Origin of the sequence: Pseudomonas sp. NPDC087814 (assembly GCF_044742865.1) — a bacterium.
Taxonomy (GTDB): domain Bacteria; phylum Pseudomonadota; class Gammaproteobacteria; order Pseudomonadales; family Pseudomonadaceae; genus Aquipseudomonas.
The window spans coordinates 169,441-283,477 of sequence record NZ_JBIUVK010000002.1; the positions used below are offsets into that span (position 1 = coordinate 169,441).

At 61.3% G+C, this 114,037-nt stretch carries 98 protein-coding genes and 1 riboswitch (1 of these 99 cut by a window edge); of the genes, 56 read left to right on the forward strand and 42 right to left on the reverse strand.

Annotation, left to right across the window (positions count from 1 at the left end; translation table 11 throughout):
* The 3 genes from ACIOMR_RS02850 to ACIOMR_RS02860 all read left to right on the forward strand — a co-directional run.
* A protein-coding gene (locus tag ACIOMR_RS02850; protein ID WP_008438162.1) for a S1 RNA-binding domain-containing protein crosses the window boundary here: on the forward strand, positions 1-439 show its 3' portion. 398 nt of this gene lie to the left of the window's left edge; the window shows 439 of its 837 coding nt (coding positions 399-837); the start codon falls outside the window, past its left edge; the stop codon is at positions 437-439.
* A 53-nt stretch (positions 440-492) separates the two neighbouring features.
* On the forward strand, positions 493-900 hold the full coding sequence (locus ACIOMR_RS02855) for a DUF2177 family protein (protein WP_008438163.1): 408 nt from the start codon (positions 493-495) through the stop codon (positions 898-900).
* A gap of 211 nt (positions 901-1,111) precedes the next feature.
* Positions 1,112-2,554 carry an NCS1 family nucleobase:cation symporter-1 gene (locus ACIOMR_RS02860; RefSeq protein WP_087694816.1) on the forward strand — a complete coding sequence of 481 codons (1,443 nt, stop codon included), beginning with the start codon at positions 1,112-1,114 and terminating at the stop codon, positions 2,552-2,554.
* On the opposite strand, the gene ACIOMR_RS02865 is transcribed toward ACIOMR_RS02860, so the two are convergent.
* Positions 2,466-3,674 (reverse strand): MFS transporter, encoded by a 1,209-nt coding sequence (locus ACIOMR_RS02865; RefSeq protein ID WP_401192080.1) that lies wholly within the window; start codon positions 3,672-3,674, stop codon positions 2,466-2,468. The genes ACIOMR_RS02860 and ACIOMR_RS02865 overlap by 89 nt on opposite strands.
* A 104-nt stretch (positions 3,675-3,778) precedes the next feature.
* On the opposite strand from ACIOMR_RS02865, the gene ACIOMR_RS02870 reads away from it, so the two are divergent.
* From ACIOMR_RS02870 to ACIOMR_RS02880, 3 genes are all read left to right on the forward strand, one after another.
* Complete coding sequence (locus tag ACIOMR_RS02870; protein WP_003210727.1) at positions 3,779-4,672, forward strand: putrescine utilization regulator PtrR; 894 nt, start codon at positions 3,779-3,781, stop codon at positions 4,670-4,672.
* Between the two features lie 137 nt (positions 4,673-4,809).
* Complete coding sequence (locus ACIOMR_RS02875; RefSeq protein ID WP_003210728.1) at positions 4,810-4,932, forward strand: PA1414 family protein; 123 nt, start codon at positions 4,810-4,812, stop codon at positions 4,930-4,932.
* A 441-nt stretch (positions 4,933-5,373) separates the two neighbouring features.
* Positions 5,374-7,473 carry an FAD-dependent oxidoreductase gene (locus tag ACIOMR_RS02880; protein WP_401192085.1) on the forward strand — a complete coding sequence of 700 codons (2,100 nt, stop codon included), beginning with the start codon at positions 5,374-5,376 and terminating at the stop codon, positions 7,471-7,473.
* A 61-nt stretch (positions 7,474-7,534) separates the two neighbouring features.
* On the opposite strand, the gene ACIOMR_RS02885 is transcribed toward ACIOMR_RS02880, so the two are convergent.
* The 4 genes from ACIOMR_RS02885 to speB form a co-directional block, all read right to left on the reverse strand.
* Positions 7,535-8,917: a sodium:solute symporter gene (locus tag ACIOMR_RS02885; RefSeq protein WP_003210730.1), complete on the reverse strand. Its 1,383-nt coding sequence runs from the start codon at positions 8,915-8,917 to the stop codon at positions 7,535-7,537.
* Between the two features lie 111 nt (positions 8,918-9,028).
* Entirely contained in the window at positions 9,029-10,534 is a 1,506-nt protein-coding gene (locus ACIOMR_RS02890) for a cytosine permease (protein ID WP_177028531.1), read from the reverse strand.
* A 21-nt stretch (positions 10,535-10,555) separates the two neighbouring features.
* A complete protein-coding gene (locus ACIOMR_RS02895; protein WP_401192088.1) occupies positions 10,556-10,981 on the reverse strand; it encodes a YybH family protein in 426 nt (141 codons plus the stop codon).
* Complete coding sequence (gene speB / locus ACIOMR_RS02900; RefSeq protein ID WP_003210733.1) at positions 10,981-11,931, reverse strand: agmatinase; 951 nt, start codon at positions 11,929-11,931, stop codon at positions 10,981-10,983. Before speB ends, ACIOMR_RS02895 begins: the two co-directional genes overlap by 1 nt.
* Before the next feature lie 244 nt (positions 11,932-12,175).
* Here speB and ACIOMR_RS02905 point away from each other — a divergent pair, with 244 nt between their 5' ends.
* The 7 genes from ACIOMR_RS02905 (at position 12,176) to ACIOMR_RS02935 (ending at position 19,965) form a co-directional block, all read left to right on the forward strand.
* A complete protein-coding gene (locus tag ACIOMR_RS02905; protein WP_003210734.1) occupies positions 12,176-13,069 on the forward strand; it encodes a LysR family transcriptional regulator in 894 nt (297 codons plus the stop codon).
* Between the two features lie 6 nt (positions 13,070-13,075).
* Positions 13,076-13,672, forward strand: coding sequence for a tRNA-uridine aminocarboxypropyltransferase (locus ACIOMR_RS02910; protein ID WP_003210735.1), 597 nt, complete (start codon positions 13,076-13,078; stop codon positions 13,670-13,672).
* 100 nt (positions 13,673-13,772) lie between these two features.
* Complete coding sequence (gene cysM, locus ACIOMR_RS02915) at positions 13,773-14,675, forward strand: cysteine synthase CysM (protein WP_003210736.1); 903 nt, start codon at positions 13,773-13,775, stop codon at positions 14,673-14,675.
* Positions 14,675-16,027 (forward strand): 23S rRNA (uracil(1939)-C(5))-methyltransferase RlmD, encoded by a 1,353-nt coding sequence (gene rlmD, locus ACIOMR_RS02920; protein ID WP_401192094.1) that lies wholly within the window; start codon positions 14,675-14,677, stop codon positions 16,025-16,027. Before cysM ends, rlmD begins: the two co-directional genes overlap by 1 nt.
* Positions 16,028-16,163: 136 nt before the next feature.
* Positions 16,164-18,407, forward strand: a complete 2,244-nt coding sequence (relA, locus tag ACIOMR_RS02925; protein ID WP_008438176.1) for a GTP diphosphokinase — start codon at positions 16,164-16,166, stop codon at positions 18,405-18,407.
* A gap of 153 nt (positions 18,408-18,560) precedes the next feature.
* On the forward strand, positions 18,561-19,394 hold the full coding sequence (gene mazG / locus ACIOMR_RS02930; RefSeq protein WP_003210739.1) for a nucleoside triphosphate pyrophosphohydrolase: 834 nt from the start codon (positions 18,561-18,563) through the stop codon (positions 19,392-19,394).
* Between the two features lie 25 nt (positions 19,395-19,419).
* Complete coding sequence (locus ACIOMR_RS02935; RefSeq protein ID WP_003210740.1) at positions 19,420-19,965, forward strand: DUF2058 domain-containing protein; 546 nt, start codon at positions 19,420-19,422, stop codon at positions 19,963-19,965.
* A gap of 188 nt (positions 19,966-20,153) precedes the next feature.
* Here ACIOMR_RS02935 and ACIOMR_RS02940 read toward each other — a convergent pair whose 3' ends face one another.
* The 4 genes from ACIOMR_RS02940 to purM all read right to left on the reverse strand — a co-directional run bounded on the left by ACIOMR_RS02940 (position 20,154) and on the right by purM (position 23,026).
* On the reverse strand, positions 20,154-20,342 hold the full coding sequence (locus ACIOMR_RS02940; RefSeq protein ID WP_003210741.1) for a hypothetical protein: 189 nt from the start codon (positions 20,340-20,342) through the stop codon (positions 20,154-20,156).
* Positions 20,343-20,595: 253 nt separating this feature from the next.
* A complete protein-coding gene (locus tag ACIOMR_RS02945; protein ID WP_003210742.1) occupies positions 20,596-21,309 on the reverse strand; it encodes a DUF3108 domain-containing protein in 714 nt (237 codons plus the stop codon).
* Between the two features lie 8 nt (positions 21,310-21,317).
* Complete coding sequence (gene purN / locus ACIOMR_RS02950) at positions 21,318-21,968, reverse strand: phosphoribosylglycinamide formyltransferase (protein ID WP_087694819.1); 651 nt, start codon at positions 21,966-21,968, stop codon at positions 21,318-21,320.
* Entirely contained in the window at positions 21,968-23,026 is a 1,059-nt protein-coding gene (gene purM, locus ACIOMR_RS02955) for a phosphoribosylformylglycinamidine cyclo-ligase (RefSeq protein WP_008438191.1), read from the reverse strand. The genes purN and purM overlap by 1 nt, the downstream gene beginning before the upstream one ends.
* 359 nt (positions 23,027-23,385) lie before the next feature.
* Here purM and ACIOMR_RS02960 point away from each other — a divergent pair, with 359 nt between their 5' ends.
* The 5 genes from ACIOMR_RS02960 to ACIOMR_RS02980 all read left to right on the forward strand — a co-directional run bounded on the left by ACIOMR_RS02960 (position 23,386) and on the right by ACIOMR_RS02980 (position 28,005).
* A complete protein-coding gene (locus tag ACIOMR_RS02960; protein ID WP_003210745.1) occupies positions 23,386-24,426 on the forward strand; it encodes a DUF2066 domain-containing protein in 1,041 nt (346 codons plus the stop codon).
* A 53-nt stretch (positions 24,427-24,479) separates the two neighbouring features.
* Positions 24,480-25,553 carry an AI-2E family transporter gene (locus ACIOMR_RS02965; RefSeq protein WP_003210746.1) on the forward strand — a complete coding sequence of 358 codons (1,074 nt, stop codon included), beginning with the start codon at positions 24,480-24,482 and terminating at the stop codon, positions 25,551-25,553.
* A 217-nt stretch (positions 25,554-25,770) separates the two neighbouring features.
* Positions 25,771-26,475, forward strand: coding sequence for a DnaA regulatory inactivator Hda (gene hda, locus ACIOMR_RS02970; RefSeq protein WP_003210747.1), 705 nt, complete (start codon positions 25,771-25,773; stop codon positions 26,473-26,475).
* A 213-nt stretch (positions 26,476-26,688) separates the two neighbouring features.
* Positions 26,689-27,318, forward strand: a complete 630-nt coding sequence (locus tag ACIOMR_RS02975; RefSeq protein ID WP_003210748.1) for a C40 family peptidase — start codon at positions 26,689-26,691, stop codon at positions 27,316-27,318.
* 144 nt (positions 27,319-27,462) lie between these two features.
* Complete coding sequence (locus ACIOMR_RS02980) at positions 27,463-28,005, forward strand: C40 family peptidase (RefSeq protein ID WP_003210749.1); 543 nt, start codon at positions 27,463-27,465, stop codon at positions 28,003-28,005.
* Positions 28,006-28,138: 133 nt separating this feature from the next.
* On the opposite strand, the gene ACIOMR_RS02985 is transcribed toward ACIOMR_RS02980, so the two are convergent.
* Positions 28,139-29,452: a PQQ-dependent sugar dehydrogenase gene (locus tag ACIOMR_RS02985; protein ID WP_401192103.1), complete on the reverse strand. Its 1,314-nt coding sequence runs from the start codon at positions 29,450-29,452 to the stop codon at positions 28,139-28,141.
* Positions 29,453-29,551: 99 nt separating this feature from the next.
* A riboswitch (cobalamin riboswitch) is annotated at positions 29,552-29,789 on the forward strand.
* Between the two features lie 79 nt (positions 29,790-29,868).
* Between ACIOMR_RS02985 and cobO the strand changes: the two genes are divergently transcribed.
* The 13 genes from cobO to ACIOMR_RS03050 all read left to right on the forward strand — a co-directional run bounded on the left by cobO (position 29,869) and on the right by ACIOMR_RS03050 (position 41,989).
* Positions 29,869-30,480 (forward strand): cob(I)yrinic acid a,c-diamide adenosyltransferase, encoded by a 612-nt coding sequence (gene cobO, locus ACIOMR_RS02990; RefSeq protein WP_003210751.1) that lies wholly within the window; start codon positions 29,869-29,871, stop codon positions 30,478-30,480.
* Positions 30,477-31,868 (forward strand): cobyrinate a,c-diamide synthase, encoded by a 1,392-nt coding sequence (locus tag ACIOMR_RS02995; RefSeq protein WP_177040351.1) that lies wholly within the window; start codon positions 30,477-30,479, stop codon positions 31,866-31,868. Before cobO ends, ACIOMR_RS02995 begins: the two co-directional genes overlap by 4 nt.
* Positions 31,865-32,515, forward strand: a complete 651-nt coding sequence (bluB, locus tag ACIOMR_RS03000) for a 5,6-dimethylbenzimidazole synthase (RefSeq protein WP_003210753.1) — start codon at positions 31,865-31,867, stop codon at positions 32,513-32,515. Before ACIOMR_RS02995 ends, bluB begins: the two co-directional genes overlap by 4 nt.
* Positions 32,512-33,420, forward strand: a complete 909-nt coding sequence (gene cbiB, locus ACIOMR_RS03005) for an adenosylcobinamide-phosphate synthase CbiB (RefSeq protein ID WP_087694822.1) — start codon at positions 32,512-32,514, stop codon at positions 33,418-33,420. The genes bluB and cbiB overlap by 4 nt, the downstream gene beginning before the upstream one ends.
* Complete coding sequence (gene cobD / locus ACIOMR_RS03010; RefSeq protein ID WP_003210755.1) at positions 33,413-34,402, forward strand: threonine-phosphate decarboxylase CobD; 990 nt, start codon at positions 33,413-33,415, stop codon at positions 34,400-34,402. Before cbiB ends, cobD begins: the two co-directional genes overlap by 8 nt.
* The gene (locus ACIOMR_RS03015) at positions 34,399-35,850 is read left to right on the forward strand and encodes a cobyric acid synthase (protein WP_219406693.1); all 1,452 of its coding nucleotides are present in this window, start codon (positions 34,399-34,401) and stop codon (positions 35,848-35,850) included. Before cobD ends, ACIOMR_RS03015 begins: the two co-directional genes overlap by 4 nt.
* Positions 35,851-36,701: 851 nt before the next feature.
* Positions 36,702-37,223, forward strand: coding sequence for a bifunctional adenosylcobinamide kinase/adenosylcobinamide-phosphate guanylyltransferase (cobU, locus tag ACIOMR_RS03020; protein WP_177008957.1), 522 nt, complete (start codon positions 36,702-36,704; stop codon positions 37,221-37,223).
* Positions 37,220-38,275, forward strand: a complete 1,056-nt coding sequence (gene cobT / locus ACIOMR_RS03025; RefSeq protein ID WP_401192110.1) for a nicotinate-nucleotide--dimethylbenzimidazole phosphoribosyltransferase — start codon at positions 37,220-37,222, stop codon at positions 38,273-38,275. Before cobU ends, cobT begins: the two co-directional genes overlap by 4 nt.
* Positions 38,272-38,847 carry an alpha-ribazole phosphatase family protein gene (gene cobC, locus ACIOMR_RS03030; RefSeq protein ID WP_177046160.1) on the forward strand — a complete coding sequence of 192 codons (576 nt, stop codon included), beginning with the start codon at positions 38,272-38,274 and terminating at the stop codon, positions 38,845-38,847. The genes cobT and cobC overlap by 4 nt, the downstream gene beginning before the upstream one ends.
* Before the next feature lie 2 nt (positions 38,848-38,849).
* Positions 38,850-39,578, forward strand: coding sequence for an adenosylcobinamide-GDP ribazoletransferase (locus ACIOMR_RS03035; RefSeq protein WP_003214923.1), 729 nt, complete (start codon positions 38,850-38,852; stop codon positions 39,576-39,578).
* Positions 39,579-39,620: 42 nt separating this feature from the next.
* On the forward strand, positions 39,621-40,025 hold the full coding sequence (locus tag ACIOMR_RS03040; protein WP_003214925.1) for a MarR family winged helix-turn-helix transcriptional regulator: 405 nt from the start codon (positions 39,621-39,623) through the stop codon (positions 40,023-40,025).
* A 62-nt stretch (positions 40,026-40,087) separates the two neighbouring features.
* Positions 40,088-41,287 (forward strand): MFS transporter, encoded by a 1,200-nt coding sequence (locus ACIOMR_RS03045; RefSeq protein ID WP_401192212.1) that lies wholly within the window; start codon positions 40,088-40,090, stop codon positions 41,285-41,287.
* Positions 41,288-41,437: 150 nt separating this feature from the next.
* Positions 41,438-41,989 carry a glutathione peroxidase gene (locus ACIOMR_RS03050; RefSeq protein WP_214499248.1) on the forward strand — a complete coding sequence of 184 codons (552 nt, stop codon included), beginning with the start codon at positions 41,438-41,440 and terminating at the stop codon, positions 41,987-41,989.
* A gap of 65 nt (positions 41,990-42,054) precedes the next feature.
* Here ACIOMR_RS03050 and ACIOMR_RS03055 read toward each other — a convergent pair whose 3' ends face one another.
* From ACIOMR_RS03055 to ACIOMR_RS03065, 3 genes are all read right to left on the reverse strand, one after another.
* Entirely contained in the window at positions 42,055-43,329 is a 1,275-nt protein-coding gene (locus ACIOMR_RS03055) for an OmpP1/FadL family transporter (protein WP_026078188.1), read from the reverse strand.
* 146 nt (positions 43,330-43,475) lie between these two features.
* Positions 43,476-43,958, reverse strand: a complete 483-nt coding sequence (locus ACIOMR_RS03060) for a hypothetical protein (protein ID WP_003214935.1) — start codon at positions 43,956-43,958, stop codon at positions 43,476-43,478.
* Positions 43,959-44,223: 265 nt separating this feature from the next.
* On the reverse strand, positions 44,224-44,448 hold the full coding sequence (locus tag ACIOMR_RS03065) for a hypothetical protein (RefSeq protein ID WP_003214941.1): 225 nt from the start codon (positions 44,446-44,448) through the stop codon (positions 44,224-44,226).
* Between the two features lie 846 nt (positions 44,449-45,294).
* On the opposite strand from ACIOMR_RS03065, the gene ACIOMR_RS03070 reads away from it, so the two are divergent.
* Positions 45,295-45,618: a sel1 repeat family protein gene (locus tag ACIOMR_RS03070; RefSeq protein WP_023659092.1), complete on the forward strand. Its 324-nt coding sequence runs from the start codon at positions 45,295-45,297 to the stop codon at positions 45,616-45,618.
* 175 nt (positions 45,619-45,793) lie between these two features.
* Complete coding sequence (gene rmuC / locus ACIOMR_RS03075) at positions 45,794-47,158, forward strand: DNA recombination protein RmuC (RefSeq protein WP_173406092.1); 1,365 nt, start codon at positions 45,794-45,796, stop codon at positions 47,156-47,158.
* Between the two features lie 102 nt (positions 47,159-47,260).
* On the opposite strand, the gene ACIOMR_RS03080 is transcribed toward rmuC, so the two are convergent.
* Complete coding sequence (locus ACIOMR_RS03080; protein WP_003214948.1) at positions 47,261-50,731, reverse strand: PAS domain-containing hybrid sensor histidine kinase/response regulator; 3,471 nt, start codon at positions 50,729-50,731, stop codon at positions 47,261-47,263.
* Positions 50,732-50,851: 120 nt separating this feature from the next.
* Positions 50,852-51,598, reverse strand: coding sequence for a 3-oxoacyl-ACP reductase family protein (locus ACIOMR_RS03085; RefSeq protein ID WP_401192117.1), 747 nt, complete (start codon positions 51,596-51,598; stop codon positions 50,852-50,854).
* Positions 51,599-51,712: 114 nt separating this feature from the next.
* Here ACIOMR_RS03085 and ACIOMR_RS03090 point away from each other — a divergent pair, with 114 nt between their 5' ends.
* The gene (locus ACIOMR_RS03090; protein WP_003214952.1) at positions 51,713-52,636 is read left to right on the forward strand and encodes a LysR family transcriptional regulator; all 924 of its coding nucleotides are present in this window, start codon (positions 51,713-51,715) and stop codon (positions 52,634-52,636) included.
* A 118-nt stretch (positions 52,637-52,754) separates the two neighbouring features.
* Here the strand turns inward: ACIOMR_RS03090 and ACIOMR_RS03095 are convergent, their stop codons facing one another.
* From ACIOMR_RS03095 to ACIOMR_RS03105, 3 genes are all read right to left on the reverse strand, one after another.
* A complete protein-coding gene (locus ACIOMR_RS03095; RefSeq protein WP_003214954.1) occupies positions 52,755-53,483 on the reverse strand; it encodes an aspartate/glutamate racemase family protein in 729 nt (242 codons plus the stop codon).
* 13 nt (positions 53,484-53,496) lie between these two features.
* Complete coding sequence (locus ACIOMR_RS03100; protein ID WP_178903337.1) at positions 53,497-55,026, reverse strand: NCS1 family nucleobase:cation symporter-1; 1,530 nt, start codon at positions 55,024-55,026, stop codon at positions 53,497-53,499.
* A gap of 352 nt (positions 55,027-55,378) precedes the next feature.
* Positions 55,379-56,113, reverse strand: a complete 735-nt coding sequence (locus tag ACIOMR_RS03105) for a phosphoadenylyl-sulfate reductase (protein ID WP_003214958.1) — start codon at positions 56,111-56,113, stop codon at positions 55,379-55,381.
* Positions 56,114-56,265: 152 nt separating this feature from the next.
* Between ACIOMR_RS03105 and thrH the strand changes: the two genes are divergently transcribed.
* Entirely contained in the window at positions 56,266-56,883 is a 618-nt protein-coding gene (gene thrH / locus ACIOMR_RS03110; protein WP_010176441.1) for a bifunctional phosphoserine phosphatase/homoserine phosphotransferase ThrH, read from the forward strand.
* A gap of 115 nt (positions 56,884-56,998) precedes the next feature.
* Here the strand turns inward: thrH and ACIOMR_RS03115 are convergent, their stop codons facing one another.
* From ACIOMR_RS03115 to ACIOMR_RS03140, 6 genes are all read right to left on the reverse strand, one after another.
* A complete protein-coding gene (locus ACIOMR_RS03115) occupies positions 56,999-57,355 on the reverse strand; it encodes a type II toxin-antitoxin system HigA family antitoxin (RefSeq protein WP_087695204.1) in 357 nt (118 codons plus the stop codon).
* Entirely contained in the window at positions 57,355-57,657 is a 303-nt protein-coding gene (locus ACIOMR_RS03120) for a type II toxin-antitoxin system HigB family toxin (protein WP_401192215.1), read from the reverse strand. The genes ACIOMR_RS03115 and ACIOMR_RS03120 overlap by 1 nt, the downstream gene beginning before the upstream one ends.
* Before the next feature lie 228 nt (positions 57,658-57,885).
* Positions 57,886-59,226, reverse strand: coding sequence for an aminodeoxychorismate synthase component I (gene pabB, locus ACIOMR_RS03125; protein ID WP_401192122.1), 1,341 nt, complete (start codon positions 59,224-59,226; stop codon positions 57,886-57,888).
* A gap of 5 nt (positions 59,227-59,231) precedes the next feature.
* Positions 59,232-60,218, reverse strand: a complete 987-nt coding sequence (locus ACIOMR_RS03130) for an alpha-L-glutamate ligase-like protein (RefSeq protein WP_003214969.1) — start codon at positions 60,216-60,218, stop codon at positions 59,232-59,234.
* Positions 60,218-61,750: an inactive transglutaminase family protein gene (locus tag ACIOMR_RS03135; RefSeq protein ID WP_008432680.1), complete on the reverse strand. Its 1,533-nt coding sequence runs from the start codon at positions 61,748-61,750 to the stop codon at positions 60,218-60,220. Before ACIOMR_RS03135 ends, ACIOMR_RS03130 begins: the two co-directional genes overlap by 1 nt.
* Before the next feature lie 5 nt (positions 61,751-61,755).
* Positions 61,756-62,289: an ATP-dependent zinc protease gene (locus ACIOMR_RS03140; RefSeq protein WP_023659091.1), complete on the reverse strand. Its 534-nt coding sequence runs from the start codon at positions 62,287-62,289 to the stop codon at positions 61,756-61,758.
* Positions 62,290-62,561: 272 nt separating this feature from the next.
* Between ACIOMR_RS03140 and ACIOMR_RS03145 the strand changes: the two genes are divergently transcribed.
* From ACIOMR_RS03145 to prpD, 6 genes are all read left to right on the forward strand, one after another.
* Positions 62,562-63,275, forward strand: a complete 714-nt coding sequence (locus tag ACIOMR_RS03145) for a GntR family transcriptional regulator (RefSeq protein WP_008432676.1) — start codon at positions 62,562-62,564, stop codon at positions 63,273-63,275.
* Positions 63,272-64,165, forward strand: a complete 894-nt coding sequence (prpB, locus tag ACIOMR_RS03150) for a methylisocitrate lyase (protein WP_003214976.1) — start codon at positions 63,272-63,274, stop codon at positions 64,163-64,165. Before ACIOMR_RS03145 ends, prpB begins: the two co-directional genes overlap by 4 nt.
* A 40-nt stretch (positions 64,166-64,205) precedes the next feature.
* Positions 64,206-65,333 (forward strand): 2-methylcitrate synthase, encoded by a 1,128-nt coding sequence (gene prpC / locus ACIOMR_RS03155; protein WP_134325934.1) that lies wholly within the window; start codon positions 64,206-64,208, stop codon positions 65,331-65,333.
* Positions 65,334-65,534: 201 nt separating this feature from the next.
* Positions 65,535-68,129, forward strand: coding sequence for a Fe/S-dependent 2-methylisocitrate dehydratase AcnD (acnD, locus tag ACIOMR_RS03160; protein ID WP_087695200.1), 2,595 nt, complete (start codon positions 65,535-65,537; stop codon positions 68,127-68,129).
* Between the two features lie 42 nt (positions 68,130-68,171).
* On the forward strand, positions 68,172-69,362 hold the full coding sequence (prpF, locus tag ACIOMR_RS03165; RefSeq protein WP_307517045.1) for a 2-methylaconitate cis-trans isomerase PrpF: 1,191 nt from the start codon (positions 68,172-68,174) through the stop codon (positions 69,360-69,362).
* Between the two features lie 161 nt (positions 69,363-69,523).
* A complete protein-coding gene (prpD, locus tag ACIOMR_RS03170) occupies positions 69,524-71,008 on the forward strand; it encodes a 2-methylcitrate dehydratase (protein WP_401192130.1) in 1,485 nt (494 codons plus the stop codon).
* A 165-nt stretch (positions 71,009-71,173) separates the two neighbouring features.
* On the opposite strand, the gene ACIOMR_RS03175 is transcribed toward prpD, so the two are convergent.
* From ACIOMR_RS03175 to ACIOMR_RS03205, 7 genes are all read right to left on the reverse strand, one after another.
* Positions 71,174-72,496 carry an AAA-associated domain-containing protein gene (locus tag ACIOMR_RS03175; RefSeq protein ID WP_177023062.1) on the reverse strand — a complete coding sequence of 441 codons (1,323 nt, stop codon included), beginning with the start codon at positions 72,494-72,496 and terminating at the stop codon, positions 71,174-71,176.
* 14 nt (positions 72,497-72,510) lie between these two features.
* Positions 72,511-74,256, reverse strand: a complete 1,746-nt coding sequence (locus ACIOMR_RS03180) for an ABC transporter permease subunit (RefSeq protein WP_003214988.1) — start codon at positions 74,254-74,256, stop codon at positions 72,511-72,513.
* Positions 74,257-74,483: 227 nt separating this feature from the next.
* Positions 74,484-75,212 carry an alanyl-tRNA editing protein gene (locus tag ACIOMR_RS03185; protein WP_003214990.1) on the reverse strand — a complete coding sequence of 243 codons (729 nt, stop codon included), beginning with the start codon at positions 75,210-75,212 and terminating at the stop codon, positions 74,484-74,486.
* A gap of 2 nt (positions 75,213-75,214) precedes the next feature.
* Entirely contained in the window at positions 75,215-76,207 is a 993-nt protein-coding gene (locus tag ACIOMR_RS03190; protein ID WP_401192134.1) for a serine O-acetyltransferase, read from the reverse strand.
* A gap of 22 nt (positions 76,208-76,229) precedes the next feature.
* Positions 76,230-77,144 (reverse strand): PLP-dependent cysteine synthase family protein, encoded by a 915-nt coding sequence (locus ACIOMR_RS03195; RefSeq protein WP_134327635.1) that lies wholly within the window; start codon positions 77,142-77,144, stop codon positions 76,230-76,232.
* 24 nt (positions 77,145-77,168) lie between these two features.
* Positions 77,169-79,028 carry a molybdopterin-synthase adenylyltransferase MoeB gene (gene moeB / locus ACIOMR_RS03200; RefSeq protein WP_401192137.1) on the reverse strand — a complete coding sequence of 620 codons (1,860 nt, stop codon included), beginning with the start codon at positions 79,026-79,028 and terminating at the stop codon, positions 77,169-77,171.
* Between the two features lies 1 nt (position 79,029).
* Positions 79,030-79,923, reverse strand: coding sequence for a DMT family transporter (locus ACIOMR_RS03205; RefSeq protein WP_166742189.1), 894 nt, complete (start codon positions 79,921-79,923; stop codon positions 79,030-79,032).
* A 150-nt stretch (positions 79,924-80,073) separates the two neighbouring features.
* Here ACIOMR_RS03205 and ACIOMR_RS03210 point away from each other — a divergent pair, with 150 nt between their 5' ends.
* Positions 80,074-81,498 (forward strand): PLP-dependent aminotransferase family protein, encoded by a 1,425-nt coding sequence (locus ACIOMR_RS03210; protein ID WP_102370226.1) that lies wholly within the window; start codon positions 80,074-80,076, stop codon positions 81,496-81,498.
* Between the two features lie 190 nt (positions 81,499-81,688).
* Here ACIOMR_RS03210 and ACIOMR_RS03215 read toward each other — a convergent pair whose 3' ends face one another.
* Positions 81,689-82,507 (reverse strand): pyruvate, water dikinase regulatory protein, encoded by an 819-nt coding sequence (locus ACIOMR_RS03215; RefSeq protein WP_003215001.1) that lies wholly within the window; start codon positions 82,505-82,507, stop codon positions 81,689-81,691.
* A gap of 178 nt (positions 82,508-82,685) precedes the next feature.
* Between ACIOMR_RS03215 and ppsA the strand changes: the two genes are divergently transcribed.
* From ppsA to ACIOMR_RS03255, 8 genes are all read left to right on the forward strand, one after another.
* Entirely contained in the window at positions 82,686-85,061 is a 2,376-nt protein-coding gene (ppsA, locus tag ACIOMR_RS03220) for a phosphoenolpyruvate synthase (RefSeq protein ID WP_003215003.1), read from the forward strand.
* A gap of 107 nt (positions 85,062-85,168) precedes the next feature.
* Positions 85,169-86,158 carry an alpha/beta fold hydrolase gene (locus ACIOMR_RS03225; RefSeq protein ID WP_401192141.1) on the forward strand — a complete coding sequence of 330 codons (990 nt, stop codon included), beginning with the start codon at positions 85,169-85,171 and terminating at the stop codon, positions 86,156-86,158.
* 222 nt (positions 86,159-86,380) lie between these two features.
* The gene (gene rraA, locus ACIOMR_RS03230) at positions 86,381-86,872 is read left to right on the forward strand and encodes a ribonuclease E activity regulator RraA (RefSeq protein ID WP_003215007.1); all 492 of its coding nucleotides are present in this window, start codon (positions 86,381-86,383) and stop codon (positions 86,870-86,872) included.
* A gap of 25 nt (positions 86,873-86,897) precedes the next feature.
* Positions 86,898-87,893: a zinc transporter ZntB gene (locus ACIOMR_RS03235; RefSeq protein WP_003215009.1), complete on the forward strand. Its 996-nt coding sequence runs from the start codon at positions 86,898-86,900 to the stop codon at positions 87,891-87,893.
* An 86-nt stretch (positions 87,894-87,979) separates the two neighbouring features.
* A complete protein-coding gene (locus ACIOMR_RS03240; RefSeq protein ID WP_003215011.1) occupies positions 87,980-88,225 on the forward strand; it encodes a hypothetical protein in 246 nt (81 codons plus the stop codon).
* 2 nt (positions 88,226-88,227) lie between these two features.
* On the forward strand, positions 88,228-89,052 hold the full coding sequence (locus tag ACIOMR_RS03245; protein ID WP_008432650.1) for a mechanosensitive ion channel family protein: 825 nt from the start codon (positions 88,228-88,230) through the stop codon (positions 89,050-89,052).
* A gap of 87 nt (positions 89,053-89,139) precedes the next feature.
* Positions 89,140-89,730: an RNA polymerase sigma factor SigX gene (sigX, locus tag ACIOMR_RS03250; protein WP_003215014.1), complete on the forward strand. Its 591-nt coding sequence runs from the start codon at positions 89,140-89,142 to the stop codon at positions 89,728-89,730.
* Between the two features lie 107 nt (positions 89,731-89,837).
* On the forward strand, positions 89,838-90,821 hold the full coding sequence (locus tag ACIOMR_RS03255) for an OmpA family protein (RefSeq protein ID WP_003215016.1): 984 nt from the start codon (positions 89,838-89,840) through the stop codon (positions 90,819-90,821).
* Between the two features lie 60 nt (positions 90,822-90,881).
* Here ACIOMR_RS03255 and cobA read toward each other — a convergent pair whose 3' ends face one another.
* From cobA to ACIOMR_RS03295, 8 genes are all read right to left on the reverse strand, one after another.
* Positions 90,882-91,625, reverse strand: coding sequence for a uroporphyrinogen-III C-methyltransferase (gene cobA / locus ACIOMR_RS03260; RefSeq protein ID WP_003215019.1), 744 nt, complete (start codon positions 91,623-91,625; stop codon positions 90,882-90,884).
* A gap of 9 nt (positions 91,626-91,634) precedes the next feature.
* Entirely contained in the window at positions 91,635-94,343 is a 2,709-nt protein-coding gene (locus ACIOMR_RS03265) for a molybdopterin-dependent oxidoreductase (RefSeq protein WP_401192147.1), read from the reverse strand.
* The gene (nirD, locus tag ACIOMR_RS03270) at positions 94,343-94,660 is read right to left on the reverse strand and encodes a nitrite reductase small subunit NirD (protein WP_003215022.1); all 318 of its coding nucleotides are present in this window, start codon (positions 94,658-94,660) and stop codon (positions 94,343-94,345) included. Before nirD ends, ACIOMR_RS03265 begins: the two co-directional genes overlap by 1 nt.
* The gene (nirB, locus tag ACIOMR_RS03275; protein ID WP_003215025.1) at positions 94,657-97,110 is read right to left on the reverse strand and encodes a nitrite reductase large subunit NirB; all 2,454 of its coding nucleotides are present in this window, start codon (positions 97,108-97,110) and stop codon (positions 94,657-94,659) included. Before nirB ends, nirD begins: the two co-directional genes overlap by 4 nt.
* A 232-nt stretch (positions 97,111-97,342) precedes the next feature.
* Positions 97,343-99,013, reverse strand: coding sequence for a protein kinase (locus tag ACIOMR_RS03280; RefSeq protein ID WP_401192149.1), 1,671 nt, complete (start codon positions 99,011-99,013; stop codon positions 97,343-97,345).
* The gene (locus ACIOMR_RS03285; RefSeq protein ID WP_003215029.1) at positions 99,013-100,224 is read right to left on the reverse strand and encodes a NarK/NasA family nitrate transporter; all 1,212 of its coding nucleotides are present in this window, start codon (positions 100,222-100,224) and stop codon (positions 99,013-99,015) included. The genes ACIOMR_RS03280 and ACIOMR_RS03285 overlap by 1 nt, the downstream gene beginning before the upstream one ends.
* 821 nt (positions 100,225-101,045) lie before the next feature.
* Positions 101,046-101,621 (reverse strand): ANTAR domain-containing response regulator, encoded by a 576-nt coding sequence (locus tag ACIOMR_RS03290; RefSeq protein ID WP_003219125.1) that lies wholly within the window; start codon positions 101,619-101,621, stop codon positions 101,046-101,048.
* A 12-nt stretch (positions 101,622-101,633) separates the two neighbouring features.
* On the reverse strand, positions 101,634-102,833 hold the full coding sequence (locus ACIOMR_RS03295) for a CmpA/NrtA family ABC transporter substrate-binding protein (RefSeq protein ID WP_003219123.1): 1,200 nt from the start codon (positions 102,831-102,833) through the stop codon (positions 101,634-101,636).
* A 236-nt stretch (positions 102,834-103,069) separates the two neighbouring features.
* Between ACIOMR_RS03295 and sctC the strand changes: the two genes are divergently transcribed.
* The 4 genes from sctC to ACIOMR_RS03315 all read left to right on the forward strand — a co-directional run bounded on the left by sctC (position 103,070) and on the right by ACIOMR_RS03315 (position 106,661).
* Positions 103,070-104,533: a type III secretion system outer membrane ring subunit SctC gene (gene sctC, locus ACIOMR_RS03300; RefSeq protein ID WP_401192153.1), complete on the forward strand. Its 1,464-nt coding sequence runs from the start codon at positions 103,070-103,072 to the stop codon at positions 104,531-104,533.
* 174 nt (positions 104,534-104,707) lie between these two features.
* A complete protein-coding gene (locus tag ACIOMR_RS03305) occupies positions 104,708-105,085 on the forward strand; it encodes a winged helix-turn-helix domain-containing protein (RefSeq protein WP_102368366.1) in 378 nt (125 codons plus the stop codon).
* Positions 105,082-105,549 (forward strand): transglycosylase SLT domain-containing protein, encoded by a 468-nt coding sequence (locus ACIOMR_RS03310; RefSeq protein WP_003219119.1) that lies wholly within the window; start codon positions 105,082-105,084, stop codon positions 105,547-105,549. The genes ACIOMR_RS03305 and ACIOMR_RS03310 overlap by 4 nt, the downstream gene beginning before the upstream one ends.
* An 86-nt stretch (positions 105,550-105,635) precedes the next feature.
* Complete coding sequence (locus ACIOMR_RS03315; protein WP_003219118.1) at positions 105,636-106,661, forward strand: quinone-dependent dihydroorotate dehydrogenase; 1,026 nt, start codon at positions 105,636-105,638, stop codon at positions 106,659-106,661.
* A 120-nt stretch (positions 106,662-106,781) separates the two neighbouring features.
* Here ACIOMR_RS03315 and rmf read toward each other — a convergent pair whose 3' ends face one another.
* Positions 106,782-106,997, reverse strand: a complete 216-nt coding sequence (rmf, locus tag ACIOMR_RS03320; RefSeq protein ID WP_002553055.1) for a ribosome modulation factor — start codon at positions 106,995-106,997, stop codon at positions 106,782-106,784.
* Between the two features lie 531 nt (positions 106,998-107,528).
* Between rmf and rlmKL the strand changes: the two genes are divergently transcribed.
* Together rlmKL and ACIOMR_RS03330 are read left to right on the forward strand one after the other, a co-directional pair.
* Positions 107,529-109,793, forward strand: a complete 2,265-nt coding sequence (gene rlmKL / locus ACIOMR_RS03325; protein WP_003219107.1) for a bifunctional 23S rRNA (guanine(2069)-N(7))-methyltransferase RlmK/23S rRNA (guanine(2445)-N(2))-methyltransferase RlmL — start codon at positions 107,529-107,531, stop codon at positions 109,791-109,793.
* Positions 109,794-109,934: 141 nt separating this feature from the next.
* On the forward strand, positions 109,935-112,334 hold the full coding sequence (locus ACIOMR_RS03330) for a diguanylate cyclase (RefSeq protein ID WP_401192159.1): 2,400 nt from the start codon (positions 109,935-109,937) through the stop codon (positions 112,332-112,334).
* Between the two features lie 136 nt (positions 112,335-112,470).
* Here ACIOMR_RS03330 and dacB read toward each other — a convergent pair whose 3' ends face one another.
* Positions 112,471-113,931, reverse strand: a complete 1,461-nt coding sequence (gene dacB, locus ACIOMR_RS03335; RefSeq protein WP_003219103.1) for a D-alanyl-D-alanine carboxypeptidase/D-alanyl-D-alanine-endopeptidase — start codon at positions 113,929-113,931, stop codon at positions 112,471-112,473.
* Positions 113,932-114,037 lie beyond the last annotated feature (106 nt).

The following is a 114,037-nucleotide window of genomic DNA, read 5'->3' on the forward strand; positions in this document are numbered from 1 at the left end:
CCTTGACCGCTACCTGGACAAGACCCCGGCCACCTACAAGGTCGGCCAGGAAGTTGACTTGCTGGTAGCCGAGGCCACCGACATGGGCTTCAAGGCCATTATCAACAACAAGCACTGGGGCCTGATCCACAAGAACGAAGTGTTCAAGTTCCTGCGCCCGGGCAAGGAAGAGAAAGGCTTCATCAAGGAAATCCGCGCCGACGGCAATATCAGCCTGAGCCTGCAGCCTGTGGGTGAAGAAGCGGCCTCCAGCCTGAACTCCAAGATCCTCGCCAAGTTGCGCGACAACAACGGCACCTTGCCGGTCAGCGATAAAAGCGACCCGGCACTGATCAGCAGTTTGTTCGGTGTCAGCAAAGGCAACTTCAAGAAGGCCATCGGCGCCCTCTACAAGCAGGGTCAGATTGTGATCCACGCGGATCGCATTGAACTAAGCTGATCGCGGTTTGCTCTTCTGTAGGAGCACGCTTGCTCCTGCAGAAGGCCGCCTCAATGTCCAGAAAAACGCTTTTCGCCTACCTCGGTACGTTGCTTGCCTTTCTGATGCTTGACGGCCTGTGGCTCGGTGTCCTCATGGGCCCGACCTACAAAGCGCTGCTCGGCCCGTTGATGCTTGATCAGCCGCGCCTGTTCCCAGCCGTGGCGTTCTATCTCCTCTATGTATTCGGTTGTGTGGTGCTTGTCGTCCTGCCTGCGTTGGCGAGCGGCGGCTGGCAGCGTGCCGCGCGGCTTGGTGCACTCCTGGGATTGGTAGCCTACGGCACCTATGACCTGAGCAATTGGGCAACCCTGCAGGGCTGGTCCGCCGGTTTGGCCTTCATGGACATCGCCTGGGGCACCTTCCTGACTGCCGTTTGCTGCACCGTGGGCTATCAATGTGCGCGCAGGGTGCACAATTGATTGTGTACAGGATTGCCCTGCACCATCCCTGAGCGAATCACCACCGTTCAATCGTCTCTACGCCGCCTGAAGAGCCAAGCTCCACGGGGGATTGTGCCGAGTTTTATTGCATTGGCACGCATTCTGCTCAACAACTCGTATACAAACCATGTCGCCTCCCGTACGCACTCCCGTCGCGGGTGGCAGGCCGGTATTTACGAGGAGCCCTGCGATGACCGAACAATTGCCCAAAGGCTACAGCCCGCGCCTGTACAACCAGGACCTGGGACCGCTGCCGCAAAAATGGAACTGGTACAACATCTTCGCCTTCTGGATGAGCGACGTGCACAGCGTCGGCGGCTACGTATTCGCCGCCAGCCTGTTCGCCCTGGGGCTGGCCAGTTGGCAGGTATTGATCGCCTTGCTCGCCGGGATTTGCATTGTGCAATTGATCGCCAACCTGGTGGCCAAGCCGAGCCAGCAGGCGGCAGTGCCGTACCCGGTAATCTGCCGGTTGGCCTTTGGGGTATTCGGGGCGAATATCCCGGCGGTGATTCGTGGGTTGATCGCAGTGGCCTGGTACGGGATCCAGACCTACCTGGCGTCCAGTGCATTGATCATCGTGGTGCTGCGCTTTTTCCCACAGATGGCGGTATACGCAGAACCGCACTTTGCCGGCCTGTCGTACCTGGGCTGGTTCGGTTTCCTCAGCCTGTGGACGCTCCAGGCGCTGGTGTTCTGGGCGGGCATGGAGTCCATCCGTCGTTTCATCGACTGGGCGGGGCCTGTGGTCTATGCGGTGATGTTTGCCCTGGCAGGCTGGATCGTCTGGAAGGCTGGCTGGGCCAATATCAGCTTCACCCTGGCGGAAAAATCCCTCTCAGGCTGGCAGGCGTTTGGCCAAATCATCGTGGCAACCGCGTTGGTGGTGTCGTACTTTTCCGGGCCGACCTTGAACTTCGGTGATTTCAGCCGCTACTGCCGCACGATGAAAGACGTGCGTCGCGGAAATTTCTGGGGCCTGCCGGTGAATTTCCTGGCGTTCTCCCTGGTCACCGTGGTGATCGTCTCGGGCACCTTGCCGGTGTTCGGCGAAATGCTCCACGACCCGATTGCCACCGTTTCGCGCATCGACAATGACATGGCTGTGTTGCTGGGGGCGTTCGCCTTTGTCACTGCGACTATCGGCATCAACATCGTCGCCAACTTCGTCTCGCCGGCCTTTGACTTCGCCAACGTGGCACCGAGCAAAATCAGCTGGCGTGCCGGTGGAATGATTGCGGCGGTGGCCTCGATCTTCATCACCCCATGGAACCTGTTCAACAACCCGCTGATGATCCACTACACCCTCGATATCCTCGCCGCGTTTATCGGGCCGTTGTTCGGGATTCTGCTGGTGGATTTCTACCTGATCAAAAAACAGAAGATCGACGTGGATGCGCTGTTCGATGACAGCCCGAGCGGGCGCTACTACTTTGACGGCGGCGTGAACTGGACGGCGGTCAAGGCGCTGGTGCCAGCGACGCTGGTGGGCGTCGCGATTACCTTCACCCCGGTGCTGCAGGGCATGGCCAATTTCGCCTGGTTTACCGGCTGCTTCCTGGGTGGGCTGTTTTTCCTGGTGTTGGCGCGGCGTGAACAGGTTCGCGCGCCTGTGTCGATGGTTGCCGGCTGACCAGCACCGATCCGGCCACCAACAAACCGGCGCCTGCTACCACCAGCGCCGGTTGCAGGCCACCGCTGAGGTGGCTGCTCACCGACGCCAGCAACGGACCGCTCAATTGGCCGATCGCAAAGCTGGCGGTCAGCAACCCGGTGCTGCGCTGGTAGCCGTGGGGGGCGACCTCACGCAAGCGCGCCATCACCAGTTGCATGCACGCCAGGAATGGCCCACCGCACAGCAACACCCCCAGCGCCAGCCCCCAACCGTTGCCCAGCAGGCAGGCAAACACGCCTGCCGCTTGCAGCCAAAGGGTGGTCATCAGCCAGCGACGGGTAGTGTCCGGGTCCTTGCGGCGCAAACTGGCCGCCACCACGCCAATCGCGGCAGCCAGGCCAAAGCAGGGCCAGAACAGGTCTGCTTGCCATGCTCCCTTGAATTGCGCGCTGGCCATCTGTGACAGGAATGTCGCCGGGATGATGTAGCCAAGGCCATACAACACGTAGATCCAGCACAGATGTGTGATGCTGCCGTTGCTGGCCACGGCGGTGTGGCTGGCAACGGGCGAGTCGGCAGCGGAAGGCTTGGGCAGGAACGGCAGGATTGCCAGCAGCATGACCAGGGCGACCACCCCATACACCAGCCACAAGGTTGCAGAGTCTTGCCCCAACAGGTTGGAGCCCAGCGCCAGCAACCCGGTCAAGAGAATTCCCAGCCCCGGCCCGGCAAATACCAGCGCACCCAGGCGTGGGCGCCCGGCCGCAATGGCCAGCGGCTGGCTCAGGCTGGTAATCATCACCAGCGCCCAGGCACTGGCTACACCGGTACCAAAGCGCAACAACAGATGCGGCCAGAACCCGTGGGCCCAGTACGACGCCAGGGTCAGCAGCACACACAGCCACAGCCCGCCGTACAAACGCCCGCGTACATGGTGATGGCTGCGGGCAAAGATCGAATCCACCGCGCCGACGAAGTAACCCAGGTAGTTGGCGGCCGCAATCAGGCCGGCGCCGGTCAGGTCGATCTGCCCTTCACTGAGCAAATGCGGCATTTGCGGGGTGAGTGCGAATCGACCTATGCCCATGGCCATCATCAGGGCGATAAAGCTGGCGAGTAAGCGGATCAGCGGTGACATGGTGGTTTTTCCTGGGAGCAGCGAGTGACCATCAGGCTAAAGCGGATTGACTTTCTTTAAAAATGAATAATAGTGAGTAACTTGTTCAGTTTTGGAGAATGATGATGGAGTTCAGTCAATTGCGGATTTTCCAGGCCGTGGCCGAGGAAGGCTCCATCACCCGTGCCGCTGAGCGCTTGCACCGGGTGCCGTCCAACCTGTCGACCCGGCTTAAACAGATGGAAGAACAGCTGGGCGTCGAACTGTTCGTGCGCGAGCGCCAGCGCTTGCAGCTTTCTCCTGCAGGCAAAGTGCTGCTGGACTACAGTGCGCGCCTGCTGGCCTTGCATGACGAAGCCCATGGCGCGGTGCAAGGCGGGCAACCGGCTGGAGACTTTGTGCTCGGCAGCATGTACAGCACGGCGGCGATTCATTTGCCCAAGCTGCTGGCGCGTTACCACAAGGCGTATCCGATGGTGAACCTGCAGGTGCAGTCAGCGCCCAGCGGTGAACTGCTGGAAGGCTTGATCACCGGGCGCCTGGACGCCGCATTGGTGGATGGGCCGTTGACCCTGGCCACCCTAGACGGCGTGCCGCTGTGCGAAGAGCGCCTGCTGCTGATCTGCGAGGCGGATCATCCGCCGGTGCGTGGGCCGCAGGATGTTGCCGGCCGTTCGGTGTTCACTTTCCGACGCAGTTGTTCTTATCGGGCGCGCCTGGAAGCCTGGTTTTCCCACGATCGCGTGGCCATGGGCCGGGCCATCGAGATCGAGTCCTACCAGGGCATGCTGGCCTGTGTAATCGCCGGTTCCGGCGTGGCGTTGATGTCGGAATCGATGCTCGACAGCCTGCCGGGCAAGGACAGCGTGTCCATTCATCCGCTGGCCGAGCCTTTTGCCAGCGCCACCACCTGGTTGATGTGGCGCAAGGGCATGCTCGGCGCTAACCTCAATGCGTGGATTGACCTGCAGCAGGAGGGCAAGGTGCTACCGGAAACCGAAACCCGAGCGATTGCTTGAACGATCCGTCAGGATTTTGATCAATTCAGTAATAGTTCGTTGTGGTTTCGTTCAAGCAATACGTAAGACTTAAGACTACTATCTGTAGGAAGCGGCCACAGAATTCCAGCCGCTCGGCATTACCCCAAGGGGGCACCATGAAAGAGAAACTGCAAAACTGGCTGCACGACCTCGGCGTCGCACTCGGCTTGATCGAGCCACCGTTGCAACCGGTGCCAATCCGCACCGATGACGAGCAGCGTCGCCCGCGTCGCAGGTAAGTCCTGGAAAGCGCTCAAGCATGTTTGTTTGGGCGCGGCCAGGAGGTTTGCCTATGTATTGGAGTCATGATTGATCATGACCCGTTGCTGTGTACTTCAATTCTTCGTCTGGCTTTGGCCGGACGTTTTCATTTCCGGGGTTTGGTGATTTTCTCAAGACGCCTGCTTTCGGAATAATCCTTCAAATATTTAATTTAATAACGCCACGGTCATACCGATTGGTATTCCGGACGTGTGCGCGTCAGTCGAGTTTAGCCATTAAGTATCGGAATTGGACTACCTGTTTGTCAGAGTCGACGGGCTTATTTGATTATTAGGATAGGCGTAGGTTGAGTTTCATCACGAAAAGATTTGTAGCGTTTGCAGTTCTTGCAAGCCCCCAACTTCATTGAGTTGCGCTCTCCGGAGTAGGAGCCAGTCAGAACTGTTGGAGACAAAACCATGATGTTCTCTTCCGTTCCGCCAGTCGCCGCGTCACTCATTGCCACCACCGAAAACATCTTGCATATCGCCCCTGCATCGCGTGGCTGGAAAGCTGATGCACCCGGCAACGTGGTGTTTTTCCCGCCGACGTTAACCAAGCAGGCTCTGCTTATACAGATTGCACTGCTGCGCCCATCAACGCTCGTTGTCGCAGACCAGGTTATTGATGCCGACGTCATCAACCAATGGCGTATATCCCACCCATTTGGCGAACTCTATTTGGTCCGCAGAGGTACAAGTCTGGATAAGATCCGATTGGATCTGTGCGAGCGCAACAATGTTCGAGTGATTAACACGCCAGGGGTCAATGCGCCGCATGTTGCTGCCTATATTGCGCACTGGCTGACGCTGGCCGATGGCTCCTTGCCCCATGACATCTGTGTGCTGGGATACGGCAATGTAGGGAAAGAGCTTGTTAAGTTGTTGCTTGCTCGAGATCCGGATGTTCGGATTAAGGTGTTGGATCGACGCGATCGAGTGTCGGACAGTTTCGGGAAAGCCTCTTCCGATTGTAGGGTTTCATTGGTTGACGACTGGCTTGAGGCGCTCGAGGGGGCCAATGCAGTCGCCCTATGCTTATCCCTGAATGATGAATCCATTTATCGCATTGATCGGACCCTCATTCAGTGCCTGCACAGAAAGGCTCGCCTTGTCTGTGTCGCCAAGCCGGATGTCTTTAGCGACGATGCATTGCAGACCCTGGCAGTCTCCGAAGATATCCAGCTCATATTGGACTACGGCCCCAGGACACTGGATGCGTTTCGGGTGCGCACACAAGCGCTCGGCTGCAGTGTCTCCACATGGTACAAGCCGGCGACGCTGACCACACAGGCGGCCACCACCGAAGCCTGCCATTGCGACCTCGACTATGCGGTCTCGGTGCAACTGAGCTTGATGGCCTTGCGCGGCCTTGTCCGGCGCAAGCTTGCACACTCATTGGCGATCCCCTCTCGGCAAGCCGATGCCGGTGCGCCGCGTGTGTCGATCATCGGCAGAGGTATCAACGGGCTGCTCCAAGCCGTGATGTTCCGCCTGGCAAATTATCAGGTCACGGTTTACGGAGGAAATCAGCAGCGCGATGGTGTCAGTCACAAGCAGGTGAACATGCGTCATCTGTCAGCAACGGAGACGACTGCAAAACCGCTGCCTAACGATTACCTGACTCCCGCAAATCAGTACCTGGCCATTGAGTGCAATCGCGCAGGCATCGAGCTGTTTGAAAAATTCCTGGCCGACAACCCATCGCTGGCACGATTTGCACGATCGCGAATTGTACGAGCCTATGTGGACGACTCCAGTGGCACGGAGGCCGCAATCCGCGAGCAATGGGATATTGAAAACAGGCCTTGGCCGAGTGGCAAGCCGGGGCGAGAGCTTGCAGAGATCAGTCAGCTGCAATTCCAGGCAATGTATGGAGTTCCCGAGGTCGGGCGGGCGATTGAGGTGTCGGGCTACGATCTGGAATTTATCCATTTAATGGATGAGATGGTGACGCTTTTGCAGCGCTCAGGGGTTGAGTTCCTGCCACGGCACCTGAGTCCGGTCCAAATTGCCGATCTGAGTAGAGAGCACTTTGTCGTCACGGCCATGGGGGTGGACGAGCCAGAGGTCATCCCGATCATTGGCTGGTTTTTCAAGCTGCGCGCCGTTGATGATGAAGGTGTCGACATGCGCGGACTCAAGCTGGAGTACGACCTGCCAATCGGCGTCATGAATTGCCGCCTGGACGGGAACTGCATCCTTGTTTCCGCCGGGCAGGTGCCGCCCGATTCGACGCCGCAGTACAAGGAACAGATACGGGCGGCGTGCCTGGCTGCCGTTTCTCGACACTTTCCAAAGTCCTGCAGCCGCGCAATCGAACGTGGCGACTTGCAACAAATCGAATGTGCCAGGCCCGGCACCGCAGATGGACTTTCAATCGTGCATTGGTCCGCCTACAACCGCATTGTCGCGGGGGCAACTTATGCCGGGGGCACCACGCAGGGATTGGTATGGGCGTCTTTGGTCCAGGAAGTCATCCAGGCCAGAGCGCCGGCCGTTTCGGCAGTATGGGAATAAAAAAAACGGGTGCGACATCCGACGTCGCACCCGCTGAAGAAAGCTACTTTCAACTATTCGTTCAGATCGCCCGAGCCGCAACAGCCTCCGGACGACGGGACAGCAAACTCACCAGCACAAAACTCACCAGGCCCACGCCCAGGCTGTAGTAGATTGGTGTATTGGCGTCCAAACCATCCTTGATCATGAACACCAACGCGGTCACAAAACCCAGGGTCATGGAGGTGATCGCCCCGGAAGTCGTCGCACGTTTCCAGAAAATCGCCCCGATCAGCGGGATCAACATGCCGCCCACCAACAGGTTGTACGCCAGGGTCAGTGCGCTGATCACATCACTCACCACCAGCGCGATACCCAACACGGCGATACCGGTCAGCAAGGTAAACAGACGGTTGATCTTCAAGCTTGACTGCTTGCCACCACGCAGGCGCGGCAGCAGGTCTTCGGTCAATACGGTGGAAGCGGCGAGCAAGCCGGCGCTGGCGGTGGACATCATCGCAGCCAGTGCAGCGGCGATCACCAGGCCGCGGATACCGTCGGGCAGCGAGACTTTGACGATGGCGGCGAACGCATTGTTGACGTTGTCCAGGTCCGGGATCAGTACGTGGGCGGCCATGCCGATCAGCGCACAGGCCAGGCCGTAGAGGATGCAGTAGAAACCGGCGAAGGTGCCTGCGTACTGGGCGACCTTTTCGTCACGGGCGGTGAACACCCGTTGCCAGATGTCCTGGCCGATCAGGATGCCGAAGAAGTAGATCATGAAGTAGGTGATGATGGTGTCCCAGCCGATTTCAGTGAAGCTGAAATTCGACGCGGGCAGCTTGGCCACCAATTCATCCCAACCGCCGACGCGGTACAGGCAGATTGGTAGCAGGATAAACATCAGGCCGACCGTCTTGATCACGAACTGCACGATGTCGGTCAGGGTCAGCGACCACATGCCGCCAATGGTCGAGTACACCACCACCACGCCACCGCCTACCAATACCGACATCCAGAAGGGCAGGTCGAACAACACTTGCAGCACGGTGCCGATGGCCAGGATCGAGGTCACGCCGATCATCAGCGCGTAGGCCAGCATGATCACCGCACTGGCCTGGCGGGCCATGGGGTTGTAGCGTTTCTCCAGGACCTGGGTCACGGTGAAGATTTTCAGCTTCAGCAGCGGCTTGGCCAGGAACAGGTTCAGCGCAATGATCCCCGCGCCCAGCGCGGCGCACAGCCAGAAACCGGAAATACCATGTACATAGCCCAGGCGCACGGTGCCGACGGTGGACGCACCGCCCAGCACCGTGGCAGCCATGGTGCCCATGTACAGCGTCGGGCCGAGGTTGCGGCCGGCCACCAGGTAGTCTTCATGGGTCTTGGCGCGGCGCATGCCGTAGTAGCCGAGCACCAGCATGCCGGCGGCGTAGATGAGGACGACGAATAGATCTAAGGCCATGACGGCGAGTCTCCGATTATCTTTTTTATGTGGGGCTAAAGGGGGCTGTGTGGCGAGGGAGCGTGCTCCCGCTGGGCTGCATTGCAGCCCCAATCCATTCCACGCAATTCATCAGGCAGCCTCGCGACTGCTGCGCAGTCGAACGGGAGCAGGCTCCCTCGCCACAGTCGGTCCGTAGACGGCAGCCGGTTCAGGGAACACGCGAAGCAGTGTCAGGTACACCAGCGAGGCCAGGCCCAGGGTCACCGGCAAGCTGATGTCGATGCCGTCGGCGAGGTTGCCCAGCGGCCCGACAAACTGCCCCGGCAGGTTGACGAAGCACAGGCCCACCAGCGCACTCGGGATCCAGGCCCCCAGGCCGCGCCAGTTCCAGCCATGGCTGAACCAGTAGCGCCCGCCGGTTTCGCCGCGAGTGAACACCTGCAGGTCATCCGGGCAGTAGTAACCCCGGCGCACGATTAGGCCGATGATCATCATCACCATCCACGGCGTGGTGCAGGTGATGATCAGCACGGCGAAGGTCGACACGCTCTGCACCAGGTTGGCGGCGAAACGTCCGATAAAGATGAAGGCAATCGACATCACCCCGATCAGCAGCGTTGCCTTGACCCGGGACAGCAGGCGCGGGAATACGCTGGACATGTCCAGGCCGGTGCCATACAGCGAGGTGGTGCCGGTGGACATGCCGCCGATCACCGCGATCAGGCACACCGGCAGGAAGAACCAGCTCGGTGCCACCGCCAGCAGGCCGCCGACGTAGTTGTTGGCCGCGATATAGTCCGGTGCCTTGACCGCCACAATGGTCGCGGTGGCCAGGCCGAACAGGAACGGGATCAAGGTGGCGATCTGCGCGAACACCACCGCCAGCATGATCCGCACCTTCGAGGTTTCCCGCGGGATGTAGCGCGACCAGTCACCGAGGAACGCGCCGAAGGAAATCGGGTTGCTCATGGCCACCAGTGCTGCACCGATAAACGCCGCCCAGAAGCCGGTCTGGCCGAGGGCAACGGTGCCGGCGAAGTGGCTGTCGAAGGCCGGCGCGAAGGCGAAGATCCCCAGCAGGAACAGCAGGCTCGCCGCCCACACTGCGATGCGGTTGACCCACAGCATGAAGCGAAAGCCGTAGATGCACACCGTCAGCACGAGAATGGCGAAGACGCCGTAGGCCAGGCCCAGGGTCAGGTCGGTTTCCGGCAAGCCCACCAGACGTTTCGCACCGCCCACCAGCGCATCGCCTGAACTCCACACCGACAGTGAGAAGAACGCAATAGCGGTCAGCAGCGACAGGAACGAGCCGACAATCCGCCCGTGCACACCAAAATGCGCACCGGAAGACACGGCGTTGTTGGTGCCATTGATCGGACCGAACAGACCCATGGGGGCGAGGATCACCGCACCCACCAGCACGCCCAGCACAATCGCCCAGACGCCGGCCTGGAACGACAAGCCAAACAGCACCGGAAAGCTCCCCAGCACGGCGGTGGCGAAGGTGTTGGCACCGCCGAAAATCAGGCGAAACAAATCCTTCGGCCCGGCGGTACGTTCGTGGTCCGGGATCTGTTCGACGCCGTTGGTTTCTATGTTGCGAATACTGTTTTCGTTGTTTTTATTATTCATGATCTGCTCCGATCACATTGGCTAATGGGGCGGCAGCCCTTCCGGCATAGCGGACAAATGTTCGTGACAGGCCAGCCACAGGCCTTCTTTTTGTTGTGTGCGAACCCCTTGCCGCTTGAAGACAATGGTCTCGCGTTCCTGGCTAAAGAATTGCTCCCCGTTCATGCGCAGCTCGGTGGCCACGTCATGCACAAATACCGCGACGTCACCGTGCAGGCTGACGAAAGCGTTGCTTGAGGTGCAGGAAAGCACCTCAAATCCCTCGTCCCGGCGCCAGCTGTCCCACAACACCTGGTAGGCATCGCGACTCAGCAGCGGCTGGGGGAGGGTGTAGAACACGAAGCTGGCGTCGGCACTGAACGCACCGAAGTAGGCATCGCGATCATTGCGGGCGAAGGCCGACACCAGGTCGGCCGCGGCTTTTAATACCTCGGCCTGGGCGTTCATCAGCGGTGCGCCACGCCCGGCAGTACGCAGAGCATCTCGTACAGCAGGTTGGCGCCCAGCAGCGAGGTGTTGCCGGTGGTGTCGTACGGCGGCGAAACTTCTACCAGGTCGCAACCAATCAGATCCAGGCCTTGGCAGCCGCGGATGATTTCAATCGCCTGGATCGTGGTCAAGCCACCGATTTCCGGGGTGCCGGTGCCGGGCGCCCAGGCTGGGTCGATGCCGTCGATGTCGAAGCTCAGGTACACCGGGCCACCGCCGACTTTCTCGCGCACTTCAGCCATCAGGGGCGCCAGCGAGTGATGCCAGCATTCTTCGGCCTGGACCACACGGAAGCCCTGTTTGCGGCTCCAGTTGAAGTCTTCGGCGGTGTAGCCCTGGGCGCGCAGGCCGATTTGCACCACGCGGTCGCAATCCAGCAAGCCTTCTTCCACCGCGCGGCGGAAGGTGGTGCCGTGGGCGATTTTCTCGCCGAACATGTGGTCGTTGACGTCGGCGTGGGCATCGATGTGCACCAGCCCGACCTTGCCGTGTTTCTTGTGGATCGCCCGCAGGATCGGCAGGGTGATGGTGTGGTCACCGCCCAGGGTCATCGGGATCACATTGTGTTCGAGGATCTCGTCGTAGGCTTCTTCGATGATGCGCACGGCGTCCAGCAGGTTGAAGGTGTTGATCGCCACGTCGCCGATGTCGGCAACCGACAGCGAGTCAAACGGCGCGGCGCCGGTGGCCATGTTGTAAGGGCGGATCATCACCGATTCGGCGCGAATTTCCCGCGGCCCGAAGCGGGTGCCGGCACGCAGGGAGGTGCCGATGTCCAGGGGCACGCCGACGAAGGCGGCATCCAGGCCCTTGGCCGATTGCAGATGGGGAAGACGCATCATGGTGGCGATGCCGGCGAAGCGCGGCATTTCGTTGCCGCCCAGTGGTTGGTGGAAAATCTTGTCCACGGGATTGCCTCATCGTTTTGTTTATTAGAAGCCGATTCTGCGAAATGCATGGGAAGGGAAGAATCGGCAGGGGCAAATACTTAGTTCAGATTTTTCTAAACTAATGCCTGAGGTAAACTCGGTTCAAATGTGGGAGCGGGCTTGCTTGCGAATACGGTGTGTCAGTCACGGAGGGTTCGATTGATCCACCGCATTCGCGAGCAAGCCCGCTCCCACAGGTTTTATGTTTGCCTCTGGAGAGCCCATGGCCAACGCCTTGCCCGACCTGAAACTCCTGCGCATCTTCGTCAGCGTCGTGCGGCACCAGGGTTTCGCCAATGCCCAGCACGAACTCAACCTGTCGACCTCGGCCATCAGCACTTACATGAGCCAGCTGGAAGCCGCGTTGGGCCTGGTGCTGTGCCATCGCGGGCGGGGCGGGTTCAGCCTCACCAGCAAGGGCGAGTTGTTCCATCAGGAAACCCTGCGCCTGCTGGGCGAGCTGGAAGGCTTCGAGCAATACGCCGCCGCGCTCAAAGGCGAACTGCGCGGCACCCTGAAACTCGGCGTACTCGACTCCACCGTCAGCGACAAGGCCTTGCCGTTTGCCGAAGTGATCGGCGCCTACAGTCAGGAACACCCGGCGGTGCATTTGCACCTGTCGGTGATGAGTCCTTACGAGTTGCAACTCGGCGTCCAGGATAATCGCCTGGACCTGGCCATCGGTGCGTTTTCCAACCGGATGAGCGGGCTGATCTATATGCCGCTGTACCGCGAACAGCACTGGCTGTATTGCAGCACCCGTCACCCATTGTTCAACGAGCGGCGCATTCCCGAACAAGTCATCACCCAGCAACGCATGGTCGGTCGTGGTTACTGGAGCCAGGCCGAACTGGCGCGTCACGGCTTCAAGCACAGCGCCGCCACGGTGGAAAGTATGGAGGCGCAATTGATCCTGGTGCTGTCCGGCGCCTATATCGGCTACCTCCCGGAACACTACGCCCAGGCCTGGGCCGACAAAGGGGATTTGCGGGTACTGCTGCCGGCGACCTTTGGTTACCAGGCGCCGTTCTCGATGATCATGCGCCGGGGCCGCAGCCGCGAACCCCTGATCCAGACCTTCCGCGATTTACTCAAAGCCCAGCTCAACCAGGCCTGAAAACCCATGTCCAGACCCCAATGCTCCCGCTGCCTGCGGCCCACCACCCATTGCCTGTGCGCGCTGATTCCCCGGCTGGATAGCCGAACCCGGGTGTTGCTGTTGCAGCATCCGAGTGAGGTCAATCACGCCTTGAATACCGCGCGGTTGGCGGCGCTTGGCTTGGTGAATGCGCAGTTGGTGGTGGGGGAGGTGTTTGAGGATTTGCAGGCGTTGTTGAATCCGCCGGGTTATCAGGCGCGTCTGTTGTTTCCGGATGAAAATGCCCAACCCTTGCAGGCCTATACGCCATCCGACGAACCGTTGCTGTTGGTGGTGCCGGACGGTACCTGGCGCAAGGCGCGCAAGTTGCTGCACCTCAATCCTTTATTGGCGGCGCTGCCTCGGGTGACGCTGGCGGAAGGCGCCGTGTCCCGTTATCGGCTGCGCAAGGCACCGGGGCCCGGAGCGTTGTCGACGGTGGAGGCCATCGTGCAGGCGTTGCAGGTGCTTGAAGCGCCCACCTCATTTGAGCCGCTGCTGAAACCGTTCGAGGCATTGATCGAAGGACAGATTGCCGCGATGGGCGATGAAGTGTTCCAGAGAAACCACGGCCCCGCCTGACTTATTCCATTAAGCGATAAGCACCACACTTTGCGTGATATGGCCCGCCAGCCTTTCCCGGTATGATAGTCGCCCCCGCAGTCTGGATTGCGAATACGCCATGACCTTGCAGTACCCCACCATCGCCGATTGCGTCGGCAACACCCCGCTGGTCCGCTTGCAGCGCCTGCCGGGCAACACCAGCAATACCTTGTTGCTCAAGCTCGAAGGGAACAACCCGGCCGGCTCGGTCAAGGACCGCCCGGCGTTGTCGATGATCACCCGCGCCGAGTTGCGTGGGCAGATCAAGCCCGGCGACACCCTGATCGAAGCCACCTCCGGTAACACCGGGATTGCCCTGGCCATGGCCGCGGCGATCAAGGGCTACAAGATGGTCCTGATCATGCCCGACAACGGCAGCGCCGAGCGCAAGGCGGCGATGACCGCCTACGGCGCCGAGTTGATCCTGGTCACCCAGGAAGAAGGCATGGAAGGCGCCCGCGACCTCGCCGAGCGTATGGCTGCCGAAGGCCGTGGCCTGGTGCTGGACCAGTTCGCCAACGGCGACAACCCCGAGGCGCACTACACCACCACTGGCCCGGAAATCTGGCGCCAGACCCAGGGCACCATCACTCACTTCGTGAGTTCGATGGGCACCACCGGCACCATCATGGGCAATTCGCGCTACCTCAAGGAGCAGAATCCCGAGATCCAGATCGTCGGCCTGCAACCGATGGAAGGCGCAGCGATCCCGGGGATCCGTCGTTGGCCCGAGGAGTACTTGCCGAAGATCTACAACGCGGCTCGCGTCGATCGCATCATCGACATGGCCCAGCGTGAAGCCGAAGACACCACCCGCCGCCTGGCCCGTGAAGAAGGCATCTTCTGCGGCGTGTCGTCCGGTGGCGCGGTGGCCGGGATGTTGCGCTTGTCCCAGGAGTTGGAAAACGCGGTGATCGTCGCGATCATCTGTGACCGTGGCGACCGTTACCTGTCGACCGGCATTTTCGACGCGCCCAACTGATGGCCAAGCACGAGAGAGGCCTGCGCTTCCAACCGACGGGCGGCAGCCGGGCCCCACAGATTCCTGTAGGCAAGAAGCAGCGCCTGACCATCGAGCGCCTGGCCAACGACGGCCGTGGCATTGTGTTCTTTGAAGGCCGCACCTGGTTTGTCGTGGGTGCGCTGGCCGGCGAAGAGGTGGAAGCGCGGGTGTTGGGCGCCCACGGCAAAGTGGTCGAGGCGCGCACCGAGCGCGTATTTACCGCCAGCGAACTGCGCCGTCCGGCACCCTGTGTGCACGCCGGCCGCTGTGGCGGTTGCAGCCTGCAACACTTGCCCCATGACGAACAACTCGCCCTGAAACAGCGCATGCTCGCCGAGCAATTATCCCGTGTGGCAGGTGTCGAACCCCAGGAGTGGGCCGCGCCTTTGAGCGGGCCGGAATTCGGCTATCGTCGCCGCGCCCGCGTGGCCGTGCGCTGGGATGCCAAGGCGAAGAAACTCGAGGTCGGCTTTCGTGCCGTGGCCAGCCAGGACATCGTCGCCATTGACGATTGCCCGGTGCTGGTACAGGCCTTGCAACCGATCATGCAGCGTTTGCCCAACATGCTGCGGCGCTTGAGCAAGCCTCAGGCGTTGGGGCATGTGGAATTATTCAGTGGTTCGTCGATTGCCGTGTTGTTGCGACACATGGCGCCCTTGTCCGAAGCGGACCTGACGATCCTGCAGGAATTTTGCACGTTCCATGAAGCCCAACTGTGGCTGCATGGCGAGGGCCAGCCGCAACCGGTCGAACCAGACCAGGCCTTGGGCTATCGTCTGGAACCGTGGGATTTGCAGTTGGCGTACCGCCCGGGAGACTTTGTGCAGGTCAACGCCGGGGTCAACCAGGCGATGGTCGCCCAGGCGCTGGATTGGCTGGCGCCGAAGCCCGGCGAGCGGGTGCTGGATTTGTTTTGTGGCTTGGGCAACTTCGCCTTGCCGCTGGCCCGCCAAGTGCGGGAAGTGGTGGCGGTGGAAGGCGTGCAGGCCATGGTGGACCGGGCGGCACAGAATGCCGTCAGCAATAATTTGCATAATGTTCAGTTTTTTCAGGCCGATTTGTCCCAGCCTTTGACCGACGCGGAATGGGCCAAACAGGGCTTTTCTGCGGTACTCTTGGACCCACCCCGCGATGGTGCCCTGGAGGTTGTGCGCAAGCTCGCTACCCTGGGGGCTGATCGCCTGGTGTATGTGTCCTGTAATCCGGCAACGCTGGCGCGGGACACGGTCGAGTTGGTCAAGCAAGGCTACCGGCTAAAACGTGCCGGGATCCTCGACATGTTTCCCCAGACGGCCCATGTCGAGGCCATGGCGTTATTTGAAGCGGGCTAGGATGCCCGTTTAATCCGACTGGCCTGCATCTCCTGGGCCTGTGACCTGCCAGGGAGCGTGCACAAGCTTTTTTTGTAAAGCAGGTCAGCGATGATTTTGACGCACTAAAAGGTGCGTCGTAGGGAAGGTAAGCAAGATGGTACAGGTGAGAGCACACCAGCCGATCAACACCGACGGCAGTATCAATCTCGAGGCATGGCTGGATCATGCCATCAGTGTCGACCCGGCACTGGACCGTGAAGCCTTGAAAGCAGCCTGCGAGTTCGCTCGTGAGTCTGAACAGCAAGACAATGCGGCGAAGAACCTGTGGGCCGAAGGCACTTCAAGCTTTCGCACCGGGTTGGAAATCGCCGAGATCCTCGCCGATCTCAAGCTCGATCAGGATTCGCTGATCGCGGCGGTGCTGTATCGCGGCGTGCGCGAAGGGCACATTCAGCTGCCCACCATCAGCCAGCGTTTCGGCACCGTGGTGGCCAAGCTGATCGACGGCGTGCTGCGCATGGCGGCGATCAGTGCCAGCCTCAGCCCGCGCCAGTCGATGGTGCTGGGCACCCAGGGCCAGGTGGAAAACCTGCGCAAGATGCTGGTGGCGATGGTCGACGACGTGCGCGTCGCCTTGATCAAGCTGGCCGAGCGTACCTGCGCGATTCGGGCGGTGAAAACCGCCGACGACGAAAAGCGCAACCGCGTCGCCCGCGAGGTGTTCGACATCTACGCGCCGCTCGCCCACCGCCTGGGCATCGGCCATATCAAGTGGGAACTGGAGGACTTGTCCTTCCGTTACCTCGAACCCGATCAATACAAACAGATTGCCACGCTGCTCCATGAGCGGCGGCTGGACCGTGAGCGCTTTATCGCCGACGTGATGAGCCAGTTACGCACGGAATTGCAGGCCACCGGCGTTGAAGCCGACATCAGCGGCCGGGCCAAACACATCTATTCCATCTGGCGCAAAATGCAGCGCAAGGGCCTGGCCTTCAGCCAGATCTACGACGTGCGCGCCGTGCGTGTGCTGGTGCCGGAAATGCGCGACTGCTACACCGCGCTGGGTATCGTGCACACGCTGTGGCGGCACATCCCCAAGGAATTCGACGACTACATCGCCAACCCCAAGGAAAACGGTTACCGCTCGTTGCACACGGCGGTGATCGGCCCCGAGGGCAAGGTGCTGGAAGTGCAGATCCGCACCCACGCGATGCACGAAGAGGCGGAGCTGGGCGTATGCGCTCACTGGCGCTACAAGGGCACCGACGTCAAGGCCGGGTCGAACCAGTACGAAGAGAAAATCTCCTGGTTGCGCCAGGTGCTGGAGTGGCACGAAGAGCTGGGCGACATCGGCGGTTTGGCCGACCAGCTGCGGGTAGATATCGAACCTGACCGGGTCTACATCTTCACCCCCGACGGCCACGCGATCGACCTGCCCAAGGGCGCCACACCGCTGGATTTTGCGTACCGGGTGCACACCGAGATCGGCCACAACTGCCGTGGCGCCAAGATCAACGGGCGCATCGTGCCGCTCAACTACAGCCTGCAGACCGGTGAACAGGTCGAGATCATTACCAGCAAGCACGGTACGCCGAGCCGCGACTGGCTGAACCCGAACCTGGGCTACATCACCACGTCCAGGGCGCGGGCGAAGATCGTCCATTGGTTCAAGTTGCAGGCGCGCGACCAGAACGTCGCCGCCGGCAAGACCTTGCTCGAGCGCGAATTGGCACGCCTGGGCCTGCCGCAGGTGGACTTCGACAAGCTGGCCGAAAAGGCCAACATGAAGATCGCCGAAGACATGTTCGCCGCCCTCGGTGCCGGCGATCTGCGCCTGGCGCAGTTGGTCAACCTGGCCCAGCAACTGGTTGAGCCGGAGCGGGGCAGCGAGCAGTTGGAACTGATTCCACGCAAGGCCACCGGCTACAAGCCGGGCAAGCGCGGCGATATCCAGATCCAGGGCGTCGGCAACCTGATGACGCAAATGGCCGGCTGCTGCCAGCCATTGCCGGGCGACGCCATCGTCGGTTACATCACTCAGGGCCGCGGGGTGAGCATTCACCGCCAGGACTGTGCCTCGGTGTTGCAACTGGGCGGGCGCGAGCCGGAGCGGATCATCCAGGTCAGTTGGGGCCCGGTGCCGGTGTTGACCTATCCGGTGGACATCATCATTCGTGCCTACGACCGTTCCGGGCTGCTGCGTGATGTGTCGCAGGTGCTGCTCAATGAGCGGATCAACGTGCTGGCGGTCAACACCCGCTCGAACAAAGAGGACAACACGGCGCTGATGTCCCTGACCATCGAAATTCCGGGGCTGGACGCGTTGGGTCGGTTGCTGGGGCGTATTTCCCAGTTGCCGAACATCATTGAGACCCGGCGTAATCGCACGCCATGAGTAGCTGGACGAGCGCGGACTGAACTGTGGGAGCGGGCTTGCTCGCGAAGGCGGTGTGTCTGTCAAATATCAGGCAACTGACACGACGCCTTCGCGAGCAAGCCCGCTCCCACATTTGATCCTCAGCGTTCCCACTTCTGCGGAAAGAGACTGATGTATTCACTTGAAGACCTGCTGCACCTGATGAACCGCCTGCGCGACCCGCAATACGGTTGCCCGTGGGACATCAAGCAAACCTACGCCACCATCGTCCCCCACACCCTGGAAGAAGCCTACGAAGTCGCCGATGCGATCGAGCGCGGGGATTTTGATCACCTGCAAGGTGAGCTGGGCGACCTGTTGTTCCAGGTGGTGTATTACAGCCAGCTGGCGCGGGAAGAAGGGCGCTTCGAATTCGCTGGGGTGATCGACAGCATTACCCGCAAGTTGATTCGCCGTCACCCGCATGTGTTTCCCACGGGAGACTTGTACGCGCCGCTGGATATTCCGCAGCTGAGCGAAGAGCAGGTCAAGCAGCGTTGGGAAGAAATAAAGGCCGAGGAGCGTGCGGAAAAATCCGACGCACCGGAGCAACTGTCCTTGCTGGATGATGTACCCACGGCCTTGCCGGCGCTTTCCCGCGCCGCCAAATTGCAAAAGCGCGCCGGGCAGGTGGGTTTCGACTGGCCGGCCGCGTTGCCCGTGGTGGATAACGTGCGCGAAGAGCTGGATGAGGTGCTCGAAGCCATGGCCGATAACGACCCGGCCGCCATCGCCGATGAAGTAGGTGACCTGCTGTTTGCGGCGGTCAACCTGGCCCGTCACCTCCAGGTCGACCCGGAAGCAGCCTTGCGTTTAGCCAACGCTAAATTCGAACGACGTTTCCGATTTATCGAACAGGCATTGCGCGAGACCCACCGTCCCATAGAAGATTGCACCCTCGAAGAGTTGGACGCCCTGTGGGGCGAAGCCAAACGCCAGGAAAAGAATCTGTCCAGCTGCGGCTGAGCCGTTGCCCAAGTGAGTAAGCACCATGAGCATTTCCCTTCGCGACCAGTTGCTCAAAGCAGGCCTGGTCAACCAAAAGCAGGCCAAGCAGGTCGGCAAAGAGAAACAGAAACAGCAGCGCCTGGTGCATAAAGGCCAGGCCGAAGCGGACGACAGCCAGGCGCGCCTGGCCATCCAGGCGCATGCCGAGAAGGTCAAGCGCGACCAGGAGCTGAACCGTCAGCAGCAAGAAAAGGCCGAGGCCAAGGCCCGCGTTGCGCAGGTCAAGCAATTGATCGAAACCTCGCGCCTGCCCAAGCTGACCACCGAGGACTACTACAACTTCGTGGATGACAAGAAGGTCAAGCGCCTGTCGGTCAACACGCTGATGCGTAACAAGCTGAGCAACGGCTCCCTGGCGATCGTGCATCACGGTGGCGGTTACGAGGTGATCCCGCGCGAAGCCGCGCTGAAGATCCAGGAGCGGGCGCCGGAGCGCATCGTCCAGATGAACGTGCTGACCGAAAGCCAGGTGCCGGATGAGGATGATCCGTACGCCGCCTACCAGATCCCTGACGACCTGATGTGGTAATGCGTTAGAAACACACATTGTGGCGAGACGGCTTGTTGTGGCGAGGCAGCTTGCTCCCGCTGGGGCGCGAAGCGCCCCCAAAATCCCAACCCCCAACCCCCAAAACACAAACCCCGCTCAAAAGGCGGGGTTTGTGTTTATAGACACTCCAGCTGCGTGGGGCTGGTTATCTACAGGATTTCAGAGTTTCAGGAGCTTTGCGCCTGGCGTTTCATCTCAAGGGTCTCGAGCTCGTTTTTATAATTATGAGCTTCGGCCTCGTCGTGAAACATGCCGACCAGCAGGTCTTGCTGGTGTACATCCCAGATGTGAATCCCGTGGGCTACTGCTTCGTGGGACATATGTTCATCGTCGCGTTCAGTTACTTTTACAGTCATCTGCTTGCTCCAATCTCTGGTTGATCTGCGGCAAGGCGTCGCAGGCCTTTGTTATATGGTTTGTTAGCTTGCTAAGTAAATAACCAGGAATTGCAACACACCTTTACAGAAACTGGAGTAATCCCGCGAGCCCACGCAAACCGCGACATTGCGTCGCAGGGCGCTGAGTTTTATGACAAAAGTTTCATGTTGGCGTCAGGCGACAGGCGAAAAAAAGCCCCGCGTACGCGAGGCTCTTTCATTGCGCAGAGGATCAGCTGCCTTTGACAGCCTTGCCGTCAACGGTACCGTCTTGCAGCATGATGTTGTATTCCTTGCCGTCAGTCTCGACCTGGCGCAGGGCAACCAGGATGCCGCCCCAGTCCTTGGCAAACCACATTTGGGTAATGCGCTTGCTTTGAGTCGGGTCACGCACGCGCTCAACCTTGATCGCATCGATGGAGCCGGCTTTGGTCTGGACCTTTTCCGGGCCGATCACGCGGAAGTCGTAGGTATCGACATCAGTGCCTTCGACGACGTTGTAGCTCATGCTTTTCTTGCCGGCTGCCACATCGCGCTGCAATGCCAACTGGTAGGTCGACTTGTCGAGCATGCCGCTTTGAAGGGCCACGTTGACCGGGTCCTTGTTTTCAAAGCCGGTGACTTTCTTGGCCGTCTGATCGAAGTCGAGGTTGATCTTCTTCGTCTTGCCCAGGCCACCGCGTTCGAAGGTGTAGCTCACCGGTTGCAGGGCGTCTTTGTCGAAGCGGATCACGCTGGTTTCAGTCAGGCTGGCGATCATCATGGAAGCCTTGAAATTCAAGGTCCAGCTGCCGTTGTCATTCTTGGTCAGGCTGCGTTCTGCCGAACCACTCATGGGCAACTGTTTCCAGTCGGCGGTGTAGCTGGCGGAGAAAGGGTGAAGGTCTGCCGCTTGCACGGCAGGCAAGGCGAACAGCGCAAAAGCGAAGAGCAGGGCGCGACGCATAAAGTCTCCTAGGTTCGAATCAAGTGGCCGCTGGCCGCAAGTAACTGACCGTCCAATAATGCACCGTGGTCGCCAAGAATCAACCGTCCCTCAGCGAACCAGCGAACAGCCAGCGGGTAAATCCTGTGTTCCTGGGCGTGAACCCGTTGCGCAAGCGTCTGCGCAGAGTCCGCAGACTCTACCGGAACTACTGCCTGTACGACCAGAGGCCCGCCATCGAGTTCCTCGGTGACAAAGTGCACGCTGCAGCCGTGCTCGGTGTCGCCGGCCTCCAGGGCACGCTGGTGGGTGTGTAACCCTTTGTATTTTGGCAGCAGGGACGGGTGGATATTCAGCAGACGCCCGTTGTAGTGACGCACGAAGTCAGCGCTGAGAATGCGCATGAAGCCGGCCAGTACCACGAGTTTGGGGTTGAAGGCGTCGATCAGTTCGATCAAGGCGCTGTCGAAGGCCTCGCGGCCTTCAAAAGCCTTGTGATCCAGGGAGCGGGTGTCGATACCTGCGTCCCTGGCGCGTTGCAGGCCGTAGGCGTCGCTGCGGTTGGAAATCACCGCAGCGATGCGCACCGGGCTGTCGCCGGCGCGCGTGCTGTCGATCAGGGCCTGCAAGTTACTGCCGGTGCCGGAGAGCAGCACCACGACATCACAGGTTGCAGGCATCAGTGCGCCTTAAGGTTCTTCAGTTCAACCTGAGCCGCGCCTTCAGGGGCGGTAGCGATCTGGCCGATGACCCAAGGCTGTTCGCCGGCTTCACGCAATACGTTCAGCGCGCTTTCAACGTGCTCTTGAGCCACGCAGATGACCATGCCCACGCCGCAGTTCAGCACGCGGTGCATCTCGGTTTCGTTGACGTTGCCTTTCTCTTGCAGCCAGTCGAAGACTGCCGGGCGCTGCCAGCTGGCCACGTCGACAATCGCCTGGGCGCCTTTAGGCAGTACGCGCGGGATGTTGTCCAGCAGGCCGCCACCGGTGATGTGGGCCATGGCCTTGACCGCGCCGGTGTCCTTGATCAGCTTGAGCAACGGCTTCACGTAAATGCGGGTCGGGGCCATCAGCAGGTCGGTCAAGGGCTTGCCGTCGAGCTGGATGGTTTCGATGTCGGCGCCGGACACTTCGATGATCTTGCGGATCAGCGAGTAGCCGTTGGAGTGCGGGCCGGACGATGGTAGGGCCAGCAGGGCGTCACCGGCAGCCACCTTGGAACCGTCGATGATTTCGGATTTTTCGACAACGCCGACGCAGAAACCGGCCAGGTCGTAGTCTTCGCCTTCGTACATGCCTGGCATTTCAGCGGTTTCGCCGCCGACCAGGGAGCAGCCGGACAGTTCGCAGCCAGCGCCAATGCCGGTGACCACCTGGGTAGCGGTCTCGACGTTGAGCTTGCCGGTGGCGTAGTAGTCAAGGAAGAACAGCGGCTCGGCGCCGCACACCACCAGGTCGTTCACGCACATGGCAACCAGGTCGATGCCGATGCTGTCGTGCTTGTTCAGGTTCAGTGCCAGGCGCAGCTTGGTGCCCACACCGTCGGTGCCGGAGACCAATACAGGCTGCTTGTAGCCGGCCGGGATCTCGCAGAGGGCGCCAAAACCGCCCAGGCCGCCCATGACTTCGGGGCGCGCAGTGCGCTTGGCGACGCTCTTGATGCGTTCGACCAATGCTTCACCGGCGTCGATGTCTACACCGGCGTCCTTGTAGCTCAGGGAGGGTTGCTTGCTCATGATCCAGGCCTTTAGGGGGGATTCAGGGGTAACGACCGAATGCGGCGGGTGTACCGAAACCTGAAGTTTCAGCACGGCCTGCCATTGACGGTCTGCGAAGGCGCGCGATTTTATCAGGCTTGAGGGGCAGCGGCCATCCTCGGGCCGACGGGCAGGGGCAATAGCTGTTAAAAAAATCGCTAATCGAGTCGGTCACAGGCCCTATTAAGGTATAGCCTTTAACTCGCTATCGTTATGACAGTACAAAAACTTGCCGAGACCCTGTGAATGTTTTGCCGGTCGCTGTGGTCACAGCCTTGCTCAACAGTGTTCACGCGGTCTGTTCCAACCGCTTATTTGCCGTTCGGGAATCTTCTTTCATGGGTCTGAGTAAATATTTTTTTGTGGGCTGCTTGTCGTTGGTCAGCCTGGCGAGTCATGCCGAAACCCTCAATGGTCTCTATCAAGTGCTGGAGCCGGTCAGCAGTCAGTCTCCCCAGGAGCGCGACCAGGCGACCCAGCGTGCCCTGCAAACCCTGGTGATCCGCCTGACCGGCGACGCCAAGGCCGCCGATGGCCCGGGCCTGGCGGCGATCCGCAAAGACCCGCAACAAATCATCAGTCAGTATGGCTACGACGCCGGCCCGCCGGAAAGCCTGCAGGTGGATTTCGACCCGGTCAGCACCGACCGCGCGTTGCGTGGCGCGGGCCTGGCGCTGTGGGGCAGCAATCGGCCATCGATCCTCGGTTGGTGGCTGAACGATTCCGTCGAAGGCAGCAGCCTGGTCGGTGATGGCCAGGCCGTCGCCCAGCCGCTGCGCCGCGCGGCCCAGCACCGTGGTTTGCCTTTGCGCCTGCCGCTGGGTGACCTGGACGAACAAATCGTCGCCACCGCCCCGAATCTTGAAAGCCCTGACGCCACACCGCTGCGCGCCGCGTCCGAGCGTTATGGGGCCGATGCCTTGCTGGCGGTGCATGCTCGCGAAGATGGCGGCCAATGGTCGGCCAAATGGCGCCTGTGGCTGGGGGATAAAAGCGAGCAGGGCACCGCCACCGGCACTGATACTGCCGCATTGGCTGACGCTGTGCTGCTGGCCGTCAGCGAACGCCTGGCACCACGCTTTGCGGTCAAGGCCGGCGCTGCCACCAGTGATCAGTTGCTGGAAGTGCAGGGCATGAATCTCGAGCATTACGCCGCCCTCGGCCATCTGCTGGAACCGTTCGGTGCCCAGCCAGTGCGCGTGGACGGCACTCGCATCGTTTATCGGGTGAATGGCAGCGCCGAGCAGCTGCGCACCCAGTTGAGCCTGGCCAAGTTGCAGGAAATCCCGGCAGGTGAAGCTCCGGCTCCGCAGCCGGTGGTAGAAGGCGCGCAACCGGCACCGGTCGAGCCGACGCCGCAGCTACGTTTTCATTGGTAAGTGTTCTTCCTTCTTATATAGAAGCAGGAAGCAAATAACAGAGGGAGTGGTTTATGGCGGATACGCGTCGTTGGGTGTGGCTTGGCGGGATTGTCCTGCTGTGCGTTTTTGTGTTCCTGCTGCATTCGATCCTGACGCCGTTCCTGGTCGCGTTACTGCTGGCCTACCTGTTCGATCCGGTGGTGGATCGCCTGGAAAAGATCGGCCTGTCACGTACCTGGGGCGTGGTGGCGGTGTTTGCGTTGTTCACCTTGATCATCACGGCGCTGGTCCTGGTGCTGGTGCCGATGTTGGCCAAGCAGTTGTTCAAGCTCTATGAGCTGGCGCCGCAGATGCTCGACTGGCTGCAACACACGGCCATGCCGTGGGCGCAGGCCAAGCTGGGGTTGGCAGACGGCTTCTGGAAGTTCGACAAGGTCAAGGCGGCCATCAGCGAGCACATGGGCCAGACCACCGACATTGTCGGCGTGGTGCTGAGCCAGGCGACGGCGTCGAGCCTGGCGCTGATTGGCTGGCTGACCAACCTGGTGCTGATCCCGGTCGTGGCGTTCTACCTGCTGCGGGACTGGGACATCATGATGGCCAAGATCCGCGGCCTGCTGCCGCGCGACCGTGAGGAGCGCATTGTCTCCCTGGCCGAGGAGTGTCATGAGGTGCTCGGCGCCTTCGTCCGTGGCCAGTTGCTGGTGATGCTGGCGCTGGGGATCATCTACGCGGCGGGGTTGATGGCGATCGGCCTGGAACTGGGGCTGTTGATCGGCCTGATCGCCGGCCTGGCAGCCATCGTGCCTTATATGGGCTTCGTGATTGGTATCGGTGCGGCGCTGGTGGCCGGGTTGTTCCAGTTCCACGGCGACCTGTACCCGATGCTCGGGATTGTCGCGGTGTTCATGGTCGGCCAGGCCCTGGAAGGCATGGTGCTGACGCCATTGCTGGTGGGCGACCGGATCGGCCTGCACCCGGTGGCGGTGATCTTTGCGATCCTGGCGGGCGGCGAGCTGTTCGGCTTTACCGGCATCCTGCTGGCGCTGCCGGTGGCGGCGGTGATCATGGTGCTGGTGCGCCATGTGCACGACTTGTACAAGGACTCGGACATGTACGCCGGAACCGACGAACCGGAGTTATAACCGCAGCATCACAAACCCGGCTCAAGGCCGGGTTTGTCATTTATCGGCTCTGGCGTTTCGCCATTGCGTCAAACATTCCTCACCAAATCCAACAAGTTAACGCAAACCTTTGATTTTGCTTGTGGTCTGCTGCATTGTGCGCCCGGCGTCACGGGTATAAACTTTGCAAACTTTACACAGAGGTCACTAACGGTTCGATTGGAACCGTTCAGTCAGCATGAAACCGATTCAGCTGCCCCTAGGTGTGCGTCTGCGTGACGACGCCACCTTTATCAATTACTACCCAGGCGCCAATGCCGCTGCACTCGGCTATGTCGAGCGGCTCTGCGAAGCCGACGCCGGGTGGACCGAAAGCTTGATCTACCTCTGGGGCAAGCACGGCGTGGGGCGTACCCACTTGTTACAGGCCGCTTGCCTGCGCTTCGAACAGATGGGTGAACCGGCGGTGTACCTGCCGCTGGCGGAGCTGCTGGACCGCGGTATCGAGATCCTCGACAACCTTGAACAATACGAACTGGTCTGCCTGGACGATTTGCAGGCAGTGGCGGGGCGGGCAGATTGGGAAGAGGCACTGTTCCATCTGTTCAACCGCTTGCGTGACAGCGGCCGGCGCTTGTTGATTGCCGCCTCCACCTCGCCACGTGAGCTGCCGGTGAAGCTGGCGGACTTGAAGTCGCGGCTGACCCTGGCGCTGATTTTCCAGATGCGCCCGTTGTCCGACGAAGACAAACTGCGGGCCCTGCAACTGCGTGCTTCGCGCCGCGGGTTGCACCTGACCGATGAAGTCGGGCATTTTATTCTCACTCGCGGTACACGCAGCATGAGCGCACTGTTCGACTTGCTCGAACAGCTCGACCAGGCTTCCTTGCAAGCCCAGCGCAAGCTGACTATTCCCTTCCTCAAAGAAACCCTGGGCTGGTAGCCAGCCCTTTAAAACCGGGGCTTTCGGCAAATTACAGGCGCCAGAAAACCTGCGTTTGGGCCGTTTTGGCCACGCAAATGGCTGGCATAGGGTGTTAAGGGCTTAGATGTCATAGTCCAAACAAGAAGTCACATAGATCACGATTGAATTTGCAAATCGATGTGATAGAAGGCATAGTCTCGGCTTCTTTACACATCAGCCACGGTCGTGCCCATGCTAAATCGCTTCGCACCCCTCGTGCCTCTCGCACTCGTTACCCTGTTGTTTGGTTGCGCCACCCACACTCAAAACGTGGCTGAGCAGCAAAAACCAGTACAGCAGTCCCAGGCAAAATTCGTTGCGTCGCAGTCTTCCACTGTTTATCAGGAAGAGATCGCAACTGAAAAAGAACTCGCCGACTTCGCCGGCGCCAAGCCTTACCAGCTTCCCGTTCTGGCCGACAGCATTCTCGAACGCGGCATGTCCCTGATCGGTACCCGTTACCGTTTCGGCGGTACCTCTGAAGCCGGTTTCGACTGCAGCGGTTTCATCGGCTACCTGTTCCGCGAGGAAGCCGGCATGAACCTGCCGCGTTCCACCCGCGAAATGATCAACGTGGATGCACCGTTGGTCGCGCGGAACAACCTCAAGCCCGGTGATCTGCTTTTCTTTAGTACGGCTGGCCGTGGTCGTGTCAGCCACGCCGGTATCTACCTGGGCGACAACCAGTTTATCCACTCCAGCAGCCGCCGCAGCGGTGGTGTGCGAGTCGACAACCTGGGTGACAGCTACTGGAGCAAAACCTTCATCGAAGCCAAGCGCGCCCTGGCGATGGCCCCGACTACCGTTACCGCCAGCAAGTAAAGTTAAAGTGATACTTGAAGTTTGACGTGTAAGCGCTAGAATCCCTGGACATTGTTGTAAATTGATCGCGCGAGCTTTGCTTGCGCGTTCTGTTTTTCAACGTTCGGCAGCGAAAGCCGCATCCAGATCAGGATTGTTCTGCCCATGTCGACCTCGGCCCGCCTAATTCTTCTCGTTTGCGCCGCGCTGCTCAGCGCCTGCGCAAGTCGTCCTCCGCCTGCTCCCGTGGCCGTCAAGCCCAAGCCGGTGTTCAACACCTATGCCACCCAAAGTTTCTCGCCTGCGGCCGAAGACGTGCTTTTTCGTGCGCTGGGCCTGGTCGGCACGCCTTATCGTTGGGGCGGCAACACGCCGGACTCGGGGTTTGATTGCAGTGGCTTGATCGGTTTCGTCTACCGTGACGCGGCGGGCATCTCCTTGCCACGTACCACCCGCGAGCTGATCGTGATGCGCGCCCAGGACGTGAGCGAAAACAACCTGCAGACCGGTGACCTGATCTTCTTCGCCACGGGTGGCGGCTCGCAGGTCAGCCACGCCGGGATCTACGTGGGAGAAGGGCGCTTTGTGCATGCGCCGCAAACCGGCGGTACGGTGAAGCTGGACACGCTGTCCAAAGCCTATTGGCAAAACGCCTACCTGAGCGCCAAGCGTGTGTTGCCAGCCGAGCACCTGGCACGAAACCCCTAGGAAAACACGAAACCAAATGTGGGAGCGGGCTTGCTCGCGAATGCGGTGGATCAGTCGACAACAAGCTGACTGACACACTGCATTCGCGAGCAAGCCCGCTCCCACATTTGTTTTGCGGTGTTTGCGAAGCTGGCTATTTAGCCGCCGACACTCGCCACACCTTGTTCCCCACGTCATCCGCCACCAGCAAATCCCCCTGCTTGTCGATCACCACGCCGACCGGGCGGCCCATGGCTTTCTCATCGCTATTGAGGAACCCGGTCAGCACATCCACCGGCTGGCCTTTGGGTTTGCCGCCTTCAAACGGCACGAAGATCACCTTGTAGCCACTGTGGGGCTTGCGGTTCCAAGAACCATGCTGGCCGATAAACGCGCCATTGCTGAATTGTGCCGGTAGCTTGCTGCCCTCGGCAAAGGTCAGTCCCAGGGAGGCTGTGTGCGGGCCCACCGCGTAGTCCGGGGCAATCGCCTTGGCTACCAGTTCCGGGTTCTGCGGACTCACCCGCACATCCACGTGCTGCCCGTAGTAACTGAAGGGCCAGCCATAGAACGCGCCATCCTTGACCGAGGTGATGTAGTCCGGCACCAGGTCGCTGCCGATTTCATCGCGCTCATTGACCGCCGTCCACAGCTTGCCGCTTTGCGGTTCCCAGGCCATGCCGTTGGGGTTGCGCAGGCCGGAGGCGAAGATGCGGTGCTGGCCGGTGGCGCGGTCCACTTCCCAGATCGCGGCGCGGCCTTGTTCGGCTTCCAGGCCGTTTTCCGCGACGTTGCTGTTGGAGCCCACGCTGACATACAACTTGCTGCCGTCCTGGCTCGCGACCACGTTCTTGGTCCAGTGATGGTTGATGCTGCCGCCCGGCAAGTCGGTCACCGTGGTTCCGGCTTCCTTGATCGAGGTTTCGCCTGGCTGATAGGGGAAGCGCAGCAGCTTGTCCGAATCGGCCACATACAGGTCGCTGCCCACCAGTGTCATGCCGAACGGCGAGTTCAGGTTCTCCAGGAACACCGTGCGGGTTTCGGCTATGCCGTCGTGGTCGGCGTCCCGCAGCAGGGTAATGCGGTTGGGGCTCGGCACGGCGGCCCCGGCGCGGCCCATGACTTTCTCCATCACCCAGCCACGAATACCCTTGGAATCGTCCGGTTTGGGCGGCGCATTGGTTTCTGCCACCAGCACATCGCCATTGGGCAGCACATACAGCCAGCGCGGATGGTCCAGGCCTTCGGCAAACGCCGCTACTTGAGTGCCTGCCGCCGCCGTTGGCTTGGTGCCTTCGGGCCAGCCGATGGCCGGGGCGATATTCACCGTGGGGATCAGGGTTTTATTCGGTTCCGGCAGTTTGGGCGAGGGCCCGGTGCCGTCGGACACTTGCAGGGTAGAGCTTTCGCCGCAGGCGGCGAGGGTGCCGGCGAGCATGATCAGTAGGGAAAGTCGGGTCTTGTGCATGGTTTTCTCCTTAATACCTGTAGCGGTAGAGGCACGCAGCGGCCCGATGGTTCACGCGCATGTCCGGCTTTAATTGACGCTCCACCCCCAACCCACTAACCTTCGCGGCTTGTTTCAGGTGCTCTGTGGCGTACGCGCCGACTGAGTGAAACAGGGAAGCCGGTGAGTGAGCGCATTTTTCTACAGTGCTGCCACGATCCCGGCGCTGCCCCCGCAACGGTAAATGAGTCAAGACGGTGCCTTAAGCCACTGTATCGCCCGCGATATGGGAAGGCGCACCTTCGGCATCCAATGCCACTCATGAGCCCGGAGACCGGCCTGATCCATCCAACAGCATCACGGTGGGCGATGCTTGGCTGTCTGTATGTGTCTTTTTCCTGCCCGCCGTTTTTGTCCAGCCCCAACGGAGAGCTGCCATGACTGAATCCCCCGATCGTGACGAACGCCACCTGGCGCGCATGCTGCGCAAAAAAGCCGTGATTGACGAGCGCATTGCCAATTCACCGAACGAGTGCGGGTTGCTGCTGGTGCTTACCGGCAATGGCAAAGGCAAGAGCAGCTCGGCCTTTGGCATGCTCGCCCGGGCCATGGGCCACGGCATGCAGTGTGGCGTGGTGCAGTTCATCAAGGGCCGCAACAGCACTGGCGAAGAACTGTTCTTCCGCCGTTTCCCCGAGCAGGTGCGCTTCCACGTGATGGGCGAAGGTTTTACCTGGGAAACCCAGGACCGCGCCCGCGACATCGTGGCCGCCGAAGCCGCCTGGGCGGTCTCCCGGGAAATGCTGCAGAACCCGGCCATCGGCCTGGTGGTGCTGGATGAACTGAACATCGCCCTCAAGCACGGCTACCTCGACCTGGACCAGGTACTCAGCGACCTGCAGGCCCGCCCGCCGATGCAACACGTGCTGGTCACCGGCCGTGGCGCGAAACCCGAATTGATCGAAATGGCCGACACCGTAACTGAAATGGGCATGCTCAAGCATGCGTTCCAGGCGGGTATCAAGGCGCAGAAAGGCATCGAACTTTGAATCAGCCCCGTCACTGTCCTGCTGTGCTGATCGCCGCACCGGCGTCCGGCCAGGGCAAAACCACCGTCACCGCCGCGCTCGCCCGTTTGCACCGCAACCTGGGGCGCAAGGTGCGAGTGTTCAAATGCGGCCCGGACTTTCTCGACCCGATGATCCACGAGCGCGCCAGTGGTGCGCCGGTCTATCAATTGGACATGTGGATGGTCGGCGAGCAGGAAAGTCGCCGATTGCTGTGGGAAGCGGCGGGGGAAGCCGACCTGATCCTGATCGAGGGCGTGATGGGCCTGTTCGACGGCACGCCGTCCAGCGCCGACCTGGCGCGGCATTTTGGCGTGCCGGTACTGGCGGTCATCGATGGCACGGCCATGGCCCAGACCTTCGGTGCCCTGGCATTGGGCCTGGCGCGTTACCAGCCGGACCTGCCGTTTGCCGGCGTGCTGGCCAACCGCGTCGGCACGCTGCGCCATGCGCAACTGCTTGAAGGCAGCCTGACCGAAGGCCTGCGCTGGTACGGCGCACTGTCCCGGGAAACCGGGATCGAATTGCCCAGCCGCCACCTTGGCCTGGTGCAGGCCAGCGAATTGAACGACCTCGACCTGCGCCTCGACGCCGCCGCCCAGGCCCTGGGCAGCAGCTGTGAGGTAGCGCTGCCACCGCCGGTGGAATTCGCTGCGCCCGAGGTAATCGAGGCCCAACCGTTGCTGGCCGGCGTGCGCATCGCCGTGGCCCGCGACGAAGCCTTCGCGTTTACCTACGGCGCCAGCCTCGACCTGTTGCGAGCGATGGGCGCCGAGCTGCGCTTCTTCTCGCCGATTCGTGACCGCGCATTGCCCGAAGCTGACAGCCTCTACCTGCCCGGCGGTTATCCGGAATTGCATCACCAGGCGCTGTCGGAAAATACCGCGATGCTCGACGCCATCCGCGCCCACCACGCTGCTGGCAAGCCACTGCTGGCCGAATGCGGCGGCATGCTCTATCTGCTGGACTCACTCACCGATGTCGACGGCACCCGTGCCGAACTGGTCGGCCTGCTCCAGGGCGACGCCGTGATGCAAAAGCGTCTGGCGGCACTGGCCCTGCAAAACGTCGAACTGCCCGAAGGCCTCTTGCGCGGTCACACCTACCATCACTCGCTGACCAGCACCGAGTGGCAGCCGATTGCCCGGGGCCTGAGCCCGAATGGCGGGCGCGGTGCCGAGGCGGTTTATCGTCAGGGCCGGATGACGGCTTCCTACGTGCACTTTTACTTCCCGTCCAACCCGATGGCGGTGGCTGCCTTGTTTGCGCCAAGCCTTGAGACCGCCATCGCAGGCAAGCCAGCTCCCACACTTGACCGAGTTGAAACGCAATCCAATGTGGGAGCGGGCTTGCTCGCGAAGAGGCCATGACTGACAACGCCTTTCCGGAAGCCGACCGCGAAGCCGTCTACCGCGCCATCGCCGAACGCCGCGACATGCGGCACTTCAGTGGTGGCAGCGTGGCGCCGCAATTGCTCCATCGCCTGCTGCAAGCCGCGCACCAGGCGCCGAGCGTCGGCTTGATGCAGCCCTGGCGTTTTATCCGCATCAGCGACCGCAACCTGCGCGGCCAGATCCAGCAGCTAGTGGAAGAAGAACGCGTACGCACCGCCGAGGCTCTCGGCGAGCGCTCCGACCAGTTCATGAAGCTCAAGGTCGAAGGCATCAACGACTGCGCCGAAGTGCTGGTGGCTGCCTTGATGGACGACCGCGAGCGGCATATCTTCGGGCGCCGCACCTTGCCGGAAATGGACATGGCATCGTTGTCCTGCGCGATTCAGAATCTATGGCTGGCGGCTCGTGTCGAAGGGCTGGGCATGGGCTGGGTCTCGCTGTTCGAGCCCCAGGCCCTGGCCGATCTGCTGGGCCTGCCGCCCGGTGCCAAGCCGTTGGCCGTGTTGTGCCTGGGCCCGGTGGCCGAGTTCTACCCGGCACCGATGTTGCAGCTCGAAGGCTGGACCGAACCACGGCCGCTGAGTGACATGTTGTACGAGAATGTTTGGGGAGTGAGTCAATGAGTGTGGCCTTGCTGAGTGTCGCTGCCGTGGCGCTGGATGCGCTGCTGGGCGAGCCCAGGCGCTGGCATCCGCTGGTGGCGTTCGGCAATTTTGCCGGGCGCATCGAGCAACGATTCAACTCCGGCGGTCGGGGCTGGCGCAGCCATGGCGTCACCGCCTGGGTGATCGCGGTGGTGCCGCTGACCCTGCTGGCCACGGCCCTCTCGTGGGCGCCTTACATCGGTTGGGTCCTGGAAATCCTCGCGCTGTATTGCGCCCTCGGCATGCGCAGCCTCGGCGAACACGTGCTGCCGGTGGCGCAAGCGTTACGCAGTGATGATCTGGACGAGGCCCGCAAGCGTGTCAGCTATCTGGTGAGCCGCCAGACCAGCGAGCTGGATCGCACCGAAGTCGCCCGTGCAGCCACCGAATCGGTGCTGGAAAACGGCAGCGACGCGGTATTTGCCGCCTTGTTCTGGTTTGTGGTCGCTGGCGTGCCCGGCGTGGTGCTCTATCGCCTGAGCAACACCCTGGATGCCATGTGGGGCTATCGCAATGAACGCTTTGAGCGTTTCGGCTGGGCCGCAGCAAAGATCGATGACGTGCTCAACTACATTCCGGCGCGCCTGGTGGCGTTGACCTACGCGCTGCTGGGCAAAACCCGCCTGGCTCTCAAATGCTGGCGCACCCAGGGCCCGACCTGGGACAGCCCCAACGCCGGCCCGGTGATGGCTGCGGGTGCCGGTGCCCTTGGCGTGGAGTTGGGCGGTGCAGCGATTTATCACGGTGAGCTGCACCAGCGCCCGCCACTGGGCGAAGGCCCGCCGGCGGATGCGGATTCCATCGAGCGTGGCTGGCAACTGGTGCAACGCGGCGTGTGGCTGTGGTTGCTGATCCTGTGTGTGGGGGCTGAGTTTTATGCTTGAGCACGGTGGCCGCTTGCGCAAGGCGGCGATGCAGTACGGCATTCCAGAAGCAGACTGGCTGGACCTGTCCAGCGGCCTGGCGCCATGGCCGTTCCCGATTCCGGAAATCCCGCTGCGGGCTTGGGCACGCCTGCCTGAAAACGACGACGGCCTGGAGCAGGCTGCCTGTGAATATTACGGCACGCCCCACGTATTGCCGGTGGCCGGCTCCCAGGCCGCGATCCAGTTATTGCCGCGCCTGCGCCGGGCCGGCAAGGTCGGTGTGCTGTCGCCGTGTTACGCCGAACACGCAGAAGCCTGGCGTCGCGCCGGCTACATCGTGCGCGAAGTGCTGGAGCAGGAAGTCGACTTCTTCCTCGACAGCCTCGACGTGCTGGTGGTGGTCAACCCCAACAACCCCACCGGCCTGAGCCTGACGCCGCAACGCCTGCTGGACTGGCATGCTCGCCTGGCCCAACGCGGCGGCTGGCTGGTGGTGGATGAAGCCTTCATGGACATCACCCCGCAACTGAGCCTGGCGGGCCAGGCCCATCAAGTCGGCCTGATCGTGCTGCGCTCGTTCGGCAAATTCTTCGGCCTGGCCGGAGTGCGGCTGGGGTTCGTGCTGGCCGAGCGCAAGCTGCTCAAGCTGCTCGCCGAACAGGTGGGGCCGTGGGCCGTCAGCGGGCCGACGCGGGTGCTTGGGCAAGTATGCCTGCGCGATACGGCCGGCCATGCGCAACAGCGGCTGCGTTGCGAATCGGCCAGCCAGCGCCTGTTTGATGTGCTTGAACGCCACGACTTGCGGCCCCAGGGCGGCTGCGCGTTGTTCCAGTGGATGATCACGGACCGGGCTGAGCAGCTGCATGAATTCATGGCCCAGCGCGGCATTCTGCTGCGCTTGTTTGTCGACAACAGCAGCCTGCGTTTCGGCCTGCCGGATACCGAGGCCGACTGGTTGCGGCTGGAACAGGCACTGAAGGCCTACAAGGAAGCCTCATGAGTACCTTGATGGTGCAGGGCACCACCTCTGACGCCGGCAAAAGCACGCTGGTGACCGCACTCTGCCGCTGGCTGGTGCGCCAGGGCATCCCGGTGGTGCCCTTCAAACCGCAGAACATGGCACTCAACAGCGCCGTGACTCCCGAAGGCGGCGAAATCGGTCGGGCCCAGGCGGTGCAGGCCCAGGCGGCGAACCTGGCGCCCCACACCGACATGAACCCGGTGCTGCTCAAACCCAACAGCGACACGGGCTCCCAAGTGATCATCCACGGGCGCGCCGTGACCACCATGAATGCCGTGGCCTATCACGATTACAAAGCCATCGCGATGCAGGCGGTGCTTGCCTCCCACGCGCGCTTGAGTGCGGCGTATCCGGTGGTGATGGTCGAGGGTGCGGGTTCACCGGCCGAGATCAACCTGCGGGCGAATGATATTGCCAACATGGGCTTTGCCGAGGCGGTGGACTGCCCGGTACTGCTGATTGCCGACATCAATCGTGGCGGGGTGTTTGCGCACCTGGTGGGTACGCTGGAATTGTTGTCGCCGACCGAACAGGCGCGGGTCAAAGGCTTCATCATCAACCGGTTTCGCGGGGATATTGCGCTGTTGCAGCCGGGGCTGGATTGGCTGGAAGCGCGCACGGGCAAGCCGGTGGTGGGGGTGTTGCCGTATGTGATGGATTTGCACCTGGAGGCCGAGGACGGCATCGACCAGCGCCAGATCGACAAGGCGGCGCAGGTGCTCAAGGTGGTGGTGCCGGTATTGCCGCGGATCAGTAATCACACGGATTTTGATCCGTTGCGGTTGCATCCGCAGGTAGATTTGCAGTTTGTGGGGCCGGGGCAGGCGATTCCTGCGGCGGACCTGATTATTTTGCCGGGCTCGAAGAGTGTGCGCAGTGATTTGGCGTATTTGCGGGCCAACGGGTGGGATACGGCGGTGGCGCGGCACCTGCGTTATGGCGGGAAGGTGCTGGGAATTTGTGGTGGGTTGCAGATGCTCGGCGAGCAGGTGCATGACCCGCTGGGGTTGGAAGGGCCTTGTGGTTCTAGCGCTGGGCTGGGGTTGTTGGCGTTCAGTACGACCCTGGAGGAGGAGAAGCAGCTGCGTAACGTGCGGGGGCGGTTGTTGCTGGAGGAGGCCGAGGTGAGTGGGTATGAGATCCACGCGGGTGTAACCAGTGGCGCTGGCTTGGTGCGGGCTGCGGTGCAGTTGGACGATGGGCGCCTGGATGGGGCTCAGAGTGAGGATGGGCAGGTTCTCGGGACCTATCTGCATGGGGTGTTTGAAACGCCGGCTGCGTGTAGTGCGTTGTTGCGGTGGGCGGGGTTGGAGGATGTGCAGGAGGTGGATTATCACGGGTTGCGGGAGCGGGATATTGAGCGGTTGGCGGACTTGGTAGAGCGGCACCTGGATACCGGGTTGCTGCGTTCGTTGTGTGGGGTTTGAGTTGGTTGTAATGGACCGTGTACATATCCGTTGCTGCGGTAACGGCCGCTTATGGTTCCGCTCTTACAGCGGGTCACTTTTGGCAAACGCCCCAAAAGTAACCAAAAGGTCTTTGCCCCACCACTCGGTGCCTCGCCTAGGCTCGGCATGCCCGCACTCCGGCCCGGTTCCGCGGGCCGCCGCGACGGGCCATCCATGGCCCGGCGCGGCTAAATCGGCATCCTTGCCGATTTACCCGCTCCACCCTGCCTACTTGCGGCCATCGTGGTTGACGGGGCCCGCAGATCAAAATCAAAAGCAGATCAAGATCAAAAGCACGCAGCCTCGCTGGCGCTCGACAACTGCTACGGGCGGTGTGGCTCTGCTTTTCTGTAGGAGCTGGCTTGCCGGCGATGCAGACAACTCGGTGCATCAGGTACACCCAGTTGATGCTATCGCAGGCAAGCCAGCTCCCACATTTGACCGTGCCCGATTCTGATCTTGCTGTTGCTGTTGCTTCACCACACTCAAGCCGGCCGGTAGGCCGCTGTGCTCTTGCTTTTGATCTTGATTTTGATCTTGATCTTGGGCGCCCCGTTAAACCACGCTGGCCGAACGCAGGCTTTGGAGCGTGGGTAACCCGGCAGGACGCCGGGTTAGCCGCGCTGGGCCAAGGATGGCCCATCGCGGCGGCCCACGGTCCAAAGCCGGAGTGAGGGCACACCGAGCCTAAGCGAGGTGCCGAGTGGTGGGGCAAGAGCGTTTTGCTTACTTTTGCGCTCTTCAAAAGTGAGCCGCTGTAAGAGCGGAACCAATAGTCGCCGTTACCTAAATAACGGATATACACACAGTCAAAAACAGAGGCACAACCCATGCTCCAGTTGATCCTCGGCGGCGCCCGCTCCGGCAAAAGCCGCCTGGCTGAAAAACTCGCCACCGACAGCGGCCTAAGCGTCACCTACATAGCGACCAGCCAACCCCTGGACGGCGAAATGACCGCACGCGTCGCCCACCACCGCGAACGCCGCCCATCCGAATGGGGCCTGATCGAAGAGCCCGTCGAACTGGCCCGTGTCCTCAAGGAAAACGCCACCCCGAACCATTGCCTGCTGGTCGACTGCCTGACCTTATGGCTCACCAACCTGCTGATGCTCGAAGACCCCGACCGTCTCAAAGAAGAGCGTGAGGCCTTGCTCCAAACCCTGGCCACCCTCCCAGGAGAAATCATTTTTGTCAGCAACGAGACCGGAATGGGTGTCGTCCCGCTGGGCGAATTGACTCGCCGCTATGTCGATGAAGCCGGTTGGCTGCATCAAGCCTTGGCCGAACGTTGTCAGCGCGTTGTCCTGACCGTCGCCGGCCTGCCCCTGACTTTGAAAGGTACTGCGTTATGACCGACACCTGGTGGCTCAACCCCTGCAAAACGATCGACACCCAAGCCCACGAACAAGCCCTGGCCCGCCAGCAGCAACTGACCAAGCCCGCCGGCTCCCTCGGCCGGCTGGAAGCCGTGGCCGTCCAACTGGCCGGCCTCCAGGGCCAGGTCAAACCCAGCGTCGACCACCTGTGGATCGCGATCTTCGCCGGCGACCACGGCGTCGTCGCCGAGGGTGTCTCCGCCTTCCCCCAGGAAGTCACCGGCCAGATGCTTCACAACTTCGTCACCGGTGGCGCCGCCATCAGCGTGCTTGCGCGCCAACTCGACGCCAAGCTGGAAGTGGTCGACCTCGGCACCATCACCCCGACGTTGAACCTGCCGGGCGTCCGCCACCTGAATATCGGTCTCGGTACCGCCAACTTCGTCAACGGCCCGGCAATGACCGAAGCCCAGGGCCAACTTGCCCTGCAAGCCGGCCGCGACAGCGTGCACCGCGCTATCGCAAGCGGTGCGCAACTGTTTATCGGCGGCGAAATGGGCATCGGCAACACCACCGCCGCCAGTGCCCTGGCCTGCGCGCTGCTGGATTGCCAGGTCAGCGACCTGACCGGCCCCGGTACCGGCTTGAACGCCCAGGGTGTCAGCCACAAAGTCGCCGTCATCCAGCGCGCCCTGGCCCTGCACGCAGGCGACCGCGACGACGCACTGAAAACCCTGTTCAACCTCGGCGGCTTTGAGATTGCCGCACTGGTCGGTGCCTATCTGGCCTGTGCCCAAGAAGGTGTCGTGGTGCTGGTGGACGGTTTTATCTGCACCGTCGCCGCCTTGGTCGCCACGCGCCTGAACCCCGGCTGCCGTGAATGGCTGCTGTTCGGCCACCGCGGTGCCGAGCCCGGCCATCGTCACGTGCTGCAAAGCCTCAACGCCGAGCCGTTGCTGGAACTCGGGCTGCGCCTGGGCGAAGGCAGTGGCGCCGCGCTCGCCGTGCCGTTGCTGCGCCTGGCCTGCGCGCTGCACGGGCAGATGGCGACCTTCGCCGAAGCAGCCGTAGCGGATCGCCCGGCATGACTTTGCGCCTGGACCTGCTGCGCCACGGCGAAACCGAACTGGGCGGCGGCTTGCGCGGCAGCCTGGACGATGCGCTCACGGCCAAGGGCTGGGAGCAGATGCGTGGGGCGGTGGTGGAGCAGGGCCCATGGGAGCGTCTGGTCAGTTCGCCGCTGCAACGTTGTGCGCGGTTTGCCGAGGAGTTGGGCACGCGCCTGAATCTGCCGGTAACCCTCGAAAAGGATCTGCAGGAACTGCACTTCGGCGCCTGGGAAGGGCAGAGCGCCGCAGCCTTGATGGAAGCCGACGCCGACGCGCTGGGTCTGTTCTGGGCTGATCCCTACAGTTTTACGCCGCCGCAGGGCGAGCCGGTTTCGCAGTTCTCCGCGCGTGTTTTGGGGGCTGTCGGCCGCTTGCATCAAGCCTATGCCGGCCAGCGAGTGCTGCTGATCAGCCATGGTGGAGTCATGCGTTTGCTGCTGGCCCAGGCGCGTGGTCTGCCGCGTGAGCAACTGTTGAATGTCGAAGTCGGCCATGGTGGCCTGTTCAGCCTGCAGGTCGAGGCGGATGGCGTATTAAGGGAAGGACGCTGAGCATGTTGCCGTTCTGGATCGCCTTGCAGTTTCTCAGCAGCCTGCCGATTCGCTTGCCGGGCATGCCGCAACCCCAGGAACTGGGGCGTTCGTTGCTGTTTTATCCGGTGGTGGGGCTGCTGTTCGGGCTACTGCTGTGGGGCTTGAACGCCGTGTTGATGGGCGCGCCATTGCTGCTGCACGCCGCGCTGCTGTTGACCGCGTGGGTGTTGCTCAGTGGCGGCCTGCACCTGGACGGCCTGGCCGACAGCGCCGACGCCTGGCTCGGTGGCTTCGGTGACCGCGAGCGCACCCTGACCATCATGAAAGACCCGCGCAGCGGCCCGATCGCGGTGGTCACCCTGGGCCTGGTGTTGCTGCTCAAATTCACCGCGCTGGTGGCATTGATCGAGCAGCACAACGGCGCCGCGCTGATCCTTGCACCGTTGATTGGCCGCGCTTCGATGCTGGCGCTGTTTCTCACCACGCGCTATGTGCGCGCCGGTGGTCTGGGGCAGGCCCTGGCGGATCATTTGCCACGGATCGTCGGCCAACAGGTGCTGATCCTCAGCGGCCTGGCGTGTATCTTGATCGGCGGTTTCAGTGGCGGGATTGCCGTGCTGGTGGCTGCCCTTTGTTTTATCGGCTTGCGCCAATTGATGGTCAATCGCCTCGGCGGCACCACCGGCGACACCGCCGGCGCGCTGTTGGAGCTGCTGGAAGTGGCGGTGTTGATCAGTCTGGTGCTGTAACACTTTCTTGCATTTCATTAATCCCGGGTATATACACGCTCCATGCTTGCCTCCCAATGTTTATGCACAAACCTGCGTCGCGCCGCTCGTGGCGTCAGCAGGCATTACGACGGCGCTCTCGACGGCTTCGGGATCAACGTTGCCCAGTATTCTTTGCTGTGTAATCTGCAGCGCCTCGATCAACCGAGCATTTCCAGCCTGGCCGACGCCATGGGCCTGGATCGCAGCACACTGGGGCGCAACCTGCGGGTGCTGGAAGGCGAGGGCTTGGTGCAGTTGGTGGAGGGCGATGACTTGCGCAACCGCCTGGTCTTGCTGACCGAGGCGGGTATCGAACGGCTCGCCGCCGCATTGCCGGCCTGGGAAGCGGCGCAGCAGAAATTGATTGATAAGTTGGGCGCCGAAAAGCGCGAAACCCTGTTGGCCTTGCTGGATGAACTCGCTTGACGCGAGTTTGTTCGATGATAAGCGGGTATATACCCGCGAACGGAGAATAAGAAATGACCTCGATGTGGCGCACCAGCGGCTGGATTCTTGTGGGGAGTGCGCTGATCCTCGCGTTGTCCCTCGGCGTGCGACATGGCTTCGGCCTGTTCCTGGCGCCCATGAGTGCCGAATTCGGCTGGGGCCGTGAGACCTTTGCCTTTGCCATCGCCCTGCAAAACCTGATCTGGGGCCTGGCACAGCCGTTTACCGGCGCCCTGGCCGACCGCTTCGGCGCCGCCAAGGTGGTGATGATCGGTGGTGTGCTTTACGCGCTGGGCCTGGTGTTCATGGGCCTTTCGGATTCGGCGTGGTCGCTGTCCCTGAGTGCCGGGTTGCTGATCGGCATTGGCCTGTCGGGTACTTCGTTCTCGGTGATCCTCGGGGTGGTGGGGCGTGCCGTGGCGCCGGAAAAACGCAGCATGGCCATGGGTATCGCCAGCGCCGCCGGCTCGTTCGGCCAGTTCGCCATGTTGCCGGGCACCCTCGGTTTGATCGGCTGGCTTGGCTGGTCCGCCGCGTTGCTGGTGCTGGGCCTGATGGTGGCGCTGATCGTGCCGTTGGTGACCATGCTCAAGGATCGACCGTTGCCTGCGGTGGCTGGCCAGCAGACCTTGCGCGAAGCCTTGGGTGAGGCCTGCTCCCATTCAGGGTTCTGGCTGCTGGCGTTCGGCTTTTTTGTCTGCGGTTTCCAGGTGGTGTTTATCGGCGTGCACTTGCCGTCGTACCTGGTGGACCAGCACTTGCCGGCCTCGGTGGGGACGACCGTGCTGGCATTGATCGGCCTGTTCAATATCTTTGGCACCTATACCGCCGGATGGCTCGGCGGGCGCATGTCCAAACCCCGTTTGTTGACCGGTTTGTACCTGCTGCGGGCGGTGGTGATCGTGATCTTCCTGTGGGCGCCGGTGACGCAGACCATCGCCTACCTGTTCGGCATGGCGATGGGCTTCCTGTGGCTGTCCACGGTGCCACTGACCAACGGCACGGTCGCGACCTTGTTTGGTGTCAGAAACCTTTCCATGCTCGGTGGGATCGTATTCCTGTTCCATCAACTGGGCTCGTTCCTCGGCGGCTGGTTGGGCGGGGTGGTCTATGATCGAACCGGCAGCTACGATTTGATCTGGCAGGTGGCAATCGTCCTGAGTCTGGTGGCAGCGGCGCTGAACTGGCCGGTGCGCGAGCGCCCGGTGGCACGTTTGCAGGCGCAAATGGGGGTGGCATGAATTCGACCTGGCATTGGCTCGGCGCAGCAGGAGCAGGACTCTTGCTGCTGCTGGCGTGGTGGGGCTGGCAACAGGGCGGCCTGGCATTGATGCAGTTGGGCATGGCGATCTGTTAAGTTCTGTGTCTGAGACTTTTCAAGGACACCTCACATGCAGATGCGCTGGTTCGCGGTACCCGCTCTGATGGTGGCTTTTGGCGGTGTCGCCATGGCTGCCGATTGCCCGCCGTTGCTTGAAGGCCAGTTGCCCAAGCTGCGCGCCAAGGAATCCATCGACCTGTGCCAGCGCTTTGCCGGCAAGCCGCTGCTGATCGTCAACACCGCCAGCTTCTGCGGGTTTGCGCCGCAGTTCAAAGGGCTTGAAGCGTTGTACCAGCGCTACAAGGGCCAGGGGCTGGAAGTGATTGGCGTGCCGTCCGATGACTTCAAGCAGGAAGCCAAGACCGGGGAGGAAACTGCCAAGGTTTGTTACGTTAATTACGGCGTGACCTTCACCATGACCGAACCACAGAAGGTCAAGGGCCCGGACGCGGTGCATCTGTTCAAGATGCTGGCGCAGCAAAGCAGTGCGCCGAAGTGGAATTTCTACAAGTACGTGGTGGACCGCCAGGGCAAGGTGATCGCCAACTTCTCCAGCCTGACCAAGCCGGATAGCCCGGACCTGGTCAAGGCGGTGGAAGACGCGTTGGCCTCCAAACCCTGATCACCGCCCACTAAAAAGCCCCGCCTCTTTTGCAAGAGTGCGGGGCTTTTTTGTGCCGCTTTACATCAGAACTTGTACGTCACGCCCAGGCCGAAACCGTTGGCGCTGTTTTCGTACTTGGCGCTGTAGGAACCCAGTGCGTTGGACTTGTTAACTTTTACCGGCTCTTCCTTCAGGTAGGAATAAGCCAGGTCAACAGTCATGTTATCCATCACGGCATAACCCAGGCCCACACTGAAGATGGTCCGGTCGCCAGTAGGAATACGTGGGGAACGGTCAGTGTTGTTGGTTGGCGACTGGTCGAAAGTCAGGCCGGTACGCAGTACCACTTGCTTGGTGACCTGGTACGAAGTACCAAGGGCGTAGGCCCAGGTGTCGTGCCAGTTCTGAGGTTCAGTGATAGTGCCGATGACCGACGGTGCGAGGAAGCCGTTGGCGCCCGTTACACCCTGGTTCTTGACAGTGATGTCTTTCAGGCGGCTCCAGCGAGTCCAGGTAGCACCGCCATAGAGTTTCCAGGCGTCAGTCAGGTCCTGGGTTACCGACAGGTCGTAAGACTCTGGCGTGTCGATGCTCAGCGAGGCGTCGTAGCGGCCACTGCCAATGGCACCGGCAGTCGGGGCAGGCGCTGTCACCTCGGTGTGGCCGTCAAGCTTGTAGCTGACCTTGGAGTGGTAGGTCAGGCCGACGCGCGTGGTATCGGTGGCCTGTACCAGTACGCCGACGTTGAAACCAATGGCGGTATCGTCGCCCTTGATCGTGACGTTGGTCGAAGGCACGGCAGGGTTCAGGGTCAGTTCGGACTCCAGCTTGCCGGAGATCCGGTTGATGGTAGGACCGAAACCGATGGAAACCCGGTCGTTGAATGCGTAGCTGACCGTTGGCTGCAGAGTGATTACAGATACTTTGCTGTAGCTGCCGAACCCGCTGCCCTGGAAGCCGCGTTCGTAATCAGTCACCAGGCCGAACGGTGCGTAAACACCAAAGCCGACAGCCCACTGATCGTTGAGTTTGTTGGTGTAGAAGCCGAACGGTACGCCGGTGAAGGGCACCATGTCGCCTTTGTTGGTGCCCCTGGAACGGCCGCCGGCATCTTTGATGTCGGTCGAGGCATCGATGGCTGCAACACCACCCGTGATTTGCTGGCCTTCAAGGCGAGCCATACCGGCAGGGTTGCCATAAACAGTGCTTGCGTTATCGGCAGATGAAGAACGTCCCGCAAAACCGGTACCCATCCCGGCAACGTCTTGTTCGTTGAGGGCGAAGCCGCTCGCGAACACGTGGGAGGATGCCATTGCAACGGCGAGGCTAAGTGTCGTCTTGAGCATTACTTTTTTCATTATTAGAACTCCGTGGTGATCACCGCTGCGGAAAGTAACAATAAATTTATGTTTGCGCTATAGGCTCAAACACAGGAGATAGAGCGGTTTTGTAGGACAATCCGACCAAAATCAACGTTTTTAGCCGAATCTTGCAAATCGCCCGGTCAACAGGCGACGTGATTCATGGGTGAAACACAGGTTTGCCAGGCCTGGGTGAAATCCCGGAGCCGGCCTTGAGGGTGAAATATTTCTTTCCAGATACGTGCCATCGCCAATACGTCGTCGGCCGGTGGCAGGTTTGGGCGGTGTTGTTCCACCAGCAGCCAGGCGATGGCGGTGGCGTAGCGCAGGTTGACCGTCAGCTCAACCTGCGGCCCGCTGAGGAAGGCATGCTGGCTGGCGAGTCCGCGTACCAGGCTGGCGCGCTCGGGGTCCAGCGCCAGGTAGTTATCCCACAGCGCGCGATGGCGCGGCTCGGTGATGCTGTAGAGGCCATGGCCGCGGCGGTCGTGCAGGGCTGAGCCGAGCGCCGACTGGCTGGCGGCGATGCCCAGCAGCAGGGATTCAGCCGTCTGGTTATGGCGACCCAGGTAAAGCAGGGTGGGCCGGATCACATAACGACACAATTCGCTGGCGGCGATGCCCATAAATGCCTCAATCCATGAAATTAATCGGCGATACCTGAGCGAGGGCTTGGCAGCGGTGAATCGGATCTCAGGTCCGCCGGAAGCGGATCATGCCGCTTGAGTTGAAGTGTAGTGTCATATTTACGATGTAAAGGACTGTTTTTAAAATATTTTCATCATTTAGTTATATCGTTTATATCAATTTAAACTTAGCGCGCCTGAATTTCAGGCAATAAAAAACCCCGGGTTTTAACCGGGGTTTTTGTGTTTCAGCGATTCGGGTCGATCAGGCAACCAGTGCCTGGCGAGTACGATCGATCACGGCCTGCAGCGGTTCTGCGCTGGAGTATTGATCGGGGTACAGGCGTTCGCTGTGACGAGCGATGCCGTGTTCGTTGACCAGGGTAAAGCTGAAGCAGCCTTTGCGAGCGGCCATGATCAGGCAGTTCATTGGTGCAAAAGCGTTGGTGAGGGTGCGAATGGCATCCTGAGTGTGGATTTGAGTGGACATATTATTGGTGTTCCTACAAATGACACGGTTAAGAACCGTGCAACGTTAAAACGTTCCAGTGACGTTGATCACCATTGATCGAACGAAGAACCCGACTGGAACAAAGCAGCCAGTTTGAAGCGCTATTAAGTTGGCGCGCTTGGGCTGGCAGGTAGGTACTTAGGAGGGCAGGCAACACAACAGGGGCAAAGGTTCTGGGCCCGGGGTGAAGATCCTGATCAATTTGCAGGTTGGTTCTTTCAGAGTATGGAAACTTCGCGACACCCTTTGCATTGTTCAAAGGCCGTGTCGTCGCAAGTGATACCTGGAAACCATCGAGGTGGTCGATCCCTTTTTGTCGGCGGTGCCGTGAGGGAGTTGTTCGACCAGAATTGACTTTCAGCTTGGTACTAACGCCGCGGATAGTAACGGATTGAAACGATGAAAGGAAGTGTGCTAGGCAAAAAACTTTTCGTGCCCTGGGCCTGCGGTAACATTCCTCAGCCGCTGTCTGAGCAAAAAACCCGGTTGATATAACCGGCAAGTGGGTAGTTGTGCACATTGGTGGCGCCCTGTGTAACTGAACTGACATACGCCCCGCAAAGCGCCCGGGTGCCTGCAACTAAAATTTAAGTCAATGAAAAATCGAGCTTTTTTTTATTGGTGAAAAAATCGTCAGTTTGACTGCGGCCCCCGTTCCATGGGCCTTTGCGGGACTTACAAAACGGTTGTCCACTGAGTTATCCACAGCTTCTGTGGATTGTCCCAAGCGCTTGCTCTAGAACGGGCGTGCAGGCTTTTTTCAGCTTTACCTGTACGAAAAAAAGAGTAGAGTGGCGCGCCTTCCGTTCTGTCCCACAGTGCTTTATGAAGTTTCGCTCAGTATCACCTTCTGTTACCGACAGCCCTCAGGTTGTTACCGCACCCAAGCGTTTTTCCCTGAAAGTTGCCTTGTGGTTGCTCGACAGCCCGCGCCTGGGCCACAGCCCCAACGTCAAACATTTTGCAGGGCATTTGCTCAAGCAACCGGCTCGTGCTGGCGTGGTGGTGGCGCAAAGCCGTCTGGGCCAGTTGATGTGCCGCGAGTGCGGCAATGCCCGCGACCGCCGTATCGGCCACGAACTGCTGCGCCAGGCCGCCCGCGCCGGTGACCGCATCGCCCAGCGTGAACTGGGCCAGATCGAAGACTGAGCTGTCCTCAATGCGCTGGCTTGGTTAACCTTCTTCTTTTCGGGTGACGGCAGGAATCGCTATGGCTTTTGACTGGACCAGTGTTGTGCTGGGTCTCGCCGCTGCTGGGTTGCCGCTGTTGGGGCTGTGCTGGCAGATTCAGCGCCGACTGAGCGCGCGAATGGCCGGCTGGGAATTGCTCGAAGAGCGCCTGGCCACCGCGCAACTGGCCCAGGAAGGGCTCGCCGCGCAGTTGGACGCCAGCCGTGACGAAATCAGCGACCTGAGCCAGGCCAACGCTGCCAAACAGGCTGATCTGGCCGCCGTGCGCCGGGAAGTCGAACTGCTGCAGATCGACCGTGACAACGCCCGCGACGCCGCCCACGCCTGGAACCTCGACCGTTCCGCCAAGGAAACCGAACTACGCCGCCTGGATGCCTTGTCCGCGTCCCTGCGCGCCGAATTGCGCGAGCAACAGGAAAGCCATCAGCAACGCCTCAGCGACCTGCAAGGTTCCCGTGATGAGCTGCGCGCGCAGTTCGCTGAACTCGCCGGGAAGATCTTCGACGAGCGCGAGCAACGCTTCGCCGAAACCAGCCAGCAGCGCCTCGGCCAATTGCTCGACCCACTCAAGGAGCGCATCCAGTCGTTCGAAAAGCGCGTCGAAGAAAGCTACCAGAGCGAAGCCCGCGAGCGGTTTTCCCTGGCCAAGGAGCTGGAGCGCCTGCAACAGCTGAACCTGCGCCTGTCCGATGAAGCCACCAACCTGACCCGCGCCCTCAAGGGCCAGAAAACCCAGGGCAACTGGGGCGAGCTGATCCTGGAGCGGGTGCTGGAACATGCCGGTCTGGAAAAGGGCCGCGAGTACCAGACCCAGGTCAACCTCAAGGGCCCGGACGGCGAACGCTTCCAGCCCGACGTGTTGATCATGCTGCCGGGGGACAAGCAGGTAGTGGTGGACTCCAAGGTCAGCCTGACCGCCTATCAACAGTACGTCGCCGAGGACGACCAGGCGATCGGCCAGGCAGCCCTCAAGCAGCACGTACTGTCCTTGCGCAACCACGTCAAAGGCCTGGCCGGCAAGGACTACAAACGTCTGGAAGGCCTGCACAGCCTGGATTTCGTGCTGCTGTTCGTGCCCATTGAAGCCGCATTTTCGGCGGCGCTTCAAGCCGAGCCGAACCTGTTCCAGGAAGCCTTCGACCGCAACATCGTGATCGTCAGCCCGACCACGCTGTTGGCCACCTTGCGGGTGATCGACAGCCTGTGGAAACAGGAACGGCAAAGCCAGAACGCCCGGGAAATTGCCGAGCGCGCCGGTTGGCTGTACGACAAGTTCGTGCTGTTTATCCAGGACCTGGACGAGGTAGGCAACCGCCTGCAGCAGCTGGACAAAGCCTACAGCGCAGCGCGCAACAAGCTGACCGACGGACGCGGAAATCTGGTGAGCCGTACCGAGCAACTGAAGCTGCTCGGCGCCCGCGCCAGCAAAAGCCTGCCGGCCGACTTGCTGGAACGGGCGATGACCGATGAAGACGGCGTGGCGCAGTTGCCAGAATAGTCACCGGGCTCTGTGGGAGCTGGCTTGCCTGCGATGCAGACACCTCGTTCCTCCCCATACACCGAGGCAACGCCATCGCAGGCAAGCCAGCTCCCACATGAGCTAAAGCGGCAGGTGCCGGCTCAACAAGGCCCGCAACGCCGCCGGCTTCACCGGCTTGGCCAGGTAATCCAACCCTGCCGCATGCACCTGGGCCACCATCTCCGGCCGCCCGTCGGCACTGATCACCACACCCGGAATCGGCTCTGCCAGTTGTGCCCGCAGCCAGCCCATCAACTCGGTGCCGGTCTCGCCGTGGTCGAGGTGGTAATCCACCAGGGCCAGTTGCGGCCGCACACCCTCGGCCAGCAACGCGGCACATTGCGCCTGATCGCGGGCGGTCCAGACTTCACAGCCCCAGCGCGTGAGCAAACTGCGCATGCCGATCAGGATGCTTTCTTCGTTATCCACACACAGCACCTGTGCTCCGCTCAACGGCTGGCCGCTTTCCTGCGCCGGCTTGGCAGGCGCGCTGACCTGAGTGCGCGCCAACGGCACACGCACGCTGAACACGCTGCCCTTGCCCGGCCATGAACGCACGCTCAAGCGGTGCCCGAGCACGCGGCACAGGCCATCGGCAATCGCCAGGCCCAGTCCCAGGCCTTTCTCGGCACGGGTCTGGTGACTGTCCAGGCGTTTGAATTCCTCGAAGATGACTTTTTGCTTGTCCTGGGGAATCCCGGGACCACGGTCCCACACTTCCAGGCACAACTCGCCGCGACGGCGCCGCACACCCAATAGCACCGGCCCGTCGGCGTACCGGAATGCGTTGGTGAGGAAGTTCTGCAACACCCGCCGCAGCAACTTGATGTCACTGTCCACCCGCAAACGACTGCCCCGCAGACGGAAACGCAAACCCTGCTCCTGAGCCAGCGCCTTGAACTCGGCGCCCAGCGTATCGAACAGTTCATTGAGCACGAAGGGCTGGCGCTGCGGATTGATCTTGCCGTTTTCCAGGCGCGAAATATCCAGCAGGTCGCTGATCAGGTCTTCCGCCGAACGCAACGAGCTGTCCAGATGCTGCACCAACTGCCGGGCATCCGGCGACATGCCGTCGTTCTGATGGGAGAGGGCAGCAGAGAACAATCTTGCGGCGTTCAACGGTTGCATCAAGTCGTGACTGACCGCTGCGAGGAACCGGGTTTTCGACTGGCTGGCGGTCTCGGCCACGCCCTTGGCATCGGTCAGCGCGACGTTGAGTTGCGACAGTTCGTGGGTTCGCTCGGTCACCCGCTGTTCCAGGCCTTCATTGGCCTCGGTCAACGCCTGCTCGGCTTCGCGGAACGCGGTGATGTCGGTGAAGCTCATCACAAACCCGCCACCCGGCATCGGGTTGCCGATCAGTTCGATCACCCGGCCATTGGGAAACAGCCGCTCGGAGGTATGCGCACGGCCCTGGCGCATCCAGTGCAGGCGGCGCGCCACGTGCACTTCGGCCTCGCCCGGGCCGCACAGCCCGCGCTCGGCGTTGTAGCGAATGATGTCGGCTATCGGCCGGCCCACACTGATCAGGCCTTCGGGGTAATTGAACAGCTCCAGGTACCGCCGGTTCCACGCCACCAGCCGCAGGGACTGGTCGACCACGCTGATGCCCTGGGTGATGTTTTCGATGGCGCCTTGCAGCAGTGCCCGGTTGAACTGCAGTACTTCCGACGCTTCGTCGGCGATGCGAACTACGTCCTCCAACTGCATTTCCCTGCCTTCAATGGCGGCTTTCACCACTGCGCGGGTCGATGAAGCCCCGAGCACACCGGCCAACAGGCGTTCGGTGTGGGCAATCCAGTCATTGTCGGCGTTCTGGTTGGGGTTGAAACCTTTGCCTTGCCGATAGGCGAAGCGCACAAAACTCTGGTGCGCCCGTTCTTCACCGACAAACCGCGCTGCCAGACTGAGCAAGTCGTTGATCTGCACCGAAAGCATCGAGCGAGCGCTGGCCCGCTGGCTGATTTCCTGGCCGATAAAACGCCCGGCCTGCCAATGCTCCGACACCCGCGTGCGGGACAACATCGAGACCCACACGAACAACGTGAAGTTGCCCGCGAGGGAAAATACGGTGCCCAGCGTCAGAGAAGTTACCGACAAGCCCAGCGGATGCGAATGCAGCCACGTCATGCCCGGGAAAAGGCTGAACGACCAGCCCAGACTTTTCGCGGTGACCGGCAGGACCAAGGTGTAGAACCACAGGAACGTACCCGCCGCCAATCCGGCAAACACGCCGCGCCGGTTGGCCTGTTTCCAGTACAGCGCACCCAGCATCGCCGGTGCCAGCTGGGTCACGGCGGCGAACGCAATCTGGCCAATGGTTGCAAGGCTGGCGGAGGACCCCAGCAGCCGGTAACTGACGTAAGCCAGCAGCAGGATGATGACAATGCTCACCCGGCGTACCGACAGCATCCAGTGACGGAACACTTCGAACGGCCGCTCGGCACTGGAACGGCGCAGCAGCCAGGGCAGCAGCATGTCGTTGGAGACCATGGTCGACAGGGCGATGCTCGCGACGATCACCATGCCCGTAGCCGCCGAGGCGCCGCCGATAAACGCCAGCACGGCGAGCGCCGGATGGGCTTCGGCCAACGGCAGGCTGATCACGTAGGAATCCGGCAATACCGAACCCGGCAGCAGCATCTTCCCGCCGAGGGCAATCGGGATCACAAACAGGGCGGCCAGGATCAGATAGGCCGGGAACACCCACTTGGCCAGCCGCAGGTCCTGGGGGTCGATATTTTCCACCACGGTGACATGGAACTGCCGGGGCAGGCAGATGATCGCCATCATCGCGACGCCGGTCTGCACCACCATCGAGGGCCAGTTGACGGTCTCTTTCCAGTATTCCTCCAGCCGTGGCGCGAGCATCGCCTGGCTGAACAAATCGTCGAAACCGTCGTACAGGCCGTAGGTCACAAACGCACCGACGGCGAGAAACGCGAACAGCTTGACCAACGATTCAAAGGCAATCGCCAGCACCATGCCGCGGTGGTGTTCCGTGGCGTCGAGGTTGCGGGTACCGAACACAATGGTGAACAACGCCAATACCAGCGACACGATCAGCGCCGTGTCCTGGGAGCGGGTGCCGGTAGTGTCGGCGCTGGCGCCGATCAGCAGGTTCACCCCCAGCACGATGCCTTTGAGTTGCAAGGCTATATAAGGCAGGACGCCCACCAGGCAGATCAGCGCCACCACCACCGCCAGGGATTGGGATTTGCCGTAACGGGCGGCGATAAAGTCGGCGATGGAGGTGATGTTTTCCTGCTTGCTGATCAGCACCATCTTCTGCAGGACCCACGGCGCGAGCACCAACAGCAGCACCGGTCCCAGGTAGATCGGTAAAAACGCCCACAACTGTTCGGCTGCCTGGCCTACAGCACCAAAGAATGTCCAACTGGTGCAATACACCGCCAGCGACAGGCTGTACACCCAGGCACGCATCCGCGGCGGCAGCGGCGCATGGCGACGGTCACCGTAAAAGGCGATGGCAAACATAATGGCCATATAGGCCAGGGCAACGGCGGCGATCAGCCCGCTGGACAGCGTCATGAGAACTCCAGACATAAGAACGCCCGGGCATTCCCGGCCCGGGCGAACAGTCTCGCATGATGCTTGGCGTTAGTCAGTGTCGACCAAGGTCGGAGCGTGGTGTGATGTCGCAGCGTTGGTTCAGGCGCCGAAACCGCCGTCGATGGTCAGGCTGGCGCCGGTGATGTAGCCGGCCTCAGGGCCTGCCAGATAGGCGACGAAACTGGCGATCTCTTCTACATGGCCATAACGGCCCACGGCCATGAAGCCGATCAGGCTTTCGGCGAAATCACCGCTTGCCGGGTTCATGTCGGTGTCCACCGGGCCTGGCTGCACGTTATTGATGGTGATGCCCCGTGGGCCCAGGTCGCGGGCCAGGCCTTTGGTCAGGCCGACCAGCGCCGATTTGCTCATGGCGTACGGGCCGCCACCGGCAAACGGCATGCGATCGGCATTGGTGCTGCCGATGTTGATGATGCGGCCACCTTCGCCCATGTGCCGCGCGGCTTCCTGGGTGGCGACAAATACGCTGCGTACGTTGATGGCGAGGGTGCGGTCGAAGTCTTCCAGCTTGAAATCTTCCAGCGGGCCGACGGCCAGCACGCCTGCGTTGTTGACCAGGATATCCAGGCGCCCGAACGCTTCGACGGTGGCGTTGACGGCGTTGCGGATGGCGTCTGCGTCGGCGCTGTCGGCATGAATCGCCAGGGCTTTGCCGCCTTGGCTGATCACGCTGTTCTGCAACGCTTCAGCCTTGGCAGCCGAACTGACGTAGGTAAAGGCGACGGCAGCGCCCTGTGCGGCCAGGCGCTTGACGATGGCGGCGCCGATACCGCGAGAACCGCCCTGGATCAAGGCGACTTTGCCGCTGAGGTTCTGTGTGGTCATGTCGATCTCCAAAAGGTGTGTTGAGGTTGGAGTCGAGTATCGACCTCGCATGGCGCCCTCGGTAGACCGTGATTGCTATAGTCTGTGTAAACCAAAAGTTTAGAGTGGGGCGATATGGAAAGCTTTGGCAGTATCGAATGCTTTGTGCGCAGCGCCGAAGGTGGCAGTTTTGCCGAGGCTGCCCGGCACCTGAGCCTGACCCCGGCGGCCGTGGGCAAAAGTGTGGCCAAGCTGGAGGCACGCCTGGGTGTAAGGCTGTTCCAGCGCAGTACCCGGCGCCTGACGCTGACTGAGGCCGGCAAGCTCTTCCTCGAAGAAGTCAGCGGCAGCCTCACCACCATTCAAAACGCCGTGGCTAACCTGGCCAGTGCCGAAGGGCGGCCAGTGGGCACGCTGAAAGTGAGCATGGGCACGGTGTTCGGCAACCGTTATGTGGTGCCGTTGCTGGGGGAGTTTCTAAAGCGCTTTCCTGATATCAACCCCGACTGGCATTTTGATAACCGCCAGGTGGACCTGATCGGCCAGGGCTTCGATGCCGCGATCGGCGGTGGTTTTGAGCTGCCCCAGGGCGTGGTTGCGCGCAAGCTGGCGCCGGCGCACCGGATCCTGCTGGCCTCACCGGAATACCTCGCCAAACGCAAGCGGGTGGTCGCGCCCGAGGACTTGTCTGTGTGCAACGGCATCCTGATCCGCTCACCGCAAACCGGCCGCGTGCGTTCGTGGCAACTCACCCACCGCACGCGCGAACAACGCCCGCTGGTGCTCAAGCCGCGCATGACCATGAGCGACTCGGGCGCTGCCTGCTGCGCCAGTGCCCAGGGCCTGGGGATTGCGCTGGTCAGCATGCCGATGGCGGTGCCGTATCTGGACAGCGGCCAACTGGTGCGAGTGCTGCCCGACTGGTACGTCGACGACGGCAACATCTCGCTGTACTACGCCGAACACAAGCTGCTGCCCGGCAAGACCCGGGCGTTTGTGGATTTCATCCTGGAGCAGTTTGTCGAACGCGAGTTGGGGCGGCGGTTCAGCGCCATTTGATCCTTGTGGGGATCAAAGTGTGGGAGCGGGCTTGCTCGCGAAGGCGGTGTGACAGTCACCCGATGTATCGACTGATCCACCGCTTTCGCGAGCAAGCCCGCTCCCACATTCTGGATCTTCAGTGTCCGAACTTTCCGGGCCAGCCGATCACTTTCTTCGGCCTCGGCGTCGCATACGTGCGGATCTTCGAGGTCGACAGTCCCAACCGCACCAGGCCTTCGGCAATGGTGACAGCCGAGGTCACACCGTCCACCACCGGCACACCCGTGCGGTAGCGAATCTGCTCATCCAGCCCGGCCATGCCGCCGCAGCCCAGGCAGATCACTTCGGCCTTGTCTTCGCTGATCGCCAATTCAGCCTGGCGCACGATGGCCTCCATGGCCCGCAGCGGGTCTTCCTCCAGTTCCAATACCGCCATGCCGCTGGCCCGTACCGACGCGCACCGCTGATATAAGCCGGCCAGTTTCAGCCGGTCCTCGATCAGCGGCACGGTGCGGTCCAGAGTCGTCACCACGGAGTAGGCATGTCCGAGGAACATCGCGGTGCTGGCGGCCGCTTCGGTGATGTCCACCACCGGCACGTTGAGCAACTCCTGCAAGCCTTCGCGGCCATGTTCGCCGTAGCCGGCCTGGATTACCGCATCGAACGGCTGGTCGTAAGCCATCACCCGGTCCATCACCGCGATGGCCGCCAGGTAGCTTTCGAAATTGCCTTCCACCGATTCGGCACCGAAAAACGGAGTCAGGCCGACGATCTCGGTGCCGGGGGACGCCACCGCCCGTGCCTGTTTGGCGATGGCCTCGGTGATGGACTCGGTGGTGTTGACGTTGACCACAAGGATGCGCATGGAATGTCCTTACTTAATGACTGATATTATCGACTGCAATGCTTTCGCCGCTCACATCGGCGTAGTACGGCTGGCGCTTGGCGAACAGCAGGTACAGCAGCCCTGCAATACCGGCGCCAATCAGCCAGGAGAAGGGCGAGACGAGGGCGAACCCAGGCAGCAGGGCCAGGAGAATGGCGATCACCGCGGCAGGAATGAAGGCCGCCACGGCGCGCAAATTGATCCCGCGGCTGTAGTAATAAGCGCCATTCGGGTCTTCGCTATACAGCTGCGGCACGTCCACCTGGCTTTTGCGGATCAACCAGTAGTCGACCATGATCACCCCGTACAACGGCCCCAGCAGTGCGCCCAGCCCCGAGAGGAAATACACGATCACCAGCGGGCTGTTGTAGAGGTTCCACGGCAGGATCAACACCGCCACGGTGGCGCTGATCAGCCCGGCGCGGCGGAAGTTCAGGTACTTGGGCGCCAGGTTGCTCAGCACAAAGGCCGGCGCGACGAAGTTGGCCATGATGTTCACCGCCACGGTCACAATCAGGAACGCCAGGCAGCCCAGCACCAGGAAGAATGTGTTGGGTATCGCCGCAATGATTTCCGTAGGGCTCTCAATCACCCGGCCATTGAGGTGGAACTGCCCGCCGCACAGCAGCACGGTGATGGCCGCGAACACCAGGATATTCACCGGCAGGCCCCAGAAATTACCGACCTTGATGGTCTTGCGGCACGGCGAGGAGCGGGCGAAGTCGCAGAAATTCAGGATCAGCGTGCCGTAGATCGCCAGCCACAGCGCGCCGCCGGCAAAGATATTGCGCCACATCTCACCACCGGTCAGCGGCTCGCGGATCGACCAGGCGATCTGGCCGCCGGCCTGGAAATACATCCAGCCGGCCAGGGACGCTACTGTCAGCAGAATCACCGGCCCGGCGAAGGCTTCATAGCGGCGCACCATCTCCATCCCATAGGCGAGGATGGCGAGCTGCACAAACCAGATCGCCACAAAACACGCCCAGCCCAGGGTGGACAGGCCGAGGATCGAGTTGTGGTCGTAGTCGGCAAAACCTGGATGAACCGCTGTCAATAGCACGCGGAAAACCACCGAGGCCAGGTAGGTCTGTATCCCGAACCAGGCAATCGCGATCACCGCACGAATCAGTGCCGGGATCTGCGCACCATGGATGCCAAAACTGATACGGCTGATCACTGGAAACGGTACGCCGGTCTTCTGCCCCATATAGCCCGACAGGTTCATGAAGAAGTACACCAGCGCCGCGCCGATCCCCAGGGACAGCAGAATCTGCCAGCCACCCAGGCCCAGCGCATACAGGCCGATGGCGAAGGAGTAGTTGGCGATGTTGTGCACATCGTTGGTCCACAAGGCAAAGATGCTGTAGCGGCCCCAGCGCCGGCCTTCGGCCTTGGTAGGCGCCAGGTCCTTGTTGTGCAGGCGCGGGCTGAGGACCAACGGGCCGGGGCTCGTGGCCTCGGGGTTCAGGGTGGAGGAGGGCAGATCCAGTGCGATGTTATTGGAGAGACTTGTACGCATTCCGGCAGGCTCCTGGACATCAGCAGGAGAGCGGCTGATGTCAAAGTGTATGTATCTTTTTTATTAATTGTATACAAAGTGTGTTTTGCCTTAAGCCACATGCGTGCCAGATTTTCGCCGGGTGAAATACACGGCGATTTGGTTTTTAGCGTGATTGGAAATAACAGACTGAATTTAAAGCGATATAAATTGACCGTTTGAACAGCTATTTATTTTGTAGCGCAGAGAGGGGCGGGGATTTTAGAAGAGGTGTGACGAGGGAGGATGTAACTTTTCGGTGCAGGATCTTATAAGTGCACACAAAAATGGCACCGATGGTGACATTTCTGTGTACAGGATTCTGGCTCAGGCGTTACGCCTTGCTGATGATGTTCCCGGCGTGCAACCCGCATTCTTTTTGGGTTGCTTCTTCCCACCACCAACGGCCTTCGCGTTCGTGCTGGTTCGGCAGTACCGGACGGGTGCACGGCTCACAGCCGATGCTGATAAAACCGCGCTCGTGCAGGCTGTTGTACGGCAACTCCAGCATGCGGATGTAACCCCATACTTCCTCACTGGTCATCTGCGCCAGCGGGTTGAACTTGTACAGGGTGCGTTCCGGGGTGGAAAAAGCCGTATCGATTTCCAGCGCGGCCACCTGGCTGCGGGTGCCGGGGCTCTGGTCGCGGCGCTGGCCGGTGGCCCAGGCGCTCACACCGGACAGCTTGCGGCGCAGCGGTTCGATCTTGCGCACGCCACAGCACTCGCCATGGCCGTCCTTGTAGAAACTGAACAGGCCCTTTTCCTTGACGAAGGGTTCCAGCTTGCTCTGGTCCGGCGAGATCAGTTCGATGTCGATCTTGTAGAACTCACGCACCTGCTCGATAAACCGGTAGGTCTCCGGGTGCAGGCGACCGGTGTCGAGGCTGAACACCTTGACGTTCTTGTTCAGCTTCCAGGCCATGTCTACCAGCACCACGTCCTCGGCACCGCTGAAAGAGATCCACAGGTCGTCGCCAAACTGGCTGAACGCCAGCTTGAGAATGTCCTGGGCGGATTTGTTGGCGTAAGTCGCGGCGAGTTCAGCGACGTCGAAGGCTTGGTTCATCAGGACGGTTCCTACAGGTCAGTGGCGCTGAGCGCTCTATAGGGGGGCGATGGTAACAAAATCCCGCCTGCGTTGCGGCGGCCAGCGTGAATCGCTAGAGTTCGGCAGTCCTTTTGCTCGCTCAACTCAATAACTTTAAATGGGAGTGTCTTGTGGAAATTGCCTGTCTCGACCTGGAAGGGGTGCTGGTTCCGGAAATCTGGATCGCCTTCGCCGAAAAAACCGGTATTGAATCCTTGCGGGCCACCACCCGGGACATCCCCGACTACGACGTGCTGATGAAACAGCGCCTGCGCATTCTTGATGAGCATGGGCTGAAGCTCTCGGACATCCAGGAAGTGATCGCCACCCTCAAGCCGCTGGACGGCGCCATCGAGTTCGTCAATTGGCTGCGCGAGCGCTTCCAGGTGGTGATCCTGTCTGACACCTTCTATGAGTTCTCCCAGCCGCTGATGCGCCAACTGGGTTTTCCGACCTTGCTGTGCCACCGGTTGATCACCGACGAAAATGACCGGGTGGTGAGCTACCAGCTGCGTCAGAAAGATCCCAAGCGTCAGTCGGTGCTGGCCTTCAAGACCCTGTACTACCGCGTGATTGCCGCCGGTGATTCCTACAACGACACCACCATGCTGGGTGAGGCCGACCGTGGGATTCTGTTCCACGCGCCGGAGAACGTGATTCGCGAGTTCCCGCAGTTCCCGGCGGTGCATACGTTTGAGGATTTGAAGAAAGAGTTCATCAAGGCGTCGAATCGGCAGTTGAGCCTGTAAGTTATTGGGTGTGGCTGACGCCTCATCGCAGGCAAGCCAGCTCCCACATGTTGACCGCGCTCCCATGTGGGAGCCGGGCTTGCCCGCGATGGGGCCGGTATGGCCACTGCACAGCCTAGACCCCTGCCAGCAAACTCTCATAAGGAATGCGCAAGCCTTCATGCAGGCGTTTGATCATCGACAAGCTCAGCTTGCGCTTATGATTCAACACTTCGGAAACCCGCCCGCTCGGACCTATGAAAGGCTCCAGGTCACGGGCGGTCAGGCCTAGTTGCTCCATTCGAAATTTAATCGCTTCGACGGGATCCGAAGGCGGCATTGGGAAATGCTCCGCTTCGTACTTTTCGATAAGTATCGCGAGAATTTCCAGCTCGTCACCCTCGGGCGAGCCGATTTCCGCTTCCCATAGCTGTTCGACGCGCGCGAGCGCAGCGGTCAGGTCTTCCTGGGAATGAATGGGTTTGATGTTCATCACACGGTCTCCGCATTGATCTGATCGTACTGCGCTTGGGTCCCCACGAAGCGTATGAACGCAAGCTGTCGCTGATAATTGATCGCCATGATCACTCGATACTTGTTGCCGCCTATGTTGAACACAACCCTGCCCCCTTTGAGAATGCTCGCTGTCCTTAGCTCTGCCTTGAGGGCCTGAGGGGTTGGGTAAACAGCTTTTTCCATATGGCGATACAGCTCGACCAGCGGCGTTTTGGCATCCATGCAACCAGGGTGGTTTTCCCAGAATATTCGTAGGGCAGACAGAGCGATTATCCGCATCGAAGCGACCTCCCAATTTGGGAGATGATAGGTGCGGTTGAGTGCAGATGCAATCTCAGAAATCTTTCCTGACAAGTAGGCAGTCGTTTCATGTGATCCTTCACAGACGGCTGGTGGACGGTTGAAACCGGACGCTATCCTCCGGCTTCGACCCCGTCTACTTCGGTACTGATTCAGGTCTTTTCCGCTGCGTGGCTCTACGTCAGCGAGCCAGGAAGGGGCTGGGTGCTACAGGCTTTCCAAGGTTTGTAACAACACCCGCACCTTGGTCATCGACTCCTGATACTCCGCCTGCCACTCCGAGTCCGCGACAATCCCGCCGCCGCCCCAGCAGCACACCTGACCATCCTTGACCAACAGGCTGCGAATGGCGATGGAGCTGTCCATCTCGCCGCGCACGTCCAGATACACCAGCGAACCGCAATACAACCCGCGCCGGGTCGGCTCCAGCTCGTCGATGATCTGCATCGCGCGAATCTTCGGTGCGCCGGTGATGGAGCCGCCGGGGAAGCTGCCGGCGATCAGGTCGAGGGCGTCTTTATCGTCGGCCAATTCGCCGGTCACGCTGCTGACCAGATGATGCACATTTGGATAGCTTTCCAGGCTGAACAACTCCGGGACCCTCACCGAGCCGGTGCGGCAGGTGCGGCCCAGGTCGTTGCGCAGCAGGTCGACGATCATCAGGTTTTCGGCACGATCCTTGGGGCTGGCCAGCAATTCAGCGGCGTTGGCTGCATCTTCCTCGGGCGTCGCCCCCCTTGGCCGGGTGCCCTTGATCGGGCGGGTTTCCACCTGGCGCTGGCTGATTTTGACGAAGCGTTCCGGCGACAAGCTCAACACTGCGCCGTCGTCCGGCAGGCTCTGGAACCCGGAAAACGGCGTCGGGCACGCTTCGCGCAAGGCGCAGTAGGCCACCCACGGATCGCCACTGCACGGGGCACGGAAGCGTTGGGCAAAGTTGACCTGGTAGCAGTCACCCGCCTGGATGTAATCCTGGATGCGGGCGATTGCGTGTTTGTAGGTGTCGGCTGTCACGTCCGGGGCCATTGGGCCTTGCAGCTTGAAGGTGGCCGATGCGCTGATGGTCGGCTGACCGAACAAGGTAATCAGGCGTTGCCGTTCGCTTTCCGCCAGTTTGGGGTGGAACACCAGTTGGCTGGTCTGCGCCTGGTGATCGCTGATCAAGGCCCAGGCGTACAGGCCAAAGCGTGCATCCGGCAGGTGCAGGTCGTCCACCGCCAGGTGCGGCAGTTGTTCCAGATGGCGACCGAAGTCGTAGCTCAGGTAGCCGATGAGGCCGCCGGCAAACGGCAGTTCGTAGGGCGCGGGGATCGTGGCTTCACCCAGCAACGTCAGGTTTTCCCGCAGGCGTTGCAGGAAATCGCTGCCGTTTTCGCCGGGCAGTACCGCCAGGGTCGTATCGGGCCAGGCGCTCAGCAGGTCATAACGGCCGCGCTCGGCCGCCGGTCGGCCACTGTCCAGCAGCACCGCGCCGGGCGCATGGCGGATTGCTGCAAAGTATTCGGCAGGGTTGGCCCGGTAGGGCAGCGGGTGTACGGAGCAGGTCACTGGGTTTATCCCTCGACCGCCGGAATATGCCCAAACATTTCCTGCACAAACTTAACCCGTTCCTCCGGTGTTTCCGTTACGCCCGCCGCCTTCAGCTCTTCCAGTCGAGCCTCCACGGCATGGGTGCGCAAGGTCAGGCCGCAGTCGTTGGCAATCTGGATGTTCAGCCCCGGGCGAGCGTTAAGTTCCAGGATCAACGGACCCTTTTCCTGGTCCAGCACCATGTCCACGCCGATATAGCCCAGGCCGCACAGCTCGTAGCAGCCGGCGGCGAGCTTCATGAAACCGTCCCAGTTGGGCAGTTGCACGCCGTCCACCGCATTGGTGGTGTCGGGGTGCTTGGTGATGATGTTGTTCAGCCAGGTGCCGCGCAGGGTCAGGCCGGTGGCGAGGTCGACACCCACGCCAATCGCGCCCTGGTGCAGGTTGGCCTTGCCGCCGGACTGGCGGGTGGGCAAGCGCAGCATGGCCATCACCGGGTAGCCCATCAGCACAATGATGCGGATGTCCGGTACGCCTTCGTAGCTGATGCTCTTGAAGATCTGGTCGGGCACCACCCGGTATTCGATCAGCGCGCGGTCACGGTGGCCGCCGAGGGAATACAGGCCGGTGAGGATGCTGGAAATCTGATGCTCGATTTCTTCATGGCTGATGATCTTGCCGGAGACCGTTCGATAGCGCCCTTCAAAACGGTCGGCGATCACCAGGATACCGTCACCACCGGCGCCCTGGGCCGGCTTGATCACGAAGTCGCTGCGCCCGCCGATGATCTCGTCGAGCTTGTCGATTTCCTTCTCGGTGGAAATGACCCCGTACATTTCCGGCACGTGGATGCCGGCGGCCATAGCCCGTTCCTTGGTGATGATCTTGTCATCGACGATCGGATACAGGCTGCGCTTGTTGTACTTGAGCACGTAGTCGGCATTTCGCCGGTTGATGCCCATGATCCCCCGCGCTTCCAAGGCCTTCCAGGTCTTCCAGAAGCCGAACATTACGAGTCAGCCTTGAGGAAGGCCTTGAAACGCACCAGTTCGGTCAAGCGGTAGCCGCGATAACGACCCATGGCCAGCATGAAGCCCACCAGGATCAACAGGATCGCCGGGAAGGTGAATACGAAGTAGATCAGTTCCGGCACGCTCATGATGATGTGCGCCAGGGAAGCGGCGAACAGCGTGCCGATCGCGACTTTCATCGCATGGCCGCCACCGCGTTCTTCCCAGGTGATCGACAGGCGTTCGATGGTCATGGTCAGGATCACCATCGGGAACAGTGCCACCGACAACCCGCGCTCCAGGCCGAGCTTGTGGCTGAACAGACTGATGGCGGCGATCAGCACCACCACGAAGGTCAGCACCACCGAGAGCCTCGGCAGCATCTGCAACTTCAAGTGTTCCAGGTAAGACCGAAGCGACAGCCCCAGCGCCGTAATAATGGTGAACAGCACAATCCCGAAGCCCAGCTGTGTCTCTCGGAACGCCAGGGCAATCAGCACCGGGGTAAACGTGCCAAGGGTCTGCAGGCCGATCAGGTTGCGCAGGATCAGGATCACCAGCACGCCAATCGGGATCATCACCATGATCATGAAGGTCTGCTGGGTTTGCAGCGGCAGGCCGTACAGCGAGTACTCGAGGAAGTTGGCGTCGGTGTTTTCGTCCGTCAGCTTGGCCAGGCGAATCGCGTTCATTTCGCTGTTGTTGAGGCTGAAGGTCACCATGGCCTTCTTGCCGCCGTCGACGGTGATCAGGTTTTCATCACCGGTCCACCACAGCAGGCGGTCGGCCGGCAGGCCTTGCTCGCCGGTGTCGGGGTTGAAGTACAGCCAGTCGTTGCCATTGAAACTGCGCAGCCAGAGTTCCGGGGTTTGCGGCTGGTCGGCCACCAGGCGGATGGTGTGGACCTTTTCCACCGGCACATGGGCGATGGACAGCAGCAACTCGACGATCTTGGCCTTGTGCGGCGTCGACGGGTCGCCCGCCAGCAGCAGCTTCACGTTGTCGTCGTTGAGGTTGTTGGTGCGCTTGATGGCTTCGCTGATAAAGGTCTCGACGTCGGCCGAGTGCTGGCGGATCGGCGCCAGCAGGGCTTCGGCGGCGATTTTTTCCGGGCCTTCGACGGCGATGCTGTCGCGGAAGGTCGGGCCCTTGACCTTGATCTTTTCACCGCTGTAACGCTTGGTCAGCACCAGGCGGTAGTAGAGGGTCTGGTTGCCCTTGGCCCGGCGTGCCGACCAGGTGACCTTGCGGTTGCCGTCGAGGCGATTGACGCTGACGCCGTAGTTATTCGAGATAAAGCTTTCATTCAGGCTGACGAAGTCGCGGCTCAGGGGCGGCACGAACATCTGGATTTTCACCGGGTCCTTGGCGCTGGCGACGAACTCGACCTTGGCGTCGATGTTCCACAGGTCGTCGGTGGCGTCCTCGGTGACGGGAATCCCCAGCACGAAAATCTGATAGGCGGTGACCGAAATGCCCAAGACCACCAAAACGGCGATCAGGATTTTCAGGTGCAGATTAAGAGAGCGCATTCAAATTACTCAGCGGTATGAGCGTCGGAGGCGCAGGCAGGTTTGCCCGCCGCGTATTTAAGACTGGGGTCGACCAGCGCATCAAAGCGTTTCAGCGCTTCGGAGCCGATCAGCAGCGGGTATTGGAAGGCGCTGCGGTCAGTCAAGTTCACTTCGATACTGCGTAAAGCGGTGCCCATGCAGATGTCCAGGGCGATGACTGGACGGGCGGTGTAGTTCTTGTCTTCATCGGGGTCGTAGTCACCGGCGCGGCGCTTGATCTTGCTCACGCGGGCCAGGGGACGCTCGATGGGGTGGGAGTGTGCGGTGTCGATGGCCAGGTAGAAGCGCACCCAGGACTCGCCGTTGCGCTTGAAGCGCTTGATGTCGCGGGCGCTCAAGGACGCGGTCTTGGCGCCGGTGTCGAGCTTGGCGGCCACTTCCAGGTCAATGCCGGCCAACTTGGCGTATTCATTGAGTCCATAAACGGTCTTCTCGGCAGCAACGCCAAGGCCCGGGATAAACAGTAGAAGCAAAAGGGGGAAGGGCTTGAGTCTCATAAATCCTGACGCGGTGCAGTGCGATGTTCAATTCAAGGCGACTGGCATTGCTGCGCAAGCTCCCTCGTGCGCCTTTTCATCCAGGGATGTGAGGCAAAAGTGGCCGGCATTCTAACATGAAGGTTTTCTGGCGCCAGCGCTGGCAGCCGGCCATGCCCCGATAGAGTGCAAGGCGGGTTATTAGACGATTGTCGACAATGTGTATTTATTCTTTGACTATCCGGGGCTGATTGGCTAGTTTTTGCGGCATTGCTTTTAAAGGTGTCGACAATATGCTGGATCAACTGGAAACCCCAGTGATGGCCCAAGACGATTCCCAGACCATGTCCGAGAACGTCTTCCGGCGTATCCAGGCCGCCATCGTCAAGGGCGAAATCGCCCCCGGCAGCAAGATCTCCGAGCCGGAACTGGCGCGCACCTATGGCATCAGCCGTGGCCCGCTGCGCGAGGCGATTCATCGCCTGGAAGGCCAGCGCCTGCTGGTGCGCATCCCCCATGTGGGCGCGCGAGTGGTCTCGTTGAGCCATGAAGAACTGATCGAACTCTACGAAATCCGCGAATCCCTGGAAGGCATGGCCTGCCGCCTGGCCGCCGAGCGCATGACCGACGCCGAGATCGAAGAGCTGCGCCAGGTGTTGCACACCCACGAGCGCGATGCGGCCTTCCAGGCCGGTGTCGGCTACTACCAGCAGGAAGGCGACTTCGATTTTCATTACCGGATAATTCAAGGCGCCGGTAATCGCACCCTGACCCAAATGTTGTGCGGCGAGCTGTATCAGTTGGTGCGCATGTACCGCATCCAGTTCTCCGCCACCCCCAATCGTCCACGCCAGGCCTTTGCCGAGCATCACCGCATTCTTGACGCGATTGCCGATCGCGACGGTGAACTGGCCGAGTTGTTGATGCGCCGGCATATCGGCGCCTCCAAACGCAACATTGCCCGTCACTTCCCGGACGGCGCTCCCCAATCACGAGGTGAGTCATGAGTTCCAATAACAACACCACTCCAGGCCAGCGTTTCCGTGACGCGGTTGCCAGCGAGCACCCGTTGCAGGTAGTCGGCGCGATCAACGCCAACCATGCGCTGCTGGCCAAGCGCGCCGGCTTCAAGGCGATCTACCTGTCGGGTGGCGGGGTGGCTGCCGGCTCCCTCGGTGTGCCGGACCTGGGCATCACCGGCCTGGATGACGTGCTGACGGACGTGCGCCGCATCACCGACGTGTGCGACCTGCCGCTGCTGGTGGACGTGGACACCGGTTTCGGCTCCTCCGCGTTCAACGTGGCGCGCACCGTCAAGTCGATGATCAAGTTCGGCGCGGCGGCGATCCATATCGAAGACCAGGTGGGCGCCAAGCGTTGCGGCCATCGCCCGAACAAAGAAATCGTGTCCCAGCAGGAAATGGTCGACCGCATCAAGGCTGCGGTGGATGCGCGTACCGATGACAGCTTCGTGATCATGGCCCGCACCGACGCACTGGCCGTGGAAGGTTTGGAATCCGCCCTGGAACGTGCCGCCGCCTGCATCGAGGCCGGTGCCGACATGGTGTTCCCGGAAGCCATCACTGAGCTTGAGATGTACAAGCTGTTCGCCTCTCGCGTGAAAGCGCCGATCCTGGCCAACATCACCGAATTCGGTGCGACACCTCTCTATACCGTCGATCAACTGAAATCTGCGGATGTTTCCATCGTCCTGTACCCGCTCTCGGCCTTCCGCGCCATGAACAAGGCGGCCGAGAACGTCTACACCGCGATCCGTCGCGACGGCACCCAGCAGAACGTGATCGACACCATGCAAACCCGCATGGAGCTTTATGATCGCATCGACTACCACACCTTCGAGCAGAAGCTCGACGCGCTGTTCGCCGCCAAGAAGTAACGCGAGCGCCTCACTAATAACTACAAGATTGGAGATAACCATGGCCGAAGCAAAAGTACTCAGTGGAGCTGGCCTGCGTGGCCAGGTTGCCGGGCAAACCGCACTGTCCACCGTGGGCCAGGCCGGTGCCGGCTTGACCTATCGCGGCTACGACGTGCGCGAACTCGCCGCCGATGCCCAGTTTGAAGAAGTCGCCTACCTGCTGCTCTACGGCGAACTGCCGACCAAAGCCGAACTGGCCGCCTACACCGCCAAGCTCGGCAAACTGCGCGACCTGCCCCAGGCGCTGAAAGAAGTGCTGGAACGCATCCCCGCCGACGCGCACCCGATGGACGTGATGCGCACCGGTTGCTCGTTCCTGGGCAACATCGAGCCGGAGAAAGACTTCAGCGTGCAGCGCGACGTGACCGACCGCCTGCTGGCCGCGTTCCCGGCGATCATGTGCTACTGGTACCGCTTCAGCCACGACGGCCAGCGCATCAACTGCGTGACCGACGAGCCGAGCATCGGCGGGCACTTCCTGCACCTGCTGCACGACAAGAAGCCCAGCGACTTGCACGTCAAGGTGATGAACGTGTCGCTGATTCTCTACGCCGAGCACGAATTCAACGCCTCGACCTTCACCGCCCGCGTGTGTGCGTCGACCCTGTCGGACCTGTATTCCTGCGTCACCGCCGCGATCGGCTCCCTGCGCGGCCCGCTGCACGGCGGCGCCAATGAAGCGGCGATGGAGATGATCGAGCGTTTCTCTTCCGCCCAGGAAGCGGTGGAAGGCACCCTCGGCATGCTGGCGCGCAAGGACAAGATCATGGGCTTTGGCCACGCGATCTATAAAGACAGCGACCCGCGTAACGAGGTGATCAAGGGTTGGTCGAAAAAACTCGCGGACGAAGTGGGCGACACCGTGTTGTTCCCGGTTTCCGAAGCCATCGACAAGACCATGTGGGAGCAGAAGAAACTGTTCCCCAACGCCGACTTCTACCATGCCTCGGCGTACCACTTCATGGGCATCCCGACCAAGCTGTTCACCCCGATTTTCGTCTGCTCGCGGCTTACAGGATGGGCCGCGCATGTATTTGAACAGCGAGCCAACAACCGCATCATCCGTCCGAGCGCCGAGTACATCGGCGTTGAGCAGCGCAAGTTCGTGCCAATCGAACGTCGCTGAGTGGAGAAACCGCTGATCTTGGGGTGAAACCGGATCAAAAATGTGGGAGCGGGCTTGCTCGCGAAGGCGGTGTGACAGTCGCCATGTGTGTTGCATGACACACCGCTTTCGCGAGCAAGCCCGCTCCCACATTTTGATCGCATTCCACCTTGGATCAGCACCGGTTCTTCCTTTTGCAACTACCGTGACCGAGTCCTGACGATGAACACTGAACACCGCAAAGCGCTCCCCGGCAGCCGCCTCGATTTCTTTGACGCCCGCGCGGCAGTCGATGCAATCACCCCCGGCGCCTACGCCACACTGCCGTACACCTCCCGCGTACTCGCGGAAAACCTGGTGCGTCGCTGCGACCCCGCAACCCTCAATGCCTCCTTGAGCCAACTGATCGAACGCAAGCGCGACCTCGATTTCCCATGGTTCCCGGCCCGCGTGGTGTGCCACGACATCCTCGGCCAGACCGCCCTGGTGGACCTCGCCGGCCTGCGCGACGCCATCGCCCTGCAAGGCGGTGACCCGGCCCAGGTCAACCCGGTGGTGCCGACCCAACTGATCGTCGACCACTCCCTGGCCGTCGAAGCCGGTGGTTTTGACCCGCAGGCGTTCGAGAAAAACCGCGCCATCGAAGACCGTCGCAACGAAGACCGTTTCCACTTTATCGAATGGACCAAAAAGGCCTTCAAGAACGTCGACGTGATCCCGCCGGGCAACGGCATCATGCACCAGATCAACCTGGAGAAAATGTCTCCGGTGATCCAGGTACGTGACGGCGTGGCCTTCCCGGATACCTGCGTCGGCACCGACAGCCACACGCCTCACGTTGATGCCTTGGGCGTGATCGCCATCGGCGTTGGCGGCCTTGAAGCAGAGAGCGTGATGCTCGGCCGCGCCTCGTGGATGCGCCTGCCGGAAAGTGTTGGCGTGGAGCTGACGGGCAAGCTGCAACCGGGCATCACCGCCACCGACATGGTGCTGGCGCTGACCGAGTTCCTGCGCAAGCAGAAGGTCGTCGGTGCGTGGCTGGAGTTCTTCGGTGAAGGCGCCTCGGCGCTGACCCTGGGCGACCGCGCCACCATCTCCAACATGGCCCCGGAATATGGCGCCACGGCGGCGATGTTCTACATCGACCAACAGACCATCGCCTACCTGAAACTCACCGGTCGTGAAGACGAGCAAGTCACCCTGGTGGAGCAATACGCTCGCCACACCGGCCTGTGGGCGGACGACCTCAAGGGCGCGCAATACGAGCGTGGCCTGAGCTTCGATTTGTCCAGTGTAGTGCGCAACATGGCCGGCCCGAGCAACCCCCACGCCCGCGTCGCCACCAGCGACCTGGCGGCCAAGGGCATCTCTGGCCAGTGGGATGACGTGCCGGGGCAAATGCCCGACGGCGCGGTGATCATCGCCGCCATCACCAGTTGCACCAACACCAGCAACCCGCGCAACGTGATTGCCGCCGGCCTGCTGGCACGCAATGCCAACAAGCTCGGCCTGGCCCGCAAGCCGTGGGTCAAGTCGTCCCTGGCACCGGGTTCGAAAACCGTCGCGATGTACCTCGACGAAGCCGGGCTGACCACCGAACTGGAGCAACTCGGTTTTGGTGTCGTGGCGTTCGCCTGCACCACCTGCAACGGCATGTCCGGCGCACTCGACCCGGTGATCCAGCAAGAGATCATCGACCGCGACCTGTACGCCACCGCCGTGCTTTCGGGTAACCGCAACTTCGACGGCCGTATCCACCCGTACGCCAAGCAAGCGTTCCTCGCGTCGCCGCCGCTGGTGGTGGCCTATGCGATTGCCGGCACCATCCGTTTCGACATCGAAAAAGACGTGCTGGGCCTGGACGCCAACGGCAAGGAAATCCGCCTCAAGGACATCTGGCCAAGCGACGAAGAAATCGACGCGGTGGTCAAGGCGTCGGTCAAGCCGGAGCAGTTTCGCCAGGTGTACATCCCGATGTTCGCGATCCACGAAGACACCGGCCCGAAGGTCACGCCGCTGTACGACTGGCGCCCGCAGAGCACCTACATCCGTCGCCCGCCGTACTGGGAAGGTGCCCTGGCCGGTGCACGTCCGCTCAAGGGCATGCGCCCGCTGGCGGTGCTGCCGGACAACATCACTACCGATCACCTGTCGCCGTCCAACGCGATCATGCTCGACAGCGCCGCGGGCGAATACCTGGCGAAAATGGGCCTGCCGGAAGTCGACTTCAACTCTTACGCGACCCATCGTGGCGACCACTTGACCGCGCAGCGCGCCACCTTCGCCAACCCGAAACTGTTCAATGAAATGGTGGTTGAAGACGGCAAGGTCAAACAGGGTTCGCTGGCGCGCCTGGAGCCGGAAGGCAAGGTCACGCGCATGTGGGAAGCCATCGAAACCTACATGGAGCGCAAGCAGCCGCTGATCATCATTGCCGGCGCCGACTACGGCCAGGGTTCGTCCCGTGACTGGGCGGCCAAGGGCGTACGCCTGGCCGGTGTTGAAGCGATTGCCGCCGAAGGTTTCGAGCGCATCCACCGCACCAACCTTGTGGGCATGGGCGTGCTGCCGCTGGAGTTCCTGCCGGGCACCGACCGCAAGACCCTGAAGATCGACGGCACTGAAACCTACGACGTGATCGGCGAACGCACCCCGCGTGCGCAACTGACGTTGCTGATCAACCGCAAGAACGGCGAGCGTGTCGAGGTGCCGGTGACCTGCCGGCTGGACACGGCTGAAGAAGTGTCGATCTACGAGGCGGGCGGCGTGTTGCAACGTTTTGCCCAGGACTTCCTGGAATCGGCTGTAACTGCCTGATAACTGCGGCCGGGGTCAACGCCCCGGCCCATGAGGACCACCATGGCACACGTACCGCAGATCAAGATTCCCGCCACCTACATGCGTGGCGGCACCAGTAAAGGCGTGTTTTTCAGCCTCAAGGATTTGCCCGAGTCGGCCCAGGTGCCGGGCGCGGCGCGGGATGCGTTGTTGTTGCGGGTGATCGGCAGCCCCGACCCGTATGACAAGCAAATCGACGGCATGGGCGGCGCGACTTCCAGCACCAGCAAAACCGTGATCCTGGCCAAAAGTACCCGCGCCGATCACGACGTGGATTACCTGTTCGGCCAGGTGTCCATCGACAAACCGTTCGTGGACTGGAGCGGCAACTGCGGCAACCTGTCGGCGGCGGTGGGTTCGTTCGCCATCAGCGCCGGCCTGGTAGATGCCGCGCGCATTCCGCACAACGGCGTGGCCGTGGTGCGGGTGTGGCAGGCGAATATCGCCAAGACCATCATCGCTCACGTACCGATCACCGACGGTGCGGTGCAGGAAACCGGCGACTTCGAACTCGACGGCGTGACCTTCCCGGCCGCCGAGGTGCAGTTGGAATTCATGGACCCGGCGGCGGAAGAAGAGGGCGGCGGTGGCTCAATGTTCCCTACCGGCAACCTGGTGGATGACCTGGACGTGCCGGGTGTCGGCACATTCAAGGCGACGCTGATCAACGCCGGGATTCCCACCATCTTCATCAACGCCCAGGACCTGGGTTACACCGGCACCGAGCTGCAGGGCGCGATCAATGGCGACCCCAAGGCCCTGGCGATGTTTGAAACCATCCGCGCCCATGGTGCGCTGCGCATGGGCTTGATCAAACACCTGGACGAGGCGGCCCAGCGTCAGCACACGCCGAAGGTGGCGTTTGTGGCGCGGCCTGCGGACTACGTGGCGTCCAGCGGCAAGGCGATCAAGGCGGGTGATGTCGACCTGCTGGTGCGGGCGCTGTCCATGGGCAAGTTGCACCACGCGATGATGGGCACGGCGGCGGTGGCGATTGGCACGGCGGCGGCGATTTCCGGCACGCTGGTGAATTTGGCAGCGGGCGGCGTGGAGCGCAATGCGGTGCGGTTCGGGCATCCCTCCGGGACGTTGCGCGTAGGCGCCGAGGCCAGCCAGGTCGACGGTGAATGGGTCGTGAAAAAAGCCATCATGAGCCGCAGTGCGCGAGTGTTGATGGAAGGGTTCGTACGCGTCCCCGGCGACTCTTTCTAACCGATCGTTCCCACGCTCTGCGTGGGAATGCATCCCGTGACGCTCTGCGTCACCCTTTTACGGGACGCAGAGCGTCCAAGGCGGCATTCCCACGCAGAGCGTGGGAACGAACACCCTGACCCTGAGGATGGACCACACCTAACCCACTTTGGAGTACTGCCATGAGCGCCAACGTCGACCAGAACAACCGCCCCGACTACGACCAGGTCCTGCAGGACATCGCCGACTACGTACTGAGTTTCAGGATCGAATCCCGCGATGCCCTCGACACCGCCCGCAACTGCCTGATGGACACCCTCGGTTGCGGCCTGCTGGCCCTGCGTTTCCCGGAGTGCACCAAGCACCTGGGGCCGATCGTCGAAGGCACGATGGTGCCGTTCGGCGCACGGGTGCCGGGCACCTCGTTCCGCCTGGACCCGGTCAAGGCCGCATGGGACATCGGCTGCATCGTGCGCTGGCTCGACTACAACGACACCTGGCTTGCCGCCGAATGGGGTCACCCTTCCGATAACCTCGGTGGCATCCTTGCGGTCGCCGACCATCTCTCGCAAAAACGCCTGGCCAACGGCGACGCACCGCTGACCGTGCGGGCAGTGCTTGAGGCGATGATCATGGCCCACGAAATCCAGGGTGTGATTGCCCTGGAAAACTCCTTCAACCGTGTCGGCCTTGACCACGTGCTGCTGGTGAAAGTCGCCTCCACCGCCGTCACCGCCAAGCTGATGGGCGCCAACCGTGAGCAACTGCTGTCGGCCCTGTCCCAGGCGTTTGTCGATGGCCAGGCATTGCGTACTTATCGTCATGCGCCGAATGCCGGTTCGCGCAAGTCGTGGGCGGCGGGGGATGCGTCGAGTCGCGGGGTGCGCCTGGCGGATATCGCCATGCGCGGCGAGATGGGCATTCCCGGTGTGTTGAGCGCGCCGCAGTGGGGCTTCTATGACGTGCTGTTCAGCCACACCAACAAGGACCTGGCGCTCAAGCCCGAAGACAAGCGCGCCTTCAGCCTGTCGCAGCCCTACGGCACGTATGTGATGGAGAACGTACTGTTCAAGATCAGCTTCCCCGCCGAGTTCCACGCACAAACCGCCTGCGAGGCAGCAGTCACCCTGCACCCACAGGTGAAGCACCGCCTGCATGAGATCGACAGGATTGTCATCACCACCCACGAATCGGCGATCCGGATCATCTCCAAGGTCGGGCAGTTGGCCAACGCGGCGGACCGCGACCATTGCCTGCAGTACATGACCGCCGTACCGCTGGCGTTTGGCAATCTGGTGGCCGAGCAATACGAAGATGAATTCCACGCGGCCCATCCGATCATCGATGAGCTGCGCGAAAAGATGGTCATCGTCGAGGAGCCGCGCTACAGCCGCGAATACCTGGAGGCCGACAAGCGCTCCATCGTCAATGCGGTGCAGGTGTTCTTCAAGGATGGTTCCAGCACCGAACAAGTGGCCGTGGAATACCCGATTGGCCACCGTCGCCGTCGGGTGGATGGCATTCCGTTGCTGGAAGACAAGTTCAAGGCCAATCTGGCGACCCGGTTTACCGCGCAGCGCAGTGCCGAGATTTTTGCGCTGTGCAAGGATCAGGCACGGCTTGAGGCCACTGCGGTAAACCGGTTTGTGGACCTGTTCGTCATCTAAAAATGATCGTTCCCGCGCTCTGCGTGGGAATGCATCCTGTGACGCTCCGCGTCACCATTGCGCAGGACTCAAGCCTTGCGCCAGCAGTGGAACGCGGAGCGTCCCTGGCGGCATTCCCACGCAGAGCGTGGGAACGATCAATGGAAAGTGGTCGAGATCACGCCGTTACATGCTGCCTTCCACATCATCCAGGCTGAATGTCTCGGTATGGTCGTCATAGGAGAAAATCTCCGCATACCGTCCCCACGCCACCACGCTTTCCAGGGTCTTTTCCACAAAGGCTTCCGTCATCGAGTCTTCCAGTTCCTGCTCGAAGCGCACCCGTGGCGCCCGGTGGCCGCTGCGCTCAAGCAACACCTGGTGAATGCGCGCGGCCAATGGCACGTGGCGGATCAAGTGTTCGGCGAACAGGGTTTTACGCTCCTGGGTGCCGTAGTCGGCGAACAGTTTGCCGGCATCGGTCAGGGTGATATCGGCACCCTTGAGTTCGGCGAAGCCCAAATGCTCAAGCATCTCCGCCACCGGGAACAGATCGTCGACTTCCAGCAAACGCCGTTCAGCCACGGTAGGCAGGCCGGCGTGGCCATTGTAGGGCTCGGCGGCCAGGGTTTCGATCAGGCCAGCCATCAGGTTGGTGGAGACTTCCGGCAACAGGCTGCCCATTTTCAGCTCAGGCAAACCTCTGCTCGCGTCGGCGCTGCGGCGGTCGGTCATCAGGGCGTAGATGTCGTCGACCATTTGCCGGAAGGTCGGGTCCAGGCGGTTGCGCGGGTGGGCAAACGGCACCTTGATCTCGGCCACCACCCGGCCAGGGTTGGACGACAGCACCAGGATACGGTCGCACATCAGCACGGCTTCTTCGATGTTGTGGGTCACGATCAGGATCGACTTGATCGGCAGTTGCTTGCCGCTCCACAGATCCAGCAGGTCGGTGCGCAGGGTTTCGGCGGTGAGTACGTCCAGCGCCGAGAACGGTTCGTCCATCAGCAGCAGGGTCGGGTTCACCACCAGCCCGCGGGCGAAACCCACGCGTTGGCGCATGCCGCCGGACAGTTCGCGCGGGTAGGCGTTTTCAAAACCGTCCAGGCCGATCAGGTCGATGGCCGCCAGGGCGCGCCTGCGGGATTCCTTGCGCTCGACCTGCAAGGCTTGCAGGCCGGCCTCGACGTTTTCCAGCACGGTCAGCCACGGGAACAGTGCGAAGGTCTGGAACACCATGGCCACGCCTTCGGCCGGGCCGTTGAGCGGCGCGCCGTTGTAGCGCACTTCGCCCGACGACGGCTGGATCAGCCCGGCGATGATGCGCAGCAAGGTCGACTTGCCCGAGCCGGACCGGCCGAGCATGCCGACAATCTCGCCTTCGTGCAGGCTCAAGTTCACGCCGCTGAGGACTTGCAGCTCGTCTTTACCTTTGCCGAACACCCGGTTCACGTTTTTCAACGAGTAGATTTCCGGAGTGTCGGCGGCATGCTCGGTATAGGTAGTCATCACAGCGAGTCCCATCAATTCAGACGAAGTTTGTTTTCAGCCATGGCGTACATCGGCCGCCACACAGCGCGGTTGAACGCCACCACGAAGATCGACATCACCACCACGCCCAGGGCGATCTTCGGGAAGTCGCCGGCCGCGGTGGTCTGGGCGATGTAGGCGCCCAGCCCGTGGGCGACCACGTTGTCGTGGCCCCAGGACACGTACTCGGACACAATACTGGCGTTCCAGGCACCCCCCGAGGCGGTAATGGCGCCGGTGACGTAGTACGGGAAAATCCCCGGCAGCATCACCTTGCGCCACCACAACCAGCCGCGAATGCGGAAGTTGGCGGCGGCTTCCTTGAAGTCATTCGGGAACGCGCTGGCTCCGGCGATCACGTTGAACAGGATGTACCACTGGGTGCCCAGCACAATCAGCGGGCTCAGCCAGATATCCGGGTTGAGGTTGTAGTGCAGGATCACGATGACGAACACCGGGAACAGCAGGTTCGCCGGGAAGGCCGCAAGGAACTGCGCCAGCGGCTGGATTTTTTCCGCAAGCGCAGGGCGCAAGCCGATCATCACGCCCAGCGGCACCCAGATCAGCGAGGCGATCAGGATCAGGCCGACCACCCGCAACAACGTGATCAGCCCTAGCACGAATACATGGCCGACTTCGGCCAGGGTCACTTCGGTGCCGACGTACTGCACGATGTGGTACAGCGCATAAGCGGCCAGCAGCGCGATGAGTGCGCCCCATACCCAGTCGATCACTTTTGACGCTTTCGGGGTTTCTGCCGGCAGCGCCTTGAGTGCACCGCCCGCCAGGCTGAAGCGCTTGTTGCCAATGCGGCTGATGGCGCGGGTGACAGGCCGCAGGATGCGCTGGACGATGCGCGTGCGCTGGATCAGGTTCAGCAGCCAGGATTGCGGCGCGGCACCCTGGGAGGCGGTGGTCTCCATGCGGAACTTGTCGGCCCAGGCCACCAGTGGGCGGAACAGGAACTGGTCGTACATCAGGATGACCACAATCATCGCCAGGATCACGTAGCCCACGGCGTGCAGGTCTTTCTGGGCAATCGCCAGGGCCAGGTATGAGCCCACGCCCGGCAAGGTGATGGTCTTGTCGCCGACGGTAATGGCCTCGGAGGCGACCACGAAAAACCAGCCGCCGGACATGCTCATCATCATGTTCCACACCAGCCCGGGCATGGCGAAGGGCACGTCGAGCTTCCAGAACCGCTGCCAACCGGAAAGTCGCAGGTTGGTCGACACTTCCACCAGGTCATGGGGCAGCATGCGCAGCGACTGGTAGAAGCTGAACGTCATGTTCCAGGCCTGGCTGGTGAAAATCGCAAAGATGGCCGCGAACTCCGCGCCGAGCACACGCCCGGGGAACAGCAGCAGGAAGAACGTCACTGTGAACGAGATGTAACCCAGCACTGGTACTGATTGCAGGATGTCGAGCACGGGCACCAGCAGTTTCTCGGCGCGCCGGCTTTTGGCGGCCAGGGTGCCGTACAACAGGGTGAACACCAGCGCTGCAACCATCGCCGCCAGCATGCGCATCGTGGTGCGCATCGCGTATTCCGGCAGGTTGGCCGGGTCCAGCGAGATCACTTCACTCTGCAGGGTGGCGATAGGCGCCCAGGTTTCCCGCGCAGTGATGGAGAAAAACAGTAAAAAGCCGATCACCAGGGGCAGGGCGACCAAATCCCAGCGGTTGGGTAGCAAGCGCAATGTGGATGCAGGGATGTAGTGACGGAACACTCTTTTCATAGGCAGTCATTCCTGCAGCGTTCAGGTTCAGGGGCGTGATGGGAGTGAGCTTAGCTGCTGCACGAATGACCCACCGAGAAGGGCGGGCGCTGTTTTCGCGAGTCAGGGGCAACGAGGCGTTGCTGGCGGGATTGTACGTTTCTGAATGTTACAAGCGCATAAATTTGCTGTCAGTTTCCTGTACGAACGGCGACTAGGGCGTCGGCGCCCCGGTCGTCGCTCGGCGGTTATTCAAACCGCAGGATCACCCTGCGATTGTGTTTGCTCTTCTTCTCGATTTTTTCGCAGAACACCCGGCCGATTTCCTCGGTATTGGTCACATGGGTGCCGCCGCAGGGCTGGATATCGATCCCGGCGATTTCAATCACCCGTACTGCCCCCTGGATGACCGGTGGCGCCACCGCCTGGGTGCGAGTGATCTGCAGCAGGGTTGAATACTCCGAGGCGGGCATGGACAGGGTTTTCACCCCATGAGCCTGTTCGATCAAGGCATTGAGGTCACGGGTGATGGTCTCTTTGTCGAGGGTCATTTCCGGCAGGTCGAAATCCAGGCGGCCCTTGTCGGCGCCGATGCTGCAACCGGTCACCGGAGCGTCGATGATCGAGCACAGGAGGTGCAGGCAGGTGTGCATTTTCATGTGCTGGTAGCGACGTTCCCAGTCCAGGCTGGCGTCTACCTGCATCCCGGCGGCCAGTTGCTCGGGGCAGTGTTCTACCTGGTGCCAGATGATCGAGCGCAGCACCGGGTCACGCACGGTGCCGGTGATGTCGACGCGGCTGCCGTCGGGCAGGATGAAATGGCCGGTGTCCCCCGGTTGGCCGCCGCCGGTGGGGTAGAACAGCGTGTGCTCCAGGGCGATTCCCTGTTCGCTGACGGCAATCACCCGCGCACTGAAGGCATTCTGGTAAGGCGCGCTGTCGAACAGCGCGAGGGTTTCCATGGTGTGCACGGACATGTTCAACCTCCGACGATCAGTGGGCTGGCTTGCAGCAGGCGACGAACCATCGCGCTCAAGCCAGGAGGAGATAGCAGGGTGATTTCAAATTCGGGCCCGGTCACTTTCAGGTTCAGCGGCAGGCGCGGCGGGTAGGCGTTGGTTTCGATGTGCCGCAGGCGGAATTGCAGGTGATGACGTTCCTTGACTGTCGGCTCCAGCAGCAGGCCGGGCAGGGGATGAAAGTCAGCGTCCAATACCGTCACCTTGTGGCTGGCGTTGACTTCGCCCACCACGTGCAGGCGTTCGTCGAGGGCAAACGCGCCGAGGTAATTGCTGTGGTCCGACTCATCGTTTTTCTGCAACTGGATCTGGTTGACCACCTTGACCTTGGTGCCGGCCGGCACGTCCTGGGTGATCACGCAGGACGGACTGATGAACACGTTGTCACCGATCAGCACGTAACCGAGCACCCGCGCGCCGGAGCCGACTTCCACGTTGTTGCCCAGCCGCGGGTGGCGCTTGCCGTCCGGGTTGTTGGCGATGCCCCGGGCGCCGAGAGTCACGCCGCAGAGGATGTAGCAGTCGTTGCCGATCTCGCAGGTTTCACCGATGACCGTGCCGTAACCGTGGTCCAGCACAAAGCGCCGGCCGATCCGCGCCGCGGGGTGAATTTCGGCGCCGGACAGGATCTTGCCCTGGTTGCTCAGCTTCAGGGCGATGGCGGAAAACACGCCGTTGTTCTTGTCCGGGAAATTCCACACCAGGTGGGCCATGCGGTAATACAGCACGGCCTTGAACGAGGCGTAGGACTCCAGGATCAGCTCTCCGCGCCCACGGGACGCCGGGTCGCGCCAGGCATAGGCGATCAGGTCTTCGGCCACCGCCTGGGCCGCCGCCTGGATCAGCGGCGCGAGATGCGCCTCCAGCTGCTTCAACTGCGCAGGCGTGAGCGTGGTGATGAGGTGGGTGAGCAACTCATCGTGCAGTTGTTGCATGTCGATAAAGCCCCCCATGGAGGCACCCCCGCAATAGTTGTTATTCAAAACAGGGCAGATAGCTGTCGGCACTGTCGTAGACCATGGTCAGCACGACGGTGTCGGTGGGCAGCTCCGGCGCCAGCTTGGCGATGGCTACCATGTTGGCGGCCGACGACAGCCCGAGGCTGATGGCGTCGGTGCGCATGATGCGTTTGATCATGTCGAGGCATTCCTGGCGCGACACCTTGAGCATCCCGTCAATGATCGCGACGTTGAGAATGCTCGGGATCAAGCCGATCGACAGGCCCTGGATATGGTGCGGCGCATGGCGGTCGCTGAGCAGGTCGCACTCTTCCGGCTCCACCCCTATCACGCGGATCGCCGGCCAGGTGCTCTTGAGGGTTTCGCCGATGCCGGTGATATGGCCCCCGGTGCCGATGCCGCTGACGAAGTAGTCCACACGCAGCTCGCCGAAGGCGCGGATGATTTCCCGGGCGGTGGTGTCACGGTGGGTCTGCGGGTTGGCGCCGTTGCGCTGCTGGTTGAGCATCACGTAGCTGGGGTTTTCCAGCTGCAGCTCCATGCACTTTTCGCCGTGGGAATTGTTGCCCAGGCGGCTGTCCGACAGCACCACCCTGGCGCCGTACAGGCGCAGCAGTTTCTGCTTCTCGGGGCTGTAGTTGTCGGGGATCACCAGCACCACTTTGTAGCCCAGCACGTTACCGGCCATCACCAGGCCGATGCCGGTGTTGCCGCCGCTGGGCTCGATGATGGTTTGCCCTGAGCCACGAATCAGAATGCCCCGGCGCTCGGCGTCGAGGATCATGCCCAGGGCGATGCGTGCCTTGTGGCTACCGCCGGGGTTGAGGGATTCCAGCTTGGCGTAGACCTCGATGCCGAGGTCTTCGGAAAACTGTTCCAGGCGCACGATGGGCGTTTGGCCAATGGCGTCGAGTATCGAGTTATGCAACATCAAGTAAGAGCCCATGGCCGCTGATCAGTACAAAGGCATGTCGGGTTCGACGTCGCGAACCCAGTGTTTCATGCCACCTTGCAGTACTTTGGTGTTGGCGAATCCGGCGGCCAGCAAGGTGCTGGCGGCTTGCTCCGCGCGGGTCCCGGCGTAGCAGATGAGGTAGTGGGTGTTGTCGCGGCTGAGGTTGGCGAGTTGCCCGTCGAGCTCGGCCAGCGGGATGTGCACCACCCCCGGCAACTTGCACACTTCCAGCTCGCTGGCGTCCCGCACATCCAGCAGTACGTCGGCCTTGCTGTGTTGCTCGAGCAGTTGCTTGAGCACCCGCGGCTTGATGTAGCGCTCTTCAGCCAGGGAAGGTTGGCTTGGCATGGCGTCGGCGCAGACGGCGGGGGCGATGGTTTGGCTGTGGCGTAGTTCCGAGCAGCAAGGGCAGTCGGCGCGGCGCTTGAAGCGGATCTCGCTGAACTTCATCGCCAGCGCATCAAAGCGCATCAGCCGGCCCGAGAGTGGTTCGCCAATGCCGATCAGCAGCTTGATCGCCTCGGTGGCCTGGATCATCCCGACCACCCCGGGTAATACGCCGATGACCCCGCCGGCGCTGCAGTTGGGCGCCAGTTCCGCCGGTGGTGCCTGGGGAAACAGGCAGCGATAGCACGGCCCGCCTTTATAGTTGAGCACGCTGATCTGCCCGTCGAAGCGGTAGATGGCGCCGTACACCAACGGCTTGCCCAACTGCACGCAAGCGTCGTTGACCAGGTAGCGGGTTTCGAAATTGTCGGTGCCGTCGATCACCAGGTCATAGGCGCCCACCAGTTCCAGGGCGTTGTCGGTGTTGAAGGCGGTGTCGTAGGTGTTGATCTGGATGTGGCTGTTGAGGTCCTGCAAGCGCTGCTTGGCGGACTCGACCTTGGGCAGGCCCAGGGTGCTGTTGCCGTGGACGATCTGGCGTTGCAGGTTGCTGCTTTCCACCACGTCGAAATCCACCAGCCCCAGGGTGCCGATGCCGGCTGCCGCCAGGTACAGGCTGATGGGCGAGCCGAGGCCGCCGGTGCCGATGATCAGCACGCGGGCTTTCTTCAGGTTCAACTGGCCTTCGCGGCCGACGCCGGGCAGGGTGATGTGGCGCACGTAGCGCTGCACTTCTTCGTTGCTCAGTTGGTCGACGTCCATGCCGCCGGAAGTGGCCAGCAACACTTCGATTTTGGCTTTTTCGGGCAACCGGTCGTTGGCGTCGATCAGTTCCTCTTCGGCGGTGAACAGGAAGTGTTCCTTGAGCTGGTTGTTCTCGTAGAGCAGGTGCGCCCGCAATTGCGGGTGCTCGATGCAGAGGTTTTCAATGACTTCGCGCAATGTCGATCCGGCACCCTCGAGGGTCGATGCTGGCAGCTTGGCCACGCGGACCAGGATGTCGGGGAAAGAGACAGCGTTCATGCACAACTCCGTTTGCAGGTCGTTGAAGGGTTTTTGGGCGAAGTGTTTGCCATCCCAGGCAAACAGCTTGGAACCTTGGGTCTTGCCCTGGCGAACATCCACCACCAGGTAGCTTACGGGGTAGATCGGCTCGCCCATGAAAAGGGCCTTGTCCTGGTCTTCGTCGCTGAAATACGCGCCGACGTCAGGGTGGGAGTGGTAGATCACCACCACCGGGTTATCACTGCGAAACGCCTTGTTCATCATCAGCGTGTCGGCCACCGAAAAGGTGTAGCCGTTGGCGGCGCTGCGTGAATACATATCCGGGTTCTTGCTGTGCAGCTCGTTCTGGATGTTGCTGCCCAGGTACACGCTGCCATCGGCGAAAACGAAACCGCAGCATTCCTCGGGGTAGCTGCGGTCGGCGTGGGCGTAGATCTGCTCCAGTGCGCTTGGGCTCAGGACCTTCATCTCAGTTTTTCTTCGCCAGGAGCTTTTCGATGGGCAGCTTGGTGATGGCAAAGCCGGCCAGCAGGATCGCCGAATACATCATCAGGTCCCTGGAAATCTGCACGCCCTCGTACCAGGCCCCGATGATCACCGCGAACACCGGGAAGATGATGAACACGAAGGACAAAATGATCGGGCTCAGGCGCTTGAGCAGCATGAAATACACGATAAAGCCGCCCACCGAGGCCACCAGCCCGAGGTAGAACAGCGCACTCCAGGAACGCAGGGTGATGTCTTCAAAGGTCGGGGTTTCAAACCACAGCCCGGCGACAAACAGCATCAACCCGGCGATGCCGATGGGCAGCGTGTTGTAGGTGATAACGCTGATGGCACTGCCTTGTTTCTTGGTAATCACGTAGCACAAGGCGTGCATGATCGCGGCGGCGAGGATCGCCAGCACGCCGAAGAACTCGGCGTGGTCCAGGTGCAGGCCCTGGCTCTTGATGATCATGTACAGGCTGCCGAACCCGATGGCGATGCCGATCACCTGGGAAAAGTAGATGCGCTCGCGCAGGAACAGCGCGGAGAAAATCAGGATAAACACCGGCATGCAGCTGAACAGCAGCGCGGTGAGGCCGGACGAGACATGCATTTCGCCGTAGTTGAGCAGGTAATACGGAACGCTGAAGTAGGACAGCGTCACAAACACGAAGAACCAGCGGCTTTCCCGGGGAAACAGGATCGGCTCGCGGCGCACCCAGGCGAAACACAGGAACAGCGGAAACGCGATCAGGAACCGCAGCCCGGCGGAGGTCAGCGGTGGCACGCTTTCCACGGCGATCTTGATGCCCAGCCAGGTAGTGCCCCAGCTGAGACACACGATCAGGAACATCACACTGGTAATCAGCCCGGCCAACCACTGCTTGTGAGTTTTTGTTTTTTCAGCATTTTCGAGAACGGCGGACATTGGCATCGTGACATTGCTTCCATGAGACCGAATTGACCTCTATATTGAGTGCCATGATTCGGTGATTGAACCCGTAAAAGCACACTATTAGGGCGAATGATGGCTGTCAAAACAAATATTGACATGGTGTCAATTATGCGAGAAGGACTCTCCAACGGGCAGGGCGTGAAGTACAAGCGCCTGTCCGATGTCATGGAGCGAGGCATCCTTGAAGGCTTGATTGAACCGGGAAGAAAACTGCCGCCTCATCGGGTGCTTTCCGACAATCTGGGGGTCACCATTGGCACCATCAGCCGCGCCTACGGCGAGCTGGAACGCCTGGGGCTGGTAGTGGCGCGGGTCGGCGACGGCACTTTCGTACGCAAGCGTGGGATGGAGCGCCAGCGGGATGAAGGCTTTCGCAACTTCAGCGACGAGCCGCGACAATACTTTGATATGAGCCGCAACATGCATATCCCGGGACAGGAGACCACGTTTCTGGCCCAGAGCTTCCAGACGCTGGCGAACAACGCCAAGTTCTTGCAGGACATCAGTGCCTACACCCCGGATGCCGGGCTGCCGCGTTACCGGGCGGCGGGTGCGCAGTGGCTGGTGCAGCGGGATTTCCACCCGATTCCCGAGCAGGTGATTTGCGTGAACGGCGGCCAGCATGGGTTGCTCTGCGCAATGATGGCGCTGTTGCGAGCCGGCGATACGGTGGTGACCGAACAGTTGACCTATCCAGGGCTGATCACCGCCGCGCGCATGCTGGGCATCCGCCTGATCGGCCTGGAAATGGATGAAGAAGGGCTGCTGCCGGGGGCGCTGGATGAAGTCTGCCGCAATCACCGGGTTTCGGCGTTGTACTGCACGCCGACCATCCAGAATCCTACGACAGCGGTGCTATCGGTCCCGCGCCGTGAGGCATTGGTGAAGGTCTGTCGGGAACACAACCTGCTGATTCTCGAGGATGAGGCCCACGGTGTGCTGGTGGAAGACCGTCCGCCGCCCCTGAGTCATTTTGCCCCGGAGCGTACGATTCTGATCAGCAGCCTGAGCAAGGCGGTATCGGCAGGCTTGCGAGTTGGGTACGTGCATGCACCGCCGGCGCTGGTCAGCCGGATTTCTGCGGCCTTGCGTTCCACCTGCTGGATGGCCACGCCGGTCACCCTGGAACTGGCGACCCAGTGGATCGAAAACGGCACGGCGGAACACCTGTTGCACCAGCAGATCCAGGAAATCAGCCGCCGCAAGGCACTGGTGGAAGGTTTGTTGATCGGGCTGGAGTACCGCACTCACCTGAACAGCCCGCACTTCTGGATCGAAGTCCCGGAGCCATGGCGCGCGTCGGAAATCGAGGCGGAGTTAAAGCAGAACAATTACCTGATTGCGACAGCCGAAGCGTTTGCCGTGGGGCAGACGGCGGTGCCGCAATTCATTCGGGCGAGCATCTGCAATACGTCGGGGGATGATCAGTTGCTGCTGGATGGGTTCGATGCGCTGGCGACGGCGCTGGGGCAGGGCGGGGGGCGGTTTCACCTGTGAACCCAACAGCTTGTTGTGAACATGACCCCTGTGGCGAGGGAGCTTGCTCCCGCTGGGCTGCGAAGCAGCCCCAAAGCCATTCACTAAATACCAGTCGTCTGGTTTGCGACTGCTGCGCAGTCGAGCGGGAGCAAGCTGCCTCGCCACAGAAGCTCCCTCGCCACACAAGCACCTTGGCCAGCGCGCGGAGTTACTTGAACCGCCGCTCCACCCCTTTCTCCACCAGTATCTTCGCCGAAATCTCTTCCACCGAAAAATGCGTGGAATTGATGTGCGCAATATTTTCCCGGCGGAACAGATTTTCCACCTCCCGCACTTCAAATTCGCACTGCGCATAGCTGGAGTAACGGCTATTGGGCTTGCGCTCGTTGCGAATCGCCGTCAGGCGGTCCGGGTCGATGGTCAGCCCGAACAGCTTGTGCTGGTGCGCGCGCAGGGCGCTCGGCAGCGTCAGGTGCTCCATGTCGTCTTCGGTCAGCGGGTAGTTGGCCGCGCGAATCCCGAACTGCATGGCCATATAAAGGCAGGTCGGCGTCTTGCCGCAGCGGGACACGCCCACCAGGATCAAATCAGCCTTGTCGTAGTAGTGGGTGCGGGCGCCGTCGTCGTTGTCGAGGGCAAAGTTCACCGCCTCGATCCGCTCCATATAGTTGGAGTTATGGCCAATGGAGTGAGATTTTCCGACAGAGTATGACGAATGTTCACTTAACTCTTGTTCCAGCGGCGCCAGGAAGGTAGAGAAGATGTCGATCATGAAACCATTGGAGGTGGCGAGGATCTCACGAATGTCCTGATTGACGATGGTGTCGAAAATGATCGGACGAAATCCGTCTTTTTCGGCCGCCAGATTGATTTGTTGTACCATGGCTCGCGCTTTATCCACGCTATCGATATAGGGTCGCGTGAATTTGCTGAAGGTAATGTTTTCGAACTGCGCCAGCAGGCTTTGACCCAGGGTTTCGGCTGTAATGCCGGTGCCGTCGGAGATAAAGAAAGCAGATCGTTTCATTTGAGCCTTGGGCCTTAAGCTGATGACGAATCTTGGATATGATAGGCGCGATTTTGCCGTCCCGCAGTGGGCCGCATTCTCACTTATTTTCCAGGTCCAGGCCACAAACGCCGGTAACCGCTCCTACTGAGCCGCCGGCGTCCTGAGCTTTTCCAACACAGAAAGTGGAGAGATCACCTTGGTAGAGTACGTAGTTTCCCTCGATAAGCTCGGCGTCCATGATGTAGAGCACGTAGGGGGCAAGAACGCATCCCTGGGCGAGATGATCAGTAATCTTGCGGGCGCCGGTGTATCGGTGCCAGGTGGTTTTGCCACCACCGCCCAGGCTTACCGTGATTTCCTCGAGTTGAGCGGCCTCAACGATCAGATCCATGCCGCCCTCGATGCGCTGGACGTCGATGACGTCAACGCCCTGGCCAAGACTGGCGCCCAGATCCGTCAATGGATCATGGAAGCCGAGTTCCCCGAGAAGCTCAACGCCGAGATCCGCACCGCGTTTGCCACGCTGTCGGCCGGTAACCCCGACATGGCTGTCGCCGTGCGCTCCTCGGCCACCGCCGAAGACCTGCCTGACGCCTCCTTTGCCGGCCAGCAAGAAACCTTCCTGAACATCCGCGGCGTGGAAAACGTGATCCGCGCAGCCAAGGAAGTGTTTGCCTCCCTCTTTAACGACCGTGCTATTTCCTACCGCGTGCACCAGGGTTTCGACCACAAGCTGGTGGCCCTCTCTGCCGGTGTGCAGCGCATGGTGCGTTCGGAAACCGGCACCGCCGGCGTGATGTTCACCCTGGACACCGAATCGGGCTTCCGCGACGTGGTGTTCATCACCGGCGCCTACGGCCTCGGCGAAACCGTCGTACAAGGCGCGGTGAACCCGGACGAATTCTACGTCCACAAACACACCCTTGAAGCCGGCCGCCCGGCCATCCTGCGCCGCAACCTGGGCAGCAAGGCGATCAAGATGATCTACGGCGACGAGGCCAAGGCCGGTCGCTCGGTGAAAACCGTTGATGTCGACAAGGCCGAACGCGCGCGTTTCTGCCTGACCGACGCCGAAGTCAGCGAATTGGCCAAACAGGCGATGATCATCGAGAAGCACTACAAGTGCCCGATGGACATCGAATGGGCCAAGGACGGTGACGACGGCAAGCTGTACATCGTCCAGGCCCGCCCTGAGACCGTGAAGAGCCGCACCTCGGCCAACGTCATGGAACGCTACCTGTTGAAAGAAACCGGCACCGTGCTGGTGGAAGGCCGTGCCATCGGCCAGCGCATCGGCGCCGGCAAGGTGCGGATCATCAAGGACGTGTCCGAGATGGACAAGGTCCAGCCAGGCGACGTGCTGGTCTCCGACATGACCGACCCGGACTGGGAACCGGTGATGAAGCGCGCCAGCGCCATCGTCACCAACCGTGGCGGGCGTACCTGCCACGCGGCGATCATCGCCCGCGAGCTGGGGATTCCGGCAGTGGTCGGTTGCGGTAACGCCACCCAACTGTTGAAAGACGGCCAGGGCGTGACCGTGTCCTGCGCTGAAGGCGACACCGGCTTCATCTTCGAAGGTGAGCTGGGCTTCGATATCAAGCAAAACTCCATCGACGCCATGCCCGACCTGCCGTTCAAGATCATGATGAACGTCGGCAACCCGGACCGCGCCTTCGATTTCGCGCAATTGCCGAACGCCGGTGTGGGCCTGGCCCGCCTGGAGTTCATCATCAACCGCATGATCGGTGTGCACCCCAAGGCTCTGCTGAACTACGACGGCCTGCCGCCGGACATCAAGGAAAGCGTCGACAAGCGCATCGCCGGCTACAACGACCCGGTGGGCTTCTACGTCGAGAAGCTGGTGGAAGGCATCAGCACCCTGGCAGCGGCGTTCTACCCGAAAAAGGTCATCGTGCGCCTGTCGGACTTCAAGTCCAACGAGTACGCCAACCTGATCGGCGGCAAGCTTTACGAGCCGGAAGAAGAAAACCCGATGCTCGGCTTCCGTGGCGCCTCGCGCTACATCAGCGAAGCCTTCCGTGACTGCTTCGAGCTGGAATGCCGCGCCCTCAAGCGCGTGCGCAACGAGATGGGCCTGACCAACGTCGAAATCATGGTGCCGTTCGTGCGCACCCTGGGTGAAGCGAGCCAGGTGGTGGACCTGCTGGCTGAAAACGGCCTGTCCCGTGGCGAGAACGGCCTGCGCGTCATCATGATGTGCGAGCTGCCATCCAATGCCATCCTGGCTGAAGAATTCCTGGAGTTCTTCGACGGCTTCTCCATCGGTTCCAACGACCTGACCCAGCTGACCCTGGGCCTGGACCGCGACTCCGGGATCATCGCCCACCTGTTCGACGAGCGTAACCCTGCGGTCAAGAAGCTGCTGGCCAACGCCATCCAGGCGTGCAACAAGGCCGGCAAGTACATCGGGATCTGCGGCCAGGGCCCTTCCGATCACCCGGATCTGGCCAAGTGGCTGATGGAGCAGGGCATCGAAAGCGTCTCGCTGAACCCCGATTCCGTACTGGAAACCTGGTTCTTCCTGGCTGAAGGTCAAGCCCAGGCGTAATACGCAACACCCAAAAGTGCCGGTCAACCTTGCGGTTGGCCGGCATTTCTCATTCTGTACAGGGCGGAACTCCTTCCGGACGCCGCCCTTTTTTGTGCAAGAGCATTATGCAAAGCAGCAGCAACCTGTTTCCCGTCGCCTTGATCAGCGCTGAGCGTCGTGGCGACCTGAGTGAAGATGTGTATCGGCTAAAACCCGGCAACAGCCCTGACGGTACCGTCGAGCTGGCCGTGACCCGCCTCGGCCTGGCTGACGTCCCGGAAAACCGGGGCGTGCCGGTGGTTTTGTTGCATGGCAGTTTTTCCAACCGCCGCTTCTGGTACTCGCCCAAGGGGATCGGCCTGGGCGCCTACCTGGCGCGCGGAGGGTTTGACGTCTGGATCCCGGAAATGCGCGGTCACGGGCTGTCCCGGCGCAACCAGGACTACGCCAGGAATCGTGTCGCCGACTATGCTCGCTACGACTTGCCGGCCATTGCCGCCTTCGTGCGTGAGCAAAGCGGGCAGATTCCCCACTGGATCGGGCATTCCCTGGGTGGCACAACCCTGGCTGCGGCCCTGGGTGGGCAGCACCTTGGCGCGCCGGCAGTGGCCTCGGTGGCGCTGTTTGGCTGCCAGGTCAGTCGCACGCATTGGCCGTTGAAGTTGCCACCGGTGGAGTGGACCGGTCGCCTGCTCTTGAAACGTTTCGGCCAATTGTCCGGCGCTCGGTGGAAACGCGGCCCAGAGGACGAGCCGGCGGGTGTATTGATTGAAGCCATGCGCTGGAATGGGCTGTTCGGCCGCTTTGGCGAAGGTAAGCAGGATTGGTGGAAGGGCCTGGCCGAGGTTGACGTGCCGCTGTTGGCGGTGAGCGCCGCCGACGATCACCAGGACCCGGACTGGGCCTGTCGCAAGCTCTTTGAGCAGGTCGGCTCCGAGCATCGCCAATACCTGTGCCTGGGGCGCCAGCAAGGGTTCAGCGGGGATTTCGGGCATGTCGAGATGCTCGTCAGCAAGGCCGCCCAGGCTGAAGTGTGGCCGCTGGTGACGCGCTGGTTGAAAAATCCGCTTACACCTTTGCTGGGGGCGCAGGCGCAGGAACTGGCAGCGGTTTGAGCGCGAGGCTCTATCAGGGGCGTTTCGCTTGTTTGCCGTAGAGGCTAAGATATGACGCGTTGGGTGGTTCTGGTCATATTCAGTCGCGCAGTGGGTCTTGCGTTGCTATCCGATGGGCCTGACTATTCGGCCCGGATTAAAGAACCTTCACGGCAAAGCGTTTCCAGATGTAAGTAAACAGTGGGATGTTTGACACCTTCTTTCACCTACAGGAGTTTCTCGATGAACCATTACCTTACCCCCGACCTGTGTGACGCCTATCCGGAGCTGGTGCAGGTGGTTGAGCCGATGTTCAGCAATTTCGGCGGCCGGGACTCCTTTGGTGGCGAGATCGTGACCATCAAGTGCTTTGAAGACAATTCCCTGGTCAAGGAACAAGCCGAGCTCAATGGCGCCGGCAAGGTGCTGGTGGTCGATGGTGGGGGTTCCCTGCGCCGCGCGTTGCTGGGCGACATGATCGCCGAGAAAGCCGCGAAAAACGGCTGGGAAGGGCTGGTGATCTACGGCTGCATCCGCGATGTCGACGTAATCGCCCAGACCGACCTGGGCGTGCAGGCCCTGGCCAGCCACCCGATGAAGACTGACAAGCGCGGTATTGGCGATTTGAACGTGGCGGTGACATTCGCCGGCGTGACCTTCCGCCCGGGCGAGTACGTGTACGCCGACAATAACGGTGTGATCGTCTCCCCTAGCCCGCTGAAGATGCCTGAATAAACAGCAGTAGCCGACAGGGGTGAGGATGTTCGAGGAAGAAAACGCGCAGTGGGGGCTGGTGCATGCCCTGGTGCTGGACGGTAAAGGTGGTGCGCGTTCGATTGCCCGGACAGAGCTTGATGAGCTGCAACTGCAGCCTCAGGAAAGCCTGTGGCTGCATTGGGACCGTAGCCATCCCCAGACCCAGACCTGGTTGCGCAAATCCAGCGGCCTCAGCGAATTCGCCTGTGACCTGCTGCTGGAGGAGAACACTCGCCCACGCCTGTTGCCGCTGCCGGATGCCGAACTGCTGCTGTTTTTGCGCGGGGTCAACCTCAATCCCGGCGCCGAACCGGAAGACATGGTCTCGGTGCGGATCTTTGCCTCGGCAGCGCGGGTGATTTCCCTGCGTTTGCGCCCATTGCGCGCCACCGACGAGTTGCTGGTGCAACTGGCAGACGGCAAGGGGCCGAAGACTTCCTCGGAACTGGTCCTGTATATGGCGCAGTACCTGACCAACAAGGTTCAGGATCTGGTCAGCGACTTGTCCGAAATCGTCGATATCGAAGAAGAAAAACTGGATGCCGACGAACGGTATACTCCGGAGCACGGCAGCGTTTTGCAGATCCGTCGGCGCGCCGCCGGGCTTAAACGTTTCCTGTCGCCGCAGCGGGATATTTTCGCGCAGTTGACCCGGATCAAATTGCCCTGGTTCTGTGACGACGATGCTGACTACTGGAACGAATTGAACAACAGCCTGACCCGCTACCTGGAAGAGCTTGAGCTGGCCCGGGAGCGCGTGGGGCTTGTGCTGGAGACCGAAGACCGGCGTTTGAGCCTGCGCATGAACCGCACCATGTACCGCTTCGGGATCATCACCGGGATCTTCCTGCCGATGAGTTTCCTGACCGGTTTGCTGGGCATCAATGTAGGCGGAATTCCGTTCTCTTCCAGCCCTTACGGGTTCCTGATTGCTTGCCTGATGATGGTCACGGTGGCGGTCGGGCAATGGTGGTTGTTTCGACGGTTACGTTGGGTTTGAGCTGAATGTGACCTGAACGTGGAAAGAGGTCATGTGACCCGAAGAATTTTACCCTCGTCTTTTAAATCACTTGCGAGAGGTTTTTTATGCACGATCCGTTCGAACAGTCTTTGCGTGACATGCTCAATGCCTCGCCGTCCAACCGGGACGACGATGCTTGCCTGGGTCGCGTCTTGAAAACCGCCAACCGCCAGGTCGGGGCGGGGGATCTGTTCGGTCTGCTTGGCCGCTGGTTGCCGGCGTTGATGATGGCCTTGAACAATGGTTCGGCCCATGTCTCACCGGTTTCCCGTCGTAAACCTCTTGCACGCACTGCTGATAAGGCTGAATGAATATGGAACTCGATCTCTGGACCCAGAGTCTGGTAACTGCAATGACTGCGTTGTGGACCAAGGTGGCGAATTTCATTCCCAACCTGTTTGGTGCACTGGTGGTGGTACTGCTGGGTTTTGTCGTGGCCAAGCTGCTTGACACCCTGCTTTCCAAATTGCTGGCTAAGCTGGGTCTTGATCGATTGATGGGTGGCACCGGCCTGACCAAGATTTTGGGGCGTGCCGGGTTGCAAGTGCCGATCTCGACCCTGATCGGCAAGATCGTTTATTGGTTTGTTTTGCTGATTTTTCTGGTTTCTGCGGCTGAATCCCTTGGACTTGAGCGAGTTTCAGCTACGCTCGACATGCTGGCGCTGTATTTGCCGAAAGTATTCGGTGGCGCGCTGGTGTTGCTGGTAGGGGTTTTGCTGGCGCAACTGGCCAATGGCCTGGTGCGTGGGGCGGCTGAAGGCGTGGGTCTGGATTATGCCAGCGGCCTGGGGCGAATTGCCCAGGGTCTGGTGATTATCATCAGTATTTCGGTCGCGATCAGCCAGCTGGAGGTCAAGACCGACCTGCTGAACCATGTGATTGTGATTGTTTTGATTACCGTTGGTCTGGCCGTTGCGCTGGCCATGGGACTGGGAAGCCGGGAAATTGCCGGGCAGATTCTTGCGGGAATCTATGTGCGTGAGCTATATCAGGTTGGGCAACAAGTGCGTGTGGGCGAGGTCGAAGGGCAGATCGAGGAGATCGGCACGGTCAAGACGACAGTGCTGACGGACGATGGCGAACTGGTGTCGCTTTCGAACCGGATCCTGCTGGAACAGCATGTGACTAGCCGCTAACCCGGCGAATCCTGCTAATGTACGCCGCCGCAAACCTGGGTATCCAGGCCATGGCGGACATTGACCTGACTGTCGGCACGACTTGTTTTGAATAAAGCCCAAACGCTGTCCACGCGCTATGACCCCCGTGAGCTCTCTGATGAGGAGTTGGTCGCGCGCTCGCACACGGAGCTGTTTCACGTAACACGCGCGTACGAAGAATTGATGCGCAGGTATCAACGCACTCTGTTCAACGTTTGTTCAAGGTATTTAGGGAACGATAGAGATGCGGATGATGTCTGTCAGGAAGTGATGCTCAAGGTGCTATACGGCCTGAAGAACTTCGAGGGAAAATCGAAGTTCAAGACATGGCTCTATAGCATCACGTACAACGAGTGCATCACGCAGTATCGGAAGGAACGGCGAAAGCGTCGCTTGATGGATGCTTTGAGTCTGGACCCCCTTGAGGAAGCGTCTGAGGAAAAGGCGCCTACCCCGGAAGAAAAGGGCGGACTTGATCGCTGGTTGGTGCATGTGAATCCGATTGATCGGGAAATTCTGGTGCTACGATTTGTCGCAGAGCTGGAGTTTCAGGAGATCGCTGACATCATGCATATGGGTTTGAGTGCTACAAAAATGCGTTACAAACGCGCTCTTGATAAATTACGTGAGAAATTTGCGGGCAGCACTGAAACTTAGTGCGTGGCAAATATCTCTTACGTGTAGGCAAGTTCTGTTAGACTTGTCGCCGAGTTGTCCCCCGGTATGTGGGACTGCTTTACAATCACCAGATGGGGATTTAACGGATGAAACTGAAAAACACCTTGGGCTTGGCCATTGGTACTCTTATTGCTGCCACTTCTGTCGGCGCTCTGGCACAAGGCCAAGGCGCAGTTGAAGGCCAGCTGTTTTACAAAAAGCAGTTCAACGATAGCGTCAAACATATCGAAGACGGCTTCAATCCTGGCGCCAGCATCGGTTACTTCCTGACCGACGACGTGTCGATCAACCTGAACTACGACACTACCAACCACACCCGTTCGAACGACGGTACTGGCAACCAGAAGATCAAAGGTGATACCGGCAGCGTTACTGCCCAGTACCACTTCGGTCAAGCTGGCGTCGACTCCCTGCGTCCATACGTAGAGGGCGGTTTCGGCCACCAGAGCCGTACCAACGTTGAAGCTGATGGTCACAAAGGTCGCGATCAATCGACCCTGGCTATCGCTGGCGCTGGTGTGAAGTACTACTTCACCGACAACCTGTTCGCACGTGCTGGTGTTGAAGCTGACTACGCTATCGACAACGGCAAGTGGGACTACTCCGCACTGGTTGGCCTGGGCGTAAACTTCGGCGGCAACGCTGGCAAAACTGCTCCAGCTCCTACCCCAGCACCAGCTCCAGAGCCAACCCCAGAGCCAGAAGCTCCGGTTGCTCAGGTTGTTCGTGTTGAGCTGGACGTGAAGTTCGACTTCGACAAGTCGGTTGTTAAGCCTAACAGCTACGGCGACGTGAAAAACCTCGCTGACTTCATGAAACAGTACCCACAAACCACCACCGTTGTTGAAGGTCACACTGACTCCGTCGGTCCTGACGCTTACAACCAGAAGCTGTCCCAGCGTCGTGCTGACGCTGTTAAGCAAGTCCTGGTCAAAGACGGTATCGCTCCTAACCGTGTAAGCTCGGTTGGTTATGGCAAATCCCGCCCAGTTGCTGACAACGCAACTGAAGCTGGCCGTGCTATCAACCGTCGCGTAGAAGCCTCGGTAGAAGCACAAGCAGCTCAGTAATTACTGAGTTGTAGAAAAAAGCCCGGCTTAGGCCGGGCTTTTTTTCGCCTGCAATTTGCCTCAGGCTGTGGCGCTGGCCAGGGCCGCAAGCGCCTGCGTCGCTTGCGCAACCCGGCCAATCACCAGGATAGCCGGGCTCTTGAGCGCGAATTCGTGCGCATCATCCTGCATCCGGGCGAGGCTGCTGCGGCATTCGCGCTGTTGTGGCAGCGAAGCGTTTTCAATCATCGCCACCGGCATGTCATCGCTCATGCCACCTTCCAGCAATTGCCGGCGGATTTCCCCCAGTTTCGCCACCCCCATATAGATCACCAGCGTCGTGCCGCCCTCGGCCAGGGCCCGCCAATTGAGGCTGCTGTCGTCCTGGGTATGGGCCGTGACCAACGTGACGCCACGGCTGACACCGCGCAACGTCAGCGAGATATCGCAGTTCGTTGCCCCGGCCAGCCCTGCCGTAATGCCGTTGACCAACTCCACTTCCACCCCTTGCTGCCTGAGCCACGCCGCCTCTTCGCCGCCGCGACCAAAAATGCACGGGTCGCCGCCCTTGAGCCGCACCACGCACTTACCCTGCCGGGCATAACGCAACATCAGGCGATGGATAAACGCCTGTGGGGTGGAACGGCAGCCACCGCGTTTGCCCACGGTGATCAGCCGTGCAGCGGGGCAATGCTCCAGCAGCGCCGGGTTGACCAGATCATCGATCAGCACCACATCGGCTTCCCGCAGGGCTCTCACCGCCTTGAGTGTCAGCAGTTCCGGATCGCCGGGGCCTGCGCCCACCAGCCAGACTTTTGCGCTCATATGCTTGCCTCACACTCTGATCGCGATTGGCTGCTTGCCACTCGCCAATAACCGTTTGATTTCCGGCACACAGGAGCCGCATTGCGTGCCGCAGCCCAGTTCCTGCTTCAGCCCGTTCAGGTCCAGGCCCCGGGCAATGCCGGCGCAGACCGCGCTTTCGCTGACGTTCTTGCAGTTGCACAGCGTCTTGTTGCTGCTTGAGCCGCCCCCCGGTGGCGCACTCAATGGCGCCAACAACCAGCGGCGTAACTGCTCATCGGTGCGACCTTCCAGCCACAGGCTTTGCAGCCAGTGGCGAGCCAGGGTTTCGCCAGCCAGGCGGATCGCGGTGATACGGCCTTTTTCAATCTTTACCCGCTTGCCAATGGAGCGCCGCGGGTCGTCGTACGCCATCACGGGGCCGTCGTTGAGGCCCAGCAGTTGGTCGATCTGCTTGAGCAGTTCAAGGGCGGGCGCCTCGTGATGCGCCGCACGAATCAGCAGGGCAGGCCGCTCGCGTCCGGTCAGGCTCAGGCTGACGTAGGCAAAGCCGTCACACAGCGGTCGCAACGCTTCGAAGTGTTGCTGCACATCGCCTTCAATCAGCGCAAACAAGTGCCAGGGCAGCCGCACCGCCTCCAGGCGCACGCCGCTGTGCTTGAGTTCCGGCTGTTTGGACAGCGGGTCGAATGCCGGCTGGGTCAGCGCATTTACGCCGCCTTTAAGAAAACGGTCGCCCCAGTGCATCGGCAGGAAAGCCTGGCCGGGACGCACGCTGTCATCGCTGCCGACGGCCACAATCACGCTGCCGCGCCGGCTTTTCAGGCTGACCAGATTCCCTTCCTTCAAGCGATGGCGACGCAGTTCGTCCGGGTGCAGGCTGAGCACTGCTTCACTGACATGGCCGAACAGCTGCGCAGCGGTGCCGGTGCGGCTCATGCCATGCCATTGGTCCCGCAGGCGGCCGGTGATCAGGGTGAGTGGGAAGCGCGCGTCACGCTGCTCCTTGGCGGCGCGATAAGGGTCGGCGACAAAGTGCGCGCGGCCAGTCTCCGTAGGGAAAAATCCGTCGGTGTACAGCCTTGGTGTTCCGCCCACCGCATCGGCCGGGAATGGCCATTGCTGCGGGCCTATCCGGTCCAGCAGCGCGTGGCTGATACCCGACAGGTCCAGGTCCCGCCCACGGGTCAGCAGCTTGTATTCATCAAAGATCTGCGCCGGTTGCTCAAAGGCAAAAAGCCCCGGTTTTCCGGGACAAAGACGCTGCTCCAGGCGTTGGGCAAAATCCACGGTGATTGCCCAGTCCGGCCGCGCTTCCCCGGGTGGGGCGATGGCTCGGCGAACGTGGGAAATGCGCCGCTCAGAGTTGGTCACTGTGCCTTCCTTCTCGCCCCAGCTCGCGGCTGGCAGCAACAGGTCGGCGTAACGCGCCGTCTCGGTTGTACGAAAGGCTTCCTGTAGCACCACGAACGGACACGCTTCCAGGGCCTGGCGCACGGTGTTCTGGTCGGGCAGGGATTGGGCGGGGTTGGTGCACGCGATCCACAGGGCCTTGATCTTGCCGGCCTGTATCTGTTCAAACAATTCGATGGCGGTCAGCCCGGTGCTGGCCGGCAGTTGGTCGACCCCCCAATACGCGGCTACTTCTGCCCGATGTTCGGGGTTGGCAGCCTCACGATGGCCGGGCAGTAAATTCGACAAACTGCCGGTTTCCCGCCCACCCATGGCATTCGGCTGACCCGTCAGGGAGAAAGGTCCGCAGCCAGGGCGGCCGATGGTGCCGGTCGCCAAATGCAGGTTAATCAAGGCGCTGTTCTTCGCACTGCCGGCGGTGGACTGATTGAGCCCCATGCACCACAACGACAGAAAACTCGCCGAGGTGCCGACCCATTCCGCACACAGACGCAGTTGCTCGACACTGATCCCGCACAACTGCGTGACCATTTGCGGTGTGTAGTCGTGAACCAGGCGTTTGAGTTCGACCAGGCCGTCGGTATGGGCCTGGATAAAGTCGCGGTCGATCCAGTCTTCCCACAACAACAAGTGCAGGATCCCATGGAACAATGCGACATCCGTACCCGGCAAAATCGCCAGATGCAGGTCCGCCAAGTCGCAGGTGTCGGTGCGCCGGGGATCAATTACCAGCACTTTCATCTGTGGCCGGCGGGCCTTGGCTTCCTCCAGGCGTCGGAACAACACCGGATGCGCGTAGGCCATATTGCTGCCGACGATCATCACGCAGTCGCTCGACTCCAGGTCCTCGTAGCTGCACGGTGGCGCGTCGGCCCCCAGGCTGCGCTTGTAGCCGACCACCGCCGAAGACATGCACAGCCGCGAGTTGCTGTCGATGTTGTTGGTGCCCACCAGCGCCCGCGCCAGTTTGTTGAAGCTGTAGTAATCCTCGGTCAGCAACTGCCCGGAAATATAGAACGCGACGCTGTCCGGCCCGTGTTCAGCGATGGTTTCGGCAAACACGTTCGCCGCGTGCTCCAGGGCGGTATCCCAGTCGGTGCGGCTGCGGGCCAGGCCTTTGCCCAGCCGCAGTTCCGGGTACAACGCGCGGGCCGCGAGGTCTCCGGTGAGGTGCAGGCTGGAGCCCTTGCTGCACAATTTTCCGAAGTTGGCCGGATGACTCGGATCGCCACTGACGCCGAGGATCTGCGAGCCATCATGCTCGATCAGTACGCCGCAACCGACCCCGCAGTAGCAGCAGGTGGACGCGGTGGTCTGGCGGTTCATCAACCGGCGTCCCGCAGGGCCAACATCACCCGGCCGTTTTCCACACGGGCCGGGTGGTGATGGGCGCAGCCGACGTCCGGTGCCTGGGCCTCCCCGGACTCCAGGTCGATCTGCCAGTTGTGCAGCGGGCAGGCCACGCGCTTGCCGTAGATCAAGCCTTGGGACAGCGGGCCACCCTTGTGCGGGCAGCGGTCGTCGAGGGCGAAAACCTCGTCGTCACTGGTACGAAAAATCGCGATGTCGCCTTTTGGCCCGCTGATGATGCGCGAGCCCAGGGCGTTGATTTCTTCGAGGGCGCATATATCCAGCCAGTTCATGCCGGCACCTCCAGCAGTTTGACGGGGATGGTGTCGAATTCCTTTTTCAGCAGCGGCTGTTCCAGGCGTTCTTTCCACGGGTCCTGCTCGAACGACAGGGAGAATTGCAGGCGTTCATTCAACGCCTGGCGCCGCGCCGGGTCTTCCAGTACAGCCTTCTTGATGTGCTCCATGCCGACCCGTTGCAGGTAGTGCACGGTGCGCTCCAGGTAGAAGGCTTCTTCCCGGTAGAGCTGTAGGAAAGCGCCGTTGTATTCGCGCACTTCTTCGGCGGTTTTCAGCTTGACGAAGAACTCGGCGACCTCGGTCTTGATCCCGCCGTTACCGCCGATGTACATCTCCCAGCCGGAATCGACGCCGATGATTCCCACGTCCTTGATCCCCGCTTCCGAGCAGTTGCGCGGGCAGCCGGACACTGCCAGCTTGACCTTGTGGGGCGACCACATATTGAACAGGTCATGTTCCAGCTCAATCCCCAGCTGTGTGGAATTCTGCGTACCAAAGCGGCAGAACTCGCTGCCGACGCAGGTCTTCACGGTGCGGATGGATTTGCCGTAGGCGTGGCCGGATGGCATATCGAGGTCTTTCCATACGCCGGGCAAGTCCTGCTTCTTGATGCCGAGCAAATCGATGCGCTGCCCGCCGGTGACCTTGACCATCGGCACGTTGTACTTGTCGGCCACATCAGCGATGCGCCGCAGTTCCGACGGATTGGTCACACCACCCCACATCCTTGGGACTACCGAGTAGGTGCCGTCTTTCTGAATATTGGCGTGGGCGCGTTCGTTGATCAGGCGCGATTGCGGATCGTCTTTTGCCTCGCCGGGCCAAGTGGAGATCAGGTAGTAGTTGAGTGCCGGGCGGCAGGTGGCACAGCCGTTCGGGGTGCGCCAGTTCAGGTAGCTCATGGTGCCGGCGATGGTCAGCAGGTGCTGGTCGCGGATGGCCTGGCGGATTTGCCCGTGGTTGAGGTCGCTGCAGCCGCAGATGGCTTTTTCGCTTTTCGGTTTGACGTCCGCCGCGCCGCCCACGGTGTTGATCAGGATTTGTTCCACCAGCCCGGCGCAGGAACCGCAGGAACTCGCAGCCTTGGTGTGCTTCTTCACATCGTCGACGCTGAACAGACCGTGTTCCTGAATCGCCTTGACGATGGTGCCCTTGCACACGCCGTTGCAGCCGCAGACTTCGGCGGTGTCGGCCATGCTCATGGCTTTGTCCTGGCCTTGGTGGCCTACATCGCCCAAAGCATTTTCACCGAACATCAGGTGATCGCGGATCTCGCCAATGGCATGGTTCTCACGGATCTGCCGGAAATACCAGCCGCCGTCAGCCGTATCGCCGTACAGGCAGGCGCCGACGAGGATGTCGTCCTTGATCACCAGCTTCTTGTACACGCCGCCAATCGGGTCGGAAAGCGTGATGGTCTCCGTGCCTTCGCCGCCCATGAAGTCCCCGGCGGAGAACAGGTCGATGCCGGTCACTTTCAATTTGGTGGAGGTCACCGAGCCTTGATAGCGCGCGAAGCCCAGCTGGGCGAGGTGGTTGGCGCAGACCTTGGCCTGCTCGAACAGCGGTGCCACCAGGCCGTAGGCAATCCCGCGATGGCTGGCGCATTCGCCGATGGCATAGATGCGCGGGTCGTAGGTTTGCAGGGTGTCGTTGACCAGAATCCCACGGTTGCACGGGATGCCGGATTTTTCCGCGAGTTCGGTGTTGGGGCGGATGCCCGCAGCCATCACCACCAGGTCGGCGGGGATCACATCGCCATTCTTGAATTGCACCGAGCCGACGCGGCCGTTGCCGGCGTCATGCAGCGCCTCGGTCTGCTCCTTCAAGCGAAACACCAGGCCACGGCTTTCCAGTTCGGTTTGCAGCAACTGGCCGCTGGTCTTGTCCAATTGCCGTTCCAGCAGCCACTCGCCGATATGCACCACGGTCACGTGCATGCCACGCAGCATCAGGCCGTTGGCGGCCTCCAGGCCCAGCAGGCCGCCGCCGATGACGACCGCGTGCTTGTGGGTCTTGGCGGTGTCGATCATGGCCTGGGTGTCGGCGATGTCGCGGTAGCCGATCACGCCCTGCAATGTATTGCCCGGGATCGGCAGGATAAACGGCGTGGAGCCGGTGGCGATCAGCAGGCGATCGTACTCGGCCTCGCTGCCGTCTTCGGCGATGACTTTGCGTTTGACCCGGTCGATCTGCACCACTTTGCGGTTAAGCAACAGCTTGATGTTGTTATCGAGGTACCAGCTCAAGTCATTGAGCACGATCTCTTCGAAGGTCTGCTCACCGGCCAGCACCGGCGACAGCAAAATGCGGTTGTAATTGGTGTGGGGCTCGGCGCCGAAAACGGTGATGTCGTACAGGTCGCTGCTCAGCTTGAGCAATTCTTCAAGGGTGCGAACCCCGGCCATGCCGTTGCCGATCATCACCAGTTTGAGTTTCTTCATGTCGTTCTCCGCAGTGGCTCGACAAATCGTGCGCAACAAAAAAAGGCGTCCCCGCTACGTAAGTAGCGAGGACGCCTTTGTCCTGGTCCCGTTCTCTCGGGAAGCCCGACCTTCGACGTTGAAGGTACGGCTATATGTGTGTTGATAGGAAAGCTAATGCAGCGGTTGTGCCAAGTAGGATTTTGGCCGGTTTTGTTAAGTGGCGCGGCGATGTATCGAGAAATTTCGCCTCTTAGTGGTGCAACAGCCAGTACAACAGCACCAGATTGATCAGCAACGACAGCACGGCCAACGTTTGCCAGACCTTCAGCGGTTCGCGCTCCAGCAGCGGTTTTGGTCGCGTGCTCAACTCGCGGCGATCCGCCTGCTCCAGTACCAGCAACCATTCCTCGGCAGTTTCATAACGTTGCTCGGGTTGCGCGGCGACTGCGCGCTCCAGGCTCTGTTGCAGCCAGTCGGGCAGGTCGGGGCGGTAGCGGCTGGCGCCGACAAGCGTAGTGAACCTGGGACGCTGGAAAGCTTCGATTTCGCCGTAGGGGTAATGCCCGGTGAGCAGGTAATACAAGGTCACACCGACGCTATACAGGTCCTGTTGCGGGGTAGGGCGTTCGCCGTTGAAGGCTTCCGGGGCGATAAAGCTTGGCGTGCCAGGCAACAGGTGCGCGCGATCCTCCGAGAGCCCGGGGCAGTAGGCCAGGCCGAAGTCCAGCACACGCAATTCGCCATCCTCGCCCAGCAGCAGGTTTTCCGGCTTGATGTCGCGGTGCAGGATCTGCCGGCGGTGCAGCAGCCCGACGGCACGCAACAGGCGCTCGGCCAGGGTTTGCCACTGCGCCAGGGGCAATGGGCCCTGGTGCTTGAACAGTTCGGCCAGGGTTTGGCCGGAGTATTCACGCATCACGTAGTACAAATGCTGACGGCCACTGGCTGGATGGACTTCAGGAAACGCGCGGCCGGCGACCCGGCGCAGGAACCATTCCTCTGACAGCAATGCCTGGGCGGCGAACACGTCATCGTCGTGGCTGAGCGGCAAGGTCTTCAGCAGCCACGCCTGTTGATGGCCATCGCGCACCCGATAGAGCAAGGATTGGCGGCTTTGCCCCAACAGCGACTCTACCTGCCAGCCTTCGAAGCGCTGGCCGGGTTTCAGGGGGGGCGGCAGGGGCCATTGCTGCAACTGCACCAGTGCATCGCCGAGGGTGGCGGCGCCAAGCTGGTCGACGCGGACCAGCAGGGCGCTGGCGTTGTCCTGGCTACCGGCCAGGTGCGCGGCGCTGACCAGGGTGTTTACCGCGAGGTCCAGGTCCGACTGTTCCCGCAGGATTGCGCTGATGTTGTTGTCATCCAGGGTCGCCCACACGCCGTCGCTGAGCAGCAGGAAACACTCGCCTGCCCGCAACTCGCCGTCGAGGAAATCCAGCACCAGATGCTGATCCAGGCCCATGGCGCGCTTGAGCACATGCTGCATGCCCGGTTGCTCCCACACATGCTCCTGGCTCAGGCGCTGCAACTGGCCATCGAGCCAGCGGTACACCCGGCAATCACCCACATGGGCCAGGGTGAAACGCTGGCCGCGAAACACCAGGGCGCTGAGGGTGGTCAGCAACGGCTGGCCGCCGCCGTTGGCTTGCAGCCAGCGATTCTGGGCCACCAGCAAGCGTTCCATGGCCTGGGCCACGCCCCAGGTTTGCGGCGTGGCGTAATAGTCCAGGGCCAGCGCTTGCAAGGTCGAGCGTGCAGCCAGTCCGCCATCGGCGCATTGGCTGACGCCATCGGCGATGGCACACAGGTAGCCTTTGCTGGCGGCCAGCTCCGGGGCGGGGGTGACCAGGCGCAAGGCGTCCTGGTTTTCCTGCCGTGGGCCGGTGGCGCTGGCTTGGGCGAAGCTCAGTTGCAGGCTCATCAGACCCGTGCAGCCGTCACCGCAGCCGAGCCCCAGGTGGTTCTCCAGCGACGCTTGACGCCGTACAGGCCGAACCAGGCCAGCACGCCCAGGCTGGCGAACAGCCACAGCGCCAACTGATAGCTGCCGGTGCTTTGCTTGATCGCGCCCATGCCCGCCGCCAGGGCGAAACCGCCGATGCCGCCGGCCATGCCGATCAGGCCGGTCATCACACCAATCTCGCGGTGAAAGCGTTGGGGCACCAGTTGGAAGACTGCACCGTTACCGGCACCCAAACCGAGCATGGTGCACACAAAAAGCGCCAGTGCTGCGTAGGAGCTTGGCAGGTTGAACCCCACCGCCGCGATGCAGATCGCTGCCACGCCGTACATGCCGAGCAGGGTGCGAATCCCGCCGAAACGGTCGGCCAGGGCGCCGCCCAAAGGCCGCATCAGGCTGCCGCCGAATACGCAGGCGGCGGTGTAGTAGCCGGCGGTGACCGGGCTCAGGCCGTATTGGTCGTTGAAATAGCCGGGCAGGGCGCTGGCCAGGCCGATGAAACCACCGAAGGTCACACTGTAGAAGAACATGAACCACCAACTGTCGCGGTCGCCCAGGGCTTTGAAGTAGTCGGCCATGGACTTGGCCTTGGGTCGTTGCGGGGCGTTGCGGGCGAGCCAGGCGAAGACGATCAGCGTCAGGATCAGCGGGATCAGTGCGAAGCCGAACACATTGCTCCAGCCAAACGCGGCGGCGAGTACCGGTGCCAGCAGGGCCGCGAACACCGTCCCGGAGTTGCCGGCGCCGGCGATGCCCATGGCCTTGCCCTGGTGCTCGGCGGGGTACCACTGGGAGGCCAGGGGCAGGGCGACGGCGAACGAGGCTCCCGCCATGCCGAGGAACATGCCCAGCAGCAGGGCTTGCTCGTAGCTGTGGATTCCGAGTTTCCAGGCGACGAACAAGGCGCCGATGACAATCACCTGGCCGATCAGGCCGGCGGTCTTGGGGGAGAGTTTGTCGGCGAGCATGCCCATCAGGAACCGCAGCACTGCGCCGGCCAGGATGGGGGTGGCGACCACCAGGCCGCGTTGTTGGGTGGTGAGGTGCAGGTCGGCGGCGATTTGTACCGCCAATGGGCCCAACAGGTACCAGACCATGAAGCTCAGGTCGAAATACAGGAACGCGGCGAACAGGGTCGGGGTGTGACCGGATTTCCAGAAGCTTGATTTCATCACGCACCTCAGCGGTAAGGGGTCTTATGAGAAGGCCTGGTGATGGAACGGCTGTAGCCGCTCCATCGGCCCCGGGCTATGGGGCCAAAACGAAAAAACGCCGCCACCGGGTTCGCTGGGGCAAACCGGGTGTGCGACGTCTTTGTCGTGGAGGGGGCAACCGCCGTTGGCTACCTGTGGGGATTCTTTAGCAAGAGGTGGGCCAACAGGGGGTGGGGGCGTTGTGGTGTGGTGTGGTGTGGTGTACATATCCGTTGCTGCGGTAACGGCGGCTTAGGGTTCCGCTCTTACAGCGGGTCACTTTTGGCAAACGCCCCAAAAGTAACCAAAAGGTCTTTGCCCCACCACTCGGTGCCTCGCTTAGGCTCGGCATGCCCGCACTCCGGCACGGCTCCGCGGGCCGCCGCGACGGGCCATCCATGGCCCGGCGCGGCTAAATCGGCATCCCTGCCGATTTACCCGCTCCACCGTGCCTACTTGCGGCCATCGTGGTTAACGGGGCCCGCAGATCAAAATCAAAAGCCAGATCAAAAGCACGCAGCCTCGCTGGCGCTCGACAGCTGCTACGGGCGGTGTGGCTCTGCTTTTCTGTAGGAGCTGGCTTGCCGGCGATGCAGACACCTCGGTACATCAGGTACTTCCAGTTGATGCTATCGCAGGCAAGCCAGCTCCCACATTTGAACCGTGCCCGCTTTAGATTTTGATTTTGCTTCACAACACTCAAGCCGGCCTGTAGCCCGGCTGTTCAAAAGTGAGCCGCCGTAAGGGCGGAACCAATAGCGGCCGTTACCTAAATAACGGATATACACCCCGCCCCCCTCTCACCCCAACAACTCACTCATCGCAATAATCTGCTCCGCCACCTGAATCAGCTTCTGCTGCCGACTCATCGCCTGGCGCCGCATCAGCGTGTAGGCCTCTTCCTCATTACACCCCTTCATTTTCATCAACAACCCCTTGGCCGTTTCGATCCGCTTGCGTTCGGCCAACTGCTGATCCCGCGCCTGCAACTGCGCGCGCAGCGCCTGGTCACTCTCGAACCGCGCCATCGCCACATCCAGAATCGGCTGCAACCGCTGCGCCTGAATCCCCTCGACAATGTAGGCACTCACCCCGGACTTGATCGCCTGACGCATCACCCCCGGATCATGCTCATCGGTAAACATCACAATCGGCCGTGGCTGGTCGCGACTCACCAGCACCACCTGCTCCATCACATCGCGTCCCGGCGACTCGGTATCGATCAAAATCACGTCCGGGCGCACCGCTTCGACCCGCGCCGGCAAGTCGATCGTCAACCCCGACTCATCGATCACCTCAAACCCGGCCTCGGTCAACGCAGCCTTGAGCCGCCCGACCTTGCGCGGTGTGTCATTGATCAACAGGATTCGTAGCATGGGTTCCTCCTGTCAGCGCAAGGCCTGGCGGCTGGCAACATCTGCCATGGCATGCAGGCGAAAGCTGCGGGCATACCCGGCCGGGTCCGAACCGTCCCAGATTTTTCCGTCGATCAACTGGCTGCTGCGCATGGCCTCGCCACCGGCAGGCACGCCCACGGCGCTGGCCGCCTGGCGATAGATGTCCAGTTGTTGCACACGCCGGGCAACGCCGAGGTAGTCCGGGTCCTCCCGCAGCAGGCCCCAGCGGCGGAACTGGGTCATGAACCACATGCCATCAGACAGGTAGGGCAGGTTCACCTCGCCGTCGCCATAAAAACGCAGCGCGTGGGGATCCTGCCAGTGGTTGCCGAGGCCGTCATCGTAGTCGCCGAGCAGGCGCGGTTCGATGCAATCGAGCGGGGCGTCGAGGTACTGCGGGGCGCTCAGCAACTGTGCAGTGGAGCGGCGGTTTTCCGTGCTCTGTTCGATAAAACGGCTGGCCTGCAGGATCGCCATCACCAGTACCCGGGCGGTATTGGGGTATTGCTCGACAAATGCCTGGGTGCAGCCGAGGACTTTTTCCGGATGGTCCGGCCATAGTGCCTGGGTGGTGGCCAGGGTAAAGCCCTGGTTCTGCTTCACCGCACTGGCGCACCAGGGCTCGCCCACACAAAAGCCGTCGATGCGCCCGGCTTGCAGGTGCGCAACCATCTGCGGCGGCGGCACCACCACACTGTCCACATCCTGCAGGGGATGAATGCCCTGGCTGGCCAGCCAGTAATACAACCACATGGCGTGGGTACCTGTGGGAAAGGTCTGGGCGAAGGTGAGTTTTGTTCGGCTTTGGTGCACGTGGCGGTCCAGTGCCTCAGGACTGGTCACCCCCAGCTGTTGCAGGCCACGGGACAGGTTGATGCTCTGGCCGTTCTGGTTCAGGCCCATCAGCACCGCCATATCGGTGGGTGCCACGCCGCCGATACCCAGGTGCACGGCGTAGATCAGGCCGTACAGGCTGTGGGCGGCGTCCAGTTCGCCGCTGACCAGGTTGTCCCGCAGGCTGGCCCATGATGACTGGCGCCTGAGATTCAAGGTCAGGCCATAGGGCTGGGCGAAGCCCTGGGTGGCGGCGACCACCACCGAGGCGCAATCGCTCAGGGCCATGAAACCCAGGTTGAGGCTGCTCTTTTCCGGGGCATCGCTGCCGTTGACCCAAGCCAGGGGATCACTCATCAATACGTACCTTTCATAAAAAAACGCCGTTCCGTCGGGTACTCAGAGGAAGAGCCCGGGGTAACGACGTCTGTGTCCTTGAGCCCGTTCCGCCGTTGGCGCGAGCTGCGATAGACAAGGCAAAGCAAGGCACATGCCACGATGCGCACAGGATGGGCTGGGCGTCAGCTTTCCATCAGGATTGAAATCGGCCTGCCTCGCAGTATGGCCGCTCTTTCAGCCCGGGCCATGCAGGCATGTTCAGCCACCTTCACCGTTTCTCGACGCTGTTTTTCGGCCTGGTGCTGCTGGGCAGCCCCGGCGCGTTCGGGGGCTCCTACCAGGCCCGTGATGAAAGCCTGCACACTTTTTTTACCGCGTTGTCCCTGCCGCTGGGGCAGCCGATCGTTGTCAGTCAGGCGGCAGCTCGCAAGCGCATCAGCGGGGCGTTCGATTTCGACTCGCCCCAACCGCTGCTGGAGTCGGTCGCCCAGCAGCAAGGCCTGATCTGGTACACCGATGGCCAGGTGCTTTACCTCTATGACGCCGACGAGGCGAAAAGCTCGGTAGTGACCCTGCGGCATATCTCGGTCGACCTCCTGCGCGGGTTCATGCGCCGTTCGGGGCTCGAAGAGGCGCGCTACCCGCTGCGTGCGAGTGGGGCGCGGGTGTTCTACGTGTCCGGGCCGCCGAACTATGTCGACCATGTGCTGCGCCTGGCCCAACTGATGGACCGCCAGCGTGCGGAACTGCGCCTGGGGCCGCAGCGGATCGGGGTGGTGCAGGTGCTCAACACCCACGTTGCAGACCGCGAGTACAACATGGGCGACAGAACCGTCACGGTGCCGGGCATGGCATCGATGATCGAAAAACTGCTGGCCGTCGAGCAGGAGAGTGCGTCCCCGCGGCAACCCGGATTACTGGCCGACAAGAATATCTCGGTGCTGGCGTACCCGGACACCAACAGCCTGCTGATCAAGGGCAAGCCCGCGCAGGTGAGCTTTATCGAAGGTCTGGTGGCAGAACTGGACGTACCGAAGCGCGCGGTGGAGGTTTCGATGTGGCTGGTGGATGTGGACCGCGATGAGCTCAAGAAGATCGGCGCGACCATGCACAAGGGGGCGGACAAGCCTTCAGCGACCCGGGTCATGGCACCCATCGAGGACGAAGCATTCATGCAGCGGATCACCGCCTTGGAGTTGCGCAGGCGAGCGAGGGTCACGACGTTGCCGGTGATTCTCACCCAGGAGAATGTGCCCGCGGTTTTCAACGACAACCAGACGTTCTATCTGCCCCGGCCGGGTGAAGACCACGACGAATGGCAACCGGTGGTCTTTGGTACGCAGGTCAGTGTTCTGCCGCGCTTCGCCGAGGCGAATGAAATCGAGATGCTGCTCACCGTCGAGGATGGCCGCCAGATGGGCAAGGCTGCCAGTCGCGACAAACCCTCGGCGGGGGTGGAGCGGATGGGGATCAACACGGTGGTGCGTGTGGCTCCGGGCAGGCGATTGCTGGTGGGGAATTTTCAGCGCGATACCGGCACAGCCTTGCTCGGACGCTACAACGGGCCCATGGCCAACAGTGTGCGATTGTTTGTGATTCAGGCGACGGCGGTCGCAAGTGTGCTGCATACCGCTGCCGAGCCGGGGCAGGCGCCGCCGTTGACGCGCTCCCAGCATGAGCAGGTGAAGCGGGCATTTACCCGGGTGACCGAAGGATAAGAACGTTGGTGGCGCGCCTGGGCGGGCATCGTCGAAAGGTCCTACGTGCCCAGTCTGAAAAAATCAGTGCCTATGGGGTTTTTTCCTCTCCTATACAGCGAGTGGGCTTTTTATAGTCGCGACCTTCAGGAAACCAGTGTTGGAAATGAAGGTGAGTTGGGTGCGGAGGTACGAATGGCCGTGGTGAACGATGGGGTACTGGCTACCCCCATGGTCTTTGAGCGCTGGACGTTGCACGGCGACGGTAGATTGACCAGTGAAGACTCGGATATTCAACTCCCGCCCAAGGAGTGGCAGGTGTTGCGCCTGTTGCTGTCCTCGGCCGGAGTGCTGGTGACCAAGGACCACTTGCTGGAACAGGCATGGCCCCATAACGAGGCCACGGAAGAGTCCCTGACCCGTTGCATCTGTTCGCTGCGCAAATATTTGAAGGGCGGCAAGGGCCTGATCAAGACGGTATACGGCAAGGGGTACCGGGTGACCTGTGCGGTCAGGATGACCAGCCTGACGGTGGGCACTGTCTGTTCCACCTGCGGTCGGGGGCAGGCATGAGCAGCGCCCGGTGCAAGGGGGCGCTGCTGCTGATGCTCACGCTCGGCTTCGGCAATGAAGCCCGGGCGTATTGCTGGGCCGAGGCTGCCAGCCGATACGGCATGGAGCCGGAATTGTTGCAGGCCATCGCCGCAGTGGAGTCGGGCTACCGCGCCAAGGCCATGAATTACGCCAACAACAACGGCACCCGTGATATCGGGCTGATGCAGATCAACAGCATTCACCTGCCGCGCCTGCTCAAGGAGGGCATTACCGAGCAGCGCTTGCTGGATGAGCCTTGCCTGTCGGTGGAGGTGGGGGCGTCGATCCTTGCCGACTTCGTCAAACAGTTCGGCTACAACTGGACGGCGATCGGTTCCTACAATGTGGGCGGCGGGCCCGGGCCTCAGCGTGAGGCCCTGCGTCTTCGCTATGCGCAAAAAATCTGGGCCCGCTATGAGGAACTGATGACGCACCGTAACTGACGATTGGACGGCACGCCTCGCATGCAGCCCGTCACCCCGGCTATAATCGCCGCCACCTTTCGCCGCCATCCGAGTCAAGCCCGCCCATGTATACCCTGGCCCGCCAGCTGTTGTTCAAACTCTCTCCGGAAACTTCCCACGATCTGTCCCTGGACTTGATCGGTGCCGGTGGCCGCCTGGGGCTCAATGGCCTGGTGTGCAAGGCCCCGGCGAAAATGCCGGTGTCGGTGATGGGGCTTGATTTCCCCAACCCGGTAGGCCTGGCTGCGGGTTTGGACAAAAACGGTGCAGCCATCGACGGTTTTGCGCAGCTGGGTTTTGGCTTTGTCGAAATCGGCACCGTGACCCCACGGCCGCAGCCAGGCAACCCGAAGCCGCGGATCTTCCGCCTGCCGGAAGCCGAGGCGATCATCAATCGCATGGGCTTCAACAACCTGGGTGTGGATAACCTGCTGTCACGGGTTCAGGCGGCTAAGTACACCGGTATCCTCGGGATCAATATCGGCAAGAACTTCGACACGCCGGTGGAGCGTGCGGTGGATGACTATCTGATTTGCCTGGACAAGGTCTACGCCCACGCCAGCTACGTCACGGTCAACGTCAGCTCGCCTAACACCCCGGGCCTGCGCAGCCTGCAGTTTGGCGACTCCCTCAAGCAACTGCTCGAAGCCTTGCGCCAGCGCCAGGAAGATTTGGCTGTGCGCCACGGCAAGCGTGTGCCCCTGGCAATCAAGATTGCCCCGGACATGAACGACGAAGAGACCGTACTGGTGGCCCAGGCCCTGGTGGATTCGGGCATGGATGCGGTGATCGCCACCAACACCACCCTGAGCCGCGTCGGTGTCGAAGGCCTGGCGTATGGTGACGAAGCGGGCGGCCTGTCCGGTGCGCCGGTACGCGACCAGAGCACCCACATCGTCAAGGTGCTGGCGGCCGAGTTGGCAGGGCGCTTGCCGATCATTGCCGTGGGTGGCATCACCGAGGGCAAGCACGCGGCCGAGAAAATCGCCGCCGGCGCGAGCCTGGTGCAGTTGTACTCCGGCTTTATCTACAAGGGCCCGGCGTTGATTCGCCAGGCGGTGGATGCGATTGCGGCATTGCCGCGCGGCTGACAACAGGCAATAAAAAGGGCTCCTTGAAGGAGCCCCTGGGCCGAAGCCCGCCGCCCGGATGGGGCGTGCGTGGTTAAGTGGTTGCGTATTCGTGCTGGTGTCGGAATTAAATGCCCTTGATTAGCCGACGGCGTGAAGTTCGTTGAGTCTGTGGATTCCCGCAGTGCCAGTCATACCGTCCCAGTTGTCGCCGCGTCCTTCTCGCCAGCCGTTGATCCAGGCTTGGCGTACCGACGGTAGAGTAAATGGGCAAAGCTCACGGGATTTGCCATGAACGCCATATTGATATCCGCGTAAAAATGCTCTTTCCAACGGATCACGCTTAAGTCTTCTCATAGGGTGTTTCCCTCACTTGTTGACTGTCTTGATATCCTTCGGCCTCGTCCGAGGCCGGGCAGAGTTTTTCTGCCGTTGGTGCGCTCGCTGCCGGCGTGGCGAGCTATGTGTCGGCGTCGTTACGGCGCCAACCTGTGTTGAGTTCTAACCAATAGGTCACATGGATTCAATGATCGTTTTGTCATAAGCACGTAACGATAACGATGCTATAGCCATAAGCTGGGATGGCTTTTCGCCCCTTTTATTGGGCAAACCCAGCTATGATGTGCCCTTCAAAGAGGATGGGTTTAATCCTTTAGTGAGAATGTCCGCCTGTTGCAGTCGGTTATTATTCGACGAAGGGTCGGAATGTTTCTTTTTGTTGCTTCAAATACTTGAACTGCCCCGTCGATAAAGGCCCGAAAGGCCGGTAGCCGGGGTGGAACGGCACATTCGTGCCACACGAGCGCTCTTCAAGAAAAGCGCTTGATTGAAAACCGAACGCGCGATGCGTCGCCCGTTCACTTATTGCTGAAAAGCCTGGAATGCCCCATGTCGGACCGTTTTGAACTCTTCCTCACTTGCCCCAAGGGCCTCGAAGGCCTGCTGATCGAGGAAGCCGTGGGGCTTGGCCTTGAGGAAGCCCGCGAGCACACCTCGGCCGTGCGCGGCATGGCCGACATGGAGACCGCCTACCGCCTGTGCCTCTGGTCGCGCCTGGCCAACCGCGTGTTGCTGGTGCTCAAGCGCTTCCCGATGAAGGACGCCGAAGACCTGTACCACGGGGTGCTGGACATCGAGTGGGAAGACCACATGCTCGCCGACGGCACCCTGGCCGTTGAATTCAGCGGCCATGGCTCTGGCATCGACAACACCCACTTCGGCGCGCTGAAGGTCAAGGATGCGATTGTCGACAAGCTGCGCACCCCGACCGGCGAACGTCCATCCATCGACAAGATCAACCCGGACCTGCGCATCCACCTGCGCCTGGACCGTGGCGAAGCGATCCTTTCCCTTGATTTGTCCGGCCACAGCCTGCACCAGCGCGGCTACCGCCTGCAGCAGGGCGCGGCACCGTTGAAAGAGAACCTGGCGGCGGCGATCCTGATTCGCTCCGGCTGGCCGCGCATCGCTGCCGAAGGCGGCGCGCTGACGGACCCGATGTGCGGCGTCGGTACCTTCCTGGTGGAAGGCGCGATGATCGCCGCCGACATGGCGCCCAACCTGAACCGTGAGCTGTGGGGTTTCACCGCCTGGCTTGGCCACGTTCCGGCGCTGTGGAAAAAACTTCACACAGAGGCCAGCGAACGTGCCGCCATCGGCATGGCCAAGCCACCGCTGTGGATTCGTGGTTACGAGGCGGATCCTCGCCTGATCCAACCCGCCCGTAACAACATCGAACGCGCAGGCCTTAGCCACTGGATCAAGATCTACCAGGGCGAAGTCGGTACCTTCGAGCCGCGTCCGGACCAGAACCAGAAAGGCCTGGTGATCTGCAACCCGCCGTATGGCGAGCGTCTGGGTGATGAAGCCAGCCTGTTGTACCTCTATCAGAACCTCGGCGAGCGTCTGCGCCAGGCGTGCCTGGGCTGGGAAGCGGCGGTGTTCACCGGTGCTCCGGACCTGGGCAAGCGCATGGGCATCCGCAGCCACAAACAGTATTCGTTCTGGAACGGCGCCTTGCCGTGCAAATTGCTGCTGATCAAGGTCACCCCGGATCAGTTCGTCACCGGCGAGCGTCGCACCCCGGAACAACGCCAGGCCGAGCGCGAGCAAGCGGCCTACGACCAGGCGCCGACCGAGCCGCAAGAGCGCCAGTACAACAAGAACGGGAATCCGATCAAACCCGCCCCGGCCCCAGTGGTCGAGCAGGCGCGCTTGAGCGAAGGCGGGCAGATGTTTGCCAACCGCCTGCAAAAGAACCTGAAACTGCTGGGCAAGTGGGCCAAGCGCGAAGGCGTCGATTGCTACCGTGTGTACGATGCCGACATGCCGGAATACTCCATGGCCATCGACCTGTACCACGACTGGGTCCACGTCCAGGAATACGTGGCGCCGAAGTCGATTGACCCGGAAAAAGCTTCGGCACGCATGTTCGATGCCCTGGCGGCCATTCCCCAGGCGCTGGGCATCGACAAGAACCGTGTGGTGGTCAAGCGTCGCGAACGCCAGAGCGGCACCAAGCAGTACGAGCGCCAGAGCGCCCAGGGCAAGTTCACCGAGGTCAGCGAAGGCGGCGTCAAGTTGCTGGTCAACCTGACCGATTACCTGGACACCGGCCTGTTCCTCGACCACCGTCCAATGCGCATGCGCATCCAGAAAGAGGCGGCCGGCAAGCGCTTCCTCAACCTGTATTGCTACACCGCCACCGCCAGTGTGCACGCCGCCAAGGGTGGTGCGCGCAGCACCACCAGCGTCGACCTGTCGAAGACCTACCTGGACTGGGCGCGCCGCAACTTCTCCCTCAACGGTTTCTCCGACAAGAACCGCCTGGAGCAGGGCGACGTGATGGCCTGGCTGGAAGCCAGCCGCGATGAGTTCGACATGATCTTCATCGACCCGCCGACCTTCTCCAACTCCAAGCGCATGGAAGGCATCTTCGACGTGCAACGCGACCACGTGCAGTTGCTGGACCTGGCCATGGCACGCCTGGCGCCGGGCGGCGTGTTGTACTTCTCGAACAACTTCCGCAAGTTCCAGCTGGAAGACAACCTCGTCGAGCGGTATGCCGTCGAAGAGATCAGCGACAAGACCATCGACCCGGATTTTGCGCGTAACGCCAAGATCCATCGGGCGTGGAAAATCACCGCGCGCTGATCACTGCGTTCTGAAGCCGCAGGCCCGGATCATTTCGGCCTTGCGGCTTTTTTTTGCGCTGGTCAAACGCAAGTCCTGTGGCTATAACTTAGGGCCTGGCCAAAGTGACGCACCCGCACGCTGGCGTTCCGAGTCTTGTCTATGCCGCTGCATGCCGTCCGCCCGAAAATCCTAGGCTTTATCAGTGAGCAGGTGTCGGCGTGGCTGGTGGCGGTGGTGGTGTTGCTGGCCGGTATCGCGCTGACGATTGTCGTCGCCTGGGCCGCGTCAGAGCTTTACCAGCAGCAGATGCGCCAGCGCTTTCAACTGCTGGTCAACGAGCGTTACAGCCGCCTCCAGGAGCGTTTCGAGGACCAGGAACAACGCCTGGGCAGCCTGCGGCGGTTCTTCGTCAATTCAAATACAGTCTCGCGCAAAGAGTTCGAAGGGTTCGCGCAGCCCTTGCTGTTGCGTACCCGCGCCTATGCCTGGGCACCCCGGGTTTTGCGTGACCAGCGCGGTGCGTTCGAGCAGGCAATCACGGCGGAGCGCGGTGCGAATTTCTCCATTCGTGAATTGAATGCGGCGGGCGAACTGACCCCGGCGACTGATCGCGATGAGTATGTGCCGGTGCTGTACAGCCAGACCCAGAGCATTCTCGGCTCGCCGCTGGGTTTTGACCTGTTGGCCCAGCCACTGCGGCGCTCGACGGTGGAGCGTGCGCAACAGTCAGGGAAGATGGCGGTGTCCCAGCCCATGCAACTGGTGGGTGTGGAGCCGGCCTATGCCATGGGTGTATTGCTGGTGGCACCGGTCAGCCGGGCACCGACGACACAAGTGCCCAACAGTGAACCTTACGGCTACGTCATGGCGGTGATCAGCATGCGCCAGCTGGTGGCCGATGGCTTGCCCAAGGCCGCACGGGACAACCTGGTGATGCAGATTGTCGACACCTCCGATGCAGAGCAACGGGTGTTGTACGAATCCAGCAACCCCGTGGCAGACAGTGACCTGGTGGCAGCACGCCGGCTGACGCTCGGCGACCACGTCTACGCCTTGAGCCTGCGCCCCAGCCAGGTGTTCCAGCAGGGCAATCACTCGTCGCTGGTCAGTATCCTGGTCATGGGCAGCCTGCTGAGTGTGCTGCTCAGTGCGTTGCTCTACGTGGTGGTCAGCCAGCGCCAGCGCGCATTGAAGCTGGTGGAGCAGCGCACCGCCCAATTGCGTCAGCGGGAACAGGAACTGCGAGGCACCCACGGCCAACTGCGCAGCGTGCTCAATGCGGCCACCCAGGTGGCGATCATCGCGACGGACTTGCGCGGTGTGATCACCACTTTCAACGCCGGCGCCGAGCAGATGCTGGGCTTTGAAGCACAAGAGGTACTGGGCCACCTGACCCTCGAAAGCCTGCACCTGGCCCCCGAGCTGGAAGCCCGTGCCGCGCAATTGAGCGCAATCCTCGGCAAGCGCATCGCGCCAGCCCAGGCGATGCTGGTGGACAGCGCCGATGCAGTGCATGAGGCCCGCGAGTGGACGCTGGTACGCAAGGACGGCAGTCAACTGACGGTGAACATGCTCGCCACTGTTCTGCTGGACGAGCATGGCCTGTGGGTCGGGCACCTGGCGATCTGCCTGGATGTCACCGAGCAGAAGCGCGCCTATGAGGCACTGGCCGCGCGGGACCGCCTGCTGAAGAAACTCAGCGCCCATGTGCCCGGCGGTATTTTCCAGTTCGTCCTGGAACCGAACAATGTCTCGCGGTTCATTTATGCCAGCGATGGCATCCGCGACATCTACGAAATCGAGCCTGGGGTGTTGCAGCAGGATGCGCGAAAGGTCTTCGAGCGGATTCATCCGCTGGATGTCGAGCGGGTACGGGAGTCCATTCGCCTGTCCACCCTGCAACTGAGCCATTGGCGTGAAGAATACCGGGTGCAGTTGCCCCATCGGGGGCTGCGCTGGGTTCGCGGTGAGGCGACGCCGGAAGAGCTGGCCGGTGGCGGTACGTTATGGCATGGCTATGTGTCGGATATTTCCGATCTCAAGCGGGTCGAGGAAGAGCTGCGGGCGCTGTCGATTACCGATTCCCTGACCGGCATTCATAACCGACGCTACTTCCAGGACCGGCTGAAGGCCGAGATGATCCGGGTCAAGCGTGCCTCGGGGGCGTTGTCGGTGATCATGTTCGACATCGATCACTTCAAGCGCATCAACGACCAGCATGGTCACGCGGTGGGTGATGAAGTGCTCAAGGAGTTATGCCGGCGCATCAGCCAGCGGTTACGACGCACGGATGTGTTTTGCCGGCTGGGCGGCGAGGAGTTTGTGGTGCTGTGCGCCAATACCGACGGCAGCCAGGCGTTCAATGTTGCCCTGGAGTTGTGGCAGGCGTTGCGCGGTGAGCCGATGGAAGGTGTCGGCACGGTGACGGCGAGCTTCGGGGTCGCCAGTTGGCGGGTCGAGGAGGGCGTCGACAGCTTGTTGCTGCGGGCGGATTCGGGTGTCTATGCCGCCAAGCAGGCGGGCAGGGACAGGGTTGAGGCGGAGCGGGTGCTTGCCTGAAGTGCACGGCCATTCAAGCTATTAGAGATCAATGTGGGAGCTGGCTAGCCTGCGATAGCATCACCTCGGTATTCCTGATAGACCGAGGCGTCTGCATCGCAGGCAAGCCAGCTCCCACATTTGATATTTGCTGCTGTTAGAGGACCGGGGCCGCCGCCGCCAGTTTCGGCTGGCGATACAGGTCCAGCAGCACCTGGTCCAGTACCGAGGACGCGCCCCACGGTTTCGGATCGTTGAGAATCGCCACCACAGCCCAGGTATTGCCATTGTTGTCGCGGCTGAACCCGGCAATCGCCCGCACGGTGTTCAGGGTGCCGGTCTTGACGTGGGCTTCGCCGCGCATGGCCGTGGTCTTCAGGCGTTTACGCATGGTGCCGTCGGTGCCGGCAATCGGCAGCGAACTGATGTACTCCGCCGCGTACGGGCTTCTCCACGCCGCTTGCAGCATGGTCGCCATTTCGCGGGCGCTGACCCGTTCAGCACGGGACAGGCCGGAGCCGTTCTCCATCACCAGGTGCGGCGCGGTGATGCCTTTTTTCGCCAGCCACTGGCGCACCACGCGCTGGGCGGCCTTGGCGTCGTCGCCGTCGGCATCGGTGCGGTACTGCGCACCCAGGCTCAGGAACAACTGCTGGGCCATGGTGTTGTTACTGTATTTGTTGATGTCGCGGATGATCTCCGCCAGGTCCGGCGAGAACGCACGAGCCAGCACTTTGGCGTTCTTCGGTACCGGCGCCTGGATGTCGCGGCCCTGGATGCTGCCGCCCAGTTCCTTCCAGATCGCCCGAACGGCGCCGGCGGTGTAGGTGGCGTGGTCCAGCAACGACAGATACGTCTGCGAACTGCAGCCGTCCGCCAACTGGCCGCTGACGGTCACGGTGACGCTGCCGTCGGCGGCGGTCATCGGGCTGTAGCGCACATCGCCGGTGCATTGCTTGGCGTTGGAGACCTTGACCTGGTTGTCGATGCGGATGCTCGCAATCGGCGGCTCGACCGACACCAGCACCTTGCCCGAATCATTGCGGGTGACGAAGCGCAGCGCCTTGAGGTTGACCATCAAGGCATCGGGCTTGACCAGGAACGGCTTGTTCTCGTCGTTGCCGTCGTCATTGAACTCCGGCAGTTGCGGCGGGATGAAGAAGCCACGGTCCAGCACCAGGTCGCCGGTCACTTGCTGCACGCCATTGGCCCGCAGGTCGCGCATCAGCAGCCAGAGTTTTTCCATGTTCAGCTTGGGGTCGCCGCCGCCCTTGAGGTACAGGTTGCCGTTCAGGATCCCGCCGCTCAGGGTGCCGTCGGTGTAGAACTCGGTTTTCCACTGATGGTTGGGACCGAGCATTTCCAGGGCCGCGTAGGTGGTGACCAGCTTCATGGTCGAGGCCGGGTTGACCGACACGTCGGCGTTGAACACGGTAGGTGTGCCCGGGCCATTGAGGGGAATCATCACCAGGGACAGGGCATTGTTTTGCAGCTTGGCTTTCTGGAGGGCTTCCTGGACCTTGGGCGGCAGGGAAGTGTTGATCGGGGCGGCGGTAACGGAAAAGGCCAGGGGCAGAAGAAAACTGGCGAGTAACAGTGGACGCAAAGATTTGATCATAAGAATTAAAACCCTACTGCTGAGGGGGTAAAAAGGTGAGGGGTATGTACGAAAAATCCCTCAATGGTCATGAAAGTGTCGGCATTATGCCCCAAGGCTGTCGCAC

Bases quoted from the DNA above. Each gene is read 5' to 3' on its own strand.
- ACIOMR_RS02855 (WP_008438163.1), top strand. From the start codon at position 493: ATGTCCAGAAAAACGCTTTTCGCCTACCTCGGTACGTTGCTTGCCTTT.
- ACIOMR_RS02860 (WP_087694816.1), top strand. From the start codon at position 1,112: ATGACCGAACAATTGCCCAAAGGCTACAGCCCGCGCCTGTACAACCAG.
- ACIOMR_RS02865 (WP_401192080.1), bottom strand. From the start codon at position 3,674: ATGTCACCGCTGATCCGCTTACTCGCCAGCTTTATCGCCCTGATGATG.
- ACIOMR_RS02870 (WP_003210727.1), top strand. From the start codon at position 3,779: ATGGAGTTCAGTCAATTGCGGATTTTCCAGGCCGTGGCCGAGGAAGGC.
- ACIOMR_RS02875 (WP_003210728.1), top strand. From the start codon at position 4,810: ATGAAAGAGAAACTGCAAAACTGGCTGCACGACCTCGGCGTCGCACTC.
- ACIOMR_RS02880 (WP_401192085.1), top strand. From the start codon at position 5,374: ATGATGTTCTCTTCCGTTCCGCCAGTCGCCGCGTCACTCATTGCCACC.
- ACIOMR_RS02885 (WP_003210730.1), bottom strand. From the start codon at position 8,917: ATGGCCTTAGATCTATTCGTCGTCCTCATCTACGCCGCCGGCATGCTG.
- ACIOMR_RS02890 (WP_177028531.1), bottom strand. From the start codon at position 10,534: ATGAATAATAAAAACAACGAAAACAGTATTCGCAACATAGAAACCAAC.
- ACIOMR_RS02895 (WP_401192088.1), bottom strand. From the start codon at position 10,981: ATGAACGCCCAGGCCGAGGTATTAAAAGCCGCGGCCGACCTGGTGTCG.
- ACIOMR_RS02905 (WP_003210734.1), top strand. From the start codon at position 12,176: ATGGCCAACGCCTTGCCCGACCTGAAACTCCTGCGCATCTTCGTCAGC.
- ACIOMR_RS02910 (WP_003210735.1), top strand. From the start codon at position 13,076: ATGTCCAGACCCCAATGCTCCCGCTGCCTGCGGCCCACCACCCATTGC.
- cysM (WP_003210736.1), top strand. From the start codon at position 13,773: ATGACCTTGCAGTACCCCACCATCGCCGATTGCGTCGGCAACACCCCG.
- rlmD (WP_401192094.1), top strand. From the start codon at position 14,675: ATGGCCAAGCACGAGAGAGGCCTGCGCTTCCAACCGACGGGCGGCAGC.
- relA (WP_008438176.1), top strand. From the start codon at position 16,164: ATGGTACAGGTGAGAGCACACCAGCCGATCAACACCGACGGCAGTATC.
- mazG (WP_003210739.1), top strand. From the start codon at position 18,561: ATGTATTCACTTGAAGACCTGCTGCACCTGATGAACCGCCTGCGCGAC.
- ACIOMR_RS02935 (WP_003210740.1), top strand. From the start codon at position 19,420: ATGAGCATTTCCCTTCGCGACCAGTTGCTCAAAGCAGGCCTGGTCAAC.
- ACIOMR_RS02940 (WP_003210741.1), bottom strand. From the start codon at position 20,342: ATGACTGTAAAAGTAACTGAACGCGACGATGAACATATGTCCCACGAA.
- ACIOMR_RS02945 (WP_003210742.1), bottom strand. From the start codon at position 21,309: ATGCGTCGCGCCCTGCTCTTCGCTTTTGCGCTGTTCGCCTTGCCTGCC.
- purN (WP_087694819.1), bottom strand. From the start codon at position 21,968: ATGCCTGCAACCTGTGATGTCGTGGTGCTGCTCTCCGGCACCGGCAGT.
- purM (WP_008438191.1), bottom strand. From the start codon at position 23,026: ATGAGCAAGCAACCCTCCCTGAGCTACAAGGACGCCGGTGTAGACATC.
- ACIOMR_RS02960 (WP_003210745.1), top strand. From the start codon at position 23,386: ATGGGTCTGAGTAAATATTTTTTTGTGGGCTGCTTGTCGTTGGTCAGC.
- ACIOMR_RS02965 (WP_003210746.1), top strand. From the start codon at position 24,480: ATGGCGGATACGCGTCGTTGGGTGTGGCTTGGCGGGATTGTCCTGCTG.
- hda (WP_003210747.1), top strand. From the start codon at position 25,771: ATGAAACCGATTCAGCTGCCCCTAGGTGTGCGTCTGCGTGACGACGCC.
- ACIOMR_RS02975 (WP_003210748.1), top strand. From the start codon at position 26,689: ATGCTAAATCGCTTCGCACCCCTCGTGCCTCTCGCACTCGTTACCCTG.
- ACIOMR_RS02980 (WP_003210749.1), top strand. From the start codon at position 27,463: ATGTCGACCTCGGCCCGCCTAATTCTTCTCGTTTGCGCCGCGCTGCTC.
- ACIOMR_RS02985 (WP_401192103.1), bottom strand. From the start codon at position 29,452: ATGCACAAGACCCGACTTTCCCTACTGATCATGCTCGCCGGCACCCTC.
- cobO (WP_003210751.1), top strand. From the start codon at position 29,869: ATGACTGAATCCCCCGATCGTGACGAACGCCACCTGGCGCGCATGCTG.
- bluB (WP_003210753.1), top strand. From the start codon at position 31,865: ATGACTGACAACGCCTTTCCGGAAGCCGACCGCGAAGCCGTCTACCGC.
- cbiB (WP_087694822.1), top strand. From the start codon at position 32,512: ATGAGTGTGGCCTTGCTGAGTGTCGCTGCCGTGGCGCTGGATGCGCTG.
- cobD (WP_003210755.1), top strand. From the start codon at position 33,413: ATGCTTGAGCACGGTGGCCGCTTGCGCAAGGCGGCGATGCAGTACGGC.
- ACIOMR_RS03015 (WP_219406693.1), top strand. From the start codon at position 34,399: ATGAGTACCTTGATGGTGCAGGGCACCACCTCTGACGCCGGCAAAAGC.
- cobU (WP_177008957.1), top strand. From the start codon at position 36,702: ATGCTCCAGTTGATCCTCGGCGGCGCCCGCTCCGGCAAAAGCCGCCTG.
- cobT (WP_401192110.1), top strand. From the start codon at position 37,220: ATGACCGACACCTGGTGGCTCAACCCCTGCAAAACGATCGACACCCAA.
- cobC (WP_177046160.1), top strand. From the start codon at position 38,272: ATGACTTTGCGCCTGGACCTGCTGCGCCACGGCGAAACCGAACTGGGC.
- ACIOMR_RS03035 (WP_003214923.1), top strand. From the start codon at position 38,850: ATGTTGCCGTTCTGGATCGCCTTGCAGTTTCTCAGCAGCCTGCCGATT.
- ACIOMR_RS03040 (WP_003214925.1), top strand. From the start codon at position 39,621: ATGCTTGCCTCCCAATGTTTATGCACAAACCTGCGTCGCGCCGCTCGT.
- ACIOMR_RS03045 (WP_401192212.1), top strand. From the start codon at position 40,088: ATGTGGCGCACCAGCGGCTGGATTCTTGTGGGGAGTGCGCTGATCCTC.
- ACIOMR_RS03050 (WP_214499248.1), top strand. From the start codon at position 41,438: ATGCAGATGCGCTGGTTCGCGGTACCCGCTCTGATGGTGGCTTTTGGC.
- ACIOMR_RS03055 (WP_026078188.1), bottom strand. From the start codon at position 43,329: ATGAAAAAAGTAATGCTCAAGACGACACTTAGCCTCGCCGTTGCAATG.
- ACIOMR_RS03060 (WP_003214935.1), bottom strand. From the start codon at position 43,958: ATGGGCATCGCCGCCAGCGAATTGTGTCGTTATGTGATCCGGCCCACC.
- ACIOMR_RS03065 (WP_003214941.1), bottom strand. From the start codon at position 44,448: ATGTCCACTCAAATCCACACTCAGGATGCCATTCGCACCCTCACCAAC.
- ACIOMR_RS03070 (WP_023659092.1), top strand. From the start codon at position 45,295: ATGAAGTTTCGCTCAGTATCACCTTCTGTTACCGACAGCCCTCAGGTT.
- ACIOMR_RS03080 (WP_003214948.1), bottom strand. From the start codon at position 50,731: ATGACGCTGTCCAGCGGGCTGATCGCCGCCGTTGCCCTGGCCTATATG.
- ACIOMR_RS03085 (WP_401192117.1), bottom strand. From the start codon at position 51,598: ATGACCACACAGAACCTCAGCGGCAAAGTCGCCTTGATCCAGGGCGGT.
- ACIOMR_RS03090 (WP_003214952.1), top strand. From the start codon at position 51,713: ATGGAAAGCTTTGGCAGTATCGAATGCTTTGTGCGCAGCGCCGAAGGT.
- ACIOMR_RS03095 (WP_003214954.1), bottom strand. From the start codon at position 53,483: ATGCGCATCCTTGTGGTCAACGTCAACACCACCGAGTCCATCACCGAG.
- ACIOMR_RS03100 (WP_178903337.1), bottom strand. From the start codon at position 55,026: ATGCGTACAAGTCTCTCCAATAACATCGCACTGGATCTGCCCTCCTCC.
- ACIOMR_RS03105 (WP_003214958.1), bottom strand. From the start codon at position 56,113: ATGAACCAAGCCTTCGACGTCGCTGAACTCGCCGCGACTTACGCCAAC.
- ACIOMR_RS03115 (WP_087695204.1), bottom strand. From the start codon at position 57,355: ATGAACATCAAACCCATTCATTCCCAGGAAGACCTGACCGCTGCGCTC.
- ACIOMR_RS03120 (WP_401192215.1), bottom strand. From the start codon at position 57,657: ATGCGGATAATCGCTCTGTCTGCCCTACGAATATTCTGGGAAAACCAC.
- ACIOMR_RS03130 (WP_003214969.1), bottom strand. From the start codon at position 60,218: ATGTTCGGCTTCTGGAAGACCTGGAAGGCCTTGGAAGCGCGGGGGATC.
- ACIOMR_RS03135 (WP_008432680.1), bottom strand. From the start codon at position 61,750: ATGCGCTCTCTTAATCTGCACCTGAAAATCCTGATCGCCGTTTTGGTG.
- ACIOMR_RS03140 (WP_023659091.1), bottom strand. From the start codon at position 62,289: ATGAGACTCAAGCCCTTCCCCCTTTTGCTTCTACTGTTTATCCCGGGC.
- ACIOMR_RS03145 (WP_008432676.1), top strand. From the start codon at position 62,562: ATGCTGGATCAACTGGAAACCCCAGTGATGGCCCAAGACGATTCCCAG.
- prpB (WP_003214976.1), top strand. From the start codon at position 63,272: ATGAGTTCCAATAACAACACCACTCCAGGCCAGCGTTTCCGTGACGCG.
- prpC (WP_134325934.1), top strand. From the start codon at position 64,206: ATGGCCGAAGCAAAAGTACTCAGTGGAGCTGGCCTGCGTGGCCAGGTT.
- acnD (WP_087695200.1), top strand. From the start codon at position 65,535: ATGAACACTGAACACCGCAAAGCGCTCCCCGGCAGCCGCCTCGATTTC.
- prpF (WP_307517045.1), top strand. From the start codon at position 68,172: ATGGCACACGTACCGCAGATCAAGATTCCCGCCACCTACATGCGTGGC.
- prpD (WP_401192130.1), top strand. From the start codon at position 69,524: ATGAGCGCCAACGTCGACCAGAACAACCGCCCCGACTACGACCAGGTC.
- ACIOMR_RS03175 (WP_177023062.1), bottom strand. From the start codon at position 72,496: ATGACTACCTATACCGAGCATGCCGCCGACACTCCGGAAATCTACTCG.
- ACIOMR_RS03180 (WP_003214988.1), bottom strand. From the start codon at position 74,256: ATGAAAAGAGTGTTCCGTCACTACATCCCTGCATCCACATTGCGCTTG.
- ACIOMR_RS03185 (WP_003214990.1), bottom strand. From the start codon at position 75,212: ATGTCCGTGCACACCATGGAAACCCTCGCGCTGTTCGACAGCGCGCCT.
- ACIOMR_RS03190 (WP_401192134.1), bottom strand. From the start codon at position 76,207: ATGGGGGGCTTTATCGACATGCAACAACTGCACGATGAGTTGCTCACC.
- ACIOMR_RS03195 (WP_134327635.1), bottom strand. From the start codon at position 77,144: ATGTTGCATAACTCGATACTCGACGCCATTGGCCAAACGCCCATCGTG.
- moeB (WP_401192137.1), bottom strand. From the start codon at position 79,028: ATGAAGGTCCTGAGCCCAAGCGCACTGGAGCAGATCTACGCCCACGCC.
- ACIOMR_RS03210 (WP_102370226.1), top strand. From the start codon at position 80,074: ATGGCTGTCAAAACAAATATTGACATGGTGTCAATTATGCGAGAAGGA.
- ACIOMR_RS03215 (WP_003215001.1), bottom strand. From the start codon at position 82,507: ATGAAACGATCTGCTTTCTTTATCTCCGACGGCACCGGCATTACAGCC.
- ACIOMR_RS03225 (WP_401192141.1), top strand. From the start codon at position 85,169: ATGCAAAGCAGCAGCAACCTGTTTCCCGTCGCCTTGATCAGCGCTGAG.
- rraA (WP_003215007.1), top strand. From the start codon at position 86,381: ATGAACCATTACCTTACCCCCGACCTGTGTGACGCCTATCCGGAGCTG.
- ACIOMR_RS03235 (WP_003215009.1), top strand. From the start codon at position 86,898: ATGTTCGAGGAAGAAAACGCGCAGTGGGGGCTGGTGCATGCCCTGGTG.
- ACIOMR_RS03240 (WP_003215011.1), top strand. From the start codon at position 87,980: ATGCACGATCCGTTCGAACAGTCTTTGCGTGACATGCTCAATGCCTCG.
- ACIOMR_RS03245 (WP_008432650.1), top strand. From the start codon at position 88,228: ATGGAACTCGATCTCTGGACCCAGAGTCTGGTAACTGCAATGACTGCG.
- ACIOMR_RS03255 (WP_003215016.1), top strand. From the start codon at position 89,838: ATGAAACTGAAAAACACCTTGGGCTTGGCCATTGGTACTCTTATTGCT.
- cobA (WP_003215019.1), bottom strand. From the start codon at position 91,625: ATGAGCGCAAAAGTCTGGCTGGTGGGCGCAGGCCCCGGCGATCCGGAA.
- ACIOMR_RS03265 (WP_401192147.1), bottom strand. From the start codon at position 94,343: ATGAACCGCCAGACCACCGCGTCCACCTGCTGCTACTGCGGGGTCGGT.
- nirD (WP_003215022.1), bottom strand. From the start codon at position 94,660: ATGAACTGGCTGGATATATGCGCCCTCGAAGAAATCAACGCCCTGGGC.
- nirB (WP_003215025.1), bottom strand. From the start codon at position 97,110: ATGAAGAAACTCAAACTGGTGATGATCGGCAACGGCATGGCCGGGGTT.
- ACIOMR_RS03280 (WP_401192149.1), bottom strand. From the start codon at position 99,013: ATGAGCCTGCAACTGAGCTTCGCCCAAGCCAGCGCCACCGGCCCACGG.
- ACIOMR_RS03285 (WP_003215029.1), bottom strand. From the start codon at position 100,224: ATGAAATCAAGCTTCTGGAAATCCGGTCACACCCCGACCCTGTTCGCC.
- ACIOMR_RS03290 (WP_003219125.1), bottom strand. From the start codon at position 101,621: ATGCTACGAATCCTGTTGATCAATGACACACCGCGCAAGGTCGGGCGG.
- ACIOMR_RS03295 (WP_003219123.1), bottom strand. From the start codon at position 102,833: ATGAGTGATCCCCTGGCTTGGGTCAACGGCAGCGATGCCCCGGAAAAG.
- sctC (WP_401192153.1), top strand. From the start codon at position 103,070: ATGTTCAGCCACCTTCACCGTTTCTCGACGCTGTTTTTCGGCCTGGTG.
- ACIOMR_RS03305 (WP_102368366.1), top strand. From the start codon at position 104,708: ATGGCCGTGGTGAACGATGGGGTACTGGCTACCCCCATGGTCTTTGAG.
- ACIOMR_RS03310 (WP_003219119.1), top strand. From the start codon at position 105,082: ATGAGCAGCGCCCGGTGCAAGGGGGCGCTGCTGCTGATGCTCACGCTC.
- ACIOMR_RS03315 (WP_003219118.1), top strand. From the start codon at position 105,636: ATGTATACCCTGGCCCGCCAGCTGTTGTTCAAACTCTCTCCGGAAACT.
- rmf (WP_002553055.1), bottom strand. From the start codon at position 106,997: ATGAGAAGACTTAAGCGTGATCCGTTGGAAAGAGCATTTTTACGCGGA.
- rlmKL (WP_003219107.1), top strand. From the start codon at position 107,529: ATGTCGGACCGTTTTGAACTCTTCCTCACTTGCCCCAAGGGCCTCGAA.
- ACIOMR_RS03330 (WP_401192159.1), top strand. From the start codon at position 109,935: ATGCCGCTGCATGCCGTCCGCCCGAAAATCCTAGGCTTTATCAGTGAG.
- dacB (WP_003219103.1), bottom strand. From the start codon at position 113,931: ATGATCAAATCTTTGCGTCCACTGTTACTCGCCAGTTTTCTTCTGCCC.